Genomic DNA, 115,343 nt, shown 5'->3' with positions numbered 1-115,343 from the left:
ACTGCCGAGAATATAGTCGGGGCGCTGGGCCTTAAGCAGTATCTGTAATTGATCGCGGTAGAGATTGCGATTGTTATCTGCATGCTGAATCGCACTGATGCTGACATTGCTGCCCTCGAGGGCATGACGAATGCCTTGTTCGACTAAATCAGTGCCGCCTAGGTTTTCAGGACCCGCTAAGAGGGCTAAGGTGGTCGGCTGGGTGGGCGTATGTGCTTTGGCATCCGCCTTAATAAAATTGCCCGCACTTAGCCCCATTTGATACCAGTTAACGCCGATATGGGTCTGCACTTGTTCAGCATTGAGTTTATTCACTAGTGCGAGCACGGGTTTAGTTAGTGGCTCTGGAAACTGTTCGAGCAGATTGGGACTCACGGCGCCAAGCAAAATCGCGTCGTAATCTCCCTTCATGCAGGCGCTTAATTGCTCGAGTTGTTTATCCTGATGGTAATAGCTGCCCGCTTCGAACAGATCCAGCGACACACCGAGGTGTTTCGCCTGTTGGATCAACCCGTAGTCGATGCCAATCCAATAGGCATCCTTAAGGTGAGGCACTAAGGCACAAATGCGCCAAGCCTGTTGTGCTTTAGTCAGGGGATGATAATTAAGTGCCTGCGCCTGTTGAATGTTGGCATTAAAGGGAAGGCGCTGCTCTAATGGCCAAGTTTGACTGTTGGCGCCTGCTGCCGATAAACAAAACAGGCCAAAGGTGGTGAGTGTGAGCAAAGCTTGCCAAAATTTTCCCATTGTCCCGTATCATCCACTGTGATTATCTCGGATGCATTGTAACAGAAGGAATAAGCGTGGCGCCTTTATCTTTATCGCGAAGTAGTTTAACCGGCAGACTCATGCTCGCCTTCGGTGTGCTTGGGGTATTGCTGTTACTACTGGTTAGCTTAGGTAGCCTGAGTTTGCATTGGCTCAAACAGGCCGACAGCTACCTGTATGAAGAATCCTTACCCGCCTCTCAAGCCGCGCGCCAATTAGTACAGGCCTCTAATGCCTTATCCGATGGCGTGACCCAGTTAGGTCAAGTGGAGGACGAGCGGCAACGGGAATTTATCGGCCGTAAACTCAGCCTTGAAAGCGCCACAATGTTAAATAGCATCAAAGTGTTACTGACACTGGATGTGAACGAAGATAATCATTTATCCGTATTAGCTGGGCAAATCATCGAGCAATTAACCTTACTGGGTAAGAGTGTAGGCCAGCGCATCACTCTGGGCGATGAGTTACAGCTCAGAGCCCGCGAATTATCGGTTGCCGCAGGCCGCGCCTCTGAATTATTACAATCCGAATTGGCGGTTGTCGACTCGGCGATTTTGGCAAAACTCAGCCAAGCCTATCCAGATATGGCGGGGGATAAACGCAGTGGTCAATTGCTCGATGATGTGATTGAGCGAGAGTTAGATGTGCAGGAGCAGCTCAACCGTGCGCTCAAGTTAGTGCATCAAATTGCGCTGCTCAGTCAGTTATTTGAGGCATCCGAACTACAGTCCGAACTGCAATTGAGTGTTCCCCGTTTATTGGCCACCTTTGCCAGCACTGCACCGGCGCACCCCATGGCACAGAATCATCCAAATCATCCAAAACAAGGGACGGCTATCGAGCTGGCAACCACTGAGGCGCCAGCGGCAGAGGTGGGTATCGATTTAATGGCGCTCACCACAGTGGCTGAGCTTATCCGCGACCCTGGCAGGCTCAATGCGCTAAAGGCGGAGCTGGCTATCCTTCTTCATACCCCAAAAATCATTAAATTACAGCGAGAACTGAGCCAAAGCCTACAGCGCCAACAGCGGCAGCAGCAGGAGTTAGCGGAAAAACTCTATAGCCTCAACACGCTGGTGGACAGTGCGCTTAATCAACAGCAACAGCGGGCAGAGCTGGCCCGCAGTGATTATTTAATGCAGTTGTCTTACGCCCGTTTGGGGCTGTGGGGCACGGGCATATTAATGTTGGTTATCATGGCGGTCGTGGTCTATCGAGTGATCTATCGCGGCATTGCCTTGAGGTTAAATCAGGCGACCGAGGCCATGTCGCGCTTAAGTTTAGGGGACACCAATGTGAGCCTTGATGCCCACGGCGACGATGAGTTGACCGCTATGGCCAATGCCATCGAGGCATTTAAGCGAAAAACCGCCCACAATTTGAAATTACAGACGGATTTACGCCAGGTCGCCGATGAGCTGACCGAGCATAAAAAGGCCCTCGAACAAACCGTGGCCAGGCGCACGCAGGAATTGGCCGAAGCCAACCTGCGCCTCGATGCGGAGGCCAAAGGCCATGCTAAGGCAAGAATTATTGCCGAGGAGGCGAGTCAGGCAAAATCCCAATTCTTGGCGACCATGAGCCATGAAATCCGCACTCCGCTCAACGGTTTACTCGGGACGCTTACCTTACTCGGCCATAGTCAGTTACCGCCCGCGCAGCAACAGATGCTCGCGCTGTCGCAATACAGCGGCACGCTGTTGCAAACCGTGCTGAGCGATATTCTCGACTTCTCCCGCCTCGAGCAGGGCAATTTAACCAATGAGCCGCGGCCAACGGATATCAACGCCTTGCTCGATGAAGTGCTGGCGATTATGGTGGCGGGCGCCAATTTGGCGGGATTGAGCCTAAGGCTGAATCGTCCCCAGTTACCCGCGTGTATTCAGATCGATGGCCCTAAGCTGAGACAAGTGCTGTTTAACTTGATTGGTAACGGCATTAAATTCACCCCCGAAGGCGGCGTGAGTCTCAATGTTAGCGTACGAGGCGATAAGTTAGCCTTTGTGGTGGCCGATACCGGCGTGGGGATTGCCCCCGAGGTGCGCGAGCAATTATTTATGCCTTACTGCGTATTGCCTAATCAGGGGCGCAGCCGTGGGACAGGCTTAGGGCTTGCCATCTGCAAACAGTTAGTTGAACTGATGGATGCACAGGGGCCGGGCATTTGGGTCAAGAGCGAGCCTGGCAAGGGCAGTGAGTTTGGTTTTGAGCTGAGCTTTACCCAATGTGATAGGGCATTAGATACGCAAACTCAGGTGCAAAAACGGGTTAATCCCCAACGGGTGTTAGTGATTGAAGACAACAAGGTCAATGCCATGGTCGCGCAGGGATTTTTGGCGCATTTAGGCCACAGTTCCAGCTTGGCTATCAGTTGTCAGCAGGCGCTGGCGCATGTGAGTGGCGATAAGGCATTCGATGCCGTGATGCTCGATATTCAGCTGAGTGATGGCTCGGGACTCATGCTATTACCCCAGTTAAAGGCGTTATTCGCCAATGACAAGGTGAAGTTTGCCGCCTTTACCGCGCAGATGCAGACGGAGGATCTTAGCCTCTATCGGGAGGCTGGGTTTGATACTGTGTTGGCTAAACCCTTGAGCCTGCAAACCCTGACAGAATGGTTAGGTGTTGCGCGTGTGCCAGCTTCACTACCAGCTTCACTAAGTGAGTCATCGCCGCACTCGGCACAATCGCTTCAATCGGTGAATAAGGCTGAGCCGACCTGCCATAACCATCAAGCTGAAACCTTGTTAGATCTTAACCAGTTACAGCAAGATCTTGAGGTCTTAGGTGTGAAAGCCGTGAGTGATATGTTAGCGCTCTATCGAACATCCAGTACTGAGCAAATGGAGCAACTCTCGGCGCTAAGCTCTGTGGCGCATATCAGCGAGGGCGCAAAACTATTGCACGCGCTTAAGGGCAGCAGTGCCAGCATGGGGCTAAAAGCACTGACTCAGTGCTGTCAGCAGTGGGAGAAAGCACTCAACACCACAGGGGAAAATGGATTGGATAGCAAGGCGGTGGCTGAATTAACCGCCTGCTGGCAGGCGTCGATAACAGCGCTTGAGCAGTGGCTCGCAACACAGGGCTAGCAACACAGGATTAGCAACACAGGATTAGCAGTTAAGGATTCGCGACAGGACGTTAACGCTATAAGTGAGTCGTCCTTTCCTGCTCGTATTTCTGCCTAACTAATGCAAATCGAAGAATAAAAAGCGGCTCCCATGGGAGCCGCTTTTGTTAACTTATTTCAGGACAAGACATGAGCCATCAACTTGAGTCTTAATGCGACTCTGGTTTAACGCTACTCGGGTTTAACGCTACTCAGGTTTAACGCTACTTGGGTTTAACGCTACTCGGGCTTTAGGCTGGTGGCGATCAATGCATTGCCTGTTCTAACTGCTGTTTATCTTGCTGCACCCAAGCGAGGGTGAGTGTGGCGAGAGCACTGTAAAAGCCATTGCTGTGCTTGCTATCGCACTCAACGACCTTGGCGACAAACTTTGATAACCATGAATCTATACAAGCGTTTAGGAAGCTTAACTGGGCAGCATCTTCACTGTGGCAAGCTAAGTGTCCCATATAGGCGAGGATCACGGCTAAGTGATCGGCAGGTTCAGGGAAGTGACTCTGCACTTGCAGTTTGCTCTGGTGTAAAAACTCGCTCATTTGTTGATGCTGCTGCCCAAATAGCAAGGGTTCTTCCTCGGGGCTCAAGTACAGGCTGGCATAGGGCGAGGCGCTGTGTTTTGTGCCTACGAGGAATAAACCGCAATAATCGGCGGCAAGTTCGAGCAAGGCTTCATCGCTCGTTAAGCCATTCAGTACCTTCTGTATGCTGACGACTGGCGCACTAAACTCGGGCGCATAACCCAGTTGTGTCCAGAATTGCTGCGCTTGCTCACTGGTGAGTTGCTTAAGGCGCTGCTCATCAATTTCACGGGCAAACAGAGAAGACAGCAGCTGATACACTAAGGCTCTGGCATGATTGATATCGACGTTGCTCATCGCATGTTCCTCAAGAATAACAGTGGAATGCGCCTAGTTGACTAGGCGCATCGCCTTGTGGGCTCGGTTAGATTTCGACTTCGATAGGACCATCGAAGGAGCTGACCTTAGGGACTTTGCCTTGGTATTTCTCAAACTCGACCAGACAAGTATAGGCTGAGCAGGCTTGAGCCAACTTAGAGGTGCCAATGTCTAAGGTCAGAGTATTCGGGTCGCCATAGCTACACAGGGCACCGATTTCGGCGCCGCCTTCAACGCTGCCATCTTTACCCACTGGGCCATACCATGCGCCTTCATGAATTCGCACTACACCTTTAGGGAAGCGATCCGATACCACTGCGCCCGCTAACAGTTGGCCACGGTCGTTAAAGACACGCACTATATCGCCATCTTTAATGCCGCGCGCTTTGGCATCCACAGGGCTGATATAGATGGGTTCGCGGCCATTGACTGTGTAGGTTTCGCGGTATTCTTTCGACTCACACATCTGTGAGTGCAGACGTTTATCCGGGTGGCAAGATTGTAACCACACAGGGTATTTGTCCGAACCCGGGCCACCATGGCTACGCTCGGCTTTTTCCATCCAAATTGGATGGCCTTGGCAGTCGTCATAACCGAACTGTTCAATCTTACGGCTGAAGATTTCAATTAAGCCAGACGGCGTACCTAATGGATTGATTTCAGGATCGTTTCTAAAGTCGGCGTGGCGTGTCCACAGTTCGCCATCACCAAAGTGCACATAACCTTGCTTCCAGAAGGTGGCAAAATCTGGCATCTCATACTTACCCGCGTTCGCGGCTTTACACTCGTTATAGAGGGTTTCTATCCACTCCATTTCGCTCATATTACGGGTGTATTCTTTCTCTTTACCCATCAATGCGGCAAAGCGAGTGAAGATTTCAAAGTCTGACAAACTCTCAAACAGCGGCTCCACCATCTTCTGCATCGCCAAAATACCGCGGTTAGCATAGGCGCCGTATACGTCGATATCGTTGCGCTCATAGGTGGTGCAGGCGGGCAGCACTATGTCGGAGAAGCGGCAAGTCGCCGTCCAGTTCACATCGATAGTGACCACGCATTCCAGTTTATGGAAGGCTTGCTTCATGCGGTTGCGGTCTTGATGGTGGTTCCATGGGTTATTACCCGAGAAAATCATCATCTTAATATCGGGATACACCACTTTCGAACCGTTGGCATCAATGGTTTTGCCGGGCTCGAGAATAGCATCGATCCAACGGGCGACGGGAATCGTGCTGCTCGCGCCTTTAAAGTCGGTGCTATCGAACAGGGGTTTTTGGTTCTCGTCTAAGTTACGTGGGAAGGCGCCGGGCGCCGCCGCATTGGTTGCAGGCACACCAATACTGGAGTAGTGGTGACCATAGCTGATGCCGCCGCCGGGTAAGCCAATTTGACCTATCATGGTCGCGAGGACTGCGGCCATCCAGTAAGGTTGCTCACCGTGTTGTTGGCGCTGAATACACCAACCCATCATGATTTGAGTGCGGCCCTTAACTAAGGTTTTCGCCAGATCGCGAATGATGTGTGGCTCAACCCCGCAGATTGGCGCTGCCCACTCTGGCGTTTTGGCGATACCGTCTTTAGTGCCCATCACGTAAGGCACAAACTCTTCAAAGCCTAAGCTGTAGCCTTGGATGAATTTATCATCGTAAAGCTTTTGGCTGATCATCTCATGGGCGATGGCCAGCATCAGCGTCACGTCAGTCTGTGGGTTAACATACAACTGCTCACAGCCAAGGTAGGCCTGAGTTTTGGTGACAACAGGGTCGATGCTGATCACGCGGATCTTGCCCTGTTTAACCTTCTCTTTTAGCTGAGCGAGGTAAGCGAAGGCCTCATGGGTTTCGGCGTTCCAACCCACTTGCAGGTTTTTATATGGATCGTTTGACCAGAGCACAATAGTGTTGCTGTTTTCTAAGATCAGCGGCCAAGAGGTGCCTTGGGCATACACTTCGGTTGAACCTAACACATAGGGCAGAATGGTTTGGCCTGCACCGGTGGAGTAGTCACCGATTTTCTTCACATAGTTGCCGTGCATCCCCACCGCCCGCTGCATATGGCTGGTGCTGGAATGCAGTTGCCCGGTGGCGCGCCAGCCGGTTTGCCCCGCGTGTAAGCCCGATGGACCGTACTTGGTTTGGACTTCATCGAGTGAGTGTTTAAACAGCTTTAATGCTTTATCCCAAGTCACGCGAACGAAGCGGAAATCTCCCCGTTGCTGGGTATTGCTCTTATGGCCTTTGAGTAAAAAGTCTAAGCGAACCATAGGGTAACGCACGCGGGATGGGTTGTAGACCATACCGCGGATACCGTTAATCATGTCCGTTGGATATTTATCTAAATCGAAGGCTTTGACTTCGGCAATCACACCGTTTTTACGTTTGATTTTAAAGGCGCCAAAGTGTGAGCCCGTGGTCAGCCACTCGTCTTCATTTAAGCCCGTGCTGGCCAGCGCATTTAAGGGCGCTAACACTGAGCTGCCACCTAAAGCAACGAAAGAGGTTGAGGCTAAGCCTTTTAAAAAGTCTCTTCTGTTCATGGTATTACTCCCGAATTAGTGCTCTTTTTTCACGAAGGTTGACGAATGTTCCTGCAGGTATTTCTGCACCAGCGCTTGGGTGTCTTGGTCCATGTTCACGAAGGCCAACATGCCTTGGAACATGCCTGGCCAGGTATTGGCATCGAAATGCGCTTCATCTGGCTGGGTGTGGCACACGCTACAGCTTGAGCGGAACGTATCGCGGGCATAGCCCCAGAGTGGTTGCAGCTCGGTGAGCAGGTAATCCTTATCGGTCCAGATTTGGGCTTCAACCCGTTGCCATTTCAGGCCTGTCATTGGGTCTTCTTTCTCTTCAAAGGTTTGGATAACACCTTCGGTTTCGGCGGCATCTTTGCTTAACTGCGCCGACAGAATGTTTACGCCAAAGTCCATGTAGATCACGCGGCCTGCGCCGATTTTCTTACGCCAGCCATCGATGCCAATTTTGATGCGCTTACCTTGGGTTTCGAGCACTTTGACTTTAGTGGCTACGTTTAAGGTACCGGCTTCAACGTCACCTTTTTCACTAAAGAACAGTGGCTTAGTCAGGGCGCTGTAGTAGGTTTGGTTGGTTTCGACTGAGCTGACGCCAGCGCCCACTTCGGCGATGAGTTCGGGTGCCCGGGCCGTGCCCATTTCAGGTAAATGGTGGGCAATACCTTTGTGGCAATCGATACAGCTTTGGTCGATTTCGGCGGCGCGTTTCATCTGTTTTTGCGCCAGTGGTGACATGCTTTCCCACTTCATCGAGTTGTAGTTGTGGCAGTTTTTACAGGCCAGAGAATTGTCGCGATCGAAACGTTTCCATTCGCGGCTCGCCATTTCGAGGCGCTTAGCTTCAAATTTTTCAGGGGTGTTGACCGTGTTGAATAACCAGCCCCAGACATCGTGGGAAGCTTCCATCTTACGGGCAATCTTACGGCTCCAGTTGTGGGGCACGTGACAGTCGGGGCAGGTGGCGCGCACGCCTGAGTGATTCGACCAATGCACAGTTTCCTGTAACTCTTGGTAAGGCTTGCTTTCCATACTGTGGCAGCTGATACAGAAGGCTTCGGTGTTGGTGGCTTCCAGTGCGGTGTTAAATCCGCCCCAGAAGATGATGCCCATGATAAAAGCACTGATGCTGACAGCGCCTAAGGTGAGAGCTTTAGTGGGTTTGTTTAGTGTGCGCCAGAGGTTGGTTAACCACTTCATAATAGCGTCCTCAAAGTATCAGTGAATTAGTGGCCGACAACGCCGCCGAAGGCTTGGATCATCCAAATGATGAAACCGTAGAGACTGATCCCCGCGACAGTCAGTGCGGGAAAGAGTATGAAAATGATGAATCCCAGCGCCTTTAACTCATTGCTGCGTGAGGACTTATCCGATGTTTGCATAGTGGGCTTTGTCATTGGGAAGAGCTCCGTTCGAAAGCGATTTTTGATGGGAGCACTATAAAGGGGAGATGTGAATGGACTTGCCTGCAGGGATGAATGGGCTTTGACAATATATGAAAAATTATGAAAATTTTAAAAAGCCGATGACTTTTTGTTTTACTGACAGAGAGTTAATCTAATTTCTGTGATCTAACTCGGCAGTTTGCTGTGCGGTTTAGGCGTTTTTTTAAACACTGATTTTGAATTTTTTCGCTAATTATTTACTGAAGTGCAGGCGAGGTCTTAGCTATCTGGCGGCGTTTACAGTATTATCCGCGCCCAACAAAGGCTGCGTTTGTCTAGTTGAAGCCATTTTAACGATGCAAAGCGTCATTGCTTGCAGATCATTGATTTTTCCCGATGTAGGAGAATGATGTGGATCTCTCACCCAAGTCATTGGATTTGGGGCTCTAATCTGCCGCAGCCAGCGTCGCCAATGGTTAAGCCAATTGGTATCGACCCTATTTTAAGAGATCACAAGGTATAACAAGATATGTCTGAGCAATTGAGTTCAACAGCCGTACCCTCAGGTTCGTTTCTGGACCGTTATTTTTCAATTCAACAACGTGGTAGCACAGTTCGCCAAGAAGTGATTGCAGGGTTAACCACCTTCCTCGCTATGGTGTACTCAGTGATTGTGGTACCCAATATGTTAGGCAAAGCGGGATTCGATCCCGGCGCCGTGTTCGTCGCCACCTGTTTAATTGCCTCCTTTGGCTCGCTACTGATGGGACTCTGGGCAAATCTACCCATGGCCATTGGTTGTGCGATTTCACTCACCGCCTTTACCGCCTTCGGTTTAGTGTTAGGTCAGGGCATGAGTATCCCTGTGACCTTGGGCGCTATCTTTTGGATGGGCGTGATTTTTACCGTCGTGAGTGTCACGGGCGTGCGTCAATGGGTGCTGGCTAACCTACCCAAGGGGATTGCCCATGGTACAGGTATCGGTATTGGCTTGTTTTTACTCTTAATTGCCACTAACAGTGTGCAGTTGATTGTGGCCAATGACGCGGGTCTGCCAGTGAAGTTAGGCGACATTAACAGCCTGCCCGTTATCGCCACCGTACTAGGCTTAGCGGCCACTATCGGTTTAGAGCGTCGCGGTGTACCCGGCGGGATTTTACTGGTGATTATTGGCCTATCCCTGTTTGGTTTAGTGTTTGATCCAAGCGTGACATTCCAAGGTTTCTTCGCCGTGCCTGATTTTACCTCTGAGCACTCGCTGATTGGCCAAATGGATATTATGGGCGCCTTGAATCCTGTGGTATTACCGATTGTACTGGCGCTGGTGATGACGGCGATTTTTGATGCCACGGGCACCATCCGCGCGGTAGCAGGGCAAGCCAATCTGCTGGATAAAGACGATAATATCGTCGGCGGTGGCAAGGCATTAACGTCAGATTCTGTCAGCAGCATGTTTGCGGGGATCGTTGGTGGCGCTCCTGCTGCCGTGTATATCGAATCGGCAGCGGGTACTGCGGCGGGCGGTAAGACAGGTTTAACCGCGACCATAGTGGGCGGATTATTCCTGCTGATGGTGTTTTTAGCGCCGCTCAGCTATTTAGTGCCAGCCTATGCTACGGCGCCTGCGCTGATGTATGTGGGGCTATTGATGCTCAGCAATGTGACTAAGTTGGACTTTAACGACAAGGTCGATGCGATGGCGGGATTAACCTGCGCCGTATTCATCATCCTCAGCTGTAACATTGTGACGGGTATTATGCTTGGCTTTGTGACCTTAGTGGTTGGCCGCATTTTTAGCGGTGAAATCCGTCAGCTTAAGTTAGGCGTGCTCGCCATTACGCTGGGTCTTGTGGCCTTCTATATGGGCGGCTGGGCGATCTAGTTTATAAAGTTGAAAGCGAGTGCCGTTAGCACTCGCTTTCATTGACCTCATTGTGTTCACAATAGGCTCGCAGTAAATCCTTCCAAGTCACTATCCCGACCAAATCGCCATTATCGAGCACGGGCAAACAGCCAATATTGTGTTCTAGTAGGATGTGCGTCGCAGCATCGAGCGACACATGCGGCGCAACGGTAACGGGATTACGGGTCATCACCTGATGGACGCGTTTTTGTAGGGTTTCGAGATCCTTAGCTGTTTCGGCACTGCTGCCTAGATTCGGGCTGATGGCACGCAGTAAGTCGCGCTCCGACAATACCCCTTCGAGTTTATATTCATCCACCACCAGCAGATGGTGGAAGTTTGCCTGATCGAAAATATCCTTCGCCACGGTTAAGCGATCGTCCATTTCGACCGTGACGACTCGGGTACGCATAATATCGGCGATAATGATCGGCATGATAAACCCCTTCCTAGGACGTGTATCGTTAATACACTGTATTACAGATACTTATAACAGACCGATGTTTATTTAGCCAATGTATTAGGGCGGATTTGTGCCTAATCCTGTTCGTCGGTTTCGTCCTCTGCCATCAAGGGGTTGCGTAAGTATTCGGGTAAATGGGCGCCGATATAACGCTGGTACTTTTTCCCCTTCAGTTTATGGGTATCGACCAAGACTAAGCCATCGACACAGTCGCCAAAATCGGCATCGATCCCGAAGGCGAGAAACTTCACCCCATCCTGCTTACACAGCTCGCCATACTGCTTGTACAGGGTTGGTACCGCGGCGCCCATACTCGCCAGCATTTGTTTGAGTTGCTTAAAGTGGCTTTGGTAATCCTCGCCCGAATAGAGTTCATCCAACTGCAACTTGCGCTGCTTGGATAGCCCAAAGGGCGACATGGATACCGCAAGCTGCTGTGCTGGCGCAAACTCCTTGGAGTAGAAATGCACTAACATCTCCCGCGCGCTGCCAGGCAGTTGATTGCTGATGGACACTGGGCCAAATAGGTAGCGATATTCGGGATGTTTGGCGAGGAAGGCGCCAATACCAAACCAGAGGTAGTCGAGACTGCGTTTGCCCCAATATTTGGGCTGCACAAAGCTGCGGCCAAGTTCTAAGCCTTGTTTTACAAAGGGCATAAAGCCGTCGGCATATTGGAACAGGGATTGGCTATAGAGGGCGTTGTCGCCGTAGCGATTTAGCACTTGCTCGCCGCTAGCGAAACGATAGGCGCCGACAATTTCAAACTGCTCTTTATCCCACAGCACCAGATGTTGGTAGTAGGAATCATATTTATCGATATCGCGGCGTTTGCCCGTGCCTTCGCCGACGGCGCGAAAGGCGATTTCCCGCAGGCGCCCAATTTCGCGCATGATGGGGTTACTGTCCTGATGCTGATACAAATAAATCAGCTTGTTATCTTGGGTTTCGCCGAGGAGTTCACATTGTTGCAGCGCCGCCTGTAGCTCTCGACGCGACTCAGGGTGGGCGATGGCGCTTTGGGTGATAAACAGCGGGTCTTTATCTTTACCGATGCGATACAGGTGATTTTTAAGCAGTTTTATCTTGGTCTTTAGCGGGAAATCCATCGAGCGCACGGCTTCATTCGGGATAAGCTCGCCAATACGAATGGGCATATTGCGCTTGGCCTGTTTAAACATCTCCTTGACCAATAGCAATGTGGCTAAGGGTTTGTAAATCATCGAGGCGCCGTAGAAGGTGGCCGAGTTTTTGGCATCCAAAAAAATCGGCAGCAGCGGCGCATTACAGGAAATCGCCATCTTCAAAAAGCCCGAGTGCCACTGGGTATCGCGCACGCCGCTCGGGCGCAGGCGTGAGACTTCCCCCGACGGGAAAATCAGTACCGCGCCTTCATTACGCAGATGCTGGTGGATTTTTTCGAGGTGCTGTTTCGGCGTGCCGCCCGTCATATTGCGCACTGGCAGTAGGATTGAATGCAAAGGTTCGAGCGCCATCAGGAGCTCGTTCGCCACAACCTTGATATCGGGGCGAATTTCGCTGACGAGTTTAATCAGGGCGAGGGCATCGAGGGAGCCAATCGGATGATTGGCGAAGATCACCACGCGGCCCTCGCAGGGAATATTTTCGACCTCGTTGGCGGGCACGGTAAAGCTAAAATCGAAGCTGGCGAGCACTTGCTCGACAAAATCGACCCCTTGCAGATAGGCAAACTGATTGGCTATCTCATTACATTGTTTTTCATTCAACAGGTAACGCAGCATGGCCTTAGTCGGCTTGGCTAACCAAGGTTTGTCCTTGAGGGCGGGCAGGTTTTGCTCCACCACATTATCGACGGTAAAGATCATCGAACTGGCTTTTAAGGCGGGCAGTGGCATGGCTGCGTCCTGCGTTAATGCGTTGGCGCTTAATGTGTTAGGGCTTAATGAATCAGTGTTTGGGGTATTAGGAGTTAATGGGTTCATGATTAGGCAACATCCCTTGGTTGGATTTCTGCTTGTTTGGGGCTGTGTGTGGCCGTTTGTGGAATAGGTTTTGGGGCGTTAACAGGCGCTTTGGGTGGCGTTTGCGCCAGCACAATACTGCTCAGAATATCGAGGTTTACGCTTTGCTCGTTCCAGCGGCAGAGCTGTAATTCACCGTTTAAGGTTTCGGTGATCAGGCTGCAGTTTTCGACCCAGTCGCCATCATTGGCATAGATTATCTGGCGCTTATCCGGCGTGTTGTATTGGTTATCTCGAGGGTGAACCGATAACTCTGGCTGGTGGATATGGCCGCAGATGACGCCATCCACATCATAGTGCTGCGCATAATTCACTACGGCCTGGCGAAAACGGGCGATAGCCGTCTGCGCCTTGCCCACGCGGGATTTGATATAGCTGGCGAGTGACCAATACGGGTAGCCTAAACGCTCACGCAGGCGATGGAGATTGCGGTTGAGGAATAGCAACAAGTCGTAGAGATGATCGCCCAAGATGGCGTAGAAGCGGCCAACGCAAACATCGGCATCGAACTGATCGCCATGCAGCATTAACAATTTGTGGCCGCCAATCCCCTGATGAATATGTTGGCGAGCAATCTTGATATTCAGCAGCGTCAGTTCGGCATAGGGCTTGATTAGCTCATCGTGGTTACCCGGCAGATACATCACCTGAGTGCCGTTTTGTGCCAGTTCAATCAGCTTTTGCAATACCTTATTGTGACTCTCGGGCCAGTGCAGGCGGCGTTTTAGCGCCCATAAATCCACAATATCACCGACCAGATACAAGTGCTGACAACGCACGGTATTTAATAGGCTTAACAGATAGTCAGCTTTGCAATCCTTACAACCTAGATGGATATCCGATAGCCAGAGGGCGTTGACTGTGATGGTTTGGTTATTTGCGGCGTTGCTCGCGTTGGCAATATGTGGGGTTGAGAAGGAAGTGTCGTAAACACTGGATGGAGCATTGTTGGAAGAGTTGGAAGGAGTGTTACGGGAAGAGTTGCGGGGAGTCTTAAGTGCGTCGATAAGCGTGCGATCAAGTCCCCTGTAATTAGCTCCAGTCATCTCATATTCACCCTATGCGGCTGTTGACTGCCTTAGAGATTAGTGACGGGCTTTGACTGAATGATGAAGCTTAAGTGACATGCAGATGACAAAAAGGTGGATTAGGCTGGAGTTAACCCAACAAGATTCCGTTCTGGGTGCATTGACTGTCGATAGATTGAGTTAACTCATTTTTGCCCCTTTCCGGGTTACCTGACCGATCGATTGCTGGTTCTGTACGTGAAAAGTTGACCTAATTTTTGTAATGCTAGAAAGGTAAGAAAGGTACCGAAACTTACCGAAACTGGACACCCAACTTTAATAGCGCGGTAGCTAACCTCCGACTATGCTTTGGTTAAGCATTGAACAAGGAGGTTTGTATGCCGCGCCCTCGCAGAACTCAGATAAGTCTTGAAGACACGCCCTATTATCATTGCTGTAGCCGCGTTGTTCGGCGGGCATTTTTATGTGGTGATGATAGTTACTCGGGTAAAAACTATGACCATCGCCGTGATTGGGTAGAGTCATTATTGTTTGAACTTGAAGCGGTTTTTGCCATTGATATCGCGGCCTTTGCGGTGATGTCTAATCATCTGCATGTGGTGCTGCGAGTCGATATCGAGACTGCCAATCGTTGGACAGACCGCGAAGTGATTGAGCAGTGGCATAAGTTGTTTAAAGGCGATGAATTAACGCAAAAATTCGTTAAAGGTGAGTTAGTTGAAGCGCATGAGGTGAGCAGATTAAAGCATTCAATCGCCCTTTATCGCAGTCGATTATGTGATATCTCATGGTTTATGCGCTGCCTCAACGAACCAATTGCAAGACAAGCAAATCAAGAGGATAACTGTACAGGTCGCTTCTGGGAGGGGCGATTTAAATCGCAAGCTCTACTCGATGAAGCTGCGGTATTAGCCTGTATGACTTACGTTGATTTAAATCCGATTCGAGCGCAACTTGCTGATACACCAGAACAATCCGACCATACCAGTATTCAACTGCGTATTCGGGCCGCATTAAAAGGTGAGCAGCCAAGCAATCTCCTGCCGTTTATTGGTAACGAGTGCGACGACCAACCCAATGGCATTGCGTTTTCATTAAAAGATTACCTTCAGTTGGTGGATGATACCGGCCGAATTATTCGCAACGATAAACGTGGATACATCAGTGAAAGTAGTACCAAGATACTGAACAGATTAAATATCCCCCATGACAATTGGCTCAAGCTGACCACCGAGTTTGGCAAGCTATTTCATGGTCCTGTAGGCACATTGCAAGAACTGACCGATTACTGCGAACATCTCGAAAAGCGACGACGGCATTTTGCTAAATGCTGCCAGCACTTTTACAGCAACTGACAACGGCTTATATCATTTCAAAGCCCCATCCAGAACACATCCCAAGCTTTAAGGGATGACTTACCTCGTCTGAAATACACCATTTTAGAAGGAATTAGCGCAATTTATTGCCTTAGATGCTGTCCCTGCGACTTTTGATGACTCCCCACTAAAGTTATTTTAGCTCACACAAGTTGTAGGCAAACATAAAGTGCATTATGTTATTGATTTAAAATGGGTGGCTTGATTTTGAGGACAATTTACCTCGTCTGAAATACCCCATTTTTGAAGGAATTAGCGTAATTTTTTGCCTTAGATGCTGTTCCTGCGACTTTTGATGACTCCCACTCAAGTCATTTTAGCTCACACAAGTTGTAGGTAAACCGAAAGTGCATTATGTTATTGATTTAAAATGGGTGGCTAGATTTATTGGTGTGTTGGTATGGCACCAGATACGGCAATTAAAATTGCAAATAGCCTGAAAGAATTTAAAGGTTACATGCAGCAATGAACAAACCATTTAACAAGCGCAGGTTGGCGGACTGGTTTTCCGCTGCGCTCCAAACCAGCCGCAACTGCGGGCGTTAGGCTACCTTCCCATTAAGGAGTAATAATGAAGTCTGGTACTAAATTTGAAAAACTTACGGAAAAGATATTTGCTCAACTGGTTAAGCAACCAGACTATGAAAAGGTTGAGCATGACATAAAACTTGAAGGTAAAGATGGCCCAAGGCAAATTGATGTTTTAATCACTTCCGAAATCGCAGGAATGAAAATTAAAACCATCATCGAATGTAAGGACTATAAAGGTAAAGTTAGCGTAGGTGTTGTAGACTCACTTCATTCAGTAATGCAAGATGTTAATGCGAACAAAGGGGTATTAGTATCTTCCAATGGATTCTCTTCAACCGCTATAAATAAAGCGAAGCGATTGGGTATTTCACTCTATACTGCTCATGAAGCATTAAGTGAAAAATGGAAGATTGATATTGAGATCCCTGTTTTAGTTACCGAAATATCTTCAGTCAATGCAAATCCGACATTCCAAGCTTTCTTCAACAAAGGAGACCAGATTCATCGAGACGCTATATTCAATGTCAATGATATTGATGTTGTTAAAGCGTTAGCAAACGATTTAAAAAAGCTCTCATCAGATACATTAGCACAATATGAGAAGTCTGAAGAAGGTTACTGTCCAACCGAAATTACTCCTCCATTTTATATTCGTGATATCAATGGTAATAAAAAATCAGTTGATAACTTTCTAATTAACTATGAAATAAAAAAGAAATATTACTTTGGCTACCTAAATGAGCAAAATGATGTTACAGCTTTGCGCGATGTTATAGAAGGCGGCATAAATATTGTTTTTAAAACAGATTTTATTATTGATTATAAAAACACTCTAAAGAGAATAAAAAAAGAAGAAATACCATCTGTTGGTGAAATAAATATAGCGTGTATAACTCAACCAGAGTTTGATGATTATCAAATAAAATCTGTTGAAATATCAAAAATAGGATAGCCTAACAAGAAATTTCAATGGATGCATATAACGTCTGGCATTCTTTGCTTTAAGTTACTTATTCTTTGTAATACCAGTGTTGATGCACCATTGAATTAGACGTTATAACTCAGGGAGATATTGGCGATGCCGTCATGGGAACAAGACATAGTTCAAGCTCTTGAAAATCTAGGCGGAGTTGCCAGTTATGATGACATTTATTCAGAAGTGTCAAAACTAAGAAGTGACCTTCCTAAAACTTGGAAAGCTGTAATTCGCCGTAGAATTCAAGATTTGTCATCAGATTCTGATGGCTTTAAAAACGGTCAAGATCTTTTCTATTCGGTTAATGGCTTAGGCGCAGGAATGTGGGGGCTCAGAAATAAATTATCTTACACCCCTAAAGCAGCAGATTTACCGGCAGGTACCAAAGAACCAGAGCGGGAATATACAACGACATACCGCGTTTTACGTGATACAAACTTAGCTAGAAAATTAAAGTTACTCCACAACAACTCATGTCAAATTTGCGGTCTCCAAATACAGCTATCAAATGATAAATTGTACTCAGAGGCTCACCATATAATTCCATTAGGTGCTCCACACAATGGTTCTGATACACCAGAAAACATAATTGTTTTATGCCCTAATCATCATGTGATGTGCGACTATGGTGCTATCGAGTTAACGCTAAAAGAAATTAAGCAGGTCTCAGCTCATCGTATTTCTCAAAAAAGCATCGATTATCATAACAAGGTAATCCGTGAAGCTGAGTTATAACAAAGCGCTCAAGGGCGGACACACAACGCTTGGCTTGTGCTCGTTCCTCGCTAATTTTAGCCAAGCGTTTTGTGCCGCTTAGCGCGGCGTTAGGCTTCAAGGAGAATATTCGAGCATGGCTCAAATGACAGATTTTGAGGATTTAGTCTCTAAAATAAAAAAAACTCTAATAAAGGGAAAAGCGGGGACAGCCATATCTTTTTGTGTTTTTCAGCACCTTCACCTAGGCTTTAAATTATCCTGATTTTGTCTGTGTGGAGTTTGCTATGACTTCGGCCAGAAGACAGCTAATTGATGCTAATGCAACGCCCTTCTATCATGTGATAAATCGCTGTGTCAGAAGGGCTTTTTTGTGCGGTGAGGATAAGTTTTCAGGGCGCAGTTACGAGCATCGACGTGGCTGGATTGTTGATAAAATCAAAGCCTTGTCTGCGATATTTTGTATCGATATTTGCGCTTATGCGGTGATGAGTAACCATTACCACTTAGTGCTTAAAATAGATGTCGATAAGGCCAAATCGTTAACGCAAAAAGACATTATCAGTCGTTGGTGCCAAATTACTAAAGGTCATGCAATTGCTACTAAGTATATGAATGGTGATGCATTAATCGACGCTGAACGCATGTTGCTCGATGGCTTAATTACCCAGTGGCATGAGCGATTAAGCAGTATCTCCTGGTTTATGCGCTGTTTAAACGAAGAAATTGCCCGTAAGGCTAATCGTGAAGATGAGTGCAAGGGCGCCTTTTGGGAGGGCCGATTTAAGTCGCAAGCGCTGTTAGATGAGCAAGCACTACTGGCCTGTATGATGTATGTGGATTTAAATCCAATCAGAGCAGGCATTGCCGATTCTTTGCAATCCTCTGATTTTACATCGATTCAGGAGCGAATTAACTCGCTAGATTCACCCAAGCGCCCATTAGCTATCTCAACGCCACTAACTGACTCCGCAACCAATCAAGCTCATATTCTTCACAAGTCTCTCGTCCAATTCGATGGCGCAGCTCACCTGAATGAGCAAACTGGTATTCCATTTCATTTTGCCGATTATCTCGAACTGATTGATTGGACAGGCCGCGCCATCCGTCTTGATAAGAAAGGCTATATCGATAATCAGCGGCCGAAACTACTCAATGAATTAGGTATTGCACCCGATGCGTGGCTCACGTCAGCCAAAGAGTTTCGTCGTCAATACAGTGGCATAAGTGGTCGATGGGATAGCATGTGTGCATTTAAAAAGCAGCATAACAGCGGCAAATGGTGTAAAGGAAAAGCCTCAAGCCAAGCGTTACATCCTTAAGTTCATCGCGACTTAGCGTTTGGAATTATTTTTGTTTATCCGAAATGGAGATAGTTTCGCGCAAAACATAGCTCGCTTTTGTCCCTTAGCTTTTTGCGTACATACGACAAATGGGTAGTTAAAATTGGCATTGGGGCACCAGTGACCGTTGGCGACATGGATGTCGCCGTCGAGCCTATAGGGATATATTCACGGCGTGTCACTGGGGAAACAATGGCAATAAATTCGTTGAGCAGATCATATGGCTATTTTGCTTTTATTCTTAAACTGAGTAGTGTGGTTACGAGTGGAGTTTGTACAGTATAAAAAAGGGGAGTCAGTTAATCTGACTCCCCTTGATATTTAAGATGATGTTGCGCTTAGAACAGCAGGTGAGCCACGCCGGCAATCACTGGCAGAGTCACTAAGGTGCGCAGTACGAACACGACAAAAAGCTCAACAAAATTCACTGGGATCTTACTGCCAATCAGCAGCGCGCCCACTTCACTCATGTAAATCAGCTGCGTGACTGATAAGGCGGCAATCACAAAGCGTGTCATATCCGATTCGATAGAGCTGGCTAAAATCGACGGGATAAACATATCGGCAAAGCCGACAACTATGGTTTTAGAGGCTTCGGTCGCTTCGGGGATATGCAGCAGTTCTAGTAACGGAATGAATGGCATACCTAAGTAATTGAAGATAGGCGTATGCTCGGCGATGATCAGCGCCGTGGTACCAATGGCCATTACCACGGGGAGAATGCCAAACACCATATCGATAACGTTTTTAACGCCTTCATTTAAAACGGCTTTTACACCACCAGCACTGGCAGCTTTCTCGAGTGCTTTATCAAAGCCCCAAGAGAGTGCGCCGTGCCCAGCGGGGATCATCTCATCATCGGGTTGACGTGGCGTATCGTCGATATAGTTATCTTTCTTCCACGACAGTGGTGGCAGCTTAGGCACAATCACGGCTGCCGCAAAACCCGCTAAACATACTGTCAGGTAGAAGGGCACAAACATATGCTCTAACTTCACCTGTGAGATCACCACTAAGCTGAAGGTAATAGACACCGCCGAGAAGGTGGTACCGATAACCGCGGCTTCCCTTTGGGTGTAAAAACGCGCTTCGTATTGCTTACTGGTCAGCAAAATCCCAACGCTACCATCACCTAACCAAGAGGCCATACAGTCGATGGCGCTGCGACCCGGCAGGTTAAACACGGGGCGCATTACCTTGGTCAGCAGGGTACCAAATAGCTCTAATAGGCCGAAGTTTAACAGCAGCGGCAGTAACATACCGGCGAAGATAAACACCGAAAAGAGTACGGGTAACAGATCGTTCAGTACTAAGGCGCCAGTGCTCGATGAGTGAATGGCTTCGGGGCCAATGCCTAAGTAGGTTAGTACGATAAAGATGGCGCCGACGACGCGCGTCGCAAGCCACAGCGGGCTGATGTTGAGTAACCCATTGAGGAAGTGATTGTTCAACACAAACTTAGGTTTGAGTAACTTAGTCAGCAACGAAGCCAAGGCCATGGCGACAACTATCACAGTCACGATTAAGGTTAATACATCGCTTAACACGCTTTGCAGCGCTTTAGAGATGATTGCGATAGGGATGGTTATCGCGTCGTTGTAGCTGATAGGGGTCATAAACAACAGCAGACCGATCAGCGAAGGGACGATAAAGGTGAGTATCGTCTTAATGTTGCGGTTTTTATGTTCAGTAGCCAATGGTGTACACCTTAAAGTACGAATCGCACAAATAATCTTGAACAAATTGCCCCTCAAAGCCGCATGTTAGGCGGATATTGGATGCATTTTCATTCAACTCAAAATCGAGAAGGGGGAAGATTACTCGCTTAGCGCCGCCATGTAAAACGATTCGGAAATTTGTTTGAGATAAGCAGCAAAATAGCATAGTTATTTGGGCAATTTCTGAATACTGATCTTGGCGGATTTTGAAGGTTTGTTTTGTTTTTAAATAATAAAATCAATATTTTATGTTGGTCTATTATGGCAGGTTTATCGAGTTGTTTTATTCTTGTTCTTGTTAGCATCTAAGGTCGGTTTTGTGCAAATTTTTTCCTTAGATTCTTCGAATATTCAGCTTTTGTTGTTTTTTTGGTCGTTATAGGTAACGGCACTTCAGTCTTAGCTGATGCAATGTGAGCTAGTTAACATCAATTGTCATGGGTTAGTTAACATCGATTAAAATCCATAATTCACTGAATGACTTGTGCATTTTTATGCGATTTTTACTCGCTATTTGCATATTTGAAATTGAAATATGACTAAGTGTAGGGTTGGCAGGGCAGTGACTAAAAAGTCGTAAATAGTGATGAAATAAAATATTTATCCTAAAGAGGATGAACGCCGCTTTAATTCTTTTCAATTCCATGTAAGTTAGTACTACTTTGGTTAGGCTAAATTATCCATGACTGTTACAAAAATGAATGTCGCGACAAGAGGTTTTGCGCTCGCCACTAAGTTTGGTTTTATTGGTATTTTTGGATTATTGCTCGGGATAGGTGTGGCGGTGTTAGGCTTCGAACACACAGAGACCCGATCCTTCAACTTTTTGAATCATACCTTGAGTGAATTAGGCACCTACGGGCATTCATCCCTGGCGGTAGTGCTCAATGGCGGCTTGTTTTTTGGTAGCTTAAGCATTGTTTTTTATTGCCTTTCATCCTTGCAAACCGTGAGTGGTTTTTGGGGATACCCCTTCTTTTGTGCGCTGGCGCTGACGTTTTTAGCTTTGGCCTGTGTGGGGTTGTTTCCGGTCAATGTGTATCACTTGCATATTCTTGCCCTGAAGTGGTTTTTTTACTTCGGCAGCACAAGTGCAATCTGTTATCTGCTTTGGGCTGGGCTTAATTCACAGAGGCGGCAATCCTTGACGCTATTGTTAGCGCTTGTGGTGTTGCTGAGCATGATGACCTTTCTCTATGCACCGCTATTAGATCTGGGCTTAACCGAGGGCGACAGGCCTTTCTATCAAGAAATGGTGTTGCAACTGCCTAGGCCCGATTTGTGGTGGCCGGCATTGCTGGAGTGGATTGGGCTTGGGAGTTTATTGGGGTGGACGGGGGCGCTGCTGCTCTCACCACAATCACTCGCTCAGGAGCAAGCTCCCGAGTGAGTGATTTTAGTGATTAATCCATAAAGCTATCAGCTTAAGGATTTCAGTCCCGCCTCGCCAAACCAGTAACCGTTACAGTGTTCATCGCTTCGAGGAAACTGAGCATCCGTTGCCCCAGTCTTTAACGCCTCGACCAGTGCATCGGCCTTACTGATGCAGGCTAAGCTGCTGGGTGAAACCCGAAATACATCGACGCCCATTTTTATCATTTCATTGAGTTCGCTGCGCAAATCGACACAGTTGGCCGACTGGGTTTGGATGCCGTTTAACCTGAGCAAAGGTTGCGCCTCTTGCGTCTGTGCCAGTAAGCCCTTGCTGTATTGGCGGCAAACGGTTTCGCAGCTGTCCTTCGACAAGTGTTGATGCCTTGCAGTAAAGCAGCGCGCCGAGTGGGCGAGTGGCAAATAGCCATGGCCGAGCACTTCGACTTCGAATGTGGGCTTGTGCGCGACCACTTGGCTAAGCCAAGTCTTCGACAGTTCTACTGGCATCACAAAGCGCTGCATACCAAAGCGCTGCAAAATATCTAAACTGGCGCGGTTGTAGTTGTTGATACTGGCGCCGCAGACAAAGGGCAGCTTGTGCTCCTTGGCGAGATACACGGCCGCCATATCGTTGGCCTCAATGCTAAATTCGCCATTGTCGACCTGACGTTTAAGCTCAGTGTATTCAGAGGGCGCTTCGATAAGGGCGAGTGTCGACAGCACCACCTCTTTACCCGCAGATTTGAGCATTTTGGCCAGTTCTAGATAGTCGCCAAACTTGAGTTCGCGTCGACGGCTACAAACGGCTTCACCCAAATACACTAACGGGATCTGACAGTTGGCCACCTGCTGGTAAAAGTCGATGACCTGTTGTTTTTCCCAGCAATAGAGCAGTGGGCCGAGGGAAATTTTCATAATCGTTTCTTCTTCTGGTTATCGCTAGGGCTATTGCCAGTCACGCTCGTAGGCGCCTAAGGTGGTAATTTGGCCTTCGGAGACTTTCGCGAGGGCTTGTTCCCAATGGGCCTGAGTCTGGAATTTATCTGGATTATTAAAATAAGTATCAATCGCTTGACGCCAAACCTTGGTCACCTGTTCTACATAGGCAGGGCTGCGCTGACGCCCCTCAATCTTGAGTGACACTATGCCCGCCTTGGCAAGCTCAGGCAGCAAGCTAAGGGTATTTAAACTGGTGGGAGACTCGAGCAGATATTGCGGTTTATCATCGTCTTGGGTGAGATAGCGGCCTTTACAGACCACAGGGTAACCCATTTGCTCATCGAGCCCTGACTTATCAATCAAGACCTCGTTGAGGCGGGTCAATCTGTCTTGGCCCTGTTCCTGCCAGCGCACGTGTTTCGCTGGCGAGCAAGAGCCACCAGTATTTGGCGATTGGCCAGTGACATAGGAGGATAAGTGGCAGCGGCCTTCGGCCATAATGCACAGACTGCCAAAGGCAAAGACCTCTAAATCGACCGGGCTGACCTTGGCGAGGTCGCGCACTTGTTTCATCGACAGTACTCTGGGTAATACCACCCGCGCGATATTAAAAGCCTCTTTATAAAAGCTCAGTGCGCCCAAGTTGGTGGCGCTCGCCTGTACCGATAAATGCAGCGGAATATGCGGATATTGCCTATGGGCATAGTCGAGCAGTGACAGATCGGCGACAATTAAGGCGTCGACGCCAATGTTGGCCGCCAAGTCGATGGCTTGATACCAGCGGTGTTCCTCATTCGGCTTAGGAAAAGTATTCAAGGTGAGGAAGATTTTCTTGCCCCGCTGATGGGTGAGCGTGGCGGCTTCCTGTAATTTTGCGGGGGTGAAGTTTAAGCCCGCGAACGAACGTGCATTGGTATCATCCTTTAACCCAAGGTAGACAGCATCGGCTCCGGCCTGCAGCGCCGACTTTAGCGAGGCCAGGTTTCCTGCTGGACACAACAACTCCATAATGGTGCTCCCGATAAAATAACAGGGGCAGAGTGTAGGGAAGATTGATTGGCGGTGAATTGATTTAAAACAGGTTTAAGATCATAAAATCTCGGTAAACTGGGAGATATAGTGTTTTTTAGCCTTAGGTAACCGCTTATGTCCGCTGTTTTTTCAGCTAATCTTGCAAAACAACTGCTCGAACTCACCCCAAAGCTTATCCGTTTGCCACTCTCCAAAGTGCCCTTTAGCCTTAAGGCCAAGGTGCTTAGTCAACTCCTAACGCAGCTGCTGGCGCCGCAGGCCGAAGATGGCGAGTTAGATTTCTTGGCGGGCAAGTGGGTTGCGATTCGGGTTGAAGATTTAAAACTGTATTTTGAAGTGAGTTTCGATGGCCGCTGGCAGGTGCGTGATCTGACCGATGCCCAGGTCAGCTTTAGTGCCAATTCCGCCGAGCTATTATTGGTCGCTGCGGCAAAAGAAGATCCTGATACGCTGTTTTTCCAACGAAAACTGAGCATCGAAGGCGATACCGAGCTAGGGCTTGAAGTGAAAAACCTGCTGCTCAGTATCGAATTTGCCAGCCTGCCGACACCCATTCGCTTAAGCGTTGAAAAGCTGGCCGATGCCATTGTGCGTTTGCAGCTTGAGGCAAAACCAACGGTGATTTTGGCTAAATCCCCAAGTTTGAGTTAATGCTATCTTGGCTGTAATCAAGTGATAAACAAAGCCCCGCTGATATTGCGGGGCTTTTTGTTTAGCTTGGAAGGCTAGCGCCCACTCAAATTTTTTGCGTGAGTATGGCAAATTTGACCAACAGCTCGTCGTGGGACTCGACGCGGTTAGGGTCGGGGTCAATACAATCAATCGGACAGACGGAGACGCAGGTCGGCTTATCATAGTGGCCTACGCATTCAGTGCAGCGGTCTGGGTCGATTTCATAGATTTCTTCCCCCATGGTGATGGCCTGATTCGGGCATTCAGGTTCACACATGTCGCAATTGATGCAGCTGTCGTCGATCAGTAATGCCATGCCTTAGCCTGCTTCGTGTGGGTTGCGGGTATCCTGACCTTGGGGCAGGTTACGCAGTAAAATGCCGTGGTTCAGATCAACCTCTTTCGGCACGGGCAAGTAAACGGTATGGCCCGAACCTAATCCCGCTTCAACCGATTCGGCTTTGCGGTTCTCGAGTTGTTCGATGGTCAAACTGATATTGCCCTGTGGCGTCATTAATTCAACACTATCACCGACAGAGAATTTGTTCTTCACTTCGATTTCGGCAAGGCCAGCCAGATTGCGTTTACCGGTTAATTCACCCACAAATTGTTGGGTATCGCTGACTGAGTAGCCATAGTCGTAGTTTTGATATTCATCATGTACGTGGCGACGTAAGAAACCTTCGGTGTAGCCGCGGTGCGCTAAGCCTTCGAGTTGGTTCATCAAGCTGCGATCGAAGCTCTTGCCTGAGGCGGCATCGTCGATGGCCTGACGGTATAGCTGGGCGGTACGGGCCACATAGTAGAACGACTTAGTACGGCCTTCGATCTTCAGCGAGTCGATGCCCATTTTGGCCAAACGCTCAACGTGTTGAATTGCGCGCAGGTCCTTAGAGTTCATGATATAAGTGCCATGCTCATCTTCAAACGCTGGCATGTATTCGCCTGGGCGATTGGCCTCTTGCAGCAGGAAGATTTGGTCGGTCGCAGGACCCGCGCCTAAGGTCGGCGTCTCAATTTGTACCGCATTTGGGGTGGCAATGATATCGCCCGAGTCGGTTTGCTGCGCTTCATGCACATCGTATTTCCAACGACAGGCGTTGGTGCAAGTGCCTTGGTTTGGATCGCGTTTGTTGATGTAACCCGACAGCAAACAACGACCCGAGTAGGCCATACACAGGGCGCCGTGAACAAACACTTCTAACTCGATGTCGGGGCAGCGTTGGCGGATTTCTTCAATTTCATCCAAGGATAATTCACGGGATAAAATCACTCGTTTAATGCCTTGGGTTTGCCAAAATTTTACCGACGCCCAGTTAATGGCGTTGGCTTGTACCGATAAATGCACCACCTGCTCAGGGAACGCCTCACGCACCATCATAATTAAACCTGGGTCGGACATGATCAGCGCATCGGGCTTCATCGCCACTACGGGTTCCATATCCTTGATATAGGTTTTGAGCTTGGCGTTGTGGGGGGCAATGTTACTCACCACATAAAGCTTTTTACCCAGCGCATGGGCTTCTTCGATACCTGTGGCTAGGTTTTCCATTTTAAAGTCATTATTACGAACCCTTAGGCTATATCTCGGCTGGCCGGCATACACGGCATCTGCACCATAGGCAAAAGCGTAACGCATGTTTTTCAGCGTCCCAGCGGGAGATAACAACTCAGGTTTGAACATAATGACTCTCGAATTGGTTGGTAGATGGAGGCGCAGTGCGCGGGGGCGGCATTTTACACAATCAAAGTAGGGTTATGCAAATCACCTCGTCTAAGATTAGGTATAGTTCGCATTTTACGAATATACCCCTAAGCTAGGTGATGGCGGGCGATGACGCTTGTCTGCGGATTGGCGATGTCTCGTCTGCTTAGCGCGATTTCGCTTAAGCGAATCAAGGGATAGCCAAGAAGTTTCGTATGCCGTTATCGGTGAAATTGATAACAGCGTCATACAAATAATTAACGTCTGTTGCTTTTTTCTGCCCATCAATCGGTGGGCAACTGATATACTCCAACTATTGAAGATTTATGTTTGCAGATTGATGGGAGCGAAGATGTCTACTGAACATCTACTGTTAGTCGGATTACTCAAAAAATTAAAAGATGATGCTTTAGTGTTGCCAACCCTGCCCGAAGTGGCCATGCGGGTGCAAGAAGTGGTGAGTCGCTCAGATGCGAGCCTAAAGCAAGTGGGTGAGGTGATAGGTCAAGACGCGGCGATTTCGGCGCGTATCATTAAAGTGGCCAACAGTGCCTTATATAGCCGCGGCATTCCCGCCGAGAGCATTAGTAGCGCAGTGTCTCGAATTGGCCTCATCCAAATCAAGAGTATTGCGACCTCAGTGGCGATGGAGCAGCTATTTATTTCCACCAATGAAATGGTTTGGGAAGTGATGGACGAAGTGTGGCGCACCTCGATTGAAGTAACGGCGGCCGCCTGTGCCATGTTGCAAATGTATAATAGACGTCACCCTGGGCAGCTCAATTTAGATACCTTAACACTGGCAGGTTTAGTCCATAATATCGGTGCATTACCTGTTTTGACCGAAGCCGAAGCTCATCCAGAGTTATTCACCAGTATTGATCAATTGCGCTCTTTAGTACGTAAAATGCAAGGCCCATTAGGACGCGCAGTATTAAAGAGTTGGGATTTTGCGCCAGAGGTGATGGAAGTGGTTGAGCGCTGGGCGGATTTACCTTATCTGCCAGACCATGTGACCTATTTAGATTTTATCCGTGCCGCAGCCTTTTACACCGGTGAGTTACGTGCCGGAGCCGATTTCGAGCAACGGATGGAAGTCTTTGTGAGTCGTGGTTTACCCGTCTCGGCGAATGATTTAGCTAGTGACGAATTTATGGATAAATTCCATTCAATCAGAGAGAGTTACCAGTAGTCGTAGGGCCTATAGGGAAGCCATTCTTGCCCTGAGTCAGGGGAGAATGGTGGTTAAGCTTACGTGGTAAGATTGAGGCCAAATTATGGTTATTCTGGGATTTATCGGTTTAGCACTGGGTATCATCTTGATAGCCGTGCTTTATATATTACTCGCTAGATACCAAGCGCTGCGGTTACAGCAGCGATTTTTGGCGCAATTATGCCCGCAGCTCGATCAGCAAAAGATTGAACGCCGTCCTTTGAATGTGCCTGTGGTGCCACAGGAGTTTGCACCGCTTTACCATTCCTTAAACGAGATGCTCGCAGCGCTGCCTGCGGGCATGGGTAAGGATAAACTCACAGGGTTGAATAACCGTGTCGGGCTTAAGCGTTCTCTGACCGCATTGATGCCCATCACCCAAGGCACTTTAGTGCTTATCGATATTTATCGCTTTCGCTATGTAAATGATCTCTTTGGTTTTGTGTTTGGCGATATTCTGCTTAAGCAGTTTGCCGAGCGCTTAACCAGTCTAAGCCTTAAACCTAAGTTGATTGCGCGTCTAAACGGCGATGAGTTTTTCCTCTATTACGAGCAAAGTCTGTCCGAGGAGCAACTGCTGCATTTACGCGGCCGACTACAGGTGCCCTTTAAAATTAAAGATACCCCCGTCAGTGTGCGGATGCAGATTGGTTGTCTGCAACTTGCTAAGCATCATGCCGATGTTAGCCATATGCTCAGAAGGCTGGATCTTGCCCTTAAAAAGGCCCGCGCAACCCGTAGTGCTATCGCCTGTTACAGCGAGAATGACGATATCCGCCAATTGAGGGAGCTTAAGATTATCGACAGCCTTCCCAGTGGTTTGCAGCGAAATCATCTGTATATGGTGTATCAGCCTAAGCAGGATATTCACACGGGCGCCTGCACCCAAGTCGAAGCCTTGATCCGCTGGGAGCATGAGGAGCTCGGGTTTATTTCCCCGGGAGAATTTATTCCGCTGGCAGAGTGCGCCGGGATGATCGATTTAGTGAGCCATTGGGCGCTGGAGCAAGTGTTACAGCAGCAGGTAAAGTGGCGTGCGGCGGGCGTGTCTGTGTGTGTGGCGCTTAATCTCTCGACTCGAGATCTCGACAGTGAAACCTTGCCCCATGATATCGCGACTCGCCTCGAGCATTATAAATTACCACCAGAATGCTTGATGATTGAGATCACCGAGAGCACTCTGATGGCCGATTTAAACAAGGCCGTGGATACCTTAGAACAAATCCGTCGTCTTGGGGTGAAATTGGCAATCGATGACTTTGGTACCGGCCATTCATCGTTGGCGTATTTAAAGCATTTACCCGCCAATGAAGTCAAAATCGATAAAGCCTTTCTTCGGGATCTTGAGCCGAACCAACCTTCAGAATATATCCTTGAGGCCAGCATTAATATTGCGAAAAAGCTCGGCTATGAGGTGACGGTCGAAGGGGTTGAGACCCTTAATATCCACGATATGTTAGTGAAGATGGGCGTCGACCGTATACAAGGGATTTTTTATGCCAAGCCGATGCGGGCCGCAGAGCTTGAAATGAACTGGAACCAGCTAAGACCCAGACCCGAAATGCTCTGCGTTAATGGTTCACATCCCTTGGCTTAGCTTCACATCCCTAGGCTTAATTGGGCGATTAAGTCGGCGGGCATGGGCGCAAGTTGGCGCGCCTGATTCATGCACACCATTTCAATGGTGGCGGTGACCGCCGGTTTTTTACCATTTGGGCGCCAAATTTCCTGATGCCAGACGGTGCGATATTTACTCTCAAAGTAGAACTTAGTGCGGATATCGATGATATCGGCAAACTCCACCCCTTCGTGGCACAACATGTCGCTGCGATATACCGCAAAACCCAATTGCTGCTGTTGCCAGAGGTTGCGTAAGCACTCGGCACCAATCACATGCTCACGGGCGCGCTCGAAGTATTTCAAAAAGTTGGGGTGATACACCACGCCAGAAAAATCGGTATCTTCATAGTAAATTTGCACAGGGAAAGAATAACTTGGGCTAAATTGCGGCATGGCGTTTTCGATATGAAGTATGTTGGTTGAGCGCAGTCTAGCGGTTTATCGGGCTAAACAAAACCCAAGGTGTGGGTAAATTAGGTGGTTAGGATTGAGAATATCTAGACGACACAAAGTAAAAAGCCATATTCGCCGAAACGAATATGGCTTTTTTGTAGGGTAATCGGTGGCTAAAGCCTAGCGCTTAGCGAATGATCATCTGGTCGCGTTCTGGTCCTACAGACACCATGCTCACACGCACGCCCATTAAGGCTTCGATACGCTCAACATAATGTTGCGCCGCCTTTGGCAAGCTTTCGAAGGTGCGACAGCCAGTGATGTCTTCGCTCCAGCTTTCCATTTGCTCGTACACTGGGCTTAATGCCGCAGTTTGAGGCCAAATGGGGTTTTCAGTGTGCTCGCCTTCGTAGGCAACACAAATCTTAAGATCTTTCATGCCAGTCAGGCAGTCAATCTTGGTCAGAGCGATTTCAGTCGCTGCTTGCAGTTCAACACCGTTACGAGTTGCAACCGCATCGAAGTAACCCATATCACGTGGACGACCCGTAGTTGCACCAAACTCGTTGGCATTTTTACGGAAATCATCCTGCTCTTCCATCGCAGTCACTAAGGTGCCTGTACCGACAGATGAGCTGAAAGCTTTAGCTACGGCAATCACACGCTCTGGACGCAGAGCCGGTAAACCACTACCCAGACCTGCGAAAGCCGCCGTCACGTTAGAAGAGGTAGTGTAAGGATACTCACCGTAAATCAAGTCACGACCCGCGCCTAATTGCGCTTCAAATAACAAGTTAGCATCTTGTTTTTGTAAGGCTTTTAATGGCTCTGTGACGTTGCAAATAAATGGGCGCCATGGGGCGGTCACATCCAACAACCATTGGGTCATTTCGGCGGCCGTTTGGCTAAAGTCACAGCTTGGGTACAGTGCTTTTAACTGGGGCAGTTTCCAGTCGAGCATAAATTGAATGCGTTCTTGCAGCACTTCGGGTTGGTTTAACCAGCCAACCAGAATACCTTTCTTCATTACGCGGTCGCCATAGGCTGGGGCAATCCCTTGACGGGTTGAACCATAGGCCAGATCGCCTAAACGTTGTTCTTCTAAGGTATCTTCCAGTGCATGGATAGGTAAGCACAGGGTCGCACGGTCAGAAATGCACAGTTTAACTTCAATGCCTGCCGCTTCGACTTCAGCGATTTCAACACTGAGTTTTTCAGGGCTGATCACCATGCCTGGGCCAAGTACTGCAACGCAGTTTGGATTGAAAATACCGCTAGGTAATTGGTGTAATTTAAAGGTGCCAAAGTCGTTAACGACCGTATGGCCTGCGTTGTTACCGCCTTGGAAGCGGACACTCGCTGCAGCATCTGCGGCTAAATAATCTACGATTCGGCCTTTGCCTTCATCACCCCAATTTGCACCAACAACTACGATAGACGGCATAACATCATCTCCACAGGAATTAAGCGATTATGCTAGACCTGCTTAATGAATAAGAGAAATTAATTATAGTTATCGTCGTGATAAGGAAATCATATATCATAGGGTGAGCTGAATTGATGGATGGAGATGAATGCGATGCTCGAACTTCATTGGTTAAAGACCTTCGTGACCTTAGCCGAGTGTAAGCACTTCGGAAAGGCGGCAGCGGCGCTGCATATGACGCAGCCTAATGTCAGCTTGCATATCAAACAACTGGAGCAGAATACTCGAGTTAAGTTGATTGAGCGCAATCCGTTTAGGCTAACTCAGGCGGGGTTTCGTTTGCTCGAGAGCAGCCAGAAGACCTTGATGGAACTGCAAGTGTGTCAGGCGGATCTCAATGCCATCAACGATCTCAGTCAAGGCACCTTGACCATAGCGGCCAGCGATATCATTTCGCGGTTGCTGCTTATTCAGCCATTTCAGTTATTTAAAGCGGAATTCCCCGGGATTGATTTTTCCCTGCTTAATACCACATCTTCCCAAGCCTCAGAATTGGTGACTAATGCCGAGGCAGATTTAGGCTTTGTGATCGCGCAAAAAGAGAGTCAGCCGCTGCATTTTACCGAGTTACAGCAAATCAAATGGTGTGCCCTTGGGGATAATTTGCAGCTGTGGCAGCAAAGCCAAGCCAGCCATGATATGCCCCATGCGGAGCGGCCGACTTTGATTCTGCTCGGCCATGATACCCGTACCCGCGAGTTGCTCGATCCCGCATTACCGACCTTAAATTTACCCCGTTATCGGATCATGGAAGTCGGCAGTGTGGATGCACAAATCGATTGGGCCGAAGCGGGCTTTGGGGTGGCGATTGTGCCTGAGTTTTCGATTTACACTAAGACGCACTTAAAGAGTAAAGTCACGCCATTACCACAATTCCCGAGCACCAGTTTGGGTTACATAGTGCGGCAGAATCAGATCCTCTCGAAAGCGATTAAGCAGCTGTTACATTGGGTGAATCAAGAGATTATCCGTACCCAAGGCAGCTAATGGCGGTTTGAAGGGTTACTTAGTGCTAAGCAGTTGTTGATACTGTCCATTGGCTTTTAACTGGGTTAAGCCCAGATCTAGCTCTTTAGCGAGTTGTGCGGCTTTGGGGTTTTCCTTCGAAAAGGCCAGATAAATCTCGCTGCTGTGGTTGTTAAAGGCGGGGATCACATCGTCACTGACGCCCATTTTTTGCAGGTTTTCCTGTGCGACTAAATCGAACATAACTGCCGCATCGACTCGGCCAATCATCAACAGATTAATCAGTTGCTGTTGGTTGGCGACCGTGATGACATTCAGTTGGCGCTGTTTCACCAGTTCGGGAAACTCATCGCCATACTCATAACTTTTTATGACTCCGACTATGCTGCCCTTAGGAATTTCCCATTTATTGGCGGCGATAAGCGGGCGTTGTTTACGTTGATAAAAAGAGGCTTTCGCCACAAATAGCGGCGTGTTACCAAACACAAACCGTTGCTCGGTACTCGCCTCGCGGGTCACGTTAAAGACTCCATCGACGGCACCTTTCTCGGCCATCATAAGGGCGCGGCTATAGGGTACAACTAGGCTATTGACTTCCACTCGAGATTGTTTGAATGCCGCCGCGATAAGGCGATGGGAGATCCCTTGACCAAACTGATTGGCAAACGGCGGCCAGCTGTCTTCGGCGGCTAAGGTGATGCTATGGCCTACGGCTTGTGGGCTACTTTGGCTTTCTTGGGCAAAGGAGGAGTGGCTTGTGGCAGAGAATAAAAATAAGCAAGCCGCAGTCAACAACGTCAGCGGGTTATTTATTACTCGCTGAAATTCATTCCTTGTTGGGCTGCAAACACGCATCTTATTTCCGTATCATCCTATTCCTAATCGGAAATTTATATCATAAGTGCCTATAACGAACCTAATCATTTTGCGATTTGTGATGTGGCCGAGATTGTTTATGACAAAAAGAGTTAGGCCATAAAACTGTGATCTTAACTTGTGACTTTTGGTTTTTTAATCATTAGAATAATCTGATTGAAAAAAAACTAATGGAGCAAGTCATGGCGGATAAAGTCGTTGAAGTCACCACACATATGGGAAGCGGTTGGAAGGTTACGGCGCAGGTGCGTGAGCATTTGCTGATTATCGATCAACCCAGCGCGACCAATGAAGGCGCTAATCCCTTAGAGACCTTTTTATTTTCGCTCGGAGGCTGTATCTCGGCGATTGCTAAGATGGTTGCGCGTGAGCGCAATATCACCATTCACCAGTTCGATGTGCATGTCAGAGCCGTGATGAATTCGGCGGGATTACTAGGCCAGCCTTCGGATGATCCTGTGGGATTTAAAGAAATTGCCATCAATGCCAGCATTGATGCTGACTTAACCAATGCACAAAAGAGCGAGTTTTTAGATACTGTGTGTAACCGTTGCCCTGTCCACGACAATCTGCTGCGCCCAAGCTTAGTCACTCACCAAGTTCAGCACTAATCTCAAGATTAATTTCGATAGCGGCTTAAAAGCATAAACCCCAGTGTTTGCTGGGGTTTATGTCAATGGTTCTTAGCTAGTCGCACTATCACGCATTATTTTTCGGAAAGTTGGCTAACACTAGCTCGGCGACTTTGCGTAATTCTCCAGGGCATATGCCATTGGTGGCTTGCACCGCCATGCCTTGAAGCACTGTGCCAATGTATCGAGACAGAAGCAGCGGATCGGCATCTGCGGGTAAATCGCCTTCATCCTTTGCCCGTTGCAGGCGTTGGCATAGTGCCTGTTCACCATCACGGCGGCGGGTAATTAAGGTATCTTTGATCGCTTGTCCGGCTTCGCTACAGGCGAGGGCGCCTTGAACAATCAAGCAGCCTTGGGGGTGACTCTCATCCACTAAAGATGATGCTGCGCCATAGAGCATGGCCTCAACCACTTGATAGGCGGTTTCTTTTTCAAGCGAAGGATAGAAAAATGCACAGGGTCGCTGCTCGTATAACTCGATCGCTTTCAGAAAAAGCTGCTCTTTGTTACCAAAGGCGGCATATAGGCTGGGTTTGTTGATGCCCATGGCCTGAGTCAGATCGGTTAACGATGTACCTTCAAAACCTTTTTGCCAGAAGACTTCCAAGGCTTTGGCCAATGCATCGTCGGCGTCGAAGGCTCGTGGGCGACCTACGCAGGGCGTCTGGGTGACGGTTGACATCATTAGGCTCCTCAATTCTCAATTGCCCCTAGGATAGACATGGGTTTAGTTCATGTCCAGCCACTCTTGCCTGCTGTCTGCGGGTTAGGTGAGTAACTCACCAAAATATATCGTCCATTCAAGCCCACATAGCACGTTCGCTGTGGCTAATTACCTCAAAGGCTTAACTACATAGTTTCACGCTGTCACAAAAAATTAAATACTAGTCGGTATAAAATAAGTTGACAGAGTCATTTTACACTATATATTACCGCCCAGTACATAATATTTTTTACCAGTCGGTATTTATTGGTTTTGACCGAGTGCCCATCACTGATGTCTGTCTTAAACGAGATAAATGCCTGCCACATGAGGATTGTAAGATGAAAAGTAACCAACCTTTACGGATATTGATGTTGACTGCCGTGGCGGCTTTTGTCCTTTCGGCCTGTGGTGAACCCGAAGCCCAGCAGGGGCAAGCACCGGGTGCACCTAAGGTCGATGTTGCGCAGGTATTGCATGAGCGCGTTACCGAGTGGGATGAATTTACCGGCCGTTTGCAGGCGCCAGAGAGTGTGACCTTAGTGCCACGCGTATCTGGCTATATCGCGTCGGTAAACTTTAAAGAAGGCGCCTTAGTGAAAAAAGGCGATGTGCTATTCCATATCGATGCGAGTGTGTTCGAAGCGGAAGTGGCCCGGTTAAGAGCAGATCTTGCTAGCGCGCTCTCTGCTGAGCAACTGGCCACTAACGACTTAGAACGTGCCCGCAAACTCTTTGCCCAAAAGGCGGTATCTGCAGAATTACTCGATACTCGCGAGTCTAACAAACGCCAAACCACGGCGGCCGTAGCCTCTGTAAAAGCGGCGCTGCTACGCGCCGAGTTGGACTTAGATTATACCCAAGTGCGCGCGCCGATTGATGGCCGAGCCTCCTACGCCAATGTCACTGCGGGTAACTATGTGTCTGCGGGGCAGAGTGTGTTAACCAGCTTAGTGTCGACCGCCAGCATGTATGCCTACTTCGATGTGGATGAGCAAACCTATCTAAAATACGTCAAGTTAACCGCCGAGAAAAAGCGTAAAGACCCTAGGGCTGGCGACAATCCCGTGTATATGGCGCTGGCCAACGAGCGCGAATATCAACACATAGGCCTAGTGGACTTTGTCGATAATTCGATGGACAGACAGACTGGCACTATTCGAGTGCGTGCTACGTTTAGCAATGAAGACAACAGCTTGCTCCCTGGTCTGTTCGCCAGATTACGTACCGCCGGTAGCGGCGCCTATGACGGCATCTTAATTGACGATAAAGCCGTGGGCACCGATCTGAACAACAAGTTCGTCTTAGTGGTGGCAAACGATGGCACCGTGGAGTATCGCGGCGTCACCCTAGGTGAAAAAGTTCAAGGTTTACGCATTGTTAAGCAAGGTTTAGCGGCAGACGACAAAATCGTCGTCAATGGCATGCAAAGGGTTCGTCCTAAGATGCAAATTGAGCCACACCTGGTTGATATGGCCGACAGCGAACAGCTAGAGGCGCTTCGTCAAGCTCAATTACTGCTTGATAAACATCAAGAAAATATCACCACCCCAGACGTTGAAGTAGCGAGCCGCGGTTAAGGAATCCAACAGAATGTTGTCGCAGTTTTTTATTAAAAGACCGATATTTGCAGCCGTTCTCTCGCTGCTGTTTTTTATCACAGGGGCGATTGCCGTCTGGCAATTACCCATTACCGAATACCCTGAAGTGGTGCCTCCGACGGTCGTGGTAACCGCCAACTACCCTGGCGCTAACCCTAAGGTCATCGCCGAAACGGTTGCCTCGCCCTTAGAGCAGGAAATCAACGGCGTCGAAGACATGCTGTATATGTCATCGCAGGCGACGTCCGATGGACGCATGACCTTGACCATCACCTTCGCCATTGGCACCGATGTGGACAGGGCGCAAACCCAAGTACAGAGCCGGGTTGACCGTGCTATGCCACGTTTACCGCAGGAGGTTCAACGCCTCGGGATTGTGACCGAAAAATCCTCGCCAGACTTAACCATGGTGGTGCATTTACTGTCGCCGGATAACCGTTATGACATGCTGTATTTGTCTAACTACGCGGCGCTCAACGTAAAAGATGAGTTAGCACGGATCAAAGGCGTGGGCGCGGTGCGTTTGTTCGGTGCGGGCGAATATAGTCTGCGGATCTGGCTTGACCCGAATAAAGTCTCGGCGCTTGGCATGTCACCAGCTGAAATTATCGCCGCCGTACGTGAGCAAAATCAGCAAGCGGCAGCGGGCAGTTTAGGGGCGCAGCCTAGTGGTAATGCCGACTTTCAACTCTTGATCAACGTTAAGGGGCGTCTGACTGAACTGTCAGAATTCGAAGACATTATCATCAAGGTCGGTCAGAACGGTGAGGTGATCCGTCTTAAGGATGTGGCACGCGTCGAACTCGGTGCAACCAGCTATGCGCTGCGTTCATTGCTGGATAACAAGGACGCGGTCGCGATTCCAGTGTTCCAAGCATCAGGCTCGAATGCGATTCAAATCTCCGACGATGTGCGCGCCGAAATGGCAAGACTGGCGAAGTCTTTCCCCGAAGGGCTGCAATACGAGATTGTCTATGATCCGACTGTGTTTGTGCGTGGCTCTATCCATGCGGTGGTGAAAACCCTGCTCGAAGCCGTGCTCTTAGTGGTGCTCGTGGTGGTGCTGTTCCTGCAGACTTGGCGCGCCTCGATCATTCCGCTGGTGGCCGTGCCTGTGTCTTTGGTGGGTACCTTCGCCTTTATGCACTTGATGGGCTTCTCGCTCAATGCGTTGTCGCTGTTTGGTCTGGTGCTGGCCATCGGGATTGTGGTGGACGATGCCATTGTGGTGGTGGAAAACGTCGAGCGAAATATCGCCTCGGGTTTAAGCCCCATTGCCGCAACACAAAAAGCCATGAAGGAAGTGACTGGGCCGATTGTGGCAACCACCTTAGTGTTGGCCGCGGTGTTTATTCCGACCGCCTTTATGAGCGGATTAACGGGGCAGTTTTATAAGCAGTTTGCGCTGACTATCACGATTTCGACCTTTATTTCGGCCATTAACTCGCTCACCTTGAGCCCTGCGTTATCGGCGCTGTTGCTCAAGGGCCATGACGCGCCTAAAGATGCGCTTACTCGGTTAATGGATAAGCTGTTTGGTGGTTGGTTATTTACGCCATTCAATCGCTTATTCAACCGTGCATCAGAAGGTTATGGCTATTTAGTGCGTAAGGTGATCCGTTTTGGCGGCATTATCGGACTGGTGTATCTGGGGATGGTTGCGCTTACGGGCGTACAATTTGTAAATACCCCAACGGGCTATGTGCCAGGACAGGATAAACAGTATTTGGTGGCATTTGCCCAATTACCGGATGCGGCCTCACTCGAGCGTACCGATGCGGTGATCAAGAAAATGTCCGACATCGCCTTAAATCACCCCGGTGTGGCGCACTCTATTGCCTTCCCCGGTCTGAGTATTAACGGTTTTACCAATAGTCCTAACTCGGGCGTCGTGTTTGTTGCCCTAGATGATTTTGAGTTACGTAAGAGTCCTGAGCTGTCGGCGAATGCGATTGCTGGCCAATTAAATCAGCAATTTGCTGGTATTCAGGATGCGTTTATTGCCATCTTCCCGCCGCCACCTGTGCAAGGCCTCGGCACTATTGGAGGGTTCCGTCTGCAAATTCAAGACAGAGCCAACCTTGGTTATGAGGCCTTGTATCAGGTGACCCAACAAGTGATGTACAAGGCGTGGGCCGATCCACAATTAGCGGGGATTTTCTCTAGCTATCAAGTGAACGTGCCACAACTTGAACTGGATATCGATCGGACTAAAGCGAAACAGCAGGCAGTGTCGCTCGATCAAATTTTCCAGACATTACAAACCTATATGGGCTCGACCTATGTCAACGACTTCAATCGTTTCGGTCGAACCTATCAGGTGAATATGCAGGCAGACGAAGCATTCCGTCAAAGCCCGCAGCAAATTAGCCAGCTAAAAGTGCCTAATGTGAATGGCGATATGATCCCACTCGGCTCCTTTATTAATGTGAGTCAGAGCGCGGGGCCCGATCGTGTAATGCACTATAACGGTTTCACCACGGCTGAGATTAACGGTGGCCCAGCACCCGGTGTAAGTTCGGGCCAAGCACAGGCAGCGATTGAGAAAATCCTCGCCGAGACTTTGCCGATAGGAATGACCTACGAGTGGACAGAGCTGACCTATCAGCAGATCCTCGCCGGTAACACAGGCTTGTTAGTGTTCCCTCTGGTGATCCTGCTGGTGTTTATGGTGCTGGCGGCGCAGTACGAGAGTTTGAGTTTACCATTGGCGATTATCTTAATTATCCCAATGACCTTACTCTCAGCGCTCAGTGGTGTGCTTATCTATGGCGGCGATAATAATATTTTCACCCAGATTGGTCTTATCGTCCTCGTGGGCTTAGCGACCAAGAACGCGATTCTGATTGTCGAATTTGCCAAGGAAAAACAAGACCATGGTATGGAAGTCATGGAGTCGATTCTCGAGGCGGCGCGCTTACGTTTACGCCCCATCTTGATGACCTCTATCGCCTTCATCATGGGGGTGGTACCTATGGTGTTCTCAACGGGTGCGGGCGCCGAGATGCGTCAGGCCATGGGGGTTGCGGTATTTGCAGGCATGATAGGGGTGACACTGTTTGGATTAATCCTGACGCCACTATTTTACTACGCCCTCGCTAAACGCGGTCGCCGTAAAGCGGAAGCGCTAACGGCACAATAATTAAGCCAGTTCAATCTGTTATCTCCTTAAAAGACCTGCAAATGCAGGTCTTTTTTTATTTTTGCGGGTAAATATCGACGAAGTAACTATAGTTAGATCAGTGCGTTAAATTAGGAAAATGCGATGAATGCTTTTCAGCCTCAGGAAATCAGCATCAAAATTGATGTGCGGCATGCGCTGTTAGCCGTGGCGACGGCATTGGATTTTGTCGGCGTGGATGATTTACACCACGGTCATCGAGTGGCCTATATGGCCTACGAATGCGCCAATGTGCTGGGCTGGTCAGATGAAAAGAAGCAGTTTGCCTATTTTGCGGGGCTTATCCATGACTGCGGCGTGTCTTCCTCCGAGGAACATCTACGCCTACTCAAATTAATGCAGCCAGAAGATGCCACTTCCCACAGCCGCCGTGGGTATGAGGCATTAATGAAGTGCCCTATCCTAGATGTCTTTGCCCTCACTGTGCTTTATCACCATACACCTTGGCTAGAGTTGCAAACCGCGGCAATCTCTGAGTTTGACCGTGACCTTGCTGCATTGGTGTTTCTGGCCGATCGGACCGATTTTCTGCGGGCGCGCTATACCCATGGTTGTCATCAAGAGCTTATCACCCTCCATGAAGGGTTGGTTGCGGATAATTTGCTAGCCCACAGTGGCGTGTTGTTCGAGCCTAATATGGTGGCGGCCATGTGCCAATTAGTCAGTAAAGACGGCTTTTGGTACAACATGGAGGCTGTCCATATCGAGCAAATGGCCCTCGAGTTTGAAGCGAATCAACTGTACGACAAACAGCTGGATCTCGAAGGCGTTAAGCAGATATCAAGATTTTTGGCACGGATTGTCGATGCCAAGAGTCCCTTTACTTTTCATCATTCGGACAAGGTCGCACTGTTGGCAAAACTGGTCGCTAAGGATTGTGGCATATCGGATACCGATGCCGAGTTATTGTATGTGGCTGGGCTGTTACACGATGTTGGCAAGCTCAAAACCCCCGATTTATTACTCCATAAGGAAGGCAAGCTGACTAGGGAGGAATACTCAATTATGAAGCGCCACACCGTCGATACCGACCACACCTTAAAGAGCTTTTTTCCTAAGTCTGTTATTGGTGAGTGGGCGTCAAACCACCATGAGCGTCTCGATGGCTCGGGTTATCCCTTTAGAAAAAGACAAGAACAGTTAGATTTACCTTCGCGGATCCTTGCACTCGTCGATGTGTTTCAAGCCTTAACCCAAAAGCGACCCTACCGTGGCTCCCTGTCCTTAAGTGAGGTGCTGGACATTATGTTGCCAATGGTTCAACAGGGTAAGTTGGACTCGAACGTTTATGATGTATTGCTAGCCGATGCCGATAATTTTTACCAACTCTCGACGCAAGAGTATGAGGACATCAAGTTATAAAGCTGAGCAAATGGTGACTCTAGATTAGTCACTGTCGGTGCTTTAGCACTATTTAAGTGTGGTGTTTTCAGCTTTCTACTGCCTGTTAGCACAAAGGCCGTTGGGCGATAAGCCATACTCCTGTTTTAATTCTGCTAGATTGTGGGCGGATTTTCGGTAAATGAATGATTTTCAACACCACACAGATCCAAATCCTATACTGATATCGTATGACTAGATATGCCTACGTCTTGCTGCACTCTTGCCGTCATCTTTTGTTTGGGGTAACCAATGATATTAAATCGCGCTGTATTTACCTTGTTAGTCTGTATGGTGGTGCCCATGAGTATGGCCGCAGACCTCCAGATTCAGGTGGTAGACTCGCAACAAGTGACGCTGGCCGATGCGGTTGTGGAACTTATCCCTGATGTGATGTCCGATAAAACGACCATTACTGATCATTATGAAATGTCACAAAAAAACCGTACCTTCATTCCCTTTGTGCTGGCAGTTCCTAGAGGATCAAAAGTAGATTTTCCTAATCTGGATCGTACCCGCCACCATGTGTATTCCTTTTCCGAGGCCAAGCCGTTCGAGTTGAAACTCTATGTGGGTAAAGCCGAAGCGCCTATTCTGTTTGATAAACCTGGCCTAGTGGCGCTTGGCTGCAATATTCACGATTATATGCAAGCCTTTATTTATGTTGCAGATAGCCCCATTGTGGCGGTGGCGAACGAAAAAGGAGAGATCCAATTCAAGGCACTTACGGCCGGTCATTATAAAGTCAAACTTTGGCATCCATGGCAGAAGGCCATGTCTGAGCCTAAGGACCTCAATTTGGCTGCCGAGACTCAAACACTCACGCTGGCATTGGATGTCGAGCGTCAGGCAAAACCTTCGGCTCCGCCATCGGGGTTTGGGTCCTTCGATGCTAAATAGTTTCCGTGCTCGACTGATTTTAGTTTTCTTTACTGTGCTGACCCTAGTGCAGTTAGCCACGGCATTTTCAGTGTTGACGGCGACACAGAGAGATAACTTTTTACAGCAACAAAAGAGCCTTGAAATCGGCGCGAATGTGTTTCTCGAAGTGCTGTCGAATCGCGGTGTTCAACTCAGTCAAAGCTTATCTGTGCTCAGCGCCGATTTTGGTTTTAAGCGCGCGATTGCGACAAGAGAGCAAGAAACGATAGAGTCGGTATTATCCAATCATGGTGCCCGTATCGGTGCTGATGCGGCCATATTATTGTCACCCAAGGGGGAACTGTTAACCTCAAGCCTGCCAGGGCTTACGCAGGATGATATTCAATCCCTATTTGAACTGGCCACCAGCAATAGTAATGCCTTGGCGATTCTCGATTTTGACCATGCGAGTTATCAGTTTGTCCTTCAACCAGTCAAGGCGCCAACTCTCATAGCCTGGGTTGGTATGGGCTTTTTGTTAGATGAAAAAGTGGCTAGCCAAGCCAAAGCCATCACAGGGATTGATGTTAGCTTTGTTAATCAGACCAATGGACGGACTGAAATCGCCTCCACCTTATCCAGCGCCGAGCAACAGAGTGTGCTTGCGCAGAAAAACCGATTCCCCAGCCTGTTAACTATGCCCAGCGAGTATATTCCTGCGGACTACTTATCCATGGCAATCAAGCTGTATGAGCATAATGGTCGCCAGTTGGCGCTGCTGCACCAGTCAAACCTCAAGTGGCAGCAAAGTTATCTGCATTTACGCAATAACATGCTGCTGATCTTTGCGTTGACGCTGGCATTGGCGATTGCCATTGCCATTTGGTTGTCGGGCAGTTTGACCGAGCCCGTTCATCGATTGGTGCAGTATGCCCGTAAAATTGGTCAGGGGCTGCAGCCTGAGAGCATTCAGGGGGCGCCTGCGGAATTGCGGGTATTGGCCAACAGTTTGTCTTTGATGCGGGAGGATATTGAGGCGCGCGAAAAGGATTTACTGTATCAGTCGCGCCACGACAGTTTGACAGGCTTGCTGAATCGTTTCGCGGCAAAACAGCATTTAACCGATCTTAACCAAGATCTCTCCGGCACCATCGTATTGCTGGATATCAAGCATTTTCGCCATATCAACGACATTATCGGTTTTGCTAACGCCGATAGCTTATTACTGCTCTTTGCTCGCCGTTTGGAACAGCTGGCGCCCACAGCGGATATGCTGGCGCGATTGGATGGTGATTCGTTTTTGCTCTTGTATCGCCAAGGGATTGGGGGCGATCAATTACTGAAATCCTTGGATATGCTAGAAGCTCCCTTTCCTATCCAAGGTTCCAATATTTCGCTGACGGTGCGAGCAGGGCTGCTTGAAATTGATGGCAATGGTGCCGACATTGATGTGTTGCTGCGCCGCGCCGAAATTGCCCTCAACCAGGCCTGCCTTCAGGAACTGCGAATCGTTAGTTATCGTGAGGGCGACGATGAAAAGTACCAGCGAGAACTCACACTTATCCGTGATTTACCTATTGGATTGGCGCAGGACCAGCTCTATTTGGTGTTTCAGCCCAAGGTTAATTTGCCGCTCAATCAATGTACTGGCGCCGAAGCACTTATCCGCTGGCAACATCCAACTCTGGGTTTTATCCCGCCGGATGAATTTATTCAACTCGCTGAAAACTCAGGCAACATTGATATTGTCAGCCAATGGGTATTGAAGCAGGCCATCAAACAGTTGGTGACATGGCAGCAGCAGGGCCTAGCGCTGAAGTTGGCGATTAACCTGTCTGCCCACGATTTACTGGATACACGTTTACCAAATCAAATTGCCAACTTGTTAAAGGACAATCATCTGCAACCCGGTGCACTCTGCATCGAGGTCACCGAAGGCGCCGTGATGAAAGATGCGCAAACCGTTGTGGGGGTCTTACAACGATTCCGCGATATGGGCGTCTCGGTTGCGATTGATGATTTTGGTACCGGACATTCATCACTGGCGTATTTGAAACTATTACCCGTTGATGAAGTGAAGATTGATCGTAGCTTTATCCAGAATATGCACTTGAACAGTCAGGATGCCATGATAGTCAATACCAGCATTCAATTGATCCATGGCCTCGGCTTTAGCGTTGTGGCTGAAGGTGTTGAAGAGCGAGAAGGTGTTGATATTCTTCGTCATCTCAACTGCGATCTGATCCAGGGCTATGTGTATTCCAAGCCGTTAAAAGCGGCTGAGTTTGACCAATGGTTTGAAGCATTTAACAGTAGCAGCAAATAAGAAAACGCCGAATGGCGTCAGGCGTCATCATCGCCCTCTAATGCAAGTAATCGCGTATTGAGTGAGTATGTCCATGAACACAATGAAGTTGAGCTTATCGACTCGGCGCTATACTAGGGCGCTGCTTTGTCTGTTTTGCCCGCTTTGGTTAGGTGGCATTGCGCAAGTTGTGGCTGAGGGTAGCCGTGTGATCGCCACTGGCGGCGCGTCAATGATCGAGGGCAGTGCTGGCGGTGGCATAGTGCCTTGGGCCGTGATCAACGGTTATGGCAGTAGTGATGAGTGGTCGGCAACGGCCATGGCCACGGGTGTTTATGTCGATGATTTTACGCTAAAAGTGATGGGCGCCTCGTTAAGTTATGACAATCGGTTTGAGCTCAGTTTGGCAAGGCAAACCTTTGATTTGGATACTCTGGGCGGCGAGCTTGGTCAAGATATTGTGGGGTTAAAATACAAGCTTGCCGGCGAGTTGTTATATACCGCCATGCCACAAATCACCTTGGGCGCACAGTATAAAAAAGTGGATGACTTTAGCCTTCCTCAGGCGGTTGGCGCGCGGGATGATTGGGGTTTAGATATATATGTCGCTGCCAGTAAAGTGTTTTTTGATACGGTAGCGGGTCGTAATTTGTTACTCAATGCCACAGTGCGCGCGACCAAAGCCAATCAAACCGGACTCTTGGGATTCGGCACTGAGGCCAGTAACGATTACCACTTTATGTTGGAAGCCTCGGCGGCGTTACTGCTCACCGATAATCTGGCACTGGGTATTGAATATCGTCAAAAACCGAACGAACTGGGATTTGCTCGAGAGGATGATTGGCAGGACATATTTTTAGCTTGGTTTATCGATAAGCATCTGTCAGTGGTCACGGCCTATGCCGATTTAGGCAGCATTGCGGGTTTTGAGCATCAACGGGGCTGGTATCTGTCGCTGGAGGGCGCGCTATGAGCCGTTTACGCAAGTTTCTCCCTTTCGCCACGGTACGCTTAATCACAGTTCTTTCAATCTCGACAGTTTTACTTGCTGGCTGCGCCCTATCTGATCCTGATAGCCCAGTATCTAGTGCGAACGCCAGTCCTACAACCCTGTATCAGGCCCTCGGTGGTGATTCGGGCGTTTCGGCTATCGTTGATGGCTTGCTTGCGCGTATCGCGCGGGATCCCCGCATTGTGCACCACTTCGATGAAACGGATATTGCTATCTTTCGCGAGCGTCTTATCGAACATCTGTGCGCTGTCACGGATGGTGGCTGCGTCTATCAAGGCGAAAACATGGCAGACAGCCATAAAGGTTTGAATATCACTCAGGCCGATTTTGATGCTTTAGTCGGGCATTTGATTGAATCGATGAAGGAACAGCATATTTCAACATCGACCCGCAATGCGCTGCTGAAGCGCCTTGCGCCCATGTATTCCGAGGTGACGTATCAGTAACGGCTTGCTAACTCGTTCGTGCGGCTGATGCAGTTAAGGCTGGGGATATACTGGCATTAACGTAACAATGACTCTTCTATCGGATGAAAGCAGCTAGCCGCCTCCATTAGAGATTTTGCCGTGAGGGAGGGCACGCCATACACCTCAGCCTCGACGGCGTATTTTTGCCTTATCTTATCGAACAAGAGGGCAAAGTCCCCATCGCCAGACAGCAAGATCACTGTATCCACCTCGGGCGCCATTTCCAGCACATCTATGGTGATGCCCACATCCCAATCACCCTTTGCTGAACCATCACTGCGTTGAATAAAGGACTTAAGTTTTAGCTCAAAACCAATATGTCTCAGCGCATCTTGAAATTTTAACTGGCCATCGTCCCCACGATGAATGGCATAGGCGATGGCGCTGACAATCTCACCCTGCTCGCTTAACTGTTGCCAGAGTTTGCGATAGTTAAACTGGCGCTGATAAGCCTCACGGCAGGTGTAGTAGATGTTTTGCACGTCGACAAACAGGGCGATTTTTTTCAAGGGATAAGTTATGGCTATCAGTTGGGGGACTCTGCGCACTATAGCACAGCAAGGCGGGTAATGGCGCGAGCAGGCAAAACTACAATGGATCTAATCGGGAGTTGCCGTGTGCAGCTGTGCTTAATGGATTTTAGCTAGGTTAACGGATTGATTATCTAAAGTATTGCGCCGGGGTGATGCCGGTATATTGTTTAAAAAAGCTGATAAAGGCGCTATCGCTGGAAAACTGTAAGTTAAATCCTACCTGCGCCACCGAGGCGCCCGCAGCTAATTGCTCAATGGCCGAGAGCAGGCGCCATTGCTGCCGCCACGCCTGATAAGCCATGCCCGTTTCGTTGCTAAAGATACGGCTGATGGTGCGTTCGCTGGCGCCGATCTCAATGGCCATGTCCTGCAAGCTGGCGGGGATTTTTTGCTGTTGCTGCAATTGCTTAAGCCAAGTTTGTAGCCGTTTGTCCTTGGGCAGGGGTAAGCTTAAATTCTGTGCATCCGCATGGAGTAACTCTTCAATCAGCAGGGCAAAGGCATTGTGCTGGCTGTGTCTGGGTTTGTCCCAAGGCCAAAAGGACATAGTGTCGATTAACGCTTTGAGTAACGGATTCACATGGAAAATCGTGACTTTATCCGGCAAAGACGCCACTGTTTCAGGCTCAAAGTAGAGTGAACGATAGGCGACAACATCGCGCATTGTGACTTGGTGTACCACGCCTGCGGGCAGCCAAGCTGCACGGGTTGGCGGCAATACGACTTGAGTATCGGCTAAATTAAACCGCATACATCCCGCTGATGAGTAGAGCAGCTGAGCCTTGCGATGCTGATGTACGCCTGAGTCATGTTCGCCAATTTCGGCGGCAATGCCAATCACTAGGTTGTCTAAGGCATCGGGATTAAATTGCTGCTCGGGTTGAATAAAGGCCATATTGTCTTATTTTTGATGTTTTTTGTCTAAGTGTCGTTAATTGTCACTTGGGGATCCTATCTATACTGCGCCCTCTTTGACAAGTATGGAGCGCCGTTTTGGTTTATCGGTTAACACTGAAAGGCTAAAACGTACCTAAAATCATGAAAATAAAACCACCACTCTGGCTGTGCGTGCTGTTGATGATGTTTCCGCAAATTATGGAAACCATCTATAGCCCGGCTTTGCCAAATATTGCAGAAAACTTTGCGGTGTCTGTTACCAGCGCCTCGCAAACCTTATCCGTGTACTTCATCGCCTTTGCTGTAGGCGTATTTTGCTGGGGTCGTTTAGCTGACATCATTGGTCGCCGCAACGCCATGCTTGCGGGCTTAGTCTGTTATGCCATTGGTTCAGCCTTCGCGTTGATGATTAGCGACTTTACTCTGCTGTTGCTGGCGCGCGTATTATCGGCCTTTGGTGCGGCAGTGGGGTCTGTCATTACTCAAACCATGATGCGTGACAGTTACAGCGGGGAGGAATTGGCCAAAGTCTTTTCGGTGATGGGCATGTCTCTTGGGATTAGCCCCATTATCGGATTGCTATTGGGGAGTCTCCTCAGTGCTTATTGGGGATATCAAGGTGTGTTTGTCGCCCTGATGGTTTCTGCCATAGTGCTGTTGTTTTTGTCGGTAAAATCTTTGCCCGAAACTAGGCCTGCACATACCCAATAAATCGCGATAGTTGAGTTAGCTATCAAGATGCTTACCGACAGTGGGATAATTAAAAACACCTTGCTGGTGGCCTCATTTAACTTGATGTGGTTTAGCTACTTTTCATTGGCGCCATTTATGTTTGAGGCGCAAGGGTTGTCGACGCTTGCCTTCGGGATGAGTGGGTTGTTATTGGGCTTTGGCGCATTCCTTGGCAGTTATTTTAATAAACTATTACTCGGCAGAGGTTACTCCAGTGCACTATTAGTGCGGTTAGCAAGCCTTATTGCACTATTCGGAGGACTCGGTATTTGGCTGTTCCAATCGACAGATATTGGCTTGGATAATGTTTACTTCTTACTACCCATGCTGTTGATTGTGATTGCTTATGGGATCGCAATTCCCAATATCTTAAGCTCGGCGCTGGCAAACTACCGCGCTTATGCTGGTTCTGCTGGCGCGCTATTTGGACTGTTTTATTACATTCTGTTAGGGCTAGGTTTAGGCGCTGCAGGCATGGTAAGCCATCTTGGGGGCGTGATTAGCTTCGCGGCGCTGCTTTGTGTGGGGCTTGGTTTGACGAGCTTGACTAACTTGACGAGCTTGACTGGGCGAAGAGGGAGCGGTTCTCAGACTTAAATAAAAAAGCCAAGGGGCAACGACTCCCTTGGCTTTATGGTTTTAATAAACATCCTATGCCGTTTCGCTTTACCGTATCGCGCTAGGCTTTGGCTGTTTGTTCCTGTTGTTTAGCCGCCTCTTGCGCTGCTAATTCTTGAGCCGCTAATTCTTGTGCTTTGATGGCCGCCTCGAGTTTGGCCTCAACATAACCCGGTGAATGGGTCGCGGCCGAGATTAAACGGTACATGGCCGGGATCACGAACAGGGTTACAAAAGTGGCGAAGGCCATGCCGAAGAACACTACAGTACCCACGGCAATCCGACTTTCAGAGCCCGCGCCCGATGAGAAGATCAGCGGCACTGCGCCCACTAAGGTGGTGAAGGCTGTCATCAAAATGGGGCGTAAGCGACGAGTCGAAGCGTCGATAATGGCTTTATCTAGGGCTAAACCTCGGTCACGCAATTGGTTGGCAAACTCGACGATTAAGATACCGTTTTTAGTCACCATACCAATCAACATGATCATTCCAATCTGGCTATAGATGTTAATGCCTTGACTGGTGACCAACAGGCCGAGGAAGCCACCGAATACCCCCATAGGCACGGTAAACATCACCACTAAAGGGTTGATAAAGCTTTCAAATTGCGCCGCCAGAACCAGATAAGCCACTAGGAGCGCTAAACCGAACACGATTAAGATGCTGCTCTGGTTTTCTTTAAAGTCCTTAGATTCGCCGGTATAACCGATGGAAATATCCTTAGGTAATAACTCAATCGCCTTATTATCCAAAAACTTCAAGGCTTCGCCCAAGGTGTAGCCTTTACTGATGTTGGCCTTAAGGGTGATCGATTTTTGCTTATTGGTATGGCTAAGTTTTTGTGCCGATGCGACTTCTTCGATATGGGTTAGGGTATCGAGCGTCACTAATTCGCCCTTAGCCGAGCGCATATAGATTTGGCTCAAATCGCCAACGTTGTTAAAGCTGTTTTCATCGCCGCGCAGATACACATCGTACTCTTCGCCTCGGTCGACATAGGTGGTTTCTTTACGACCGCCGAGCATCACTTCTAAGGTTTGCGAGACTTCATCGACGCTGATCCCAAGCTCCGCCGCCCGTTCTTTATCGACGGTGACGATAAGCTCCGGCGTGGTTTCGGCATAATCTAAATCCGCGCCTTCCATCATAGGACTGGCATTGGCTTCTTCTTTTAATACCTGCGCCCATTTAAACAGCTCGGCGTAATCTGAGCCGCCGAGGACGAATTGTACTGGCTCACTCGATTGGCCCCTAAAGCCTGGCATCATAGGGCGAACCATCACGTCGGGAATGTCTTTTAAGGCGTTGCTGATAATGCCAAGGGCTTGCTGCGCCGTGACATGGCGATGTTCCCAGTCCTCTAACTGCATGATCACAAAGCCAGTTTGATCGCCAGCGCGTCCACCGAAGGCGGGGGCTTGAACGCTAAAAGAACGTAACACGCCTTGGCCGAGCAGGGGCATCAATCGGTCTTCGACTATGTCCATGTTCGCTGTCATACGGTTATAGCTAGTGCCTTCGGCGCCTTTTACGAAGGCGAACAGTACGCCGCGGTCTTCCTGCGGTGCTAACTGTGAGGGCACTTGTTGCATTAACCAGGCACTGCCGCCAACGCAGGCGAGGATCACCAGTGGCGCCAACCATTTAAAACGGATCGCCTGAGTCACGCCAACACGGTAAACCTTTTCCATGCGGGCAAAACCACTGTCGACGAAACGGTTAAAACGGTTCGGTTTAACATTGGCTTTGAGCAGTTTGCTACTCAGTACTGGCGTCAGCGTCAGGGCGATAAGTGAAGAAAACAGTACGGATACCGCCAGCATTACCGAGAACTCGGTAAAGAGTAAACCGACCATGCCCTCCATAAAGGAAATCGGCAGGAACACCATGACTAACACGGCTGTGGTGGCCACAACCGCAAAACCTACTTCCCGCGTGCCTTTGTAAGCGGCGAGCAGCGGCTCTTCACCGCGCTCAATATGGTGAAAGATGTTCTCTACCACGACGATGGCATCGTCAACGACAAGACCGATAGCGAGAATTAATGCCATTAGAGTCAATAGGTTAATCGAGTAGCCAAACATATTGGCGGCAATAAAGGCCGAAATCAGCGACACAGGTACTGTCACCGCGGGGATGAGGGTCGCTCTGGCTTGGCCGATAAAGATGTACAGCACTAATACCACAAGGGCCCCTGTCACATAGAGGGTGTTGTACACCTCGTTAATTGAGCGGTCGATAAAGACGGTTGAGTCAAAGTCCACCACTAGGCTTGTGCCTTCGGGGAGAAAGTCTTGAATTCTATCGACTTCTTTATGGACTTCCTGCGCCACAATCAAAGGGTTCGCATCGGACTGAGTGATGACGCCTAAGCTTAAGTTAACGATACCATCGCTCTTAAAGGTGGAGTTTTCGTTCTGGGCGCCAACGGCCACATCCGCCACATCCTTAAGATAGATAGGCGTGCCATCGCTGGCGGTGCGAACCACTAGATAGTCAAAGTCCTTCGGGGTGTAATAGAGTCGCTTAGTGCGCACTGACATCACAGTGGTATCGTTACGTACTTGACCGCCCGGGGTTTCGACGTTTTCTTTACGCAGTGCGTTAATAATGTCGGTGACTGTGACATTGCGTCCCGCCATTTGCTCGGGTCTGAGCTTAACGTACATCACCTTGTACAAACCGCCCGAGATGCTGATGGAACTCACGCCGCTGATGAGGCTAAATCTGTCTTCTAATACGCGCTGGGCGTAATCGGTCAGCTGAGTTCTGTCCATTACGCTGGAGCTTAAGTTGACATAGACAGAGGGCTCGCCAGAGCCATTGTCCTTAGAGACCACAGGATCGTTGGCATCTTCAGGCAGGCGGCGCTGGGCACGGGCCACGGCGTCACGCACATCACTCACGCCTTCGGTTAAGTTCCAACCGAGGAGGAATTTCACTGTGATCCGCGAGCTGCCATTACGGGTGGTTGAGGTGATTTCATCGATGCCACTGATCCCCGTGAGTTCATCCTCGAGGGTCTTAGTGATTTGGCTCTCCATAATCGCGGCCGAGGCACCTGAGTAGCTGGTACTGACGGTCACCACTGGGCTTTCGACATCGGGCATTTCCCGTACCGACAGTTTAGTGAAGGACACTAAACCAAACACGCACAACAATAAGCTTAAAACGATCGCGACGACGGGGCGCTTAACGGAAACATCGGACAGCCACATTATTTCGTCTCCGCGGTGTTGACGTCTGATTTAGCTGCAGGACCTTGAGTCTTGTTATTGGCTTCGAGCACGACTTCATTGATCTTTAAGCCATCGCGCATGTTCACTAGCCCTTGCACTACCACTTTGTCGCCAATCTTGAGGCCAGAATCGATAAGCACTTGATCACCCACGCGGGCGCCTAAAATCACTTCGGTGCGATGGGCGATATGGTCCTCGCCAACCACATACACGTAGCGCTTAGTGCCTGAATATTCTAAGGCTTGTACTGGCACAATTGGGGCGGAAATCGGTGGGAAGGTGATGGTCGATGACATCATCATGCCGGGCTTTAAGCGGTTTTTCGCGTTTTCAAATTGCACGCGGATTTTCAGGTTTAAGGTTTCTTCATTCACGCGGGGATCGATAGCGATCACTTTGCCGATAAAGGTTTCACCTGGCCAAGCGCGGCTGGTGGCCGAGACTGGCATACCAATACTCAACTGTGACAGAAAATGTTCGGGGACTTGCAGGTCGAGTCGCATGCTGGATAAATCATCCAAGGTCATCAGCTCAGTGCCTATGCTGACCATTTTGCCTTCGCTGAAGTTAATCAGACCGGTTTTGCCGGCAAAGGGGGCAATCAGCGAATGGTAATGTAAATCCGCCTGCGCCGAGGCGAGTCGTGCTCTGGCGATATCGACACTGGCCTTTTGCGCATCGATTTCGGTTTGGGTGATGGCGTTGCGGCTGATGAGTTTTTCAAATTCCCTGAGTTTACGGGTTTCATCATTTAAAAAGGCATTGGCTTCGGCCACTGCGGCTTGGGCTTTCATATCATCGAGTTCGATAAGTAGCTGGCCTTTTTTGACCGCTTGGTTTGATGTCACTGCGATTTGCTTAATCTTGCCCGTGACTTGCGGTGCGATGACCACAGCGCGATCGGCGGCGAGTTTACCTATGAGTGAAATCGATTGTGCCAGCGGATGTTCAATCACTTCTCCGGTTACCACAGGTACAGTGCGCATTAAATGGGGCGCGCTTTCGGGTTTGGCCGCTTGCAGTACATCACTAAAACTCACAGCGGCGGCAACCGCAGCGACTAAGGCAATGGCTATTATGGTTTTTTTCATTGGAATGATTATCTCGCACAAAGACGGTTAACAGGCGTACGCACTAATGGCGCTATTCTAGTGAATAACCGTCATCAGGTGGGTAAAAGTTTGTAAAGTTAAGCACTCGAAAGTGAAAGAAATTGTGTTTTGTGTCGAGATACCCCATGGCAATCTCATTCGTCCCGTTCGAAGTGGCTAAGATAGCCGAGTTATCTTGCTAAGGATGTGCTTGTGTTCGTATTTTCTCTATCGGATCTAAGCTGGATTGAATTTGCGGATATTGGCTTAAAATCGCGTCAAGACGGCCATCCTGGGCCATGCTTTCAAGGCCTTTATTAAACTCATCGACTAAGGTGGCCTGATCGGCAACCGCTAACGATACCCCTAAATGGAATACCTCAGTTGCTATGGGGTCGCCAACTTGTTCAAGGGCATTAAGATACTCATCGCCATGTTGCTTGATTAAATATTGGGCAAGATTGTAACCAATCAGCACTAAGTCGATGCGTTTTAGAAACAATTTCTTAAGATTCATCTCATCGGAATTGCCTTCCTCTGTGGTTAACCCTGCTGCGGCAATCTCGGGCGGATTGGCGTAGCCGCGACCAATGCCTATGGTGAAGGGCTTAAGCTCACTCAATTGACTAAAATGTAAGGGGTTATCTTTACGTTTAAAGAACACTATCTGTACGGCTTGTATGGGATCGGAATAGTGCGCCCATTGCTCACGTTCTTTGCGATACCAAAGGCCAATAATGCCATCGGCTTGGCCGGTTTTGACTAGCAAGGCTGCCCGCGCGAAGGGATAGAATTTTACACTGGCATGGTAGCCGCGACGTTTAAAGGCTTCTTTGACGACGAGAGCGACGCCGCCTTGATCGGCTAACTCACTGGTATAAAAGGGAGGATAGTTAGTTGCGACCAGTGTTAACTCTCGCCCCGCTAAACTAGGTGCGGATAATCCTAAGAGCTGTAATACAAGGCTAATCTTGATTAGCGACTTGAAACCCATACTTATCCTTTAAATAGACAGAGCCACTTTGCTGAGTATAGGGGCTGTTTAGGCCTTGAGCGGGAATTTTGTGTAATGGTTCTGCTGTGTTGAAAACAGTGGAGGCGAATGGTGGCAACAACGATGACTAACGTTAGGGATAACTCTTAACGAAAGGGGAAGTGAAGCTATTGCTTTGACCAATAAATAGGGCTTATGGGGAAAGCCCATAAGCCCTTAATTATCTTGCTCTGTGCTTATCTTCGAGCCGGGCTTATTTTAAAGCTTGCTCTTGTTTAACGCGCTACTGGTATTTAAAGCTTTACCTGTTCACCTTGGTACAGACCACGGGTGAGCTTGTCTTGATCTATCAGTAATAGCTCGCCCGATTGACCATTCTTAATGCTGCTATCAATCGCAATGATTTTATTATGATAAAGACCAAGAACTCGATCCTGCGAGGTGTGGCCAACTATGATGTGGTTAACCTTAAAGTAGTTAAGGATCTGGTCAATCTCTTGTTCATTAAGCGCGTCTTTAAAGTAGCCACGGTACCAAGTTGGGCCGTTGGTGAAGAACAGGAAGTTCAGCAGATCGTTTTGTTTTAAATCTTCTTTTTTATCGTCTAAATGTTGGCGAAATAACTGATTGGCATCACTGATATTGAGTTTACGCTCGACCCATTCAGGGCTTATTCCGCCGTGCATAAACAGCAGATTATTGATTTTCACCAGAGTATTTTTACTGCGAAGCCAACGGCCGATTTCGGTGTCTTTGTTGTAGAGCGCATCATAGCTGCGATTGAGTAATTCTGCCGAGGTTTGATAGCGCTCATTCACATAACGTAAGTCGCCGCGAAACACCATTTGCTCGTGGTTGCCCATGAGTAAATGTAATCGACCACCGGCGGCTTGGGCTTGCTTATCTAACTCATATAAAAACCACAGAACTTCGTTAACTTGATGACCGCGGTCGAACATATCGCCCGTCATCACCATATGGCCATCACCAAAGGCCCAACGATTTTGGTCATCGATAATTTTGTGCGCCTTAAGCAAGTTAATCATCACATCAAATTGGCCATGCACATCGCTCAGGGCCACAATTTTACCCGCGTGGGTATAAGTGTCGGCTTCAACTTGAGGCGCTTCGCTATGGCGTAATGGCTGTGGCAAGTTGCCGCAATCATTTGGGCGAGCCAATTGATTGTTTGCGATAGGGGTTTGTTTTAACTCACTCTGGCAGATCCAATAGGCGGTATTTTCTTGTCCTTGGTTGAGAAACACATAGGGGCCATCAGTGACCGGGGAGCTTGGCTCTGCACTATAACTTGCAACGGAAAATAAGCTGAGCAGGGTCAATAAGACTCCCTGAGCGGCGAGCGTGCGACGTTTTGGGGTTGATTCGGACGAATACACATCCTGCGATGGGCTGTTGGCATGGGGGAGGCCAGATTCAGAGACTAAGTGCATTCGATGTTCCTTATATCGTTTTACGCCGCCTATTTAGGGTTGGTTAGCATAATGTTAATAATTAGATGCAGCAAGGGGCATAAAGATGGGATATTTTCATGATGGACTCACTGAATGCCTAAAATACCGCTAAAAGGATAGCGATAATTGAGCATCGAAATCGGATATCAAGATAGAGAGTTGAAATTGCCTTATCATATTTTACGCATATTTTAATGCTTTATTTTGGAATTAATTTTAAACGGGAGGTATACGGTTACTTTTAAATAAATTATTTCTGACACCTTTAAATGATGACTTTTAAGTGATTATTTTTAGTGCGCATCATTGTGATCTTGTTGATACATATTTATCAGTTTAAATAGTTTTGTTTATTTATTGCCAAAGAAGTGTTGATAATGGTAAAAGTCAGTTCGTGTTACCTAATGCTATGATTTTACTGGTTTCCATTCGGTAATGGTGTTGGTCGTTATGGCATCGGCTTTATTGTTAATCTGTGGATTAATAATAAAGCGCTAGGTGAAAGTGTTTTTATCTAAATAACAGATATGCGTACTGTATGATTCCGTCTTTATTAACATGCCAGCCTAATAATGGGGTGGCGTCCTCGCTTGCTCGTGCTTCTTCACTGATATCCCTGAACACTCGACCACAAAACGTTCGCCATACGTTAACGTCAGTCATTTCTCTTATTCTGTCGAGTGTAATTGTGAGTGCGGCCAGTTTATTTATGGCGCCGACTCACGCCGATGACACAGAGCTTTATGTTTTCGAAGCGTCCGCCCGTAATGGCTCGCGTCCACAGGTGCTGATTATTTTCGACAACTCGGGCAGCATGAGCAGTCTCGCCTATGATGTCGAGGCGCCCTACGAGAATAAACGCGGTGTAAATTATGCCCAATCGGGTAATTTATTCTATAGCCGAGGCTCATCGGAAAACGAGGCTGCGCCCAACCCTAATTCAGGGCGGGAAAAACGTAAGTTCAAAGGGGCTCTCAATGGCTGCGAAAGCTCATGGGAATATCTGAATCGTTACGGCACCTTTACGGGGTTCTTTAGGGAATATGGTTTTTCGGGAAGCTCGGGGTCTTGGAGAGAGTTTTCAGAGCTTAACGGCAGTTCCATTTCCGCCGTCGACTGTTTTGAGGATATTCAGGAAAACAAGTTCGGTAACGCGGCAGGTGAAGCTCAAGGTTTACCCGTGGATAGCTTAGGGACGGCGAGCAAACCGGTTCGTTACACTAAAGCCAGTATTAACTCGTCAGACAGTGTAAAGTCCGCGGCCAAGGCGAAGGCGGAAAAGACCGCGTTTGGTACTGGTAAAGTGGTTACCGTCTATACCGAAGATTACTTAAACTGGCTGCATGGTCCTAAAACTAGGGTCAATAAAACGCGACTGGCCTTGGCTAAAGATGCTATTGAAAGTGTGATTTTAACCACGCCGGGTGTGGATTTTGGTCTAGCGATTTTCAATATGAATGGCCCCTATGATGGGCAGCGTGACGGTGGGCGGATTATCTCTGGGATTAAGCCGATGTCCGCTGCAGCTAAAATTGATCTGCTCAAAGGGGTTAATGGCATTAACTATGCTCAAAATACTCCCTTATGCGAAACCCTCTATGAGGCGTACCGCTATTTCGGCGGGCAGAGTCAGTATTTTGGTGACGACGACAGCGATTACCATTATTACGACCGCTGGGGGCGCTATCAGGGGACTTACGAAGCGAACGTCAATCCTTTTACCGATCCCAATGCATTGGTAAAGTTTACAAATAACTATAACTCGCCCTTCAAACCTTGCCAAAACGACGCCTATATCATCTATATCACCGATGGTGAACCCACCTTGGATAACGCGGCCGATGGTTTGGTGGAGCAGTTAACCAAAGGTGTGGGAAAACATACCTCAAGCCCCGTCAGTTACCTCAGTGCACTTTCGGGCTGGATGAGAAACGAAGACGTCAATCCTAATTCAGCGGGTAAACAAACCGTTAGAACCTTTACCATCGGTTTTAGTGAAGGTGCTGCAAGTGCCGAACATTTGCTGAAACAGACCGCCGAAAATGGCGGAGGTAAGTATTTCGATGCGACCGATGCTAGTAAATTACGCTCTTCATTACAAACAGCCCTGAACAATATCCTCGAAAAAAATGCCAGCTTTACCTCTCCCTCGGTGGCAAGTAATAACTTTAACCGAACACAAACCTTTGATTCCGCTTATTACTCTATGTTTTTGCCGAACAAAGGACCGAGATGGTTAGGCAATATCAAGAAATTTAAGGTGACCAGTAGTGGTGATGTTGTCGATAGCAAAGGCAACAATGCGATAGGCGAAGATGGCAACATCAAAGCCGAGGCCTGCTCCTATTGGACCTCGGCCGAAGAGTGTGGTGCGAGTGGCGATGGTAACGATGTGAAGCGGGGTGGTGTGCTAGGTGCAATGCAGCAGGCGAGTAGTCGCACCTTGTACAGTAATTTAGGCACGGGATTAAGCCCGTTTACCCTGTCGAATGCCTCTCGCAAAGCGGGGGGCGATGCCCGTTTGGCCTTGTATATGGGGGTCGATGAAACTGAGCTTAGCGAGCATTTTGATTGGGCCAAGGGCATCGATGTCGATAATGACAAGAATCAGGACCTCAGTGCCGCGAGTGGCGCAACCCCCAATTGGCGCGCCGATATTATGGGGGATGCTTTACATTCCAAACCCTTAGCACTCAATTTTGGCTCTGAAGATCAGCCCGATATTCGGATTATCGTGGGGACTAACCATGGGGTCCTGCATATGTTCAAGGATGAAGGCGATAGCGTGTCTGAGACTTGGGGTTTTATCCCCTATGAGTTGCTGCCGAATTTTCGCGATCTGAAGGCGAACGCGCCAACGGGCGTGCACTCGGTATACGGTATTGATGGCTCGCCAGTCGCTTACACCAAAATGCAGGGCAAACGTATTGAAAAAGCGTGGGTGTTTGTGGGGATGCGCCGTGGGGGAAACGCTTATTATGCCCTCGATATCACCTCTCCCGATAATCCTACTTTTATGTGGAGGATTGATGCCAGCTCACCGGGAATGGGCGAGTTAGGTCAATCCTGGTCGACGCCTGTCGTCACCACGATTCCGAGTGCCACTGGGGATAAACCCGTGCTTATCTTCGGTGCGGGATATACCCCCGCGACCAAGGATGGCGCCGAGATTGGCAGTGACGATAGCCAAGGCCGAGGCGTGTTTATTGTCGACGCCGAAACGGGTGCGTTAATCCATCAATTTGGTGGCAGTGGCGCAAACACCCAACTGCCAGGGATTGCCAACAGTATTCCGAGCAGCGTTGCCGTGTTAGACGGTAATGGTGATGGAAGAACGGATAGGATCTATGCCACAGACACACAAGGGAATGTGTGGCGAATGGACATGCCTTCTGCAAATACCTCGACCTGGTCGGGATTTAAATTTGCCGCATTAGGGGATAGGAGTTCGGTGGCAAGTGACAGACGATTCTTCTCCGGCCCCACGGTCGCGCAGACCATTATCACCAATACCTTCGAGTTGACTCAGGTGGTCAACGGAAAATCGACCAAGACAGTGACGAAGCAGAATATTCCCTACGATGCCGTAGTGGTGGGCAGCGGTCACAGGGCAAAACCTAACGATGTGTCCCGTTCGGATATGTTTTTTGCCTTGCAAGATAGGAATGTTGTGACCCAATCATTCCAAGGTAAGTCTAATCAAAAGCCAGTGCCGAGTGCCTTAACCTTAAGTGATTTATACGATGTGACTACGGCGGCGCCAAGCAACCAAGCTAGTGAAATCGCCTTTGGCAAAAAACGGGGTTGGTACTATCAGTTCCCTCTGAAAGGTCAAAAGAGCCTTTCGTCTGCAATTATTGTTGGCGGTGCTGTCCAGTTTACTAGCTTTGCGCCTGGCAGTGATGCTTCGGAGGACCAATGTTTAAGTTCGGGTAGGGGATTTCTTCATAAGAGAAATTTACAGAAGGGAACAAATGGTTACAGAACCGATTTCTTATATGCCGGTGAACTGGTTTTGGATACGCCACAATTGGTCATTCCCCCGGTTGCACAGCCCGATGACCCCAATACACAGCCCGATGCTCCGAATGCTAAAGCTCCTACGCAGGATATGTTTTTGATTGGGATTGGTAAGGCAGTGCCTGAGGAGGCGACCTGCGAGAGTGGTAATCCTAAGTGTATAGGCAGTTGGCCAAAGGCTCGTAAGATTTACTACTACGTAGATCAATGATGCAAAGCCTAAATAAATCAAGATGAGTGATAGCTTAATGATGAAATATGGTGCCTTTTGCTTGTTGTTATGGGGTCTTCAATGGCCTGCGATGGCGGCAGAAAAAGAGAAACGACAGGATTACAAATGTTATTTAGAAACGAATCAAGGAGTTAAGTTGATGCGTTTCTCCTGGTTTGAATCTAAAGCCGAGCAGTATCAACAGTCTTTACCCGGAACAAAATTACCCCGTTTACCACAGGATAAGCCGATAGCACTCTATGTTAAGACGGTGCTGGAATGCGTGAAAAAGACGGAGAGTTTTACCCTCGAAGAGGCCAAGCAGGCCGAGCTTGCTCCTGAAAATCAAGGTTGACCGGTTTTCTAAGTCTTTAAAAAACCTAGAAAATCGCTTTGTGCTCAGGACTAAAATATTACGCCTTAGGTAGTAAACTTCCTAAGGCGTATGCTTTTAAACACCAACTTGATAAGAAAGCTGCCGATTAGGATAGCTGCTCATTCAGATATTCAAGCCACTTCGAGGGTTGACCGTAAAAGCGGCTGTGATTGAGAAGCTTTAAGTGACCTTCACTGGTCTCTAGCGCCACGGAGGGAAACCCTTGAGCGCCGAGCTGATTCATTAATGCTCGTGAAGCGACGATATGTTGATAAAGGGCTTCTTCATTTTCGGCGTATTCTCGGGCAAAGGCGGCGCCATCTATGCCCAATTTTTCCGCTAAAAGATGCAGGTTATTTTCATCGCTTGCGCACTTGCCATCACGATAATGGCCGAGCTGCATCGCATGCAAGTATGCTAAATCATTGCCACCTAAGGCAGTCACTGCGAGTAACGCCCTGATGGGCAGCGCCGAATCCAATAGGATACTCGTGTCACGCAATAGGCCTTCGTAGTAGTTTTCACCAAAGACTTGTCCGGTTAGTGCGGCAATACGTTGATCATGGGGCATGACATAGTCGCGCCATTGATTATCAATCTGTTTGCGTCTTGGCCCTGTGAGCATGCCGCCTGCGTGGAGTTTGATGGTAAATCCGGCAGCGGCTGCGGCATCAAACAGCGGTGCGGCGGCATAACACCAACCGCACAGAGGGTCGATAATGGCGTGTAAAACGGCCTGTGGATTTTCATTGGTATTCATGGGGACTTCCTATAAAACGGGCTGAACTGGACTTAGCCGTACTGAGCGTTGGCTTTTGCTTGAGTGCAAACCTAGGCTTACATCAGAGTGAATGGGGCTGGGAATACCGTGCCCCGATGCGCTTACATGGGCCAGCGCATTTCACCCATAATCACTTTGGCGCTGATCTCAAGGCCCACATCGCTGGGGATTTGTGGGTAGAGTGCGAGCATCTTGGCGATTAAGTCCGTAGAATTTTTTGCTGTTTTTGCCGCATTTTCAAAGGCATGAATATAGTTGCGGGTAAAGCTAATCGCGCGCTGATCAAATCTTGCCTTGCCAAGATAATGGCCAGGGATCACTGTTTCGGGGGAGAGGGCGCTCATTTTATCCAAATGGGCTAACCAAGCCTGGCGAGACTCGATACTTTGGGTATCAGCTATCCAAACATGGGTATTATCAAATACTTCAACTCCACCAGTGATGGTCTTAGCCGAAGGTACCCATAGGAAGGTATGCTTAGGGTGAGCATCCTCTAGACCTTCAATCAGCACTTGTTCACCATCGATACTAAAGCTATTGGTTGTCACCACCTTTGGCAGCACTAATTGGCTCGGCGCATTGTCCTTTAAAATCGGTCCCCAGTAGGCGAGTTTGCCTTCCATCGAGGCTTTAATATCATCGACCGTGGTTTGGGTTGCGACGATTTCTACCTCGGGGAAGTTTTGCTTAATCACATCCAAACCAAAGTAAAAGTCTGGATCGCTGTGGCTGATATAAACCAAGGTGAGTTTTTTTCCGCTGGCCTTAATGGTATCCACTAAGGTCTGGGCATCATTTTTTTGGAACTGAGCATCGACTAACATCATTTCATGCTCGCCACTGATAAAGCTGGAGGATACGGCAAAGATGCTGTTTTCACCCGGATTAAAATGGCTCACTTGCAAAGGTGCGGCCTGCGCCGTAGCCATTCCTGCCACAAGCATTGCAGCGGCGAATTGGGGTTTGAAGCTGGCTAAGCTTAGGTTATTCAATAGTGTCATTTCAGTTCTCACTTATTCATTCAAATAGGCATTCGGTGATTTGCACTGCTGCAAAAGTGAGCTTAGTTTAGGTTGCAAAAAACGTTAGATAAACACGGAAAACTGCGCTTATTTGTTGCATAATTCGGATGAATTGGCGTTGAAAGCCGAGAATCTAGTGCAAGCTAATCAACAAGGGGAATAAACCATGGATAGACTCGAAGCGGCAAAGGTGTTTGTGACTATTGTTGAACGGGGGAGCATGATTGGCGCCGCCGAGGCGTTAGATATGTCGCGCTCCATGGTGACCCGTTATTTGGCAGAGATGGAAGAATGGTCAGGCGCCCGTTTATTGCACCGCTCTACAAGACGTTTGAGCCTGACCGATGCGGGTGAACAAGTGCTCGATTATTGTCAGCGTTTGCTTGAGTTGGCGCAGGAAGTCCCCGCAGTCAGTCATGCTCAGAGTGCCCAGCCCCGAGGGCTACTGCGGATCAGCTGCTCGCAATTTATGGCGCATTTACTCCTCCCCAGCGTTGTGCGTCCTTATTTAGCCCAATACCCGCAGGCGAGTGTGAACTTTCATGTGACGAGTCAAACCGTTGATTTAGTGGCTGAACGAATCGATCTTGCCATTCGAATCACCAACGAACTCGACCCTACGCTTATCGCCAGACGTTTAGGCGAGTGTGAGTCTGTGGTGTGCGCGGCACCGAGTTATCTTGCCAGCCATTCGGCCATCACGCATCCCGAGGATTTAACTCGGCATAACTGCCTAACCTATTCCTACTTTGGCGATGTGATGTGGCGATTCATTCAAACGCCTATCGCCGCGAAGGCAACGCCAACGCAGGAAGTCGGGCAGATATTCAATATTCCGGTGAAGGGCAACCTAAGTGCCAATGACTCTATGGTGGTGTTAAACGCCACCTTGGCGGGAGAGGGAATTGCCATGCAGCCCCTGTGGGCGGCAAAACCGCACCTCGATTCGGGGGCATTAGTGCCATTGCTGCGGGAATTTAAACCTCAATCCCTAGGCGTGTACGGGGTGTATCAATCCCGCAAACATATGCAGCCCGCATTAAGGGTGATGATGGATATGCTAGTGCAGCATTTTAATGGGGCAATTTAAGGGCGTGATCTTGAATGCGCGAATTGCTAGCAGTGGTTGCATCTCTATGAGATAGCGGTGACTGGGTTGCATTGTTCATTCGACTCTGTCCCAAGCTTAAGTCGTTGCGGAGCAGATATTTAGCCTTGGCTCCTTCCTTCGATTTATATTTTGCGCCAGACACTTAAACCCCATTGCGGCTATTTTCTGTTCAGCTATATTGATTGGGATATTTTTGTTTTAAATGTGCAACTTAGGTCCCATCCTCCCTTGCTGAGCAGACGATATGAGCGAAGATATTAAAGATCACAAAGAAATTACCCGCGCGAATATTCGCGTCAATGCCCAGCTTGATGTGCCCTTTTTGGCGATGAACACCCTAGCGGCCATCATCGCCAGCTACGGACTCTTGGCCAACAGCGCCGCCGTGGTCATTGGTGCCATGATTGTCGCTATGCTATTTTCCCCCATTTTAGGCTTGGCATTAGGACTGGTCGAAGGGGAAAAGCTGCTGGTTCGCCATGCCATTAAGAGTTTAATTGTGGGGAGTATTCTGGTTTATTTCACCGCCTTTTTAATTGGCTTTCTGCATTCCGATATTCCTATCACGCCGGAGATCATGGCAAGAACGGCGCCTAACTTTCTCGATTTGATGGTCGCGTTTGCGGGTGGTGCGGCTGGCGCCTATGCGACCATTTCGCCGCGGTTAAGTACTTCCTTTGTGGGGGTGGCGATTGCTACTGCATTAGTGCCGCCCCTGTGTGCCTCGGCGATATTGCTCGGCCATGGCAATTTTGAACTCGCCCGAGGCGCCTTCTTACTGACGTTTACCAACATAGTCGCCATCCAATTTGTGTCCTCCGTGGTGCTGTGGTTGAACGGTTTCCACGGATTTTATTTTTGGCAAAAAAGCTCGCTGTGGGAGTTGCTGAAACGTAACTTCATTACATTGATTCTGCTGGTTATTTTGATTATTGCCCTCAGCGTGAATCTGCATAATGTGGTGGCAAGACAACTTTATGAGAGCAAAGTGACTCGCATTGTGAGTGAGCAGCTACTCAAGTTCCCCAATATGAGGTTGATTAAAGTCGGCATTGAGGAAGAGGCGAGTCAATGGATAGTGCGGGTCACCGTTGGTGGCATTAAAAAACCAGATGCCAGCTTTGTGCGACTACTGGAGAGTGAGTTGACGCAGACGGGACAAGTAAAACCGGCGACCGTGCGCGTACGTTACTTTCAGGTCGATGTGATTGACCGCGATGGTGATGTGAAAGCGATTCAGGAACAAGATTAGTCGGCATAACCTTTTGTGCATAAAAGAAAAGCCCCGCAATTGCGGGGCTTTTTATGTACCGATAAATGCATCGCGCTTACTTAGTCATACGCTTGTATTTTAAGCGGTGTGGCTCAACCACATCGGCACCATAGGTGTTCTTCAACCACGCCGAGTATTCGGTGTAGTTACCTTCGTAGAAGTTCACTTGTCCTTCGTCGCGGTAGTCCAGAATATGGGTCGCGATACGGTCTAAGAACCAACGGTCGTGCGAGATCACCATAGCGCAACCTGGGAATTCGAGAATCGCTTCTTCCAGTGCGCGCAGGGTTTCAACGTCTAAGTCGTTGGTAGGTTCGTCGAGGAGCAGTACGTTACCGCCAGCCTGCAGCAGTTTAGCTAAGTGAACACGGTTGCGCTCACCGCCCGACAGCGTGCCGATCACTTTTTGCTGATCCGCACCACGGAAGTTGAAGCGGCCCACATAGGCGCGGCTTGGGATTTCCATGTTGTTGATACGCATGATGTCTTGACCACCGGAAATTTCTTGCCAAATGGTGTTCTTGTCATTCATTGAATCGCGGAACTGTTCAACCGACGCCAGTTGCACGGTTTCACCCAGCTCGATGGTGCCGCTATCAGGCTGCTCGCTGCCAGACAGCATGCGGAACAAGGTCGATTTACCTGCACCGTTGGCACCGATAATACCGACGATCGCGCCCTTAGGAATGGAGAACGACAAGTTATCGATCAGAACGCGGTCACCGTAGGATTTGGTTAAGTTCTTCACTTCGATGACTTTGTCACCTAAACGCGGTCCGGGCGGAATAAACAGCTCGTTGGTTTCGTTACGTTTTTGATAATCAGTGGTGTTCAGCTCTTCGAAGCGCGCCATACGGGCTTTGCCCTTAGACTGACGGCCTTTCGCGCCTTGGCGAACCCATTCTAATTCTTTCGCGATGGTCTTTTGACGCGCGCTTTCTGCGGCAGATTCCTGCTTCAAGCGAGCATCTTTTTGCTCAAGCCATGAAGAGTAGTTGCCTTCCCATGGGATACCCTCACCACGGTCAAGTTCTAAAATCCAGCCAGCAGCATTGTCGAGGAAGTAACGGTCGTGGGTAATGGCCACAACAGTGCCCGAGTATTCCTGCAGGAAGTGCTCGAGCCAAGCGACTGATTCGGCGTCCAAGTGGTTGGTGGGTTCGTCGAGCAGCAGCATCTCTGGTTTTTCCAGCAGCAGACGACAAATCGCCACACGGCGACGCTCACCACCCGATAAGACTTCAATCTTCTCATCCCAATCTGGCAGACGCAGCGCATTCGCCGCACGCTCGAGGATGTTGTCTAGATTGTGGGCGTCCTGTGCCTGAATGATGGCTTCGAGTTCACCTTGTTCTTTGGCAAGCGCGTCGAAGTCCGCATCGGGATCGGCGTAAGCCGCATAGACTTCGTCTAAGCGTTTGAGGGCATTTTTGGCTTCAGAAACCGCTTCTTCAATCGCTTCACGCACGGTTTGCGTCGGATCGAGTTTCGGTTCTTGCGGCAGATAACCAATCTTCAGACCGGGCATCGGGCGCGCTTCACCCTCAATTTCGGTATCGATACCGGCCATGATGCGCAGTAGGGTGGATTTACCTGAACCGTTAAGACCTAACACACCGATCTTAGCGCCGGGGAAAAAGCTTAAGGAAATGTCTTTAAGGATCTGCTTCTTAGGAGGAACAACCTTGCCCACCCGCAGCATGCTGTAAACAAACTGAGCCATTTTTCTGCATCTATAAGTGACTAATGATGCGGCTAATTCTACTCGATTGCGCGCCGAACTCAACTCGGCATTGAGGCGAGTTCAAGGTAAAACTGTAGGATTTTCATGTTTCAGAGACTGGGATTGTCGGCTAGTTACGAGTAGAATACCGCGCAACCCTACCTACAAGAATTGGCAGCTGGAGTAAGCAATGCTGAAAAAAGATATGAATATCGCAGATTATGATCCGGAACTGTTCAACGCAATTCAGAACGAAACTCTGCGTCAAGAAGAGCATATTGAGCTGATTGCTTCTGAAAACTACACCAGTCCACGCGTGATGCAAGCGCAAGGTTCACAATTAACCAACAAGTACGCCGAAGGTTACCCAGGCAAGCGTTACTACGGTGGTTGTGAGTATGTGGACGTAGTTGAAACCTTAGCGATTGAGCGTGCAAAACAACTGTTTGGTGCGACTTACGCAAACGTGCAACCTCACTCAGGTTCTCAAGCAAACAGCGCCGTTTACATGGCATTGTTAAAACCAGGCGATACCGTTTTAGGTATGAACCTCGCTCACGGTGGTCACTTGACCCACGGTTCGCCAGTAAACTTCTCCGGTAGACTGTACAACATCATTCCTTACGGCATCGATGAATCAGGTAAGATCGACTATGACGAAATGGAACGTCTGGCGGTTGAACATAAGCCTAAGATGATGATCGGTGGTTTCTCTGCTTACTCAGGCATCGTTGACTGGGCAAGAATGCGCGAAATCGCAGACAAAATCGGTGCTTACCTGTTTGTCGACATGGCGCACGTTGCGGGTCTTATCGCCGCTGGTGTGTATCCAAACCCAGTGCCACATGCGCACGTTGTGACCTCTACTACTCACAAGACCTTAGCCGGTCCTCGTGGCGGTATCATTCTGTCTGCTGCCGATGATGAAGAGCTATACAAAAAGCTGAACTCTGCGGTATTCCCAGGCGGTCAAGGCGGTCCTTTGATGCACGTTATCGCGGGTAAAGCGGTAGCCTTCAAAGAAGCTTTAGAGCCAGAGTTCAAAGCTTACCAACAACAAGTGGTTAAGAACGCTAAAGCCATGGTTGAAGTGTTCTTAGAGCGCGGTTACAAGATCGTTTCTGGCGGTACTGACAACCACTTAATGCTGGTGGACTTAATCGGTCGCGACCTGACGGGTAAAGAAGCCGATGCCGCTTTAGGTAGCGCGAACATCACAGTAAACAAAAACTCTGTGCCAAATGACCCACGTTCTCCATTCGTGACCTCTGGTGTGCGTATCGGTACGCCTGCGATCACTCGCCGTGGCTTTAAAGAAGCTGAAGCGAAAGAGTTAACCGGTTGGATCTGTGACATCCTCGACGATGCCCACAACCCTGCGGTTATCGAGCGCGTAAAAGGCCAAGTATTGGCACTGTGCGCCCGTTTCCCTGTTTACGGTTAATTCGTTAATTTATCTGAATATGAAGGCTGAGTTCACAACTGCTTAGGGTGTCACTCTTAGGTGGTTAACCTCAGCCGATAAATAGGATAAAATCCCATGGCCGCATTAAGCGGCCATTTTTATTGCTAAAATCGTAGACTTAAACCCGCTCGGTTTAAGCGAGAAACAGCGAAAGCCACAGGCTTTATTCCATTCACGGCAGGAGGCTCAATGCATTGTCCATTTTGCAGCGCGACAGATACTAAAGTGATCGATTCCCGATTAGTGGCGGAAGGCCATCAAGTGCGTCGTCGCCGAGAATGCACCGAATGCCACGAAAGATTTACTACCTTCGAAGGGGCTGAATTAGTCATGCCACGGGTGATTAAACGCGATGGCACGCGCCAACCCTTCGATGAAGAAAAGCTGCAAGCTGGTATGTTACGCGCGGTCGAAAAGCGCCCCGTGTCTATGGATGAAATCGAGCAGGCCTTAAGTAAAATCAAGTCAACGCTGCGGGCTACTGGCGAGCGTGAAGTGCCATCCGAGATGATAGGTAACTTGATGATGGAACAGTTAATGAGCCTAGATAAGGTTGCCTATATTCGTTTTGCCTCGGTTTATCGTGCCTTTGAAGACGTCTCCGAATTTGGTGAGGCGATTGCGAAACTGCAAAAGTAATGTGGGTTATCTTAAGTTAGTGCTTAGGTTAGCGCCTCGTTATGCGCCGCATTCGGGCACGCTTCCTCAAGATTTCATAGGGTTTATATGAATTGGTCAGAACTCGATAACCAGATGATGAGCCGAGCCATACAACTGGCTCGTAAAGGATTTTATACCACTCGCCCCAATCCTAGTGTGGGCTGCGTTATCGTAAAAGATAATCAGATTGTCGGTGAAGGTTACCATCAAAAAGCTGGCGAGCCCCACGCCGAGGTGCATGCACTGCGGATGGCTGGCGAGCTTGCCCACGGCGCGACCGCCTATGTCACCTTAGAACCTTGTAGCCATTATGGCCGCACACCGCCGTGCGCCTTGGCGCTGATCAATATTGGTGTAAAACGAGTCGTGGTGGCGGTTGAAGATCCCAATCCGCAGGTCGGTGGCCGCGGTATTCAAATGCTGCGCGATGCGGGCATTGAAGTGGATGTTGGCTTGCACCGCGACGAAGCTTACGCTTTAAATCTTGGTTTTATGAAGCGCATGGAGTCGGGTCTACCTTGGGTGACGGTAAAGCTTGCCGCGAGCCTCGATGGTAAAACCGCCTTATCAAACGGGGTATCTAAATGGATCACAGGCCCCGAAGCTCGCCGCGATGTGCAGCGTTTACGTTTACGCGCCTGCGCGCTAGTGACAGGGATTGAAACCGTACTAGCCGATGACCCTTCGCTCAATGTGCGTTACTCAGAGCTTGGCAGTCTTAGCTCACAATTGAGTGAAGCGCAGATTTTACAGCCGCTGCGGGTGATTTTAGACAGTCGCTGCCGGATGCCGATTACGGCAGCCTTGCTTGCGATTGAATCGCCGATGTTATTAGTCTCAACTGAGCCTTACTCGCCAGCCTTTGTGGCGCAGTTGCCTGCCCATGTGACTTGTCTTCAATTACCGGCGATTGATGGTCGAATCTCGCTGCCCGCACTCTTAAGCTATTTAGGCAAAAACTGTAATCAGGTGCTTATCGAAGCGGGCGCGACCTTAGCTGGCGCCTTTATCGGTGCGGGATTAGCCGATGAGTTAGTGCTGTATCAAGCGATGAAAATCCTTGGCGCACAAGGGCGTAATCTACTCGAATTACCCGATTATCAAATGATGGCCGATATTCCGACCCTCAAACTGGTCGATGAGCGTAAAGTGGGCGCGGATACGCGTTTCACCTTGAGGCTCACGTCCAATCCATCTTTAGCGAATAAGTGAGTTAACCATGTTTACTGGGATTATTGAGGCCGTTGGCACGCTGCGAAAGCTTGAACGTAAAGGCGATGATATTCGTTTGACGGTCGCCAGTGGCAAACTTGATTTAAGCGATGTGCGTTTAGGCGACAGTATCGCCACCAATGGGGTGTGTTTGACTGTGGTTCAGCAATTAGCCGATGGCTATGTGGCGGATGTGTCGGCTGAAACTGTCAGTCTCACAGGCTTTGCTAACTATAAAGTCGGCACTAAGGTTAATCTTGAAAAAGCCGTCACCCCGACAACTCGCCTCGGCGGGCATATGGTCAGCGGCCATGTGGATGGCATTGCCACCGTAGAGCAGCGTCTTGCTCGCGGTCAAGCAATCGAATTTTGGTTAGCGGCGCCTGCGGAGCTGGCTCGCTATATTGCCCATAAAGGTTCTATCACCATCGATGGCGTGAGCCTGACGGTAAACGAAGTCGATGGACACCGTTTCCGATTAACCATAGTGCCCCATACTGCGGGTGAAACCACCTTGGTGGATTTGAAAGCCGGCGATAAGGTGAATATTGAAGTGGATTTAATCGCCCGCTATTTAGAGCGTTTAATGCGCTTTGATACTAAAGAAACCCAAGGCGGTGGGGTGACCATGGAAATGTTAGCCCGTGCTGGCTTTGTGCGTTAGGGCACTGGCACTTAGCTCACTTAGGTATAGAATTTCATAACAACAGTAAAATCATAAAGGTCCTACAATGGCGCTGCACAGTATAGAAGAGATCATCGAGGATATTCGTCAAGGCAAAATGGTTATTTTGATGGATGACGAAGACAGAGAAAACGAAGGCGATCTGATTATGGCGGCCGAGCTGGTCACGCCTGAAGCGATTAACTTTATGGCGAAATACGGTCGTGGACTCATCTGCCAAACGATGACTAAAGCACGTTGCCAGCAGTTAAATCTGCCCTTGATGGTGACTAATAACAATGCGCAGTTCTCGACTAACTTTACAGTATCGATTGAAGCGGCAGAAGGCGTAACCACTGGGATTTCGGCCCACGATCGCGCTGTAACGGTAAAAGCAGCCGTGGCTAAAGATGCCAAAGCATCGGATTTAGTGCAGCCTGGCCATATCTTCCCATTAATGGCGCAGGACGGCGGCGTGTTAACCCGCGCAGGTCACACGGAAGCGGGTTGTGATTTAGCCCGTTTAGCAGGGCTTGAGCCATCGGGCGTGATAGTTGAGATCCTCAATGAAGACGGCACTATGGCCCGTCGCCCTGATTTAGAGATTTTCTCTGAATTACATGGGATTAAAATCGGCACTATTGCGGCGCTTATCGAATACCGCAATACCAAAGAAACCACTGTCGTGCGCGAAGCCAAATGTAAACTGCCGACCCGCTTTGGCGAGTTCGACATGGTGACCTTTAGGGACACTATCGACAATCAACTGCACTTTGCCTTAGTGAAGGGCGAGGTGAAGCCAGATTGTTTAGTACGCGTACACTTACAAAATACCTTCAACGATTTACTCCACTCAGAGCGCGATCAGCAGCGTAGCTGGCCGCTTGAAAAAGCCATGGAGCGTATTTCTGCCGAAGGTGGTGTGTTGGTGTTGCTGGGCAATCAAGAGCATCCCTGTGAAATCCTTTCTAAAGTCAAAGCCTTTGAGGCAGAAGATCAAGGTCAAGCACCAGCCTCTGCAAAATGGCAAGGTACTTCACGCCGCGTGGGTGTGGGCTCGCAAATCCTTGCCAGCCTTGGGGTGACCAAAATGCGCCTCTTGAGCTCGCCTAAGCGTTATCACTCGCTCTCGGGCTTTGGTCTTGAAGTGACTGAATACGTGGCGGAGTAACAGGCTGAGCTTGTTAGATGTTGCACTAAGGTAAAATTAATCATTTGTATAATTTGCATAGGGCTGTGGGCGATTGACTGTGGTATCATGTCGCCACTTTTCGCCCAAGCCGGGTGCTTTAGCTAAATTAGGTAAGAAAATGAACGTAGTTCAAGGTAATATCGAAGCGAAGAATGCCAAAGTTGCGATTGTAATTTCGCGTTTTAACAGCTTTTTAGTTGAGAGCCTGCTTGAAGGTGCACTTGACACGCTGAAACGTTTTGGCCAAGTCAGTGATGAAAACATCACTGTCGTCCGTGTACCTGGTGCGGTTGAGTTACCGCTGGCTGCACGTCGTGTTGCCGCAAGTGGTAAGTTTGACGGTATCATCGCACTTGGTGCTGTGATCCGTGGTGGTACCCCTCATTTTGATTTTGTTGCAGGTGAATGTAACAAAGGTCTAGCTCAAATCGCATTAGAGTTCGATCTGCCCGTTGCCTTCGGTGTATTGACGACAGATACCATTGAACAAGCCATTGAGCGTTCAGGTACTAAAGCAGGTAACAAGGGCGGCGAAGCTGCACTAAGCTTGCTTGAAATGGTCAATGTTCTGCAACAGCTAGAACAACAGTTGTAATAGTAGGAAAAATAATGAAGCCTTCTGAGCGCCGCAAGGCCCGCCGTTTAGCCGTACAAGCCATTTATTCATGGCAACTAAGCGGGAATAATATTGCCGATGTCGAGCACGAGTTTTTAACTGAACAGAGCCTCGACGGTGTTGATGTAGCTTATTTTCGTGAGCTATTTGCAGGCGTAGCAACTAAGAAAACCCAACTGGATGAGTTGTTCATTCCACACTTAGACCGCCCCATTGATGAGGTGTCGCCAGTGGAGAAAGCCATAGTTCGCTTAGCGGCCTATGAGCTGACTTTCCGTAAAGATGTGCCGTTCAAAGTCGCGATTAACGAGGCGATTGAACTGGCTAAAGCTTTCGGTGCGGATGAAAGCCATAAGTTTGTTAATGGATTACTCGACAAACTGGTTGCACGTAAGTAATAAGGACAAACGGTATCTTAGGATACCGTTTTTCATTGCTAACAAAGGTGGCCGATGTGAGTCGCGCCAAACTGTACAGTGAAAGAATTCCAACTTATTGAATGTTATTTCAATCACCGCGGCCCCACGCGCCGTGATGTAAAACTGAGTATTGGCGACGATTGCGCCTTAGTGCAGCCCGCCGAAAACAAGTCGATCGCCATCTCCTGCGATACCTTAGTCGAAAACGTTCACTTCTTCCCCGATATTCCCACTCAAGCCTTAGGTTACAAAGCCTTAGCCGTGAATCTGTCGGATTTAGCCGCTATGGGGGCAGAGCCTGCGTGGATGACGCTTGCGCTTACCTTACCAGAGGTTAACGAAGCCTGGCTGAGTGGGTTTAGTGAGGGACTCTTCGAAGCGGCTGAATACTATGGTATTGCCCTCATTGGCGGCGATACTACCCGTGGCCCTAGAGCCATTAACATTACCGTGCATGGACAAGTGCCGCAGGGTAAGGCATTGACGCGTCACGGTGCAAAAGCAGGTGACTGGATTTATGTGACCGGTACGCTAGGCGATTCAGCATTAGGGCTGGATTTGATCCGTGGCGTGCAGCATGCGCGTGCGGAGCATAAAGAGTTCTTAATCAATCGCCATTATCGTCCAACACCTCGAGTGTTAGCGGGTCAGTCGTTACGGTCTTTAGCATCCAGCGCTATCGACTTATCTGACGGTTTTATCTCGGACATTGGCCATATCCTCAAAGCATCGCAGGTAGGTGCGGTTGTGGATGTGGGGTCGATTCCGTTGTCCCGTGCCATGCAGGATACCGTGAGCGAAGAGCATGCCTTAGGTTATGCGCTAACGGGGGGCGAGGATTATGAGCTGCTCTTTACCGTGCCTGAGGCGCAAAAAGGTGCGTTAGAAACAGCACTGAGCCACGCGGGGACTAAGTTTGTGCGGGTTGGACAAATCTGTGCGGGCAGTAAACTTAAGTTGCAACTCAATGGTGAGCCGTTTACGCCGCCATATCATGGTTTTGAGCACTTTTAATGAAGTTGTTATCCCAAGATCAGGCGCTGTCGCGCCTGTCTCTTAAAAATCCAGTCCATTTTTTAGCATTAGGCTTTGGCAGTGGTTTAGCGGCTAAGGCGCCCGGTACCTTTGGCACCTTGGCGGCCGTGCCGCTCTATTTGTTATTGGCGCAATTGCCCTTGAGTTGGTACTTAGCTGTGACCTTAGTATGCGTACTCGCAGGGATTTATATCTGCGATAAAGCTGCTAAGGATATGGGCGTACATGATCATGGTGCAATCGTTTGGGATGAAGTCGCTGGCCTATTAATCACTATGATTGCCGCGCCTGCTGGAGTGCTCTGGTTAGTCGTTGGTTTTGTGCTATTTCGTCTCTTTGACATCATCAAACCTTGGCCAATCCGTTGGCTCGATGCCAAGGTCGAAGGTGGCTTTGGGATTATGATCGACGATGTATTAGCGGGCATTTTCGCGCTTATTGGTGTGCAGGCCATCGCGGCTTTTATCCATTAACGAAACCGATTTGTGATAATCAAGCAGCCTTTAGTGAATTCTAAAGGCTGTTTTTATTTGCGAGATTGTTGAGAGCTGAGTGATTAGTGCTGATGCCGCGGTTTGACAATAAAGAGATCGGTTTGCAGCTTGTTGATGATATTTCGCGCCGCATTACCTTTGAATGCGCTCAACACGCCTTTGCGTTCGGCACTGCCCATCACCAGCATATTGACGTTGAGCCTACGGGCCTCATTGGAAATCGTATCTTCGGGCAAGCCTTCTTCTACGTGTAGGTTGCGGGTATTGAGATTGTGCTGCCGTGCCACTGTGGTGAGCTTCGCTTTATATTTTTCCCGCTCTGAAACGGGTTCTTGTGGCTGATGATTAAAGCTCATGTAAAAGGGATCGGGTAAGTAGCTATTAATTAAATGCAAATCGTTTGAGAGCAAGCTCGCTATCCGCTTACTTTCTTCTATTAGGGTTTCATTAAACTCGAGGTGAGTCATATTTTCATTGTCGAGTTCCAATGCGGTGAGAACATGGCCGTTCTCATGCCAATCCTCAAGATCCACAAACATCACTGGAATATGGGGTAATCGTAGCAATTGCCATTCATCTGCAATTAAAAATTCATTGAAGAAAGGTGGATAGAATTTGTGACTGACTATGATGAGATCATAGTCAAACTGATTACATTCGTTGACGATAGCATTGTGTATTGAGTGGGATAGGCATTCTTTTATGTGGATTGGATATTGTTTATCTGGATAAGCCAAGATGGGCTTTCGTCTTTCATCTGGCATCTGCTTAGATTTATCTCTATGAAATAAAAGGTTGAGATTAAAATTGTGGGTACGTTTTACCTTGAGAACGGTTAAGGACGCATGGCATTTTCTAGCCAAGACAACGGACTTTTTGAGTACGGCATTGGGCGGAACTGAATCATCTACTGCTGCGAGAATGTGCTGGAAAGGCATGATCAACTCCTATTGACCAGAGAGGTAATTAAGTCTAGGAGAGCTGCCGTTATTCGATAATATTAAATATCACTATCAAATTTGCAATCTAGCCAATAATAATCTAACTGAAATTAATATTTAAACTTCATTAGGTTATTGAAAATGATGAAAGGGCTATTGATTATTTTTATAAATATGGTGATTAATATAAAAAATTATTCATTCATCCTTCACGGAGGGCGATTGTTACAGTTATCGGTTATTTTGCATTCCGATAGTCAGTATCTGGGGATATCAATATTCTAACGTCTTAAAATATCTAATATTGTGAATGCCTCTGCTTAGGTTTATCCCTTGCAAATAAGATTAAAGGCTCCCTTGGAGCCTTTAATCTGTGTACGCCTTTATTTACAGCGGGGTAGCGTGAGTGGCTACTGTAATAATTACCCAGTGCAATAGCTCTCTACTGCAATAACTCCCGCGCATTGGCTAAGGTGTTGGTAGTAATCGTATCGCCGCCGAGTAATCTGGCGAGCTCTTGGATACGTTGCTCCCTATCTAAAGGCATCATAGTGGTTTCAGTGCTTCCAGCCTTGTTGAATTTATTCACAAACATATGTTGATGGCCATTACCGGCAACTTGCGGCAAGTGGGTCACACACAGTACTTGGGTTGATTCGCCAAGGCTACGTAGCATACGTCCAACCACGGCAGCGGTGGGGCCTGAGATCCCAACATCCACCTCGTCGAAAATGAGTGTAGGTGTGGCAACCTTTTTTGCGGTGATGACTTGGATACCTAAGCCAATACGTGACAATTCGCCGCCTGAGGCAACCCTTGATATAGGTTGTAATGGCTGGCCTGGGTTGGTGGTAACCATAAACTCTATATTATCGCTGCCGTTCATCGACATGATTTCTGGATTGAAATTCACTTCAATGGTGAACTTACCCTTGGGCATGTTGAGCTCATGGATGGATTGAGTCACCAACTTGTCCAGCTCTTTCGCATAACGGGCGCGGCTTTGACTTAGCTTTTGCGCGTTAGCGAGGTAGGCCACTTTACTGGCTTCCACCTGGCGTTGGATATCTTCTAGCTTATTTTCATCATCATCGAGGGTTGTGAGTTCGGCCCTGAGGGCGAGATGATGCTCGGCTAATTTGTCAGGGCTAACATGGTGCTTACGGGCCAATTGCATGGCTTTAGAGAGCCTTTCCTCTAAATAGGCAAAATGCGCGGGATCGAGCTCAAGTTTACTCAGGTAGTGCTGCAATTCGCCGGCGCTCTCTTGCACTTGAATAAGCGCTTCGTTCAGCATAGTGCTGACATTGGTTAATGCGGGGTCATAACTTTGCAGATTTTCGGCAAGGCCGACGGCTTTATTCAGCAGCGATTCGATATTGCTCTCTTCACCATCCGTGAGTAAAAACAGGCTGGCTTGGCAGCTATCGACTAATTCGGTGCCATTTGCCAGGCGTTTGTGTTCCTGTTCAATCTCTTCAAATTCACCGACCTTGAGATCAAACTCATCTAACTCTTCAACTTGATATTGCACCAGCTGTTTACGGGCGATACGTTCCTGCTGGGAGGCTTCTAATTGTTTGAGTTCGGCTTCAATTTGTTTACAGCGCTGATAGCTTGCCGCGACTGTGTCTATTAGTAGTCTGTGATTGGCGTAGCTATCGAGTAAGGTGAGCTGATGTTCACTCTTTAACATTGCGTGGTGGGCGTGCTGGCCATGGATCCCCACAAGCAATTGCCCCAGTAATTTTAACTGAGTCAAAGGGACGGGATTGCCATTGATATAGGCGCGTGAGCGGCCGTCACTGCCAATGGTTCGACGCAGAATACACTCATCATCGAGTTCGAGATCGTTATCTTCAAGCCAGCGTTTTGCCAGAGGTACATCCTCGAGCGAAAATCGGGCACTGACTTCGGTTTTGCTCGCGCCAGGGCGAACACTGCTGGCATCGGCACGGTTTCCTAAGCATAATCCTAGCGCGTCAATAGCGATGGATTTTCCCGCGCCAGTCTCACCAGTAATGCTGGTCATACCGGGGCGAAAGTCCAGTTCAAGGAAACGTACGATAGCGAAATTGTTGATGCTGAGTTGGCAAAGCATAGTGAGTTCCTGTCGAAAAACTTACCAAATCACTGTATTGATAAACAGTATATACTGAATTTATATACAGTAAAGTGGCTTTGGGTGAATATTCGACATATCGCGATAAGCTAAAGCCTAATTATTTGTTTATGAATAGGTTTTAACGAGCTGTTCCAAAATGGGCAAGCTGAAAAAGGTCACTATAGTGCCAAAGAGTATCCCTTGAGCACTGGTGGAGGCCTGAGTGTTATAGCGCTGCGCCAACAGATAGACGCTTGCCGCCGTGGGCAAGGCACTAAGAATGACACCCATAACGAGGTAGTCGCCCGTGACACCCACGCCTTTTAACATGAAGTAAACCAAGGCGGGTTGCAGGATAAGTTTAAACAGGTTGATAAGGCTCAATTCGATAAAGTTTGTCAGGCTAAATACCTTGCTATCTTTTTGATAGCGCATGGCTTTCGCCAGTACCATGCCGACAGCAAAGAGGGCGCATGGGCTGGAGGTATTGCCTATCTGCTGGATCATCATTGCCAAGCCTGCTGGTAAGGTTATCCCTAATGCCGAAATGGCCACGCCAATAAAACAACCTATCACAATCGGGTTTTTCACCACGGCCAGCAGCATGATCACCGCGGCGTGATGTTGCCGCTGTTTATTGGTGGCGAGTTCTAATGAGACCAAGGCCACGGCAAACATGAGTACGGACAATAAACTGGCAATCGCAGCGGCAACTAAGGCGCTTTGTTGCTGGGGGAATAAGATGACAAGGAGTGGAATACCGATAAATGCGGTATTACCGAAAGTGGCATTTAAGGCGCGCACGGCGGCTATCGCAGGCTGTTTAGGATTCACCAGCAGGGAAATGCCGATACAAACGAGGTAAATCACCAACATACCTGCGCTATACCCGGCGATAAATCCCCATTGTAGGATCTCTTCAATGGGTTGCTGCGCCAGTGCTATCAAAAGGATGGCCGGAAACGCAATATAATAAACATATTGATTGAGTACTTGGTCTGTTTCTACTGGAAGAAAGCGCAGCTTTTGCACTAGTGTGCCCAGTAGCATGATCCCGAAGACGGCAAACAGAGGGGTTAAAATGGTCATGTCCCTCACTCATCCTTTTGTGTTGCTTATCCCGTAAACGAGTCTCGGGATATTCTCTCAGCCAATTGACGATAATCGGCGCTAGCGCAGTAAATTTATCGGCAAAATAGCATAGCATTCCCCCTGGAGGCTATTGCGCTATGGTCGTAGAAGTGAATAATTCTACGTTTAAAACACAATGAGTTAGTGCGCGTTATGGATGCAGGCACTCACATAAACGATTGGGATTGAAAATGGCTGATGATATAGGCGGCGAGCTGCAGTTAATTTATCTGTTTGTGCATTTAGTGAATGCGGGGAGTTTTTCCCAAGCGGCTAAAGAGCTCGATATGCCCATCGCCACCGTGAGCCGTAAGCTGGCCAAACTTGAGGAGAAGCTCGATAAGCAATTGTTTATGCGTAGCACCCGTAAGCTGCGGTTAACCGAAGAAGGCCTAGCGTTATTCCAACGTTATCAGAGCGTCATTGCCCAATTTGATGAACTGAGCGGTGTCGGCAGTGATAAGCCCGAAGGGACATTGCGGATTGCGGCGCCGATTTCGATTATTTCTATCATCTTTATCCGCGCATTGAACGAGTTTGGACGTTTATATCCCGATATCCGCTTACATATCTCCCAAAGCAATGAGTTAGTCGATTTAATTGATAAAGGGATCGATGTGGCGATTGTGGGCGGTGCCCAGCCCGACTCCTCTTGGGTGTCGAGCACCTTAGGCGAACTCGATTACCGCCTGTTTGCTACGCCGGAATATTTAGCCTCGGCGCCAAAGTTAACCCATCCCGATGATCTTGAAGCCCACCAGTTAATTAAAGTATGGCCACTGTTTAATTGGCACTTAAAGCACCCTAATGGCGAGTCATTTTATTTTAATGGCCCTACAAAGCTTACGCTCACGGATCTACATGGGGCGATTCAGGCGACACTCGACCACGGCGGCATACTCTATGGCCCAGAATTATTTGTAAAACAGCAAATTAAAGAGGGGCAGTTAAAAGTACTCTTGCCAGAATGGATTGGTGAGCAGCGCAGAATATCGATTCTGTATCACCAGCGGAGTCAGCAGCCGCAGAAGGTGAGGGTGTTTATCGAGTTTATGCAGTCTAAGGCGCCCGAACTGTTTTCGATGGCGTAAGCCTGTTAGCGTTTGCGTGGCTTTAGCGGATTTTTACTCATGGAGTTTTGGGTTTGCTTCGCCTCTTGTAGGCTGGCGCGGGTGGCGGGCACGATACCCAGTTCAAGGTAGTAATTGACTAAACGGCGCAGTTCAAACAAGGAACCAATACGGCTTTGCTGACCGATGGTGAGTTTCCAGGTATCGGTGCGGCCTTCGCTATTGGTTAAGATAAATCCTTGATAAACGAGTTTTTTCATACTGAATGGATGCCTAGCTAAGTCCTATCCCCTCGTGCAGTATTCCCCAGTATAAGGTGCTACCTAAAAGCCAAATCTCTTAGGTAGCCTGTTCCTATTTAGGCCACGCTGATGCCGATATTCGATACACCCGCTTCGATAATCTCTTTGCGTAACCCTTTCACTAACTCGGCGGTGATCTTAGGATTTTCTTCGATGATTTCCAGCAGCGTATTTTGCAGCGCGCGCTCTTCTTCCATCACTTCATGGGCGAAGACGTAGTCATCTAAGGCATCATCGGTTAAATCCACATCGCTGATGGTTTCAATGTAGTTCGCCACTGTGCTTGAGGATAACTTGCTGATATTGGTGATATCTTCCTCAAGGTTGGTTTGAATCGCCCCGAGTAATGTCGAGAGGGCCACCACGGCATCCATCGCCGGGTACACACCATAGCTATCAAAGTCGGCAGGTTCTGGGGTGTTATCTTCTAAACGCTGCAAATGCACATCGATGTTGAATTTCAGCTTGTTGTCGTACTGGGATTGCCAAAGAAGCTCGAGCACAGTGCTTAATACCGCAGGATCGCCAAACTCGCAAACCTCTGAAAACAATTGATAGTTAGGTAACATTCGTTGGCAAAGGGCAATGGCAAAGAGTTTTTTCTGTGGTAGTTCTAGCGCCTTTAAACGCTTAAAGAAGCCCGTTTTTTTGGTCATCTGTTATTTCCGCTGATAGCTGTGATAGCACTTGTTTTGCCGCCGATTCTACCTTAGTTAGCTCATCAAGTAACTCTAGTATTTCCGGTTCGAGATCTTCGACACGGGCATCACGTTTCAATGCCGATTCAATCTCTTGGCATAATCGTTGTGTCGTTGGCACCCCACAATAGCAACTAGCACCATGGAGCTTATGGATTGTGCTGAGCATAGTCGCTTGGTCATCTTGACTCAGCGCCGTCTCGATGGCCGAGACGGTTTGAGGCAGCGAATCCAATAACATGCGCAGCATGTCTAAGGCTAAATCCGACTTATGGTTTGCTTGGGTTAAGCAAAGATCCCAGTTGAGGGTGTGTAAATCGAAGTGGGTGAACTTGGGCCGAGTGATCCAGCGGTTTATCTCCGCTTTGAGGGCGGCTTCATCTATGGGTTTAGGCAAGTAACCATCCATACCGCTGCCTAAAATCAGTTCACGTTCCTCGGCAATCGCATGGGCGGTCACGGCAATAATGGGCGTGTTGCGGTTCATCGATCCTTGGCGGATTTGCTTAGTGGCGCTGATGCCGTCGGTGCCCGGCATCTGAATATCCATAAAGATAAGGTCAAAGGTGCGGCTCTTGGCTTGTTTGACGGCTTCTTCACCGCTGTTAACGGCGATGACGGTCGTCACTAACTCGTTAAGCAGGGTATCAATTAGCTTCAAATTGGCAAAGTTATCGTCCACCGCCAATACAGTCAGTGATTGGCGCGCGGCGGGTACTGTGATGCTGGCAGGCGGTAAAATGTCATATTCCATTGGCGGATAGAGCATATTACGCGCCAGTTGGTGCTCGCTCACCGGCAGTGACAACACCACATCGGCATTGGGGCGAATAAATTGGCTTAGCACTTCCTGCTCTTGGCAATCGAACAGCACTATTAAGCAATCCGTCTTAGTCTTGGCTTGGTTTAAGGTGCTGACTAATTGATTGGGATTGCTAAATCCATGGCAGCTCAATAGCACATAATCGAACTGATGCTCAGTGGTCGAGAGCGTCGTCTGTAAACTCGGAATGTGTTGATGGTGAGTAACTTTGGTATCCCATTGCTTTAATTGACGACTAATCACCGAATGGGTGAGCACTCTGGGCTCATAAAACAGCACGGTTTTATCTTTAAGCTTTTCAAAGGGCAGTGAGTCACCAATTTGGAATTGACCGAGTCCTAATGGCAGAGTGAACCAGAAGTTAGAGCCCTTATCCACCGCCGAGGTAAAGCCAATTTGGCCGCCCATCTGGTTGACGAGACGCTTAGTGATGACCAAACCAAGCCCTGTACCGCCAAAGCGGCGAGAAATCGAGGAGTCCGCTTGACCAAAGGCTTGAAAGAGGAAGTCCTGCTGGCTGTCGTCAATCCCAATCCCGGTATCAATCACATCACAGCGCAGTACCACTTGCTCGTCGGTCTGGTTTTGTAATTCTAATTTGACTAACACGCTGCCTGAATCGGTAAACTTGATGGCATTGCCTACTAAGTTATTGATAATTTGGCAAACGCGCATGGCATCGCCGTTAACGTTGTCGGGGACGTTTGGCGCAATATCGACGACCAATTCCAGCCCTTTCGCCTGCGCGCTGCCCGAGATTAAAGTAATTGTCTCACCTAAGGTTTCCCTTAAGCCGAATGGCATTTTTTCTAACACCATTTTACCGGCTTCGAGTTTCGAGAAGTCGAGAATATCGTTGATAATCGCCAGTAGGTTAGTGGCGCTGCGCTCGATGGTATTAATGTAATCGACTTGGCTCGAGTGCAGCGGGGTTTTAACGAGTTGACGGGCAAACCCGATCACGCCGTTTAAGGGGGTGCGCAGCTCGTGGGACATGTTCGCCAAGAATTCCGACTTAATGCGACTGGCCTCCAGCGCGCGTTTTTTGGCTAAGTCGAGCTCGACGTTTTGGATCTCAATCTGCTCTAAGGTTTCCCGCAGATCCGAGGTTGCCTGATCGATATTTTGCTGCATCTCATCGTGATATTCCGATAGCGAACCCGCCATGGCGTTAATACCGCGTTTCAGCAAATCCAGCTCACCGATAAGATTACCCTCGAGCCTCGCATCGAGTTTACCCTCACGAATTTTGGCCACCACTCGCACCATTTCGGTAATCGGCTGGGTTACGTTTTTCACCAGACGAAAGGTAAACAACAGGTTTAATTGCACCCCAATCAAGACGATAATAAAGGCGGCCACTGCGGCCCTATGTTGTTCGAGCAGCGCACGTTCTTTATTGATAATCACCGAAATATAACCAAGCAATTCGCCATTATCGGTTTGGATATCAAAATTGATGGGCGCGCCCGGCGCCGGAGGGGCGGTGGCAAAAATCGGCGTTCGAAGGATAAGGCTATCGCCCACATGCTCAATTTCGGTTTTGTGCAGATTACTCAGCGCCTCTTTATAGCGCATGATTTCGAAATCTTTGTGATAATGCGATGTGACAAAGAGTTGATTTTGAATATCAAAAATAGCGATGGATTTAACGAGCGTGGATTTATTCAGCTGGGCGGCGGCAAGGAGCCGTTTGGTGGCCTCTCTATCATTGCCTACGAGTCCCACTTCACTGGCAATCGCTAAAGGTTCGATAATATTGCTGCCCTGTTCAATCAGCGTATCTTCGAGTTCATAGAAGCGATTTATGGTAAAGTAGCTGCCCAGCAGAATACCGACTAAGATCGTCGGCGCAAGCGCTAGCACCAGAACCCAGGAACGTAAGCTGTATTTGGTCATGTTGTTGACAGGGTTCATAGCCGCAGCGCAGTTTCCTAAGTTCTAGGGACGATATGATTTTATAAGACTGCCAGAAAATGGACGGTCTTTACCAGTTTTTTATTGATTTAGAGGCCGAAATGGCACAATTTTTTAAAGCAAAACCAAATAGTTCCAAGCAATTGTCCGCGAAGCAGTCCTTCAGCGTGCACCAGCTTGATCATCTAGGGGCAGGTATAGCACAACATCAGGGAAAAGTCGTATTTATCCCCGGCGCCTTGCCCAGCGAAACCGTGCAGGCGCAGCTGACCGAACAAAAGAAAAACTATGCCCGAGCCAAGCTAATTAAAGTCGAGACGCCGAGCGCTGAGCGAGTCACGCCGCTATGCCCACATTACCAAAGCTGTGGCGGCTGCGATTTACAGCATATGTCATTAGCTGGGCAACGCGAGCATAAGTCTGCTGCCTTGGTTGATATTATGGCTAAATTTGCTGGCGCCGAAGGCAACTCAGTGCCCGCCTTGACGGGTGAGGGGTGGCACTATCGTCGCCGTGCCCGCCTTGCGACTCTATTTGATAAAAATACCAAGCAGTTAAGTTTAGGGTTTCGTGCCTCGAGCAGCAACCAAGTCGTGCCTATTGATAGCTGTTTAGTCTTGGCTAAACCCTTATCGGATTTAATTGCCCCGTTTGCTAAGTTGCTTAATCAATTGGCGGCCAAATCGAGTCTTGGGCATTTAGAGTTGATTGACGCCGACAACGGCCATTTTGCGGTAATTCGGATCACTAAATCCTTAAATGATAAGGACATGGCTAAGCTTGCGCAGTTTGCCGAGCAGCATCAAATCCATATTTGTTTACAAGACAACAACGGCGAGTTCCATGGGGTGAATGGCACGCTGTTATTGCCCGTTTACCAGTTGCTCGATGATAAAGCCGATGCAACGCCTGTGAGCCTCACTTTTACACCGGGTAACTTTGTGCAAGTGAATGCGCAAATTAATAAGGCCATGGTGGCGCAGGCGTTAGATTGGTTAGCACCACAGCCGGGTGAGCGTATTCTCGATCTCTTCTGTGGTATGGGTAACTTCAGTTTGCCTTTAGCTAAATTGGGCGCCGAAGTGATTGGGGTTGAAGGGGTGCCAGAAATGGTTAGCCAAGCCCGTGAAAACGCGGCGGCAAATGGCTTAAGTAATTTAACCTTTTACCATGGCGATTTAAGTGCCGATTTATCCTGCGAGCCTTGGATGGGCAAGATTGATAAGTTGCTAATCGATCCTGCGCGCGCGGGTGCGTTCGAGAGTTTGCAATGGCTTAAGAAGATGAAACCTCGCCAAGTGGTGTATGTGTCGTGTAATCCGGCGAGCTTAGCCCGCGACAGTGCGGTGTTGCTTGAACGTGGTTACAAGTTACAAAAGTTAGGCTTAATCGATATGTTCCCGCAGACACATCATATCGAAGCCATGGCGTTGTTTGAGCTTGCAAAATAAGGCTTATCGGTTGGGCAAGGTTTCTTCACTTGCCCACGTTATTCGAGTGTAAAGTAAGCAAAGCGTTTGAATAACGTAAAAAATGTGAAGTTTCGTCTCGTTGGGTTTGACAAGTCCGTGCCAATGCTGAAGATAGGAGTGCCGAGGTGGTGCCACTTTTCTCTGAGCACGAATAAGGAAATAAATTAGATGGTCTCTGTTCGCGAAGCGCACTTTAATGATCCCGATTTTCATCTTGAAGATTGGGTGGCTCGCTATGTCAGTCATGTCGAGGAGGCGCAAACCTTACTCACCTTGATTGCACAGGTCGAAGCCTTACCCGCTAAGAGTCCTGCCGCGAAAAGAGAACTGCTCGAACGTGCCCGCGAGATGATTGAAATCCTCGCGCCATTGAATATGGATATCGAGACGCTGCAAGCGGCTATCCTGTTTGTGGTGTTTGATGCCGGCTTACTAAACGAAGAAGCAATCAAAGAAAAATTTGGCGAGTCCCTCGCGCGGTTAGTCGCCAGCGTTGTCACCATGGATGCCATTGGTGCGTTAAAAATCAATCCCAATAGCCGCTCAACCGAGCCGCAAATTGACAATATCCGCCGCATGTTACTGGCGATGGTCGAAGACGTACGCGCCGTGGTGATTAAACTGGCCGAGCGTGTTTGTTTGCTGCGCGCCGTGAAAAATGCCGACGAAGAAACCCGCGTCTTGCTGGCCCGCGAAATTGCCGATATCTATGCACCGCTCGCTAACCGTTTGGGGATTGGTCAGTTAAAGTGGGAATTAGAAGATATTTCCTTCCGTTATCTGCATCCAGATACTTACAAGGACATTGCGAAACAGCTCGACGGTAAGCGGTTAGACCGCGAAGTCTATATCGAAAAATTTGTCGAGCAGTTGCAGCAGCGCCTCGATGAGGATCATATCCGCGCTAAGGTGTATGGTCGTCCAAAACATATCTACAGCATCTGGCGCAAGATGAAGGGCAAACACCTCAAGTTTGATGAGTTGTTTGACGTGCGCGCCGTGCGGATTGTCACCGAACGTTTGCAGGACTGCTATGGCGCCTTAGGGGTCGTGCACACTCTTTGGCACCATATTCCGCGCGAGTTCGATGACTACGTGGCCAACCCTAAACCTAACGGTTATCAATCGATTCATACCGTAGTGGTGGGGCCTGAAGGTAAAACCGTTGAAATTCAAATTCGTACCCAAGATATGCATGAAGATGCAGAGCTGGGGGTTGCCGCGCACTGGAAATACAAAGAGGGTAATCACTCCGGCAAACAGAGCGGCTACGAAGAAAAAATCAATTGGCTGCGTAAAATTCTGCAATGGCAGGAAGATGTGGTCGAAAGCGGCAACTTGGTTGAAGAAGTCCGCAGCCAAGTGTTTGAAGATAGAGTGTATGTCTTTACCCCAAGCGGTGAAGTCGTTGATTTGCCACTCGGTTCAACCGTGCTCGACTTTGCCTACTATATTCACTCGCAGGTCGGCCATAAGTGTATCGGTGCCAAGGTCGATGGCCGCATTGTGCCGTTTACTTATCAGGTCGAAACGGGCGAGCGTATCGAGATCATCACCTCGAAGCATCCTAATCCTAAGCGCGATTGGCTCAATCCCAACTTAGGCTATATCCGCACATCGCGGGCGCGCTCGAAAATTCAGCATTGGTTTAAGCAGCAGGACCGCGATAAAAACATTATCGCTGGCAAAGAAATGCTCGAAGCCGAGCTGGCGCGAGTCAGCCTTAAAATCAAAGATGCCGCCATCGCCGTTGAGCGTTTTAATATGGCGAGTATGGACGATTTACTTGCGGCCATCGGCGGCGGTGATGTGCGTTTACATCAGGTCGTTAACCATATCCAGAGTAAGTTGCGCCTCGATGAGGCGAGCGAAGAAGATGCGGTTGAAGAACTAGTTAAGAAGAGCCAACCCAAATCAGGCACCAATAGCCGTGGTCAGGTGGAAGTGAATGGCGTGGGTAACTTACTCAGCCATATCGCCCGTTGCTGCCAGCCCGTGCCTGGGGATGAAATTTTAGGTTTTATCACCAAAGGGCGCGGTATTTCGGTACACCGCTCCGACTGTGAACAGGTGAAAGAGTTGATGCGCGTTCACCCAGAACGTGGCGTCGATGTTGTTTGGGGCGAAAATTACTCTGGTGGTTATCGTATGCGCCTGCGCGTATTAGCCCATGATCGCAGCGGCTTATTGCGGGATCTCACCTCAGTACTCGCCGCCGAAAAATCCAATGTGCTTGCCATGAGCTCCTCATCGGATATTAAGAATCAGACGGCAGCCATCGAGCTGGAATTAGAGCTATACAACCTCGATGGCTTATCGCGGGTGTTATCTAAGCTCTCACAAGTCGATAGCGTGATAGAAGCGCGCAGATTGTAATTCTCGACTCCATTGGTTATCAGTTGTAAAAAGCGGTAGGGCATAAAGTGCTACCGCTTTTTTATTCAGGTGAAATCGGTTTGCACAATCGCCAGCAAGTAAGCAATCCCACTTATTGAAGTTTATCCCGCTAACGACAGTACTCTATTCGAGAGCCATTATTATTGGGCGTATAGATTAAGTCGTTAAGCGTCCCACATACTACCTTGCTATCGAAGAAGCTAAGCGCTTCCTTGGTTTTTCCTTTGGAACTCAGACCAAGTAGGAGCCGTTGCAATGATGGTAGGCTATTACTAAGCGGTGAAAATATAAAAGGATCGATCCGTGAATTAATAACGGTTAATTCACGGATTGAGCAGCCTTTTAGGCCTGATAAAGAAGAAAGCCCATTCATGGTATCCATAAACACGCTTTTAAGATGACAAAGATGCGCAATTTCTGGGATGCTGGTGACTTGCTTCAGTGTACTTAAATGTAAATGCTCAAGCGCATCTAGATGCGTCAGCGCGCTGAGATCGTGTAACTTTTTCACCCAAAGTATTTCGAGACTTTTAAGTTTAGACAAGCCCTTTAGTGCATCTAATTCTTCAAAGGTGCCAAAACCTAGATATAGCTCTTCTAACTTATCTAGATTAGCCAACAGTTCAATTTGTGCTTGTTGATAGCCGGTCAGGTAAAGCTCTTTAAGATTAGCTAGGTCGCTGATCGAGTCTATATCTTTGTTATTTCTGTTTAAGTCTAGGTGTTTTAGTTGGTGAAGAGACGATAATGGCTTTAAAGAGACTGATTTTTGATTGAACTCACCCAAGCTTAAAAACTCTAGATTGCTAGCATATTCTGCGATAGCTTCAATGCTTGTTATCGCTGGCAGTTGGATCTCTAAAGCTCTGAGTCCTGAATAGTGTTTCAGGAAATCTAACGAGTAATCTCTATCCGCAGACCAAGTTGGACCGAATGCACCTCCTAAGTAAGATAGAGAAATGCCATCTATTTCGCCTTGGCGTAACGATTCAGCAATTAATGTATGTTCGTCAGTGGTTAGCGTATCGGCAATTTTTTGTAGTTTTATCATCGTCTTTTATCTTGATGGCAGTAAGCTGCGTGAGCGAGGCCGTGTTTAAGGCGAATCTAATGGGTTACACAACACTTTCTCGTTCTTTGCTGGTCACTAGAGTGCCTAACTTGCTGATAAGTTGAGTGCGAATTTCATCCGATGAGGTTTGTTTTGCGACTTGTAATTCAGCAGGCGTGATGCCGACTACTTGCAATAAATCGACGCGGCCCGATTTGATGTTAAAACAGTGAGGAAAGGAAACGGGCTCGGTAAACATCATAGTGCGAATAGCGTCAGATAATGCGAGGGGCACTCTGTCGCCATCACCTAGTAAGGGGAAATCTCCCATCTGTCCAGCTGCGAGTAATAAGTTATAGGCCATAAGCATTTGTAGAACTTCAACTGCCCACGTTTCGTCTTTTTCTGTTTCCATTAGAAATTCGACACCAAGACCTGAGTATTCCTCGGGTTCGTCGGTTTCCCAAGGATTAGACATCCCAGAGGTGATATATGCCCATGTGTTTCTGTTGCTATTAGGGGGAGACTTAAAAACACCATGGGTTAGCCAACGAGGGTCGATATCGCTTGCATTCATGCGCTTAAAGAGAGCATGGGATAGTGGAAAAATCCCCGGTCCAGTGTCACCTAATAGGGCTTTATACGATGTTGTTTCTCTTTCTTCCCAAGATGCTTCAAGAAAGCTCATGTTTATTCCTTTAAACTTCGCTGTATCATCCAAACTGGTTCCATAAGTCGGTATGGGCAGAGGCAATACAGTCGATTAACTCATTAAAATAGCGAAATAAATTACCATTTTCGCTTAGTATTCTACAAAGCTTTTTGTATTGATAACGAGATTTTACCGATAAAGACTGACATCTATGATGAGGGAGATAATAAAAAGTACCTATCGTGGGAGAGCAGATTCAGTTACGTCCATCTCAACCCTAAATAGCACTTTGAGCTTGGCTACTTTATCATTAGCGCTTTATTGCCCTTATTACAGCCTTAGTTGCGACTCAGCTTGAGTGTATTCCTGTTTACGCATCCTGCACCTGTGTCGACTCTCTTGAAAGGATATCAGCATGACTTCCCATACCACGCCTTCTACTATTGAGCTTTCGGCAACAGAGCTATCAACCAAAGCACCCTCTTCAAGAGTGTCATCACCAAACGAGCTTCCCGCAGCAGCACTTTCTTCAACCGATGTCGCGCCGCTACTGAAGATTATGGAGAAGCTGCGCGATCCGCAAACGGGTTGTCCTTGGGATAAGGCGCAGACCTTTCAAACTATAGTGCCTTTTACCCTCGAAGAGGCCTATGAAGTGGCCGACACTATTGAACGGTTAGCCCTAGATGAACTGCCCGATGAACTCGGCGATTTATTATTCCAAGTGGTGTTTTATTGCCAGCTAGGCAAAGAGCAGGGCAGGTTTGATTTCAGCACCGTCGTCAATAAAATCACCGACAAACTCACTCGTCGTCATCCCCACGTGTTTGGCGAAGCCACGTTTGAGGCCGATGCCAGTAGTCAGCAAATGAAAGCCAATTGGGAAGCAATCAAAGCCAGCGAGCGTGAACAAAAGGCATTGGCGGCTGGGGTGACTTCACCAAGCGAGGTTTCTGTGCTTGATGATATTCCGCGTGCACAGCCGGCGTTATCCCGTTCAATCAAAATTCAGCAGCGGGTCGCACGTGTCGGCTTCGATTGGCCTGAGCTCGAGCCCGTTGTCGCAAAAATCCACGAAGAAATTGATGAAGTGCTGGCGGAGGTGAATCAGCCAACACTCGACCAAGCCAAAGTACAGGCCGAAATGGGCGACTTATTATTTGCAGTGGTGAATTTGGCGCGCCATTTAAAGGTGGACCCAGAACAAGCGCTGCGCCAAGCCAATGTTAAATTTGAACGCCGTTTTAAAGGTGTTGAGGCATTTGCAAGACAAAATAATAAAGCATTAGAAGAACATAGCTTAGAAGAGTTAGATGCCTATTGGGATAAGGTTAAACAGGGCGAGCCAAGATAAAGGGCAAATTATCCGGATTGGTGTTTGTCGAATGGCAACACCTTTGGTATACTACTGCCCCGTCCTAGTGCTTTCTTACAAGCACGTATTTTCAAACTCATTTTCTCAGGTTCAGCATGACTACAAGGTATATCTTCGTTACTGGTGGTGTGGTTTCATCACTAGGTAAAGGCATTGCAGCCGCTTCATTAGCCGCAATTTTAGAGGCCCGTGGTCTCAATGTAACCATCATGAAACTGGACCCATACATTAACGTTGATCCAGGTACCATGAGCCCAACGCAACATGGTGAAGTGTTTGTGACTGAGGACGGCGCAGAAACAGACCTTGACCTAGGCCACTATGAGCGTTTCATCCGCACTAAGATGAACCGTCGCAACAACTTCACTACGGGTCGTATTTACGAGGAAGTGCTGCGTAAAGAGCGTCGCGGTGATTACTTAGGTGCGACCATTCAGGTGATCCCACACATCACTAACGCGATCAAAGAAAAAGTGATTGCAGGTGGTGAAGGTCACGATGTGGCTATTGTTGAAATCGGCGGTACTGTTGGTGATATCGAATCACTGCCATTCCTTGAGTCTATCCGCCAATTAGGCGTTGAACTGGGCCGCGATCGTACTCTGTTTATGCATTTAACCTTAGTGCCATTCCTTGGCGCTGCGGGTGAAGTGAAAACCAAACCGACTCAACATTCAGTCAAAGAATTGCGTTCTATCGGTATTGCACCAGATGTGCTGATCTGCCGTGGCGACCGTGCGATTCCTGCCAACGAGCGTGCGAAGATTTCGTTATTCTGTAACGTTGAAGAACGTGCGGTTATTTCATTAAAAGACGTCGACAGTATCTACAAGATCCCAGCGCTGCTGCGCTCACAAGGTCTAGATGACTTAGTGGTTAAGCGTTTTGGTTTAGAATGCCGCGAAGCCGACTTGTCTGAGTGGGAAAACGTCATTTACCAAGAAGCCAATCCAAACGGCGAAGTCGTGATTGGTATGGTAGGTAAATACATCGAACTGCCAGACGCCTATAAGTCAGTCAACGAAGCATTAAAGCATGCGGGTCTGAAGAACCGTGTATCCGTGAGCATCAAGTATATCGACTCACAAACCGTTGAAGCGAAAGGCGATGAAGTTCTGCAAGGTTTAGACGGTATCTTAGTTCCAGGTGGCTTCGGTGAGCGCGGTGTGGAAGGTAAGATTCTGGCGGCTAAATATGCCCGTGAAAACGAGCTGCCGTACTTTGGTATCTGTTTAGGTATGCAAGTGGCGCTGATTGAATTTGCCCGTAACGTTGCTGGCATGGCCGATGCACACTCAACCGAATTCAATAAAGCAACGCCATTCCCAGTGGTTGGTTTAATCACCGAATGGGTTGATGAAGAAGGTAACGTTGAACAACGCCATGAAGCCTCTGATTTAGGTGGCACTATGCGTTTAGGTGCGCAGTTATGTCACCTGCTTGAAGGTTCAAAAGCGGCGCAAGCGTACAAAGGTAACACTTGTGTTGAGCGTCACCGTCACCGTTACGAAGTGAACAACAAGTACAGAGAACGTTTAGAGCAAGCGGGTCTGGTATTTAGTGGTTTATCTTCTGACCGTAAACTGGTTGAGATGATTGAGCTGAAAGATCATCCTTGGTTTGTTGCGGGTCAATTCCACCCAGAATTCACTTCGACCCCACGCGATGGTCATCCATTGTTCGAAGGTTTCGTTGCTGCCGCAAGTGCACATCAAAAACGTGATCTGAAGAAATAAATTTTAAGGCCGGACCCGCGACAGTGGGCCCGGCCTTTTGTTACACTCAGGCCGCGTAATCATGAGTCAAAACTCATACCCATGTGTATAAACGACATGCGTATAGCCGGAAATAGTAAACGGAATTTAAAGATTTTGGTCGTACTCTACATCTGTTAATTCCCATTGGTATTGGTTTTTTCTTTTCTCTTTTAAACTTAAATCGAGGGTAATATGGCTAAGATTATTAACGTGATTGGTCGCGAGATCATGGATTCTCGTGGTAACCCAACAGTTGAAGCCGAAGTGCATTTAGAAGGTGGTTTTATCGGTATGGCGGCTGCGCCATCTGGTGCTTCTACTGGTAGCCGCGAAGCGCTGGAACTGCGTGATGGCGACAAGAGCCGTTACTTAGGTAAAGGTGTATTGACTGCTGTGGCTAACGTAAACGGTCCTATCCGTGCAGCGTTAATTGGTAAAGATGCGACTGCACAAGCTGAACTCGATCAAATCATGATCGACTTAGACGGCACTGAAAACAAAGACAAGTTAGGCGCTAACGCGATTCTGGCTGTGTCTTTAGCGGCGGCTAAAGCGGCTGCTGCATTCAAAGGCATGCCTCTATACGCTCACATCGCTGAATTAAACGGCACACCTGGCCAATACGCTATGCCAGTGCCTATGATGAACATCCTTAACGGTGGTGAGCACGCTGATAACAACGTTGATATCCAAGAGTTCATGGTTCAACCTGTTGGCGCGAAAAACTTCCGCGAAGCTTTACGTATGGGCGCAGAGATTTTCCACACCCTGAAAAAAGTACTGCACGGTAAAGGTTTAAGCACTTCTGTGGGTGACGAAGGTGGTTTCGCTCCTAACCTGTCTTCTAACGCTGATGCATTAGCGGTAATCAAAGAAGCTGTTGAATTAGCAGGTTACAAGCTGGGTACCGACGTGACTCTGGCATTAGACTGTGCGGCTTCTGAGTTCTACAAAGACGGTAAATATGACCTGTCTGGCGAAGGCAAAGTATTCGATTCAAACGGTTTCTCTGACTTCCTGAAGTCACTGACTGAACAATATCCAATCGTCTCTATTGAAGACGGTCTGGACGAGTCAGATTGGGATGGTTGGGCATACCAAACTAAGATCATGGGCGACAAGATCCAATTAGTGGGCGACGATTTATTCGTAACTAACACTAAGATCTTAACCCGTGGTATCGAGAACGGCATCGCTAACTCAATCCTGATCAAGTTCAACCAAATCGGTTCATTAACTGAAACCTTAGCGGCTATCCGTATGGCAAAAGCAGCGGGTTACACTGCGGTGATTTCACACCGTAGCGGTGAAACTGAAGACGCTACTATCGCTGATTTAGCGGTAGGTACTGCGGCTGGCCAAATCAAGACCGGTTCACTGTGCCGTTCTGACCGTGTTGCTAAATACAACCAATTGCTGCGTATCGAAGAGCAATTAGGTGAAAAAGCACCATACCGCGGTTTGAAAGAAATCAAAGGTCAGGCGTAATTTAGTCGTCTGATGTAAAAAGGCCACCACTTGGTGGCCTTTTTTGTTGTACTATCTGCAGTATATTTTTTTAATTCAAGATACTGACGCTAATTCCTCCATGAAATTCTTTGTCATTGCACTCATAGTGCTTCTCGGTTTGCTGCAATATCGGCTGTGGTCGGGCGATAACAGCCTGCCCGAATACTTTGTTCTGCAAAAACAGATCGCGGCTCAGCAAGAAGGTAATGCAAAACTCAATGAGCGTAATCAGGTGCTTAAAGAGGAAATTATCGACCTTAAGAGTGGTACCGAAGCGATTGAAGAGCGGGCGCGTAACGAGCTAGGCATGGTGAAAGAAGGCGAGACCTTCTATCGCGTGGTGGGCGGTGACCGTTCAGTATCGAGTCCCTCGCAGTAACGGAGCGCCTATGGATACCGTATTAGAAGCCGCGCCGCAGGTCGAAACCCAAGTTGCAGTTCAAATTGATCCTTTCTCGCACCATGTGGTCGCGATTGTGCCCGCCGCGGGGATTGGCAGTCGCATGGGCGCGGGCAAACCCAAGCAATATTTAACCTTGCTGGGGCAAAGCATTCTGGCCCATACCTTAGACAAGTTATTGTCCCATCCTCAAATTAACCAAGTGATTGTGGCACTACATCCAGAGGATACCGAGTTTGCTGCGTTACCGCAGGCCAAGCATCCCAAGCTGGTGACAGTCATTGGCGGCTCTGAGCGCGCCGACTCGGTACTCGCGGCACTCGATAAGGCGCCTGATAATGGTTGGGCTTTAGTACACGATGCGGCGAGACCCTGCCTGACGGCGCAAGACATAGATAAATTGCTGGCCTCGCGGGTGCATTTTCCCCAGGGGGCGATTTTGGCCATGCCTGTGCGGGATACCATGAAGCGCGCCAATAGCTTAGGTGAAATTAGCTCGACTGTTTGCCGCGATAACCTCTGGCATGCGTTGACGCCGCAGTTATTTCCAACCACCTTGTTGCGATTGCATTTAAAAGCCGCGCTTGCCGCGGGGGCTGTCGTGACCGATGAGGCCTCGGCGATGGAGTGGGCGGGTATTTCCCCTGGTTTGGTCGCCGGGCGGGCGGATAATATTAAAGTGACCCATCCCGATGATTTGGAGTTGGCAGAGCTCTTTTTACTGCGCGCGAATGCTTGAAGGCAAGTTGAGTGAATTGCGCAATTTATTAAATACGTTAGGAATTAAGTAATGAAAATCCGAATCGGCCATGGTTTTGATGTCCATAAATTTGGTGAAGCGCGCCCGTTAATTTTATGTGGGGTCGAAGTCCCCTACGAAACGGGGCTGGTGGCTCATTCCGATGGCGATGTGGTGCTGCATGCCATCTCCGATGCCATTTTAGGGGCGATGGCCTTGGGGGATATTGGTAAACATTTCCCCGATACCGATGCCGCCTATAAGGGCGCCGATAGTCGCGTCTTGCTGCGCCATTGCTATGCGTTAGCGCGGGCGAAGGGATTTGAGCTGGGTAATCTGGATGTCACTATCATTGCCCAAGCGCCTAAGATGGCGCCGCATATCGAGGATATGCGCCACGTGTTGGCGGCCGATCTTAATGCTGACGTTGCCGATATCAACGTTAAGGCAACCACTACCGAAAAACTCGGGTTTACCGGCCGTAAAGAAGGCATTGCGGTCGAAGCCGTCGTATTACTCAGTCGCCAATAGCCTGAAACTTTAAGAGATAAGAAAGACCCATGAGCGAACTACATTACCTGTACGGCAAACCGACGGGCACCGCAGATTTAAGAACCGTTAACAGCGACTTTATCGTGAAAGAGATTTTGCCTTTTAGCCCGTCGGGCGAGGGCGAGCATCATTTAGTCCACATTCGTAAGGATGGGCTGAATACGGTGCAAGTGGCTGAAATGCTGGCGAAGTTCGCTAAGGTTCATCCCAAAGAGGTGACCTATGCTGGACAAAAAGATAAAAATGCCATCACAGAACAGTGGTTTGGCATTCGTATCCCTGGTAAAGAAACCCCAGCTTGGAGCGAACTAAACAGCGAGCGCTTAACCGTTTTATCCAGCAGTCGCCACAGCAAAAAACTACGTATTGGCGCGCTCTTGGGCAACCGTTTTATTCTTACCCTGCGCAATGTCACAAACGTAGAAGACATTATCAGCCGCGTTGAAAAAGTCAGCCAGATTGGTGTGCCTAATTATTTTGGTGAGCAGCGTTTCGGTCACGATGGTAAAAACCTAGTGATGGGACGGCAAATGCTGGCGGGCAAAAAGGTGAAAGACCGTAATAAGCGCAGCATGTATCTGTCTGCGGTGCGCTCCAATCTGTTCAATACCGTTGTCTCCTATCGTTTGGCGAATCATGGCACTAAACCCTTAGCCGGGGATTGCGTGATGCTGGCGGGCAGTAAGAGCTTTTTCGTCACGCCAGAATGGGATTTAGTGGTATTAAAACGCTTGATTGAGAAAGATATTCAGCTTTCAGCCCCACTTTGGGGACGCGGGAAAATGCTACCGCAGGGCGAAGCCGCCGAGGTTGAAACCCTTGCCATGGCAGAGCTGAGCGAAGATTGCTACGGCCTTGAGCACGCGGGGCTTGAGCAGGAGCGTCGCCCATTGTTACTCGAGCCTCAAGGCCTTAAATACGAGCAAACTGCGGATGGATTAGTGCTCGAATTTATCTTACCTGCGGGCAGCTTTGCGACATCACTGTTAAGAGAGCTAGTCGATTATCAAGATGTGAAAGAGCTGCAATGGCAAGCGACAGTCTCACCTGATGCTAATGCTGCAACAGAGAGTCAGACGGCAGAGGTCGATACTCCAGAAACCAGTGCGCCAGAGCCTGATGAGTCCGCTTCATGATCCGCATCCTAGTCAGTAATGATGATGGTGTGAATGCGCCGGGGATCAGAGCCTTAACCGAGGCGCTTGCCGAAATCGCCACTGTGATGACGGTCGCGCCCGATCGCAATTGTTCCGGTGCAAGTAACTCTTTAACCTTGACTAACCCATTAAGAATTAATAGGTTAGATAATGGTTATATTTCGGTTCACGGTACACCCACGGATTGCGTTCACTTAGCCATACGTGAGCTTTGTGATGGAGAGCCGGATATGGTGGTATCGGGCATCAATGCTGGCGCGAATATGGGGGATGACACTTTATATTCGGGCACAGTAGCGGCGGCGATGGAGGGGCGGTTTTTAGGTTTCCCCGCCGTTGCGATTTCGCTTAATGGTAAGGCATTAAAGCATTATCACTCTGCGGCTGTGTATGCGCGGCGAATCGTGCAGGGGCTGTTAGCGCATCCTATTGCGAGCGATCAGATCCTCAATATCAATGTGCCCGATTTGCCGCTGGATGAGATTAAAGGGATTCGGGTGACGCGCCTAGGTGCACGGCATAAGGCCGAAGGCATAGTGCGAACGCAGGATCCTGCGGGAAAAGAGATTTTTTGGCTTGGCCCCCCGGGTGTTGAGCAAGATGCGAGTGAAGGAACGGATTTCCATGCGATTGCCCATGGTTATGTGTCGATCACTCCCTTAACCGTGGATTTGACCGCGTATAGACAATTATCGGTATTGCAAGATTGGGTAGATAAAATATGACTCGAGTTGCCTTAACATCGGCGGTGAATTTAGCTAAAAAGCTTCAGGAGGCGGGGATCCGCCATCCAGCCGTTCTTAAGGCAATATCCCATACCCCGCGCGAGTTATTTCTTGATAATGCGCTGGCCCATAAAGCCTACGAAAACACCGCCTTGCCCATAGGCCAAGGACAAACCATTTCTCAGCCTTATATCGTGGCGCGTATGACAGAGTTACTGCTCCAACATCAGCCGCAAAAGGTGCTTGAGGTGGGAACGGGCTCAGGCTACCAAGCGGCGATTCTCGCGCAATTAGTGCCAGAACTGTGCACCATTGAGCGTATTAAAGGTTTACAGATCCAAGCGAGACAAAGATTAAAGCGACTCGATCTGCATAATGTGTCATTCAAATATGGCGATGGCTGGCAGGGCTGGCCGAATCGCAGCCCCTTTGATGGCATTATGGTCACGGCGGCAGCGGCTAAGGTTCCCGAAGCCTTGTTGTCCCAGTTGGCCGAAGGCGGCGTGCTGATCATCCCTGTGGGGGAAGAGACGCAACAATTGATGCGCTTTACCCGCCGCTCGGATCGTTTTAGTTCTGAAGTGATAGAAACCGTCAAATTTGTTCCCTTGGTCAATGGCGAACTCGCTTAATTTATTTGCTTAAGTTTTTCGCTTTAGGTCACTTCGTTAAACACTTGGCCTTTTATGAATAGGTAAAACAGTAAGATAGCCCTAAAGAGGAGTTTTTATTGTTGAATGCGGGTTTACTCTTAAACCTCAGTTTAGTGTTGTTGCTTGCGGGCTGTAGCTTTCAGGCGAGTCGCCCCGCACCTGTCGAAAGTCTCTCCCACAATTATTCCAAACATAATAAAGGCCACATTAAATCTAATTCTTATAAAGTTAAGAAAGGTGACACCCTTTATTCGATATCTTGGGCTGCGGGTAAAGATTTCGCCGAAATTGCCAAAATTAATCAATTAGATAAATCGTACACCATCTACCCTGGACAGATTTTATATTTAACGAATGACACAGGAAAAAATGGCAAAGGCTCTACAACTTTAGGTGGAAGCAATTCAGCGTCTAAAGGGCAAAATAAAGCTAATTCTTTTGATAAACAATCAGCTAGTAACAATTCTTCCGCGAAAAACTTGTCAAGTGTGCAGCAGAAAAAAACACTTGATCAGAAAGCGAAGCCTGCGTATTCTGCAACAAGCTCTCAACAAAATATTAACCCTTCGATCGTCGCCCCGACATCAACACTGCCAGACAGTGTCAGTCAGTGGCAATGGCCAGTAAGAGGTAAATTGATTGGGACATACTCTGCCAATGAGCAGGGAAATAAAGGAATTAAGATCGCAGGAAAACGCGGAGATATCATCAAAGCCGCTGCAGATGGGCGGGTGGTATACGCAGGTAGTGCTCTTAGGGGTTATGGTAATTTAGTGATTATTAAACATAGTGACGATTACCTTAGTGCCTATGCTCATGCAGATCAGATCTTAGTCGAAGAAAAGCAGCATGTCCTTGCTGGACAGACAGTTGCAAAAATGGGCAGTACAGGTACCAATCAGGTAATGCTTCGCTTCGAGATCCGTTACCACGGTCAGTCTGTTAACCCACTTAACTATTTACCTAAGCAATGATTGTTTAGGGCCTTGTTGGCATGGAGGATAAAAAATTGCAGTAATTCAAGCAGTTTACATTAGGTTTGGGAGATTTGATCATGAGCCGCATAAATAGCACTGCCGCAGAAGAACTAGTAGATTTTTCCGTAGATACCGCAGAGTTTGATCTCGATAAAGAGGATATTGCCGCTGATTTAGTTCAAGAACTAGGACTCGAACAACAGGTTCAAGATGACCTGCAAAAAAATCTTGATGCCACCCAGCTCTATTTAGGTGAAATAGGGTTTTCCCCACTGCTTAGCGCAGAAGAAGAAGTTTACTTTTCCCGTAAGGCCTTAAAAGGCTGCGAAAAATCCCGTAATCGCATGATTGAGAGTAACCTGCGACTCGTGGTTAAAATTGCCCGTCGTTACAATAATCGTGGCCTAGCGCTACTGGATTTAATCGAAGAGGGTAATCTTGGCTTGATCCGTGCGGTGGAAAAATTCGACCCAGAAAGAGGCTTCCGTTTCTCAACCTATGCGACTTGGTGGATCAGACAAACGATTGAACGTGCCATCATGAATCAAACCCGCACGATTCGCTTGCCAATCCATGTGGTAAAAGAACTCAACGTCTATTTACGTACAGCTCGGGAATTGGCGCAAAAACTTGACCATGAACCTACGGCAGAAGAAATTGCCGAGAAACTGCAAGTATCCAGTGTTGACGTCAGCCGTATGCTGAAGCTCAACGAGAAGATCACCTCTGTCGATATCCCCTTAGGTGGCGATAACGACAAGGCGTTACTCGATGTGCTTGCCGATGACGACAACGTAGGCCCTGACTACAAAGTACAAGATGAAGACATTTCAAACTCAGTGGTGAAATGGCTCAACGAACTCAATACCAAGCAAAGAGAAGTGTTAGCGCGCCGCTTTGGTTTATTGGGTTATGAACCCTCAACCCTTGAAGACGTAGGCGCAGAAATTGGCCTCACCCGTGAACGTGTTCGCCAAATTCAAGTGGAAGCCCTTAAACGCCTACGTGATTTGCTGGGCGCTCAAGGTCTCTCTGTAGAGGCATTATTTAGAAACTAAGGTTTAGCTATTTAGCTTTAAACCCATTCAAAAAGTCATAAAAAACGCCCAATATTGAGGGCGTTTTTTTATGTTTTCACGTTTATGTTATTGCGAGTTTTCACTCTATGTGTTAACTCAAGCGTTTTAGTTCGTAGAGTAAATCCAGCGCCTGTTTTGGGGTCAGGTTATCGGGATTGATGGCTTTTAATTTGCTGACAGCGGGATTCTCCACCGGCTCAGGCAGAGCGAGCAGGGTTTGGATCGGTGCCCTAGTGCCGTTAACATTAGCACCTTCTACTTGATGATCGCGGCTCTCAAGTTGATGTAACTTGTGTTTTGCCGCCTTAATCACCCGTGCTGGCACCCCGGCAAGGGCCGCAACCTGCAAACCATAACTCTTACTGGCCGCACCTTCTTGCACTGCATGCATAAAGGCGATGGTGTCTTCGTGTTCAATCGCATCGAGGTGCACGTTATAAACGCCAGCCATAATTTCCGGTAATTGCGTTAACTCGAAATAATGGGTCGCAAACAGCGTCATTGCACCGACTTGCAGTGCTAAATATTCCGCTGCAGACCAAGCTAATGACAGGCCATCGTAGGTCGAGGTGCCGCGGCCAATTTCATCCATCAAGACTAAACTTTGCGCGGTCGCATTATGGAGAATATTTGCCGTTTCAGTCATTTCCACCATAAAGGTTGAGCGACCAGAGGCGAGATCGTCTGAGGCGCCAATCCGAGTAAAAATTCGATCGATAGGGCCAATGATGGCGCGATCAGCTGGCACAAAGCAGCCAATATGTGCCATTAGGGTGATAAGCGCCACTTGGCGCATGTAGGTTGATTTACCGCCCATGTTTGGACCTGTAACAATCAACATCCGGCGTTGATTGTGTAGGGTGACAGGGTTGGCGATAAAAGGCGTTTGACTCACACGTTCAACCACTGGATGGCGACCCGCTTCGATTTTTACGCCGATTTCGCTGCTCAGTTCTGGGCAGGTATACCCTAAAGTTTCGGCACGTTCGGCAAAGTTACTCAGCACATCGAGCTCAGCTGCCGCTCTGGCGAAGGCTTGTAGTTCATGCAACTTGGGGAGGATTAAATCAAACAATTCGTCCCAAAGTTGTTTTTCAAGGGCGAGCGCCTTACCTTGGCTCGACAGCACTTTTTCTTCGTATTCCTTAAGCTCGGGCGTGATGTAACGCTCCATATTCTTAAGAGTTTGACGACGTTGGTAATTTAACGGCACTTGCTGCGATTGCAGGCGACTGACTTCAATGTAGTAGCCATGCACTCGGTTGTAGCCAACCTTCAGTGTGGCAATGCCAGTACGCTCTTTTTCCCGCGCCTCGAGTTGAACTAGATAATCAGTGGCTCCTTCACTTAAGCCTCGCCATTCATCTAACTCGGCATTGTAGCCTTCACGGATCACGCCGCCATCACGGATAAGCATGGGCGGGTTATCGACAATCGCGCGCTCAAGCAGTTGTTGCTCTTCGGGAAACTCACCTAAGAGTTGGCCTAGTTTCACCGTATGGGGCGCACTTAACTGCGCGAGTGATTGCTGCAACTGAGGCAATAGGTTTAATGCTTGGCGTAGGCGGGCAAAATCCCTTGGACGAGCTGTACGAAGCGCCAGCCTTGCCATGATACGTTCGATATCGCCTAGGGCTTTAAGCTGCTCATGTAATGACTCATGGGCAGTGGTCTCGAGTAATTCATTTACGGCCGTTTGGCGAGCAAAAATCTGGGCATGGTCTCTTAGCGGCTGATGGATCCAGCGTTGCAACATCCGGCTGCCCATGGCTGTGGCGGTATTGTCAAGAACGGCTGCTAAGGTGTTATCTCGACCACCACTCAAATTTTGTGTCAGTTCGAGGTTACGGCGCGTTGCCGCATCCAAGACAATCGTATCGGTTTGATTGAAACGGGTAATGGCATTGATATGGGGCAGGGCGGTGCGTTGGGTGTCTTTCACATATTGCATTAAGCAGCCAGCCGCTTGTAGCGAAAGCCTTGCATCGGTAATCCCAAAGCCGTGCAAATCCTTAGTGCCAAATTGTGCCAGTAGCAGTTTAATGCTGGTATCGTAATCAAACTCCCACTCGGGACGGCGACGCTTGCCTTTAAAATGATGCAATAGCTCCATCGCGCCAAAATCTTCGCTATAGAGAATTTCGACCGGATTGGTACGTTGCAGCTCGGCTTCGAGGGATTCCTTCGTTTCTAATTCAGCAATCACGAAGCGGCCGGAAGACACATCGAGGGTCGCGTAGCCAAAACCAACTTTACCTTGGTAAACCGCGGCTAACAGATTGTCTTGTCTCTCCTGCAATAGCGCTTCGTCGGTCAAAGTACCTGGGGTGACGATGCGCACCACTTTTCGCTCAACCGGGCCCTTTGAGGTGGCGGGATCGCCAATCTGCTCACAGATCGCGACCGATTGACCAATTTGAACCAATTTGGCCAGATAGCCTTCAACGGCATGGTAAGGGATACCCGCCATAGGGATCGGGTCACCGCCACTTTTGCCGCGGGCCGTAAGGGAAATGCCCAATAATTCAGAGGCGCGTTTTGCGTCATCATAGAAGAGCTCATAGAAGTCACCCATACGATAAAACAGCAGCATGTCGTGATGCTCTGCTTTCATGGTCAAATATTGACGCATCATAGGGGTATGTTTTTCTAAATCATCGGTATCTATAGGATTCATTAAATCGTTTTCGTCCGTTATGCCGGCCCAAAGCGGGGAAATAAGTCGTACAGTAATGGGATAAAAAATCAGTGGATGTGCACTATTACTGTCTAAAATAAATTGACGCCAATCTTAGCAATAATTTTCTGAAAATTGACCCTTAAACCATGGATATTCACTGATATCCTGACAAATCTGCAGCACGAGTCGGTAAAAGCTTGTCACAACGGGAAAATTTTCTGACTGAAAAATAAATCATTCACAGGTCTTGATACTGTATGATTGTACAGTATACTAGTCAGCAGATTATGACAAAGAGCCTCGCTTTTTGTATTACCCGCTTTATTAAATTGAATATCACTTTTGACAGTACTGATACTGTCTAGATGAGGGAACAGGAATGAAGGTCGATCCAAACAAAGAGAAAGCACTTGCTGCGGTATTGAGCCAAATTGAAAAGCAATTTGGTAAAGGCTCCATCATGAAGCTGGGCGAAGACCGCTCTATGGATGTTGAGACTATTTCTACTGGTTCACTTTCCCTTGACGTCGCCTTAGGTGCTGGCGGTTTACCAATGGGACGTATCGTTGAGATTTATGGTCCAGAATCATCAGGTAAAACGACGCTGACATTAGAAGTGATTGCTGCCGCTCAGCGCGAAGGTAAAACCTGTGCCTTTATCGACGCCGAGCACGCGCTAGACCCTATCTATGCTAAAAAGTTAGGCGTTGATATCGATAACTTACTGTGTTCACAACCCGATACCGGTGAACAAGCCCTTGAGATCTGTGATGCGTTAACCCGTTCTGGTGCGGTAGATGTGATCATCGTTGACTCGGTTGCGGCATTAACACCCAAAGCGGAAATTGAAGGTGAAATTGGTGACTCACACATGGGCTTAGCGGCGCGTATGATGAGCCAAGCGATGCGTAAGTTAGCGGGTAACCTCAAGCAATCGAATACACTGTTAATCTTCATCAACCAAATTCGTATGAAGATTGGTGTGATGTTTGGTAACCCAGAAACCACAACGGGCGGTAACGCGCTGAAGTTCTACGCCTCTGTTCGTCTCGATATTCGCCGTACAGGTGCTATCAAAGAAGGCGATGAAGTGGTAGGTAACGAGACGCGCGTTAAAGTGGTTAAAAACAAAGTTGCTGCACCGTTTAAGCAAGCTGAGTTCCAAATTCTTTACGGTCAAGGTATCAACCGTACCGGTGAATTAGTCGATTTAGGTGTGGCCCATAAACTGATCGAAAAAGCCGGTGCATGGTACAGCTACAAGGGTGACAAGATTGGTCAGGGCCGTGCAAATGCCGGTAAATATCTGACTGAAAATCCAGAAATTGCTGCTGAAATCGATAAAACACTGCGTGAGTTACTGCTAAGTAACCCAAGTGCTATGTCTTCATCTTCTTCTGATGATGAAAATAGCGAAGGCAATGTTGATTTCGAAACAGGCGAAGTATTCTGAGCCAGTCTGCCCGTCAAATCGCGGTCGCGCTGTTAGCGCGCCGCGACTATTCTCGCCAAGAAATCAGCTCCAAACTGCTCGAAAAAGGCTTTGAGGTCGTAGATATTGATCCCGTGCTCGATGATTGTGAAGCATCGGGTTTTATCAATGATAAGCGCTATGCCGAGCTTCTCGTTCGCAGCCATATTGCCCGTGGTCATGGGCCTATCCGTATTCGCCAAGCCATTGCCCAAAAGGGGCTTTCAAAGGATTGTATCGAAGCCGCGTTATCTGCAAATGATCATGATTGGTTTGAGCTAGCAAAAGCCAAAGCCATCAAAAAATATGCTATCCCAAAAGTCACCGAGGTTAAGGGCTCACAATCCCGCGACCTGCTGGCGAAAGAAAAAGCCAAACGGGTGCGGTTTTTACTGAGCCAAGGCTTTAATTACGAACAAGTCTCCTATGCCTTAGATTACGACCCTTTGGAAGATAATGATGACTAACGTCATGGCATAAACTCGCAGCCCTTGGCTTGTCTGGCCATTGTCTTTGGCGTTCGGCAGCGGTGCGGGTTCGCCTCATCGACTCTTCTTTACCGCTTGGCTTTTGTGATAAGCCATGTCTTAGCTGCAAACTCACCGAAAATATGAGATTCCTAAGCCTATATCGCTATTCAAGGCTGGTCGTCTTTCCTCAGTCTGCTTATAATGCTGGGCAAATAGAAATACGGCTACCTTATGGTGTAGCTGGTCATGCTTACCCAATTCAGGACGATTTCATGTATCAAACGACAGCAGCGCTTAGAAGTGCTTTCCTCGAATTTTTCCGCAGCAATGGTCACCAAGTTGTGGACAGTAGTTCTCTTGTACCAGGCAACGATCCAACGCTTTTATTCACCAACGCCGGTATGAACCAGTTCAAGGACGTGTTTCTTGGCATGGACAAACGTAGCTATACACGTGCGACCACTGCTCAACGCTGCGTCCGTGCGGGTGGTAAACACAACGATTTAGATAACGTTGGTTACACCGCGCGTCACCATACTTTCTTCGAAATGCTGGGTAACTTCAGCTTTGGTGATTATTTCAAAGAAGATGCGATTCGTTTTGGTTGGACATTCCTGACTGAAGTCTTGAAGCTACCAAAGGAACGTCTGTGTGTGACTGTTTACCAAACAGACGATGAAGCCTTTGAAATTTGGAATAAAAAGATTGGTGTTGCCGCTGAAAACATCATTCGCATCGGCGATAACAAGGGGGCGCCATACGCTTCAGATAACTTCTGGCAAATGGGGGACACAGGTCCTTGTGGCCCTTGTACCGAAATTTTCTACGATCACGGCGATCATATCTGGGGTGGACGTCCCGGTAGCCCAGAGGAAGATGGCGACCGTTTCATCGAAATCTGGAACATCGTATTCATGCAATACAATCGCCAAGCCTCTGGTGAAATGTTGCCGCTGCCAAAACCTTCAGTCGATACCGGTATGGGGATTGAGCGTATCGCTGCGATTATGCAGGGTGTTCATTCAAACTACGAAATCGATATTTTCCGCGCCTTGATTGCTAAAGCGGCTGAAATCATCGGTGTGACTGACTTATCTAACAAGTCACTGCGCGTTATTGCCGACCATATTCGTTCATGCGCCTTCTTAGTTGCCGATGGTGTAATGCCATCGAACGAAGGTCGTGGCTATGTACTGCGTCGTATTATTCGCCGCGCCGTGCGTCACGGTAACAAGTTAGGGGCAACTGAAGCCTTCTTCTACAAGTTAGTTCCGATGCTAATCGAAGTGATGGGCGATGCCGCTAAAGGTCTTGCCGATACTCAAGTGATTGTTGAAAAAGCCCTTAAAGCGGAAGAAGAGCAGTTTGCTCGTACGCTTGAGCGTGGTTTAGGTATTCTAGATAGCGCATTAAACGAATTGCAGGGCGACACCTTAGACGGTGAAACTGTCTTCAAACTGTACGATACCTATGGCTTCCCAGTGGATTTAACCGCTGACGTATGCCGCGAGCGCAACATTATCGTCGATGAAGTGGGCTTCGAAGCGGCGATGGCTGAACAACGTAGCCGCGCGCAAGCCGCGGGTAACTTCGGCGCCGATTACAACGCGGCACTGAAAATTGATGCTGAAACTGCATTCTGTGGTTACTCAGAACTCACAGGCAATGCCAAAGTTACGGCACTTTACCTAAACGGTGAGTCAGTTCCTGCAATCAATGCGGGTGATGATGCCGTAGTCGTGCTCGATGTGACGCCATTCTATGCAGAATCGGGTGGCCAAGTCGGCGACAAGGGCGTATTAGTAGCTCAAGGTATTGAGTTCGCTGTTAGCGATACGCAAAAGTTTGGTCAAGCTTCAGGTCACAAAGGTACGTTAACGGCTGGCAGCTTAAGCGTTGGCCAAGTACTTGAAGCAAAAGTGGATAAGAAACTGCGTCACCGCACCCAGTTAAACCACTCTGTGACTCACTTATTACATGCTGCGCTGCGTCAAGTGTTGGGCACTCACGTTACTCAAAAAGGTTCGTTAGTTGACCCTGAGCGTTTACGTTTCGACTTCTCTCATTTCGAAGCGGTCAAACCAGCTGAATTGAAACAGGTTGAAGAGTTAGTCAACATCCAAATTCGCCGTAACCATGAGCTGAAAGTCGCTGAAATGGCGATTGATGAAGCGAAAGAAAAAGGCGCTATGGCGCTCTTTGGTGAGAAGTACGATGCACAAGTGCGTGTTGTCACTATGGGCGATTTCTCTATCGAACTGTGTGGTGGTACTCACGTTGGCCGTACCGGTGACATTGGTCTGTTCAAAATTACTTCTGAAGGTGGTATCGCAGCAGGCGTTCGCCGTATCGAAGCGGTAACCGGCGCTGCGGCGATGGCCTATGTGGCACAGCAACAAGCGCAACTTGAAGAAGCGGCAGCACTGCTTAAAGGCGATACTCAATCTGTTGTGGCTAAGCTGAAAGCACAACTGGATAAAATGAAGCAACTTGAAAAAGACATGCAGCAACTGAAAGATAAGTTAGCTGCGGCAGCGAGTGCGGATTTAGCCGGTGATGCGGTTGTAGTTAATGGCGTAAATGTGCTGATTAAGAAACTTGAAGGCGTTGAAGCAGGTGCACTACGTGGCCTGCAAGATGAGTTAAAGCAAAAACTAAAATCCGCCGTTATCCTGCTCGGTGTGGCTCAAGAAGGCAAAGTGAACCTTATCGCGGGCGTGAGCAATGACTTAGTCGGTAAAGTGAAGGCCGGTGAACTGGTTGCTATGGTTGCTGCCCAGGTGGGTGGTAAAGGCGGTGGTCGCCCTGATATGGCCCAAGCGGGTGGTAGCCAGCCAGAAAATCTGGATGCGGCACTGTCTCAAGTATTACCTTGGATTACTGAGCGTTTAGCTTAAGAGGTTGCTGTGCTCGAAAAACGAAAGCTTAGTGGTAGCAAGCTTTTTGTGAAGAAGTTTGGTGGCACTTCGGTGGGTTCGATTGAACGCATCGAAGTGGTTGCTGAGCAAATTGCAAAGTCCGCTCACAATGGTGAGCTGCAGGTCTTGGTACTTTCTGCGATGGCAGGGGAGACCAACAGACTATTTGCGCTCGCGGCGCAAATCGATCCCCGCGCGAGTGCGCGGGAACTCGATATGCTTGTCTCGACGGGAGAGCAAATCAGTATTGCGTTAATGGCGATGGCGCTGCAACGTCGAGGCATAAACGCGAGATCCCTGACTGGCGATCAAGTCCAAATTCATACAAACAGTCAGTTTGGTCGTGCGAGTATTGAGCGTGTCGATACGGCATACTTAACCTCTTTGCTAAACGACGGCATTGTACCGATTGTGGCTGGTTTTCAAGGTATCGATCCCAATGGTGATGTAACAACCTTAGGGCGCGGTGGTTCTGATACTACGGCTGTGGCACTCGCTGCGGCGTTAAAAGCCGATGAATGCCAAATCTTTACCGATGTGCCCGGTGTATTTACGACCGATCCGAATATCGATAGTAGTGCCAGACGCCTCGATGTGATTGGTTTTGATGTGATGCTAGAAATGGCAAAACTCGGCGCTAAGGTGCTGCATCCCGACTCGGTTGAATACGCACAACGTTTTAAAGTGCCACTGCGTGTATTGTCGAGTTTTGAGGCTGGCCATGGGACATTAATCCAATTTGGTGATGAATCAGAGCTGGCGATGGCCGCATCGGTGCAAGGTATTGCAATTAATAAGGCACTTGCGACCTTAACCATCGAAGGTTTGTTTACTAGCAGTGAGCATTATCAAGCCCTGTTAGCCTGCTTGGCACGGCTTGAGATTGATGTTGAGTTTATTACCCCGCTCAAGCTCAATGAAACCTCAGCAGCCGAATGTGTCAGTTTTATGCTGGCCGAAGCCAAGGTCGATATTTTATTGCATGAGCTAGAGCTTTTAAGTGAAAGTCTTGATCTAGGCCAATTGATTGTTGAGCGTCAACGTGCAAAAGTGTCTTTAGTTGGCAAAGGTTTACAGGCAAAAGTTGGATTATTGACTAAGATGTTAGATGTATTGGGTAATGAAACAATCCATGCTAAGTTACTTTCGACATCGGAGAGTAAATTGTCAACTGTGATCGATGAAAGGGACTTACACAAGGCGGTTCGAGCGTTACATCACGCCTTCGAGCTAAATAAGGTGTAATTAAATAACTGTTTGAGTATTGAATACTATTAATTTGTACTCAGCTGACCCTATAATATGCCCATCTACCGGATGAGTGCCGTGTGTAAGCTGAATTAAGACATAAAGGAGCTATCGAATGCTGATTTTGACTCGTCGTGTTGGCGAAACACTGATGATTGGTGATGAAGTCACAGTTACAGTGCTAGGGGTAAAAGGCAATCAAGTGCGTATTGGTGTTAATGCACCGAAAGAGGTTTCTGTCCACCGTGAAGAAATCTATCAACGCATTCAATCTGAAAAATCAGGTACACCTTCAGAAGGTGGTAACTTTTAATACGGCGCTTAGGCGAGTATTAGCGACATAGAAGAGTCAGTTTTTTAACTGGCTTTTTTATTTTTTGAGCCGAAAGATTGGCGCAAATCAACACATTGGATTGATATAGCAGCAATGTGATTAAAAACGCTTCAAACAGAAGTCGTTTCAGAAAAAGGGTTTGACTTATTTTCGTCAAACAGTAATATGTGCGCCAAGAAAACGGAGAGGTGGCCGAGTGGCCGAAGGCGCTCCCCTGCTAAGGGAGTATGGGCTTTATCTCCCATCGAGGGTTCGAATCCCTCCTTCTCCGCCATTTCTTACCGATAAAAGTGCGCGTGTAGCTCAGCTGGATAGAGTACCTGGCTACGAACCAGGCGGTCGGAGGTTCGAATCCTTCCACGCGCACCATTTTATTGAAGCAAGATAGATACAAGTCGCGCATGTAGCTCAGCTGGATAGAGTACCTGGCTACGAACCAGGCGGTCGGAGGTTCGACTCCTTCCATGCGCACCATCTCTGCATTAGTTATTTTTAACTCATCAGGTTTGAATTTCAGACGAAATTTTGTAATTAGTGCTTCAAGTAAGTGTTTAAGCGCGTGTAGCTCAGCTGGATAGAGTACCTGGCTACGAACCAGGCGGTCGGAGGTTCGAATCCTTCCACGCGCACCATATTCAATCTTAATGCGAATGTGTTGAGATAACAGTTAAAAATGCGCATGTAGCTCAGCTGGATAGAGTACCTGGCTACGAACCAGGCGGTCGGAGGTTCGACTCCTTCCATGCGCACCAATTCGCCGACAGAGCCTTAGCTTTGTTAGCAAAACGCAAAAATCGCGCGTGTAGCTCAGCTGGATAGAGTACCTGGCTACGAACCAGGCGGTCGGAGGTTCGAATCCTTCCACGCGCACCATTTTAGTAAGCATTAGCTTACAAATGCAGATTTTGCGGAGAGGTGGCCGAGTGGCCGAAGGCGCTCCCCTGCTAAGGGAGTATGGGCTTTATCTCCCATCGAGGGTTCGAATCCCTCCTTCTCCGCCATTCTATTCCTAGTGAATAGATTTAATTTGCGAGACTTAAGTGCTTCTTCTAGACTCAAGTCTATCGGTAAGGTGGCAACTTACCCAGTATTTAAGCGCGTGTAGCTCAGCTGGATAGAGTACCTGGCTACGAACCAGGCGGTCGGAGGTTCGAATCCTTCCACGCGCACCATCTACTTAGTTAGATTTAGATAAGCCCTGCAAGCAATTGCAGGGCTTTTTTAATGAAATTTTTCTGCTTCATCTCGAATCAATCCTTATCTGTTCCCATGCTTTAAAACCTTGATAATTCGCTTCTTGCGCCACGCTATGTTTAATCTAGTACCTATGCCTTAAGCGATGATGTTATCGCGCTGGCTTGCTGTTTAGCGCCTGATAAAGAGATAGCTGTAAGGGGTATTTTGACCCACAAACTTAGCTGTAAAAGAGACGAAGAGATAAGCATGAAACAAGGGATTGATGAGTGACTTTGCGTCTTAGGGTGAGTCTGACAGAGGTTTGAAGAGTGTCAACGCTATTTAGGACGGGTCTGGGGAAATAAAAAGGGCTGTAAAATACAGCCCTTTTTAGCGTAGATGTTGTGATTAGGCTTCTAGCTTAGCAAACTCGGCTTTTTGCTCTTTTAGTTTGTCCATATCACGGCTCAGATCGGCCATCTTGGCGCGTTCTTTATCAATGACGGCTGGCGGTGCTTTCGCCACGAAGCCTTCATTTGATAATTTACCTTCGATACGAGCAATCTCTTGAGTCAGCTTCTCAAGCTGCTTGTCGATGCGAGCCATTTCAGCCGCTACATCCACCAGACCTGCCATCGGAATCAATAATTCCATTTCGCCAATCAGACCTGTGGTCGACATTGGCGCTGTTTCACCTTCGCCAAGAATTGTCATGCTCTCTAAGCGCGCAAGCGTAGTGAAGAAGGCTTGATTCGCTTCAACACGGGCTTGATCTTGGGCACTCACGCCACGCAGTAGGGCATTTAATGGCTTAGAAGGCGCAATATTGAGTTCGGCACGGATATTACGTACTGCAACAATCACTTGCTTAACCCACTCGAGATCGGCCATCGCGGTCGCATCTACTTTGGCGGCATCGTAGCTTGGGAATGGTGCCAGCATGATGGTGTCGCCTTGAGCGCCAGTCAGCGGTTTAACGCGTTGCCAGATGGTTTCAGTGATGTATGGCATCATTGGGTGCATCAAGCGTTGCATCGCTTCTAACACATTGACCAGCGTATGGCGGGTGCCACGCATTTGCGCTTCATTGCCGTTTTGCAGTACGGGTTTAGTTAACTCTAAATACCAATCGCAGAACTGGTTCCAAGTAAACTCGTACAGCGTGTTCGCCGCAAGGTCGAAACGGTAGTTTGTCATGTGGTCGTCGTAGGTTTTCACTGTTTGGTTGAATAAACCGATAATCCAGCGATCCGCTAGTGACAGTTCCATCTCACCGCCTTGGTAATCCGGTGAATTGGGGCCGCAATCTTGGCCTTCGGTATTCATCAGCACGTAACGTGATGCGTTCCAAAGCTTGTTACAGAAGCTGCGGTAACCGTCTAAACGCTTCATATCCCAGTTGATATCACGGCCAGTTGAGGCCATTGCCGCTAGGGTAAAGCGCAGGGCATCGGTACCGTGGGCTTCGATGCCATTTTCAAATTCTTTACGGGTGCTCTTTTCGATCTTGGCGGCGAGTTGAGGTTGCATCATGTTGCCAGTGCGTTTTTCAACTAGGGCTTCTAGATCGATACCGTCAATCATATCCAATGGGTCAAGTACGTTGCCCTTAGATTTTGACATCTTGTTACCCGCTTCATCGCGGATAAGGCCTGTCACATAAACGGTTTTAAATGGCACCTGTGGCTTACCGTCTTCATCTTTGATGAAGTGCATGGTCATCATGATCATACGGGCAACCCAGAAGAAGATGATGTCAAAACCCGTCACCAACACGTCGGTCGGGTGGAAGGTTTTTAAATCTTCAACATTGTCAGGCCAGCCTAAGGTTGAGAATGTCCACAGGGCAGAGCTGAACCAGGTATCTAGTACGTCTTCATCTTGGCGCAGGGCGATTGCATCATCGATATTGTGTTTAGCACGCACTTCAGCTTCGTTACGGCCAACATACACCTTACCGTTCGCATCGTACCAAGCGGGGATGCGGTGACCCCACCATAATTGGCGAGAGATACACCAATCTTGAATGTCGCGCATCCAAGAGAAGTACATGTTTTCGTACTGCTGCGGCACAAATTTAATGTCGCCATTTTCAACGGCTTCGATAGCGGTTTTCGCCATAGGTGCAACGGCGACGTACCATTGGTCGGTCAGCATTGGTTCGATTACCACGCCAGAGCGGTCACCGTAGGGCACTTTTAGGCCATGTGGCGCGATTTTTTCGAGCAGACCCAAGGTTTCAAACTCGGCCACGATGGCATCACGGGCTTTGAAACGATCAAGGCCAGCGAAACGCTCTGGCAGGCTGCCATCTAAGCTAGTGTTGATGGTGCCATCGGTATTGACGACTTCAGCGGATGCACGAATGGCTGCATCTAAGGTCAACACGTTGAACATAGGAAGCTTGTGACGTTTACCGACTTCATAGTCGTTAAAGTCGTGGGCAGGAGTGATCTTCACACAGCCTGTGCCAAACTCCATGTCTACATAGTCATCGGCAACGATAGGGATGCGACGATTAACAATAGGCAGCAGAATAAATTTGCCGATCAGCGCTTGATAACGCTCATCGTCTGGATGAACAGCAACTGCGCTATCGCCCAGCATAGTTTCTGGACGCGTGGTGGCGACTTCGAGGTAATCTTTACCGTCGGCAGTCAGCTCGCCATCGGCTAATGGATAACGCAGATGCCACATGTGGCCTTGCTTTTCTTTGTTTTCCACTTCGAGATCAGAAATCGCGGTATGTAGTTTAGGATCCCAGTTCACTAAACGTTTACCACGGTAAATCAAATCATCTTCATAGAGACGGACAAACACTTCTTGTACGGCTTTAGACAAGCCTTCGTCCATAGTGAAGCGCTCACGGTCCCAATCCACTGAGGCGCCCATACGACGCAGCTGCTTAGTGATGGTGCCGCCAGATTGCGCTTTCCATTCCCATACTTTTTCCATAAAAGCATCGCGGCCAAGGTCATGGCGGCTCTTGCCTTCTTCGGCTTCAAGCTTACGCTCAACCAGCATTTGAGTCGCAATACCCGCATGGTCAGTACCGACTTGCCACAGGGTGTTTTTACCCTTCATACGTTGGTAGCGGATCAGTGTATCCATGATGGTATCTTGGAAAGCGTGGCCCATGTGCAGACTGCCCGTCACGTTAGGTGGCGGGATCATGATGCAATAGTTGCCCTGTGAGGCATCGCCGTGGGGCTTAAAGTAACCTTGCTCTTCCCAGTTTTGGTAAAGAGTCTGCTCAATGGACTGAGGATCGTATGTTTTTTCCATGGGAACGTATCTGTCTCAAGCTAAATTAAGTGGATGTGTTGCTAAATTTTGGGTTGTTAATTCAATCCCTAAGCCACGATATTGGCGGTAGCGTTCACGTGCTATCGCTTTATGTTGGTCGTCATTAGCCACAAAATCGAAGATTTGACCAAAGTTTACCGCAAACGGAGGTACTTGGTCTGCAAGATTAATCAGAAGTTGGCGACTTTTGTTTGGGCCGAGTCTGTCAAAACCGATTTCAACAGGTGAGCCTGTGGTGGGGCCTTCACCTTTGAGGTTATGGGGGACAAATGCACTGGGTTCAAACTGCCATAGTAACTCGTCGATTTCGAAGGCGATGTTCTTGTCCTGACAGTGAATATAGACCTGCTGCTGGTTTATAAATCCCTGTTGGGCTAGACGGCAAGCCAATTGATACATGTCATTAAGGGCCGTGTTCACGCCCATCGGCGGCAGTAAATAAAACAGCGCTTGAGTCATGATTTCAATGCCTTGCTTTAAGTTATAGACGAACGGGTAAGTCTACACTAAAACTCAAGCGGGGTTAACGCTTAGCATCGGGGTTTTTCACGGGAGCTTGAGCGGAGGGGACAGGGGTTGGCTTAAGCCGTTACTGTGCCAAATGTGCACAGCTTAAGTACTCGCTTAAGACTAAGAGTAATGGTTAAACGACTATGGGTTTTGGGGATATAAAAGCAAAGCGCACCCGAAGGTGCGCTGGTTGAAAGACTGGTCAAACAAACTATTCCTCCTAGGTTATTGAGCATTGTTATTAAAGGATTTTATTGACGCTTTGTGAATAAACAACACATATCGCATTAGATTTTGTTTATTCAGCAGGTTAACTCACTTTCAACTTACAATTTTAACTTACATTTTCACTTACGATTACACTACAGAATATAAATAAAGGAATCTGGCTGATATTAGTACTCAAAAAGGTACTGGGTATTTTGCTGTTAAGCAGCTCGCCTTGTTCCGTGTTATCTAAATTCTTTTTACTCACTATTTGTAATATGCCCACTTGCTCATATTACCGATAACGCTATTAACCTCCTCATATTGTTTGACTGTTAAGAAGCTAATTCACCTAAAGTGGTCTTTCATGGTACCTATGGTGGCTCTATTGCTGACGTCCTCCTCTTGGATTGTTACATTTGGGCTCAAAGAGTTTGTAAGACTAAAATTGGCAATATGATGTAGTAGGTTACTCCTTTATGATCGACTCGTGTGTTAACACCCATTTAGTGCGTTTGTCGTTAGTTGTTGGTCATTGGTCTCTATTTTTTAGTAACCTCGCATCTCATTTGATCATCAGAGGAAAACGCATAAATATTACAGCTTGGCGTTACCGAATTTATGTGGCCGTCTTAATATGACTGCCGTAATGTGACTGTTTTAATGTAGCTGTCTTAATGTTACTGCCTGTGTCACTATTTTTGAGTATGAGTTTTGTGTGGCGGCGTACTCCTTCTTATGGTGATATTTAACGCTTTTAAGTTGAAATTCACATCACTTCGATTCTGCTGTCACTTAGTAAAGTTTAGTAGTTATTTACAGGTTCACACTCTTTTTACTGGCCATTAGGATGGTCTATCAAACTTTTGCTAAAAAATGTGACCTGTTAAACTTTATCTACTTTATGCTCTCGAAGTGATGTGGTCTCGCACTAACATCGAGTAACTTAAGCTGCATCTTCCTCCTCGTAATCATCCTCGACATTAACAGCGTCTTCGGGATGAGCAATGGATGCGAAACGTTGTGCTTCAGGTTTATGGGTTAATCGATTGAGTTGTTTCTCTAATTTTTGACCCATGGCCGTAATGGCTGCATAAAGATTGTCGTGTTTTGCTTGAGCAAAAAGTTCTCCATTTGGGATACCAACCGATGCTTCAATTTTGAAACCAGGTTTCTCCTCTGTGATGATGACATGGGGATTAATCAACTGCACATCGTGCCTAGAAAGTTTGTCAAAACGGCTTTCAATGCGTTCACGGATTGGGGCAGTGACTTCTAGTTGTTTGCTCGTAATCTTTAGCATATGTTGCACCTTCTATTTATTTCCTTCGATTTCAGATTACCAATCTACACCCTTAAAAACGAGATCTAAATCACAATTTTTACCCTGTTCAGTTCTGTTCGTTGGTTATTTGATCGCTTAGACAAATCTCGCGGATTCTTGGTCGAAAAGGCTTGAATTGGTTATCGGAACAGGCCATATTTGATGGGATAACTACGCAGTCTTTCCCATCATTTACCTATCTTTACTTTAAGTTTTTCATTAGATCCCGATAAAATACCTTCACTTATTTCATTGCTCAGTCGAGTGGCAGGTATTATGGAAACCGAACATATCAAAGTTAAAGTCTGGGATTTACCCACACGCTTTTTTCACTGGGGCATGGTGGCCCTCATGGCCTTACTCTGGTGGAGCGCTGAAGTGGGCGAAATGCAATGGCACCAGATCTTTGCTTATAGTTTGTTGATCCTGATTGGCTTTCGGCTTTTATGGGGCTTGATTGGCAGTGATACTGCGAGATTTAGTCACTTCGTGCATCATCCCAAGGTAGTGTTTGAATATTTGAAAGACGTTCGCGCAAAGGGCGTGTCAGTGGTTTTAGGGCATAATCCGATGGGCGGTTATATGGTGATTGTGTTGATTGCCATTATCAGCTTACAGCTAATCACTGGACTCTTTGCTACCGATGATGTGTTTACCGAAGGTCCACTGTACAGCTATGTGAGTGCTGATACTGCTTCGTTTCTCACTTGGTTGCATAAAATGAATTTCAACCTCATCTTAGCCTTGAGTGCCGTGCATGTGTTGGCTGTCGTTGTACACGCGCTTAAAGGTGACAAGTTAGTGGGAGCCATGCTCAGCGGTTACAAACGGGTGTCTAAAGTTGAGCACGCCAAATCTGAGACTCAGTTGGTGTTTAAATCACACTGGTTGGCTTTAATTGTGCTGTTAATCATCGCTGGAGTGGTGTTTACCTATTTGATGTGGCCCATAGTACAAGTGCTCTAGCAAGTGCTGTGTCCCGTCCTAAGATAGGTTGACAGTTTTTAGGCCAGCTCCAGTAGCTGGCCTTTTCTATTGTGCACCTGATTAGGGGTTGCCATATTCAAACTCAGATGCGGTCTCATATCGTTGTATATTGCTATCGATTCTCTAACAAGTATCTTCAGCTCCGCAAATGTCCTACATCGGTGCAGTAAAAACTCCTGCTTCAGTATGCCATTCAC

91 protein-coding genes, 8 tRNA genes and 1 pseudogene (1 of these 100 running past the window's edge) are annotated in these 115,343 nt (G+C 48.3%); 61 read left to right on the top strand and 39 right to left on the bottom strand.

What is annotated here, in order from left to right; genetic code table 11:
* On the bottom strand, positions 1 to 747 hold the 5' portion of the coding sequence (torT, locus tag CBX96_RS16350; protein ID WP_109287397.1) for a TMAO reductase system periplasmic protein TorT. The gene continues 321 nt to the left of window position 1, outside the view; only the first 747 of its 1,068 coding nucleotides appear in the window; the start codon lies at positions 745 to 747; its stop codon lies beyond the left edge, outside the window.
* A 56-nt stretch (positions 748 to 803) separates the two neighbouring features.
* Between torT and torS the strand changes: the two genes are divergently transcribed.
* A complete protein-coding gene (torS, locus tag CBX96_RS16345) occupies positions 804 to 3,857 on the top strand; it encodes a TMAO reductase system sensor histidine kinase/response regulator TorS (protein ID WP_109287396.1) in 3,054 nt (1,017 codons plus the stop codon).
* A gap of 286 nt (positions 3,858 to 4,143) precedes the next feature.
* Here torS and torD read toward each other — a convergent pair whose 3' ends face one another.
* The 4 genes from torD to torE all read right to left on the bottom strand — a co-directional run bounded on the left by torD (position 4,144) and on the right by torE (position 8,721).
* Complete coding sequence (gene torD / locus CBX96_RS16340; RefSeq protein WP_088585936.1) at positions 4,144 to 4,773, bottom strand: molecular chaperone TorD; 630 nt, start codon at positions 4,771 to 4,773, stop codon at positions 4,144 to 4,146.
* A gap of 67 nt (positions 4,774 to 4,840) precedes the next feature.
* Positions 4,841 to 7,330 carry a trimethylamine-N-oxide reductase TorA gene (gene torA, locus CBX96_RS16335; RefSeq protein ID WP_109287395.1) on the bottom strand — a complete coding sequence of 830 codons (2,490 nt, stop codon included), beginning with the start codon at positions 7,328 to 7,330 and terminating at the stop codon, positions 4,841 to 4,843.
* A 15-nt stretch (positions 7,331 to 7,345) separates the two neighbouring features.
* Positions 7,346 to 8,524, bottom strand: a complete 1,179-nt coding sequence (gene torC / locus CBX96_RS16330) for a pentaheme c-type cytochrome TorC (RefSeq protein ID WP_011625513.1) — start codon at positions 8,522 to 8,524, stop codon at positions 7,346 to 7,348.
* Positions 8,525 to 8,550: 26 nt separating this feature from the next.
* On the bottom strand, positions 8,551 to 8,721 hold the full coding sequence (gene torE, locus CBX96_RS16325) for a trimethylamine N-oxide reductase system protein TorE (RefSeq protein ID WP_011621844.1): 171 nt from the start codon (positions 8,719 to 8,721) through the stop codon (positions 8,551 to 8,553).
* Between the two features lie 517 nt (positions 8,722 to 9,238).
* Between torE and CBX96_RS16320 the strand changes: the two genes are divergently transcribed.
* The gene (locus tag CBX96_RS16320; RefSeq protein WP_011621845.1) at positions 9,239 to 10,591 is read left to right on the top strand and encodes an NCS2 family permease; all 1,353 of its coding nucleotides are present in this window, start codon (positions 9,239 to 9,241) and stop codon (positions 10,589 to 10,591) included.
* 25 nt (positions 10,592 to 10,616) lie between these two features.
* Here the strand turns inward: CBX96_RS16320 and CBX96_RS16315 are convergent, their stop codons facing one another.
* The 3 genes from CBX96_RS16315 to CBX96_RS16305 form a co-directional block, all read right to left on the bottom strand.
* Complete coding sequence (locus CBX96_RS16315; protein WP_109287394.1) at positions 10,617 to 11,048, bottom strand: CBS domain-containing protein; 432 nt, start codon at positions 11,046 to 11,048, stop codon at positions 10,617 to 10,619.
* Between the two features lie 101 nt (positions 11,049 to 11,149).
* Entirely contained in the window at positions 11,150 to 13,039 is a 1,890-nt protein-coding gene (locus CBX96_RS16310) for a lysophospholipid acyltransferase family protein (RefSeq protein WP_181382222.1), read from the bottom strand.
* Positions 13,040 to 13,041: 2 nt separating this feature from the next.
* Positions 13,042 to 14,124 carry a UDP-2,3-diacylglucosamine diphosphatase gene (locus CBX96_RS16305; RefSeq protein ID WP_109287393.1) on the bottom strand — a complete coding sequence of 361 codons (1,083 nt, stop codon included), beginning with the start codon at positions 14,122 to 14,124 and terminating at the stop codon, positions 13,042 to 13,044.
* Between the two features lie 359 nt (positions 14,125 to 14,483).
* Here CBX96_RS16305 and CBX96_RS16300 point away from each other — a divergent pair, with 359 nt between their 5' ends.
* From CBX96_RS16300 to CBX96_RS16285, 4 genes are all read left to right on the top strand, one after another.
* The gene (locus CBX96_RS16300; protein ID WP_109287392.1) at positions 14,484 to 15,461 is read left to right on the top strand and encodes a transposase; all 978 of its coding nucleotides are present in this window, start codon (positions 14,484 to 14,486) and stop codon (positions 15,459 to 15,461) included.
* A gap of 592 nt (positions 15,462 to 16,053) precedes the next feature.
* Positions 16,054 to 16,965 (top strand): restriction endonuclease, encoded by a 912-nt coding sequence (locus tag CBX96_RS16295; protein WP_109287391.1) that lies wholly within the window; start codon positions 16,054 to 16,056, stop codon positions 16,963 to 16,965.
* 126 nt (positions 16,966 to 17,091) lie between these two features.
* Positions 17,092 to 17,724: an HNH endonuclease gene (locus CBX96_RS16290; protein ID WP_109287390.1), complete on the top strand. Its 633-nt coding sequence runs from the start codon at positions 17,092 to 17,094 to the stop codon at positions 17,722 to 17,724.
* Between the two features lie 266 nt (positions 17,725 to 17,990).
* A complete protein-coding gene (locus tag CBX96_RS16285; protein ID WP_109287389.1) occupies positions 17,991 to 19,025 on the top strand; it encodes a transposase in 1,035 nt (344 codons plus the stop codon).
* Positions 19,026 to 19,384: 359 nt separating this feature from the next.
* Here CBX96_RS16285 and CBX96_RS16280 read toward each other — a convergent pair whose 3' ends face one another.
* Entirely contained in the window at positions 19,385 to 20,743 is a 1,359-nt protein-coding gene (locus CBX96_RS16280; protein ID WP_109287388.1) for a YjiH family protein, read from the bottom strand.
* Positions 20,744 to 21,446: 703 nt separating this feature from the next.
* Here CBX96_RS16280 and CBX96_RS16275 point away from each other — a divergent pair.
* Positions 21,447 to 22,154: a DUF998 domain-containing protein gene (locus CBX96_RS16275; protein ID WP_109287387.1), complete on the top strand. Its 708-nt coding sequence runs from the start codon at positions 21,447 to 21,449 to the stop codon at positions 22,152 to 22,154.
* A 29-nt stretch (positions 22,155 to 22,183) separates the two neighbouring features.
* On the opposite strand, the gene CBX96_RS16270 is transcribed toward CBX96_RS16275, so the two are convergent.
* Complete coding sequence (locus CBX96_RS16270; RefSeq protein WP_109287386.1) at positions 22,184 to 23,053, bottom strand: U32 family peptidase; 870 nt, start codon at positions 23,051 to 23,053, stop codon at positions 22,184 to 22,186.
* A 30-nt stretch (positions 23,054 to 23,083) separates the two neighbouring features.
* Entirely contained in the window at positions 23,084 to 24,085 is a 1,002-nt protein-coding gene (locus CBX96_RS16265; protein WP_109287385.1) for a peptidase U32 family protein, read from the bottom strand.
* A gap of 138 nt (positions 24,086 to 24,223) precedes the next feature.
* Between CBX96_RS16265 and CBX96_RS16260 the strand changes: the two genes are divergently transcribed.
* Positions 24,224 to 24,760 carry an SCP2 domain-containing protein gene (locus CBX96_RS16260; protein ID WP_109287384.1) on the top strand — a complete coding sequence of 179 codons (537 nt, stop codon included), beginning with the start codon at positions 24,224 to 24,226 and terminating at the stop codon, positions 24,758 to 24,760.
* Positions 24,761 to 24,845: 85 nt separating this feature from the next.
* On the opposite strand, the gene CBX96_RS16255 is transcribed toward CBX96_RS16260, so the two are convergent.
* On the bottom strand, positions 24,846 to 25,097 hold the full coding sequence (locus CBX96_RS16255) for a YfhL family 4Fe-4S dicluster ferredoxin (RefSeq protein ID WP_011621854.1): 252 nt from the start codon (positions 25,095 to 25,097) through the stop codon (positions 24,846 to 24,848).
* A gap of 3 nt (positions 25,098 to 25,100) precedes the next feature.
* A complete protein-coding gene (gene yegQ / locus CBX96_RS16250) occupies positions 25,101 to 26,465 on the bottom strand; it encodes a tRNA 5-hydroxyuridine modification protein YegQ (protein ID WP_023266720.1) in 1,365 nt (454 codons plus the stop codon).
* A 373-nt stretch (positions 26,466 to 26,838) separates the two neighbouring features.
* Between yegQ and CBX96_RS16245 the strand changes: the two genes are divergently transcribed.
* Together CBX96_RS16245 and CBX96_RS16240 are read left to right on the top strand one after the other, a co-directional pair.
* Positions 26,839 to 27,678, top strand: a complete 840-nt coding sequence (locus CBX96_RS16245) for an HDOD domain-containing protein (protein ID WP_011716177.1) — start codon at positions 26,839 to 26,841, stop codon at positions 27,676 to 27,678.
* Positions 27,679 to 27,763: 85 nt separating this feature from the next.
* Positions 27,764 to 29,296, top strand: a complete 1,533-nt coding sequence (locus CBX96_RS16240) for a bifunctional diguanylate cyclase/phosphodiesterase (protein WP_109287383.1) — start codon at positions 27,764 to 27,766, stop codon at positions 29,294 to 29,296.
* Positions 29,297 to 29,298: 2 nt separating this feature from the next.
* Here CBX96_RS16240 and CBX96_RS16235 read toward each other — a convergent pair whose 3' ends face one another.
* Both CBX96_RS16235 and CBX96_RS16230 read right to left on the bottom strand, forming a co-directional pair.
* The gene (locus CBX96_RS16235) at positions 29,299 to 29,712 is read right to left on the bottom strand and encodes a thioesterase family protein (protein WP_109287382.1); all 414 of its coding nucleotides are present in this window, start codon (positions 29,710 to 29,712) and stop codon (positions 29,299 to 29,301) included.
* Between the two features lie 187 nt (positions 29,713 to 29,899).
* Positions 29,900 to 31,156 carry an adenylosuccinate synthase gene (locus tag CBX96_RS16230; RefSeq protein WP_011716179.1) on the bottom strand — a complete coding sequence of 419 codons (1,257 nt, stop codon included), beginning with the start codon at positions 31,154 to 31,156 and terminating at the stop codon, positions 29,900 to 29,902.
* A 135-nt stretch (positions 31,157 to 31,291) separates the two neighbouring features.
* Between CBX96_RS16230 and CBX96_RS16225 the strand changes: the two genes are divergently transcribed.
* Positions 31,292 to 32,185 (top strand): LysR family transcriptional regulator, encoded by an 894-nt coding sequence (locus tag CBX96_RS16225; RefSeq protein WP_041408992.1) that lies wholly within the window; start codon positions 31,292 to 31,294, stop codon positions 32,183 to 32,185.
* Positions 32,186 to 32,200: 15 nt separating this feature from the next.
* On the opposite strand, the gene CBX96_RS16220 is transcribed toward CBX96_RS16225, so the two are convergent.
* On the bottom strand, positions 32,201 to 33,019 hold the full coding sequence (locus CBX96_RS16220) for an ABC transporter substrate-binding protein (RefSeq protein ID WP_109287381.1): 819 nt from the start codon (positions 33,017 to 33,019) through the stop codon (positions 32,201 to 32,203).
* 203 nt (positions 33,020 to 33,222) lie between these two features.
* Here CBX96_RS16220 and CBX96_RS16215 point away from each other — a divergent pair, with 203 nt between their 5' ends.
* Entirely contained in the window at positions 33,223 to 33,651 is a 429-nt protein-coding gene (locus CBX96_RS16215) for an OsmC family protein (RefSeq protein ID WP_109287380.1), read from the top strand.
* A gap of 88 nt (positions 33,652 to 33,739) precedes the next feature.
* On the opposite strand, the gene CBX96_RS16210 is transcribed toward CBX96_RS16215, so the two are convergent.
* A complete protein-coding gene (locus CBX96_RS16210; RefSeq protein WP_011716182.1) occupies positions 33,740 to 34,360 on the bottom strand; it encodes a TetR/AcrR family transcriptional regulator in 621 nt (206 codons plus the stop codon).
* 359 nt (positions 34,361 to 34,719) lie between these two features.
* On the opposite strand from CBX96_RS16210, the gene CBX96_RS16205 reads away from it, so the two are divergent.
* From CBX96_RS16205 to CBX96_RS16175, 7 genes are all read left to right on the top strand, one after another.
* The gene (locus CBX96_RS16205; RefSeq protein ID WP_011716183.1) at positions 34,720 to 35,958 is read left to right on the top strand and encodes an efflux RND transporter periplasmic adaptor subunit; all 1,239 of its coding nucleotides are present in this window, start codon (positions 34,720 to 34,722) and stop codon (positions 35,956 to 35,958) included.
* A 13-nt stretch (positions 35,959 to 35,971) separates the two neighbouring features.
* Positions 35,972 to 39,121 carry an efflux RND transporter permease subunit gene (locus tag CBX96_RS16200; RefSeq protein ID WP_011716184.1) on the top strand — a complete coding sequence of 1,050 codons (3,150 nt, stop codon included), beginning with the start codon at positions 35,972 to 35,974 and terminating at the stop codon, positions 39,119 to 39,121.
* 123 nt (positions 39,122 to 39,244) lie between these two features.
* The gene (locus CBX96_RS16195) at positions 39,245 to 40,522 is read left to right on the top strand and encodes an HD-GYP domain-containing protein (RefSeq protein WP_109287379.1); all 1,278 of its coding nucleotides are present in this window, start codon (positions 39,245 to 39,247) and stop codon (positions 40,520 to 40,522) included.
* Between the two features lie 270 nt (positions 40,523 to 40,792).
* Positions 40,793 to 41,440 (top strand): methylamine utilization protein, encoded by a 648-nt coding sequence (locus CBX96_RS16190; protein ID WP_109287378.1) that lies wholly within the window; start codon positions 40,793 to 40,795, stop codon positions 41,438 to 41,440.
* Positions 41,430 to 43,727, top strand: coding sequence for an EAL domain-containing protein (locus CBX96_RS16185; protein WP_109287377.1), 2,298 nt, complete (start codon positions 41,430 to 41,432; stop codon positions 43,725 to 43,727). Before CBX96_RS16190 ends, CBX96_RS16185 begins: the two co-directional genes overlap by 11 nt.
* Positions 43,728 to 43,800: 73 nt before the next feature.
* On the top strand, positions 43,801 to 44,679 hold the full coding sequence (locus tag CBX96_RS16180; protein WP_109287403.1) for a DUF3034 family protein: 879 nt from the start codon (positions 43,801 to 43,803) through the stop codon (positions 44,677 to 44,679).
* Positions 44,676 to 45,164 (top strand): group 1 truncated hemoglobin, encoded by a 489-nt coding sequence (locus CBX96_RS16175; protein ID WP_109287376.1) that lies wholly within the window; start codon positions 44,676 to 44,678, stop codon positions 45,162 to 45,164. The genes CBX96_RS16180 and CBX96_RS16175 overlap by 4 nt, the downstream gene beginning before the upstream one ends.
* A gap of 56 nt (positions 45,165 to 45,220) precedes the next feature.
* Here CBX96_RS16175 and CBX96_RS16170 read toward each other — a convergent pair whose 3' ends face one another.
* A complete protein-coding gene (locus CBX96_RS16170) occupies positions 45,221 to 45,694 on the bottom strand; it encodes an NYN domain-containing protein (protein ID WP_109287375.1) in 474 nt (157 codons plus the stop codon).
* Between the two features lie 151 nt (positions 45,695 to 45,845).
* The gene (locus CBX96_RS16165; protein WP_109287374.1) at positions 45,846 to 46,613 is read right to left on the bottom strand and encodes a helix-turn-helix domain-containing protein; all 768 of its coding nucleotides are present in this window, start codon (positions 46,611 to 46,613) and stop codon (positions 45,846 to 45,848) included.
* A 143-nt stretch (positions 46,614 to 46,756) separates the two neighbouring features.
* Between CBX96_RS16165 and CBX96_RS16160 the strand changes: the two are divergent.
* Positions 46,757 to 47,944: pseudogene (locus CBX96_RS16160) on the top strand (multidrug effflux MFS transporter).
* 82 nt (positions 47,945 to 48,026) lie between these two features.
* Here CBX96_RS16160 and CBX96_RS16155 read toward each other — a convergent pair.
* The 4 genes from CBX96_RS16155 to CBX96_RS16140 form a co-directional block, all read right to left on the bottom strand.
* Complete coding sequence (locus CBX96_RS16155) at positions 48,027 to 51,182, bottom strand: multidrug efflux RND transporter permease subunit (RefSeq protein WP_109287373.1); 3,156 nt, start codon at positions 51,180 to 51,182, stop codon at positions 48,027 to 48,029.
* Positions 51,182 to 52,294 (bottom strand): efflux RND transporter periplasmic adaptor subunit, encoded by a 1,113-nt coding sequence (locus CBX96_RS16150; protein WP_109287372.1) that lies wholly within the window; start codon positions 52,292 to 52,294, stop codon positions 51,182 to 51,184. Before CBX96_RS16150 ends, CBX96_RS16155 begins: the two co-directional genes overlap by 1 nt.
* Positions 52,295 to 52,493: 199 nt before the next feature.
* Positions 52,494 to 53,288 (bottom strand): ABC transporter substrate-binding protein, encoded by a 795-nt coding sequence (locus CBX96_RS16145; RefSeq protein ID WP_109287371.1) that lies wholly within the window; start codon positions 53,286 to 53,288, stop codon positions 52,494 to 52,496.
* Positions 53,289 to 53,581: 293 nt separating this feature from the next.
* A complete protein-coding gene (locus CBX96_RS16140; RefSeq protein ID WP_109287370.1) occupies positions 53,582 to 54,739 on the bottom strand; it encodes a metallophosphoesterase in 1,158 nt (385 codons plus the stop codon).
* 559 nt (positions 54,740 to 55,298) lie between these two features.
* On the opposite strand from CBX96_RS16140, the gene CBX96_RS16135 reads away from it, so the two are divergent.
* On the top strand, positions 55,299 to 58,991 hold the full coding sequence (locus tag CBX96_RS16135; RefSeq protein ID WP_109287369.1) for a pilus assembly protein: 3,693 nt from the start codon (positions 55,299 to 55,301) through the stop codon (positions 58,989 to 58,991).
* A gap of 37 nt (positions 58,992 to 59,028) precedes the next feature.
* Positions 59,029 to 59,346: a TapY2 family type IVa secretion system protein gene (locus CBX96_RS16130; RefSeq protein WP_258294807.1), complete on the top strand. Its 318-nt coding sequence runs from the start codon at positions 59,029 to 59,031 to the stop codon at positions 59,344 to 59,346.
* 127 nt (positions 59,347 to 59,473) lie between these two features.
* Here CBX96_RS16130 and CBX96_RS16125 read toward each other — a convergent pair whose 3' ends face one another.
* Together CBX96_RS16125 and CBX96_RS16120 are read right to left on the bottom strand one after the other, a co-directional pair.
* Positions 59,474 to 60,127 carry a DsbA family protein gene (locus CBX96_RS16125; protein ID WP_109287367.1) on the bottom strand — a complete coding sequence of 218 codons (654 nt, stop codon included), beginning with the start codon at positions 60,125 to 60,127 and terminating at the stop codon, positions 59,474 to 59,476.
* 122 nt (positions 60,128 to 60,249) lie between these two features.
* Entirely contained in the window at positions 60,250 to 61,149 is a 900-nt protein-coding gene (locus tag CBX96_RS16120; RefSeq protein WP_109287366.1) for an MBL fold metallo-hydrolase, read from the bottom strand.
* Positions 61,150 to 61,336: 187 nt separating this feature from the next.
* On the opposite strand from CBX96_RS16120, the gene CBX96_RS16115 reads away from it, so the two are divergent.
* Positions 61,337 to 62,260 carry a LysR family transcriptional regulator gene (locus CBX96_RS16115; protein ID WP_109287365.1) on the top strand — a complete coding sequence of 308 codons (924 nt, stop codon included), beginning with the start codon at positions 61,337 to 61,339 and terminating at the stop codon, positions 62,258 to 62,260.
* Positions 62,261 to 62,525: 265 nt separating this feature from the next.
* Positions 62,526 to 63,533 carry a TIGR00341 family protein gene (locus CBX96_RS16110; RefSeq protein ID WP_011716198.1) on the top strand — a complete coding sequence of 336 codons (1,008 nt, stop codon included), beginning with the start codon at positions 62,526 to 62,528 and terminating at the stop codon, positions 63,531 to 63,533.
* A 76-nt stretch (positions 63,534 to 63,609) separates the two neighbouring features.
* Here the strand turns inward: CBX96_RS16110 and ettA are convergent, their stop codons facing one another.
* Positions 63,610 to 65,277: an energy-dependent translational throttle protein EttA gene (ettA, locus tag CBX96_RS16105; RefSeq protein ID WP_011621884.1), complete on the bottom strand. Its 1,668-nt coding sequence runs from the start codon at positions 65,275 to 65,277 to the stop codon at positions 63,610 to 63,612.
* A 190-nt stretch (positions 65,278 to 65,467) separates the two neighbouring features.
* Here ettA and glyA point away from each other — a divergent pair, with 190 nt between their 5' ends.
* The 9 genes from glyA (at position 65,468) to CBX96_RS16060 (ending at position 73,013) form a co-directional block, all read left to right on the top strand.
* Positions 65,468 to 66,721: a serine hydroxymethyltransferase gene (gene glyA, locus CBX96_RS16100; protein WP_011625551.1), complete on the top strand. Its 1,254-nt coding sequence runs from the start codon at positions 65,468 to 65,470 to the stop codon at positions 66,719 to 66,721.
* Positions 66,722 to 66,931: 210 nt separating this feature from the next.
* A complete protein-coding gene (nrdR, locus tag CBX96_RS16095; RefSeq protein ID WP_011073317.1) occupies positions 66,932 to 67,381 on the top strand; it encodes a transcriptional regulator NrdR in 450 nt (149 codons plus the stop codon).
* Positions 67,382 to 67,468: 87 nt separating this feature from the next.
* Entirely contained in the window at positions 67,469 to 68,614 is a 1,146-nt protein-coding gene (gene ribD / locus CBX96_RS16090) for a bifunctional diaminohydroxyphosphoribosylaminopyrimidine deaminase/5-amino-6-(5-phosphoribosylamino)uracil reductase RibD (protein WP_109287364.1), read from the top strand.
* Positions 68,615 to 68,621: 7 nt separating this feature from the next.
* Positions 68,622 to 69,278 carry a riboflavin synthase gene (locus CBX96_RS16085; protein WP_011621887.1) on the top strand — a complete coding sequence of 219 codons (657 nt, stop codon included), beginning with the start codon at positions 68,622 to 68,624 and terminating at the stop codon, positions 69,276 to 69,278.
* 67 nt (positions 69,279 to 69,345) lie between these two features.
* Positions 69,346 to 70,449, top strand: coding sequence for a bifunctional 3,4-dihydroxy-2-butanone-4-phosphate synthase/GTP cyclohydrolase II (gene ribBA, locus CBX96_RS16080; protein WP_011621888.1), 1,104 nt, complete (start codon positions 69,346 to 69,348; stop codon positions 70,447 to 70,449).
* 139 nt (positions 70,450 to 70,588) lie between these two features.
* The gene (gene ribE / locus CBX96_RS16075; protein ID WP_011073313.1) at positions 70,589 to 71,065 is read left to right on the top strand and encodes a 6,7-dimethyl-8-ribityllumazine synthase; all 477 of its coding nucleotides are present in this window, start codon (positions 70,589 to 70,591) and stop codon (positions 71,063 to 71,065) included.
* Positions 71,066 to 71,079: 14 nt separating this feature from the next.
* Positions 71,080 to 71,484 (top strand): transcription antitermination factor NusB, encoded by a 405-nt coding sequence (nusB, locus tag CBX96_RS16070; RefSeq protein ID WP_011621889.1) that lies wholly within the window; start codon positions 71,080 to 71,082, stop codon positions 71,482 to 71,484.
* A 78-nt stretch (positions 71,485 to 71,562) separates the two neighbouring features.
* Positions 71,563 to 72,519 (top strand): thiamine-phosphate kinase, encoded by a 957-nt coding sequence (gene thiL, locus CBX96_RS16065; protein WP_109287363.1) that lies wholly within the window; start codon positions 71,563 to 71,565, stop codon positions 72,517 to 72,519.
* The gene (locus tag CBX96_RS16060; RefSeq protein WP_109287362.1) at positions 72,519 to 73,013 is read left to right on the top strand and encodes a phosphatidylglycerophosphatase A; all 495 of its coding nucleotides are present in this window, start codon (positions 72,519 to 72,521) and stop codon (positions 73,011 to 73,013) included. The genes thiL and CBX96_RS16060 overlap by 1 nt, the downstream gene beginning before the upstream one ends.
* Before the next feature lie 83 nt (positions 73,014 to 73,096).
* On the opposite strand, the gene CBX96_RS16055 is transcribed toward CBX96_RS16060, so the two are convergent.
* From CBX96_RS16055 to CBX96_RS16045, 3 genes are all read right to left on the bottom strand, one after another.
* Positions 73,097 to 73,972, bottom strand: coding sequence for a universal stress protein (locus CBX96_RS16055; RefSeq protein ID WP_109287361.1), 876 nt, complete (start codon positions 73,970 to 73,972; stop codon positions 73,097 to 73,099).
* Between the two features lie 445 nt (positions 73,973 to 74,417).
* Positions 74,418 to 76,076, bottom strand: a complete 1,659-nt coding sequence (gene recN / locus CBX96_RS16050; RefSeq protein ID WP_109287360.1) for a DNA repair protein RecN — start codon at positions 76,074 to 76,076, stop codon at positions 74,418 to 74,420.
* A gap of 129 nt (positions 76,077 to 76,205) precedes the next feature.
* Positions 76,206 to 77,168, bottom strand: coding sequence for an AEC family transporter (locus tag CBX96_RS16045; protein WP_109287359.1), 963 nt, complete (start codon positions 77,166 to 77,168; stop codon positions 76,206 to 76,208).
* A 233-nt stretch (positions 77,169 to 77,401) separates the two neighbouring features.
* Between CBX96_RS16045 and lldR the strand changes: the two genes are divergently transcribed.
* Positions 77,402 to 78,301 (top strand): LysR family transcriptional regulator LldR, encoded by a 900-nt coding sequence (gene lldR / locus CBX96_RS16040; RefSeq protein WP_086903143.1) that lies wholly within the window; start codon positions 77,402 to 77,404, stop codon positions 78,299 to 78,301.
* 5 nt (positions 78,302 to 78,306) lie between these two features.
* Here lldR and CBX96_RS16035 read toward each other — a convergent pair whose 3' ends face one another.
* The 3 genes from CBX96_RS16035 to barA all read right to left on the bottom strand — a co-directional run bounded on the left by CBX96_RS16035 (position 78,307) and on the right by barA (position 82,020).
* Entirely contained in the window at positions 78,307 to 78,540 is a 234-nt protein-coding gene (locus CBX96_RS16035) for a DUF3319 domain-containing protein (protein ID WP_011625558.1), read from the bottom strand.
* 98 nt (positions 78,541 to 78,638) lie between these two features.
* Positions 78,639 to 79,238, bottom strand: a complete 600-nt coding sequence (locus tag CBX96_RS16030; RefSeq protein WP_011625559.1) for a YjaG family protein — start codon at positions 79,236 to 79,238, stop codon at positions 78,639 to 78,641.
* Positions 79,213 to 82,020 (bottom strand): two-component sensor histidine kinase BarA, encoded by a 2,808-nt coding sequence (gene barA, locus CBX96_RS16025; RefSeq protein ID WP_109287358.1) that lies wholly within the window; start codon positions 82,018 to 82,020, stop codon positions 79,213 to 79,215. Before barA ends, CBX96_RS16030 begins: the two co-directional genes overlap by 26 nt.
* Positions 82,021 to 82,121: 101 nt before the next feature.
* Between barA and rlmD the strand changes: the two genes are divergently transcribed.
* Positions 82,122 to 83,471: a 23S rRNA (uracil(1939)-C(5))-methyltransferase RlmD gene (gene rlmD, locus CBX96_RS16020; RefSeq protein ID WP_109287402.1), complete on the top strand. Its 1,350-nt coding sequence runs from the start codon at positions 82,122 to 82,124 to the stop codon at positions 83,469 to 83,471.
* A gap of 189 nt (positions 83,472 to 83,660) precedes the next feature.
* Positions 83,661 to 85,868 carry a GTP diphosphokinase gene (relA, locus tag CBX96_RS16015; RefSeq protein ID WP_011621900.1) on the top strand — a complete coding sequence of 736 codons (2,208 nt, stop codon included), beginning with the start codon at positions 83,661 to 83,663 and terminating at the stop codon, positions 85,866 to 85,868.
* A gap of 130 nt (positions 85,869 to 85,998) precedes the next feature.
* On the opposite strand, the gene CBX96_RS16010 is transcribed toward relA, so the two are convergent.
* Positions 85,999 to 86,940 carry a leucine-rich repeat domain-containing protein gene (locus CBX96_RS16010; RefSeq protein ID WP_109287357.1) on the bottom strand — a complete coding sequence of 314 codons (942 nt, stop codon included), beginning with the start codon at positions 86,938 to 86,940 and terminating at the stop codon, positions 85,999 to 86,001.
* 64 nt (positions 86,941 to 87,004) lie between these two features.
* Complete coding sequence (locus CBX96_RS16005) at positions 87,005 to 87,628, bottom strand: suppressor of fused domain protein (RefSeq protein ID WP_109287356.1); 624 nt, start codon at positions 87,626 to 87,628, stop codon at positions 87,005 to 87,007.
* Positions 87,629 to 88,007: 379 nt separating this feature from the next.
* Between CBX96_RS16005 and mazG the strand changes: the two genes are divergently transcribed.
* The 11 genes from mazG to rpoS all read left to right on the top strand — a co-directional run bounded on the left by mazG (position 88,008) and on the right by rpoS (position 98,494).
* A complete protein-coding gene (mazG, locus tag CBX96_RS16000) occupies positions 88,008 to 88,946 on the top strand; it encodes a nucleoside triphosphate pyrophosphohydrolase (RefSeq protein WP_109287355.1) in 939 nt (312 codons plus the stop codon).
* 116 nt (positions 88,947 to 89,062) lie between these two features.
* Positions 89,063 to 90,703, top strand: coding sequence for a CTP synthase (locus CBX96_RS15995; protein WP_023267550.1), 1,641 nt, complete (start codon positions 89,063 to 89,065; stop codon positions 90,701 to 90,703).
* A gap of 213 nt (positions 90,704 to 90,916) precedes the next feature.
* Entirely contained in the window at positions 90,917 to 92,212 is a 1,296-nt protein-coding gene (gene eno, locus CBX96_RS15990; protein ID WP_011621904.1) for a phosphopyruvate hydratase, read from the top strand.
* Between the two features lie 100 nt (positions 92,213 to 92,312).
* Complete coding sequence (gene ftsB, locus CBX96_RS15985; protein WP_011625569.1) at positions 92,313 to 92,612, top strand: cell division protein FtsB; 300 nt, start codon at positions 92,313 to 92,315, stop codon at positions 92,610 to 92,612.
* 10 nt (positions 92,613 to 92,622) lie between these two features.
* On the top strand, positions 92,623 to 93,372 hold the full coding sequence (gene ispD, locus CBX96_RS15980; RefSeq protein ID WP_109287354.1) for a 2-C-methyl-D-erythritol 4-phosphate cytidylyltransferase: 750 nt from the start codon (positions 92,623 to 92,625) through the stop codon (positions 93,370 to 93,372).
* Positions 93,373 to 93,423: 51 nt separating this feature from the next.
* Positions 93,424 to 93,903 (top strand): 2-C-methyl-D-erythritol 2,4-cyclodiphosphate synthase, encoded by a 480-nt coding sequence (gene ispF, locus CBX96_RS15975; RefSeq protein ID WP_086903150.1) that lies wholly within the window; start codon positions 93,424 to 93,426, stop codon positions 93,901 to 93,903.
* Positions 93,904 to 93,932: 29 nt separating this feature from the next.
* Entirely contained in the window at positions 93,933 to 95,060 is a 1,128-nt protein-coding gene (gene truD, locus CBX96_RS15970) for a tRNA pseudouridine(13) synthase TruD (RefSeq protein ID WP_109287353.1), read from the top strand.
* On the top strand, positions 95,057 to 95,806 hold the full coding sequence (gene surE, locus CBX96_RS15965) for a 5'/3'-nucleotidase SurE (protein WP_086903152.1): 750 nt from the start codon (positions 95,057 to 95,059) through the stop codon (positions 95,804 to 95,806). Before truD ends, surE begins: the two co-directional genes overlap by 4 nt.
* The gene (locus CBX96_RS15960) at positions 95,803 to 96,438 is read left to right on the top strand and encodes a protein-L-isoaspartate(D-aspartate) O-methyltransferase (RefSeq protein WP_011621910.1); all 636 of its coding nucleotides are present in this window, start codon (positions 95,803 to 95,805) and stop codon (positions 96,436 to 96,438) included. Before surE ends, CBX96_RS15960 begins: the two co-directional genes overlap by 4 nt.
* A gap of 98 nt (positions 96,439 to 96,536) precedes the next feature.
* Complete coding sequence (locus tag CBX96_RS15955; protein WP_109287352.1) at positions 96,537 to 97,433, top strand: peptidoglycan DD-metalloendopeptidase family protein; 897 nt, start codon at positions 96,537 to 96,539, stop codon at positions 97,431 to 97,433.
* A gap of 80 nt (positions 97,434 to 97,513) precedes the next feature.
* On the top strand, positions 97,514 to 98,494 hold the full coding sequence (rpoS, locus tag CBX96_RS15950) for an RNA polymerase sigma factor RpoS (RefSeq protein ID WP_011621912.1): 981 nt from the start codon (positions 97,514 to 97,516) through the stop codon (positions 98,492 to 98,494).
* 112 nt (positions 98,495 to 98,606) lie between these two features.
* Here rpoS and mutS read toward each other — a convergent pair whose 3' ends face one another.
* Positions 98,607 to 101,192 (bottom strand): DNA mismatch repair protein MutS, encoded by a 2,586-nt coding sequence (gene mutS, locus CBX96_RS15945; protein ID WP_109287351.1) that lies wholly within the window; start codon positions 101,190 to 101,192, stop codon positions 98,607 to 98,609.
* A gap of 382 nt (positions 101,193 to 101,574) precedes the next feature.
* On the opposite strand from mutS, the gene recA reads away from it, so the two are divergent.
* The 13 genes from recA (at position 101,575) to CBX96_RS15880 (ending at position 108,808) form a co-directional block, all read left to right on the top strand.
* Positions 101,575 to 102,648 (top strand): recombinase RecA, encoded by a 1,074-nt coding sequence (gene recA / locus CBX96_RS15940; RefSeq protein WP_109287350.1) that lies wholly within the window; start codon positions 101,575 to 101,577, stop codon positions 102,646 to 102,648.
* 17 nt (positions 102,649 to 102,665) lie between these two features.
* Entirely contained in the window at positions 102,666 to 103,133 is a 468-nt protein-coding gene (locus CBX96_RS15935) for a regulatory protein RecX (protein WP_375136848.1), read from the top strand.
* A 275-nt stretch (positions 103,134 to 103,408) separates the two neighbouring features.
* A complete protein-coding gene (gene alaS / locus CBX96_RS15930; protein ID WP_109287348.1) occupies positions 103,409 to 106,033 on the top strand; it encodes an alanine--tRNA ligase in 2,625 nt (874 codons plus the stop codon).
* A gap of 9 nt (positions 106,034 to 106,042) precedes the next feature.
* Positions 106,043 to 107,299, top strand: coding sequence for an aspartate kinase (locus CBX96_RS15925; protein WP_109287347.1), 1,257 nt, complete (start codon positions 106,043 to 106,045; stop codon positions 107,297 to 107,299).
* 118 nt (positions 107,300 to 107,417) lie between these two features.
* Entirely contained in the window at positions 107,418 to 107,615 is a 198-nt protein-coding gene (csrA, locus tag CBX96_RS15920) for a carbon storage regulator CsrA (RefSeq protein ID WP_006082602.1), read from the top strand.
* Positions 107,616 to 107,818: 203 nt separating this feature from the next.
* Positions 107,819 to 107,910: transfer RNA gene (locus CBX96_RS15915), tRNA-Ser, on the top strand.
* Positions 107,911 to 107,928: 18 nt separating this feature from the next.
* Positions 107,929 to 108,005, top strand: a tRNA-Arg gene (locus CBX96_RS15910).
* Between the two features lie 28 nt (positions 108,006 to 108,033).
* Positions 108,034 to 108,110 (top strand) — tRNA-Arg (locus CBX96_RS15905).
* 81 nt (positions 108,111 to 108,191) lie between these two features.
* A tRNA-Arg gene (locus tag CBX96_RS15900) sits at positions 108,192 to 108,268 on the top strand.
* 43 nt (positions 108,269 to 108,311) lie between these two features.
* Positions 108,312 to 108,388, top strand: a tRNA-Arg gene (locus tag CBX96_RS15895).
* 44 nt (positions 108,389 to 108,432) lie between these two features.
* Positions 108,433 to 108,509: transfer RNA gene (locus tag CBX96_RS15890), tRNA-Arg, on the top strand.
* A 36-nt stretch (positions 108,510 to 108,545) separates the two neighbouring features.
* Positions 108,546 to 108,637: transfer RNA gene (locus CBX96_RS15885), tRNA-Ser, on the top strand.
* A gap of 94 nt (positions 108,638 to 108,731) precedes the next feature.
* A tRNA-Arg gene (locus CBX96_RS15880) sits at positions 108,732 to 108,808 on the top strand.
* A gap of 412 nt (positions 108,809 to 109,220) precedes the next feature.
* Here CBX96_RS15880 and CBX96_RS15875 read toward each other — a convergent pair.
* The 3 genes from CBX96_RS15875 to hpf form a co-directional block, all read right to left on the bottom strand.
* Complete coding sequence (locus CBX96_RS15875) at positions 109,221 to 112,097, bottom strand: valine--tRNA ligase (protein ID WP_109287346.1); 2,877 nt, start codon at positions 112,095 to 112,097, stop codon at positions 109,221 to 109,223.
* A gap of 15 nt (positions 112,098 to 112,112) precedes the next feature.
* Positions 112,113 to 112,577 carry a DNA polymerase III subunit chi gene (locus CBX96_RS15870; RefSeq protein WP_011716230.1) on the bottom strand — a complete coding sequence of 155 codons (465 nt, stop codon included), beginning with the start codon at positions 112,575 to 112,577 and terminating at the stop codon, positions 112,113 to 112,115.
* 1,204 nt (positions 112,578 to 113,781) lie between these two features.
* Positions 113,782 to 114,138 (bottom strand): ribosome hibernation-promoting factor, HPF/YfiA family, encoded by a 357-nt coding sequence (hpf, locus tag CBX96_RS15865; protein ID WP_011621920.1) that lies wholly within the window; start codon positions 114,136 to 114,138, stop codon positions 113,782 to 113,784.
* A gap of 297 nt (positions 114,139 to 114,435) precedes the next feature.
* Here hpf and CBX96_RS15860 point away from each other — a divergent pair, with 297 nt between their 5' ends.
* Positions 114,436 to 115,125 carry a cytochrome b/b6 domain-containing protein gene (locus CBX96_RS15860; protein ID WP_011716232.1) on the top strand — a complete coding sequence of 230 codons (690 nt, stop codon included), beginning with the start codon at positions 114,436 to 114,438 and terminating at the stop codon, positions 115,123 to 115,125.
* 38 nt (positions 115,126 to 115,163) lie between these two features.
* Here the strand turns inward: CBX96_RS15860 and CBX96_RS15855 are convergent.
* On the bottom strand, positions 115,164 to 115,343 hold a 180-nt coding region (locus tag CBX96_RS15855; RefSeq protein ID WP_146194347.1), incomplete at its 5' end, for an integrase core domain-containing protein.

The organism is Shewanella sp. BC20 (assembly GCF_003129585.1).
GTDB classification, from domain to species: Bacteria; Pseudomonadota; Gammaproteobacteria; order Enterobacterales; family Shewanellaceae; genus Shewanella; species Shewanella seohaensis.
This window is presented reverse-complemented; position numbering and strand designations above follow the sequence as displayed.

Excerpts from the sequence above, each read along its gene's own strand:
- torD (WP_088585936.1), bottom strand. The coding sequence starts at position 4,773 with ATGAGCAACGTCGATATCAATCATGCCAGAGCCTTAGTGTATCAGCTG.
- torA (WP_109287395.1), bottom strand. The coding sequence starts at position 7,330 with ATGAACAGAAGAGACTTTTTAAAAGGCTTAGCCTCAACCTCTTTCGTT.
- torC (WP_011625513.1), bottom strand. The coding sequence starts at position 8,524 with ATGAAGTGGTTAACCAACCTCTGGCGCACACTAAACAAACCCACTAAA.
- torE (WP_011621844.1), bottom strand. The coding sequence starts at position 8,721 with ATGACAAAGCCCACTATGCAAACATCGGATAAGTCCTCACGCAGCAAT.
- CBX96_RS16320 (WP_011621845.1), top strand. The coding sequence starts at position 9,239 with ATGTCTGAGCAATTGAGTTCAACAGCCGTACCCTCAGGTTCGTTTCTG.
- CBX96_RS16315 (WP_109287394.1), bottom strand. The coding sequence starts at position 11,048 with ATGCCGATCATTATCGCCGATATTATGCGTACCCGAGTCGTCACGGTC.
- CBX96_RS16310 (WP_181382222.1), bottom strand. The coding sequence starts at position 13,039 with ATGAACCCATTAACTCCTAATACCCCAAACACTGATTCATTAAGCCCT.
- CBX96_RS16305 (WP_109287393.1), bottom strand. The coding sequence starts at position 14,124 with ATGACTGGAGCTAATTACAGGGGACTTGATCGCACGCTTATCGACGCA.
- CBX96_RS16300 (WP_109287392.1), top strand. The coding sequence starts at position 14,484 with ATGCCGCGCCCTCGCAGAACTCAGATAAGTCTTGAAGACACGCCCTAT.
- CBX96_RS16295 (WP_109287391.1), top strand. The coding sequence starts at position 16,054 with ATGAAGTCTGGTACTAAATTTGAAAAACTTACGGAAAAGATATTTGCT.
- CBX96_RS16290 (WP_109287390.1), top strand. The coding sequence starts at position 17,092 with ATGCCGTCATGGGAACAAGACATAGTTCAAGCTCTTGAAAATCTAGGC.
- CBX96_RS16285 (WP_109287389.1), top strand. The coding sequence starts at position 17,991 with ATGACTTCGGCCAGAAGACAGCTAATTGATGCTAATGCAACGCCCTTC.
- CBX96_RS16275 (WP_109287387.1), top strand. The coding sequence starts at position 21,447 with ATGACTGTTACAAAAATGAATGTCGCGACAAGAGGTTTTGCGCTCGCC.
- CBX96_RS16270 (WP_109287386.1), bottom strand. The coding sequence starts at position 23,053 with ATGAAAATTTCCCTCGGCCCACTGCTCTATTGCTGGGAAAAACAACAG.
- CBX96_RS16265 (WP_109287385.1), bottom strand. The coding sequence starts at position 24,085 with ATGGAGTTGTTGTGTCCAGCAGGAAACCTGGCCTCGCTAAAGTCGGCG.
- CBX96_RS16260 (WP_109287384.1), top strand. The coding sequence starts at position 24,224 with ATGTCCGCTGTTTTTTCAGCTAATCTTGCAAAACAACTGCTCGAACTC.
- CBX96_RS16255 (WP_011621854.1), bottom strand. The coding sequence starts at position 25,097 with ATGGCATTACTGATCGACGACAGCTGCATCAATTGCGACATGTGTGAA.
- yegQ (WP_023266720.1), bottom strand. The coding sequence starts at position 26,465 with ATGTTCAAACCTGAGTTGTTATCTCCCGCTGGGACGCTGAAAAACATG.
- CBX96_RS16245 (WP_011716177.1), top strand. The coding sequence starts at position 26,839 with ATGTCTACTGAACATCTACTGTTAGTCGGATTACTCAAAAAATTAAAA.
- CBX96_RS16240 (WP_109287383.1), top strand. The coding sequence starts at position 27,764 with ATGGTTATTCTGGGATTTATCGGTTTAGCACTGGGTATCATCTTGATA.
- CBX96_RS16235 (WP_109287382.1), bottom strand. The coding sequence starts at position 29,712 with ATGCCGCAATTTAGCCCAAGTTATTCTTTCCCTGTGCAAATTTACTAT.
- CBX96_RS16230 (WP_011716179.1), bottom strand. The coding sequence starts at position 31,156 with ATGCCGTCTATCGTAGTTGTTGGTGCAAATTGGGGTGATGAAGGCAAA.
- CBX96_RS16225 (WP_041408992.1), top strand. The coding sequence starts at position 31,292 with ATGCTCGAACTTCATTGGTTAAAGACCTTCGTGACCTTAGCCGAGTGT.
- CBX96_RS16220 (WP_109287381.1), bottom strand. The coding sequence starts at position 33,019 with ATGCGTGTTTGCAGCCCAACAAGGAATGAATTTCAGCGAGTAATAAAT.
- CBX96_RS16215 (WP_109287380.1), top strand. The coding sequence starts at position 33,223 with ATGGCGGATAAAGTCGTTGAAGTCACCACACATATGGGAAGCGGTTGG.
- CBX96_RS16210 (WP_011716182.1), bottom strand. The coding sequence starts at position 34,360 with ATGATGTCAACCGTCACCCAGACGCCCTGCGTAGGTCGCCCACGAGCC.
- CBX96_RS16205 (WP_011716183.1), top strand. The coding sequence starts at position 34,720 with ATGAAAAGTAACCAACCTTTACGGATATTGATGTTGACTGCCGTGGCG.
- CBX96_RS16200 (WP_011716184.1), top strand. The coding sequence starts at position 35,972 with ATGTTGTCGCAGTTTTTTATTAAAAGACCGATATTTGCAGCCGTTCTC.
- CBX96_RS16195 (WP_109287379.1), top strand. The coding sequence starts at position 39,245 with ATGAATGCTTTTCAGCCTCAGGAAATCAGCATCAAAATTGATGTGCGG.
- CBX96_RS16190 (WP_109287378.1), top strand. The coding sequence starts at position 40,793 with ATGATATTAAATCGCGCTGTATTTACCTTGTTAGTCTGTATGGTGGTG.
- CBX96_RS16185 (WP_109287377.1), top strand. The coding sequence starts at position 41,430 with ATGCTAAATAGTTTCCGTGCTCGACTGATTTTAGTTTTCTTTACTGTG.
- CBX96_RS16180 (WP_109287403.1), top strand. The coding sequence starts at position 43,801 with ATGAACACAATGAAGTTGAGCTTATCGACTCGGCGCTATACTAGGGCG.
- CBX96_RS16175 (WP_109287376.1), top strand. The coding sequence starts at position 44,676 with ATGAGCCGTTTACGCAAGTTTCTCCCTTTCGCCACGGTACGCTTAATC.
- CBX96_RS16165 (WP_109287374.1), bottom strand. The coding sequence starts at position 46,613 with ATGGCCTTTATTCAACCCGAGCAGCAATTTAATCCCGATGCCTTAGAC.
- CBX96_RS16155 (WP_109287373.1), bottom strand. The coding sequence starts at position 51,182 with ATGTGGCTGTCCGATGTTTCCGTTAAGCGCCCCGTCGTCGCGATCGTT.
- CBX96_RS16150 (WP_109287372.1), bottom strand. The coding sequence starts at position 52,294 with ATGAAAAAAACCATAATAGCCATTGCCTTAGTCGCTGCGGTTGCCGCC.
- CBX96_RS16145 (WP_109287371.1), bottom strand. The coding sequence starts at position 53,288 with ATGGGTTTCAAGTCGCTAATCAAGATTAGCCTTGTATTACAGCTCTTA.
- CBX96_RS16140 (WP_109287370.1), bottom strand. The coding sequence starts at position 54,739 with ATGCACTTAGTCTCTGAATCTGGCCTCCCCCATGCCAACAGCCCATCG.
- CBX96_RS16135 (WP_109287369.1), top strand. The coding sequence starts at position 55,299 with ATGATTCCGTCTTTATTAACATGCCAGCCTAATAATGGGGTGGCGTCC.
- CBX96_RS16130 (WP_258294807.1), top strand. The coding sequence starts at position 59,029 with ATGATGAAATATGGTGCCTTTTGCTTGTTGTTATGGGGTCTTCAATGG.
- CBX96_RS16125 (WP_109287367.1), bottom strand. The coding sequence starts at position 60,127 with ATGAATACCAATGAAAATCCACAGGCCGTTTTACACGCCATTATCGAC.
- CBX96_RS16120 (WP_109287366.1), bottom strand. The coding sequence starts at position 61,149 with ATGACACTATTGAATAACCTAAGCTTAGCCAGCTTCAAACCCCAATTC.
- CBX96_RS16115 (WP_109287365.1), top strand. The coding sequence starts at position 61,337 with ATGGATAGACTCGAAGCGGCAAAGGTGTTTGTGACTATTGTTGAACGG.
- CBX96_RS16110 (WP_011716198.1), top strand. The coding sequence starts at position 62,526 with ATGAGCGAAGATATTAAAGATCACAAAGAAATTACCCGCGCGAATATT.
- ettA (WP_011621884.1), bottom strand. The coding sequence starts at position 65,277 with ATGGCTCAGTTTGTTTACAGCATGCTGCGGGTGGGCAAGGTTGTTCCT.
- glyA (WP_011625551.1), top strand. The coding sequence starts at position 65,468 with ATGCTGAAAAAAGATATGAATATCGCAGATTATGATCCGGAACTGTTC.
- nrdR (WP_011073317.1), top strand. The coding sequence starts at position 66,932 with ATGCATTGTCCATTTTGCAGCGCGACAGATACTAAAGTGATCGATTCC.
- ribD (WP_109287364.1), top strand. The coding sequence starts at position 67,469 with ATGAATTGGTCAGAACTCGATAACCAGATGATGAGCCGAGCCATACAA.
- CBX96_RS16085 (WP_011621887.1), top strand. The coding sequence starts at position 68,622 with ATGTTTACTGGGATTATTGAGGCCGTTGGCACGCTGCGAAAGCTTGAA.
- ribBA (WP_011621888.1), top strand. The coding sequence starts at position 69,346 with ATGGCGCTGCACAGTATAGAAGAGATCATCGAGGATATTCGTCAAGGC.
- ribE (WP_011073313.1), top strand. The coding sequence starts at position 70,589 with ATGAACGTAGTTCAAGGTAATATCGAAGCGAAGAATGCCAAAGTTGCG.
- nusB (WP_011621889.1), top strand. The coding sequence starts at position 71,080 with ATGAAGCCTTCTGAGCGCCGCAAGGCCCGCCGTTTAGCCGTACAAGCC.
- CBX96_RS16060 (WP_109287362.1), top strand. The coding sequence starts at position 72,519 with ATGAAGTTGTTATCCCAAGATCAGGCGCTGTCGCGCCTGTCTCTTAAA.
- CBX96_RS16055 (WP_109287361.1), bottom strand. The coding sequence starts at position 73,972 with ATGCCTTTCCAGCACATTCTCGCAGCAGTAGATGATTCAGTTCCGCCC.
- recN (WP_109287360.1), bottom strand. The coding sequence starts at position 76,076 with ATGCTTTGCCAACTCAGCATCAACAATTTCGCTATCGTACGTTTCCTT.
- CBX96_RS16045 (WP_109287359.1), bottom strand. The coding sequence starts at position 77,168 with ATGACCATTTTAACCCCTCTGTTTGCCGTCTTCGGGATCATGCTACTG.
- lldR (WP_086903143.1), top strand. The coding sequence starts at position 77,402 with ATGGCTGATGATATAGGCGGCGAGCTGCAGTTAATTTATCTGTTTGTG.
- CBX96_RS16035 (WP_011625558.1), bottom strand. The coding sequence starts at position 78,540 with ATGAAAAAACTCGTTTATCAAGGATTTATCTTAACCAATAGCGAAGGC.
- CBX96_RS16030 (WP_011625559.1), bottom strand. The coding sequence starts at position 79,238 with ATGACCAAAAAAACGGGCTTCTTTAAGCGTTTAAAGGCGCTAGAACTA.
- barA (WP_109287358.1), bottom strand. The coding sequence starts at position 82,020 with ATGAACCCTGTCAACAACATGACCAAATACAGCTTACGTTCCTGGGTT.
- rlmD (WP_109287402.1), top strand. The coding sequence starts at position 82,122 with ATGGCACAATTTTTTAAAGCAAAACCAAATAGTTCCAAGCAATTGTCC.
- relA (WP_011621900.1), top strand. The coding sequence starts at position 83,661 with ATGGTCTCTGTTCGCGAAGCGCACTTTAATGATCCCGATTTTCATCTT.
- CBX96_RS16010 (WP_109287357.1), bottom strand. The coding sequence starts at position 86,940 with ATGATAAAACTACAAAAAATTGCCGATACGCTAACCACTGACGAACAT.
- CBX96_RS16005 (WP_109287356.1), bottom strand. The coding sequence starts at position 87,628 with ATGAGCTTTCTTGAAGCATCTTGGGAAGAAAGAGAAACAACATCGTAT.
- mazG (WP_109287355.1), top strand. The coding sequence starts at position 88,008 with ATGACTTCCCATACCACGCCTTCTACTATTGAGCTTTCGGCAACAGAG.
- CBX96_RS15995 (WP_023267550.1), top strand. The coding sequence starts at position 89,063 with ATGACTACAAGGTATATCTTCGTTACTGGTGGTGTGGTTTCATCACTA.
- eno (WP_011621904.1), top strand. The coding sequence starts at position 90,917 with ATGGCTAAGATTATTAACGTGATTGGTCGCGAGATCATGGATTCTCGT.
- ftsB (WP_011625569.1), top strand. The coding sequence starts at position 92,313 with ATGAAATTCTTTGTCATTGCACTCATAGTGCTTCTCGGTTTGCTGCAA.
- ispD (WP_109287354.1), top strand. The coding sequence starts at position 92,623 with ATGGATACCGTATTAGAAGCCGCGCCGCAGGTCGAAACCCAAGTTGCA.
- ispF (WP_086903150.1), top strand. The coding sequence starts at position 93,424 with ATGAAAATCCGAATCGGCCATGGTTTTGATGTCCATAAATTTGGTGAA.
- truD (WP_109287353.1), top strand. The coding sequence starts at position 93,933 with ATGAGCGAACTACATTACCTGTACGGCAAACCGACGGGCACCGCAGAT.
- surE (WP_086903152.1), top strand. The coding sequence starts at position 95,057 with ATGATCCGCATCCTAGTCAGTAATGATGATGGTGTGAATGCGCCGGGG.
- CBX96_RS15960 (WP_011621910.1), top strand. The coding sequence starts at position 95,803 with ATGACTCGAGTTGCCTTAACATCGGCGGTGAATTTAGCTAAAAAGCTT.
- rpoS (WP_011621912.1), top strand. The coding sequence starts at position 97,514 with ATGAGCCGCATAAATAGCACTGCCGCAGAAGAACTAGTAGATTTTTCC.
- mutS (WP_109287351.1), bottom strand. The coding sequence starts at position 101,192 with ATGAATCCTATAGATACCGATGATTTAGAAAAACATACCCCTATGATG.
- recA (WP_109287350.1), top strand. The coding sequence starts at position 101,575 with ATGAAGGTCGATCCAAACAAAGAGAAAGCACTTGCTGCGGTATTGAGC.
- alaS (WP_109287348.1), top strand. The coding sequence starts at position 103,409 with ATGTATCAAACGACAGCAGCGCTTAGAAGTGCTTTCCTCGAATTTTTC.
- csrA (WP_006082602.1), top strand. The coding sequence starts at position 107,418 with ATGCTGATTTTGACTCGTCGTGTTGGCGAAACACTGATGATTGGTGAT.
- CBX96_RS15875 (WP_109287346.1), bottom strand. The coding sequence starts at position 112,097 with ATGGAAAAAACATACGATCCTCAGTCCATTGAGCAGACTCTTTACCAA.
- CBX96_RS15870 (WP_011716230.1), bottom strand. The coding sequence starts at position 112,577 with ATGACTCAAGCGCTGTTTTATTTACTGCCGCCGATGGGCGTGAACACG.
- hpf (WP_011621920.1), bottom strand. The coding sequence starts at position 114,138 with ATGCTAAAGATTACGAGCAAACAACTAGAAGTCACTGCCCCAATCCGT.
- CBX96_RS15860 (WP_011716232.1), top strand. The coding sequence starts at position 114,436 with ATGGAAACCGAACATATCAAAGTTAAAGTCTGGGATTTACCCACACGC.